Annotated in this window: 80 protein-coding genes and 3 tRNA genes (1 of these 83 cut by a window edge); 61 read left to right on the top strand and 22 right to left on the bottom strand. The window is 64.7% G+C overall.

Translation table 11 applies throughout. From position 1 onward, the window contains the following. The 3 genes in view from GXP34_01520 to lysS are tightly spaced (at most 12 nt apart) and all read left to right on the top strand, a layout consistent with a single transcriptional unit that may run on beyond the window. A protein-coding gene (locus GXP34_01520) for a pantoate--beta-alanine ligase (GenBank protein ID NOY54644.1) crosses the window boundary here: on the top strand, positions 1 to 507 show its 3' portion. It extends 387 nt beyond the left edge of the window; the window shows 507 of its 894 coding nt (coding positions 388-894); the start codon falls outside the window, past its left edge; the stop codon is at positions 505 to 507. A gap of 1 nt (position 508) precedes the next feature. Next, complete coding sequence (locus GXP34_01525; protein NOY54645.1) at positions 509 to 1,276, top strand: type III pantothenate kinase; 768 nt, start codon at positions 509 to 511, stop codon at positions 1,274 to 1,276. A 12-nt stretch (positions 1,277 to 1,288) separates the two neighbouring features. Continuing rightward, on the top strand, positions 1,289 to 2,803 hold the full coding sequence (gene lysS / locus GXP34_01530) for a lysine--tRNA ligase (GenBank protein ID NOY54646.1): 1,515 nt from the start codon (positions 1,289 to 1,291) through the stop codon (positions 2,801 to 2,803). A gap of 41 nt (positions 2,804 to 2,844) precedes the next feature. Here the strand turns inward: lysS and GXP34_01535 are convergent, their stop codons facing one another. The 3 genes from GXP34_01535 to GXP34_01545 form a co-directional block, all read right to left on the bottom strand. Next, entirely contained in the window at positions 2,845 to 3,942 is a 1,098-nt protein-coding gene (locus GXP34_01535; GenBank protein ID NOY54647.1) for an aminotransferase class I/II-fold pyridoxal phosphate-dependent enzyme, read from the bottom strand. Positions 3,943 to 4,085: 143 nt separating this feature from the next. Then, positions 4,086 to 5,285, bottom strand: a complete 1,200-nt coding sequence (locus GXP34_01540; GenBank protein NOY54648.1) for a hypothetical protein — start codon at positions 5,283 to 5,285, stop codon at positions 4,086 to 4,088. An 81-nt stretch (positions 5,286 to 5,366) separates the two neighbouring features. Beyond that, a complete protein-coding gene (locus GXP34_01545) occupies positions 5,367 to 6,359 on the bottom strand; it encodes a polyprenyl synthetase family protein (protein NOY54649.1) in 993 nt (330 codons plus the stop codon). A gap of 255 nt (positions 6,360 to 6,614) precedes the next feature. Between GXP34_01545 and GXP34_01550 the strand changes: the two genes are divergently transcribed. The 5 genes from GXP34_01550 to GXP34_01570 all read left to right on the top strand — a co-directional run bounded on the left by GXP34_01550 (position 6,615) and on the right by GXP34_01570 (position 14,460). Continuing rightward, positions 6,615 to 9,107: an ATP-dependent Clp protease ATP-binding subunit gene (locus GXP34_01550; GenBank protein NOY54650.1), complete on the top strand. Its 2,493-nt coding sequence runs from the start codon at positions 6,615 to 6,617 to the stop codon at positions 9,105 to 9,107. 252 nt (positions 9,108 to 9,359) lie between these two features. Continuing rightward, positions 9,360 to 10,481 carry a BMP family ABC transporter substrate-binding protein gene (locus tag GXP34_01555; protein ID NOY54651.1) on the top strand — a complete coding sequence of 374 codons (1,122 nt, stop codon included), beginning with the start codon at positions 9,360 to 9,362 and terminating at the stop codon, positions 10,479 to 10,481. A gap of 102 nt (positions 10,482 to 10,583) precedes the next feature. Further along, positions 10,584 to 12,089, top strand: coding sequence for an ABC transporter ATP-binding protein (locus tag GXP34_01560; protein ID NOY54652.1), 1,506 nt, complete (start codon positions 10,584 to 10,586; stop codon positions 12,087 to 12,089). Further along, entirely contained in the window at positions 12,086 to 13,198 is a 1,113-nt protein-coding gene (locus tag GXP34_01565; protein NOY54653.1) for an ABC transporter permease, read from the top strand. The genes GXP34_01560 and GXP34_01565 overlap by 4 nt, the downstream gene beginning before the upstream one ends. Beyond that, a complete protein-coding gene (locus GXP34_01570) occupies positions 13,195 to 14,460 on the top strand; it encodes an ABC transporter permease (GenBank protein NOY54654.1) in 1,266 nt (421 codons plus the stop codon). Before GXP34_01565 ends, GXP34_01570 begins: the two co-directional genes overlap by 4 nt. Before the next feature lie 247 nt (positions 14,461 to 14,707). Here GXP34_01570 and GXP34_01575 read toward each other — a convergent pair whose 3' ends face one another. Continuing rightward, positions 14,708 to 15,598, bottom strand: coding sequence for a hypothetical protein (locus GXP34_01575; protein NOY54655.1), 891 nt, complete (start codon positions 15,596 to 15,598; stop codon positions 14,708 to 14,710). Between the two features lie 176 nt (positions 15,599 to 15,774). On the opposite strand from GXP34_01575, the gene radA reads away from it, so the two are divergent. The 19 genes from radA to GXP34_01670 all read left to right on the top strand — a co-directional run bounded on the left by radA (position 15,775) and on the right by GXP34_01670 (position 34,188). Continuing rightward, a complete protein-coding gene (gene radA / locus GXP34_01580) occupies positions 15,775 to 17,055 on the top strand; it encodes a DNA repair protein RadA (protein ID NOY54656.1) in 1,281 nt (426 codons plus the stop codon). A 316-nt stretch (positions 17,056 to 17,371) separates the two neighbouring features. Beyond that, entirely contained in the window at positions 17,372 to 18,433 is a 1,062-nt protein-coding gene (disA, locus tag GXP34_01585) for a DNA integrity scanning protein DisA (GenBank protein ID NOY54657.1), read from the top strand. 598 nt (positions 18,434 to 19,031) lie between these two features. Then, positions 19,032 to 19,538 (top strand): CarD family transcriptional regulator, encoded by a 507-nt coding sequence (locus GXP34_01590; protein ID NOY54658.1) that lies wholly within the window; start codon positions 19,032 to 19,034, stop codon positions 19,536 to 19,538. Then, positions 19,535 to 20,578 (top strand): PIN domain nuclease, encoded by a 1,044-nt coding sequence (locus GXP34_01595; protein ID NOY54659.1) that lies wholly within the window; start codon positions 19,535 to 19,537, stop codon positions 20,576 to 20,578. The genes GXP34_01590 and GXP34_01595 overlap by 4 nt, the downstream gene beginning before the upstream one ends. 10 nt (positions 20,579 to 20,588) lie before the next feature. Continuing rightward, positions 20,589 to 21,074 carry a 2-C-methyl-D-erythritol 2,4-cyclodiphosphate synthase gene (ispF, locus tag GXP34_01600; protein ID NOY54660.1) on the top strand — a complete coding sequence of 162 codons (486 nt, stop codon included), beginning with the start codon at positions 20,589 to 20,591 and terminating at the stop codon, positions 21,072 to 21,074. A gap of 21 nt (positions 21,075 to 21,095) precedes the next feature. Next, positions 21,096 to 22,502 (top strand): cysteine--tRNA ligase, encoded by a 1,407-nt coding sequence (locus GXP34_01605; GenBank protein NOY54661.1) that lies wholly within the window; start codon positions 21,096 to 21,098, stop codon positions 22,500 to 22,502. Then, a complete protein-coding gene (gene rlmB / locus GXP34_01610) occupies positions 22,477 to 23,202 on the top strand; it encodes a 23S rRNA (guanosine(2251)-2'-O)-methyltransferase RlmB (protein ID NOY54662.1) in 726 nt (241 codons plus the stop codon). Before GXP34_01605 ends, rlmB begins: the two co-directional genes overlap by 26 nt. A gap of 242 nt (positions 23,203 to 23,444) precedes the next feature. After that, a tRNA-Thr gene (locus GXP34_01615) sits at positions 23,445 to 23,517 on the top strand. Positions 23,518 to 23,574: 57 nt separating this feature from the next. Next, positions 23,575 to 23,823, top strand: a complete 249-nt coding sequence (locus tag GXP34_01620; GenBank protein ID NOY54663.1) for a DUF3263 domain-containing protein — start codon at positions 23,575 to 23,577, stop codon at positions 23,821 to 23,823. Positions 23,824 to 23,873: 50 nt separating this feature from the next. Then, positions 23,874 to 24,374 (top strand): LytR C-terminal domain-containing protein, encoded by a 501-nt coding sequence (locus GXP34_01625; protein ID NOY54664.1) that lies wholly within the window; start codon positions 23,874 to 23,876, stop codon positions 24,372 to 24,374. Positions 24,375 to 24,421: 47 nt separating this feature from the next. Beyond that, positions 24,422 to 25,255 carry a hypothetical protein gene (locus GXP34_01630; protein NOY54665.1) on the top strand — a complete coding sequence of 278 codons (834 nt, stop codon included), beginning with the start codon at positions 24,422 to 24,424 and terminating at the stop codon, positions 25,253 to 25,255. Between the two features lie 12 nt (positions 25,256 to 25,267). Beyond that, a complete protein-coding gene (locus GXP34_01635; protein ID NOY54666.1) occupies positions 25,268 to 26,515 on the top strand; it encodes an AI-2E family transporter in 1,248 nt (415 codons plus the stop codon). Positions 26,516 to 26,734: 219 nt separating this feature from the next. Beyond that, positions 26,735 to 27,994, top strand: a complete 1,260-nt coding sequence (locus tag GXP34_01640; GenBank protein ID NOY54667.1) for an ABC transporter substrate-binding protein — start codon at positions 26,735 to 26,737, stop codon at positions 27,992 to 27,994. A 76-nt stretch (positions 27,995 to 28,070) separates the two neighbouring features. Continuing rightward, positions 28,071 to 29,150, top strand: a complete 1,080-nt coding sequence (locus GXP34_01645) for a branched-chain amino acid ABC transporter permease (GenBank protein NOY54668.1) — start codon at positions 28,071 to 28,073, stop codon at positions 29,148 to 29,150. After that, on the top strand, positions 29,147 to 30,937 hold the full coding sequence (locus GXP34_01650) for a hypothetical protein (protein ID NOY54669.1): 1,791 nt from the start codon (positions 29,147 to 29,149) through the stop codon (positions 30,935 to 30,937). Before GXP34_01645 ends, GXP34_01650 begins: the two co-directional genes overlap by 4 nt. Further along, positions 30,937 to 31,725: an ABC transporter ATP-binding protein gene (locus tag GXP34_01655; protein NOY54670.1), complete on the top strand. Its 789-nt coding sequence runs from the start codon at positions 30,937 to 30,939 to the stop codon at positions 31,723 to 31,725. The genes GXP34_01650 and GXP34_01655 overlap by 1 nt, the downstream gene beginning before the upstream one ends. A 23-nt stretch (positions 31,726 to 31,748) precedes the next feature. After that, entirely contained in the window at positions 31,749 to 32,453 is a 705-nt protein-coding gene (locus GXP34_01660) for an ABC transporter ATP-binding protein (protein NOY54671.1), read from the top strand. 39 nt (positions 32,454 to 32,492) lie between these two features. Next, complete coding sequence (locus GXP34_01665; protein ID NOY54672.1) at positions 32,493 to 33,212, top strand: alanyl-tRNA editing protein; 720 nt, start codon at positions 32,493 to 32,495, stop codon at positions 33,210 to 33,212. 7 nt (positions 33,213 to 33,219) lie between these two features. After that, on the top strand, positions 33,220 to 34,188 hold the full coding sequence (locus tag GXP34_01670; protein NOY54673.1) for a hypothetical protein: 969 nt from the start codon (positions 33,220 to 33,222) through the stop codon (positions 34,186 to 34,188). A 133-nt stretch (positions 34,189 to 34,321) separates the two neighbouring features. On the opposite strand, the gene GXP34_01675 is transcribed toward GXP34_01670, so the two are convergent. The 8 genes from GXP34_01675 to GXP34_01710 form a co-directional block, all read right to left on the bottom strand. Next, a complete protein-coding gene (locus GXP34_01675) occupies positions 34,322 to 35,743 on the bottom strand; it encodes a wax ester/triacylglycerol synthase family O-acyltransferase (GenBank protein ID NOY54674.1) in 1,422 nt (473 codons plus the stop codon). Between the two features lie 46 nt (positions 35,744 to 35,789). After that, positions 35,790 to 36,659, bottom strand: coding sequence for an NAD(P)-binding domain-containing protein (locus tag GXP34_01680; GenBank protein NOY54675.1), 870 nt, complete (start codon positions 36,657 to 36,659; stop codon positions 35,790 to 35,792). Next, complete coding sequence (locus GXP34_01685; GenBank protein NOY54676.1) at positions 36,659 to 37,888, bottom strand: FAD-binding oxidoreductase; 1,230 nt, start codon at positions 37,886 to 37,888, stop codon at positions 36,659 to 36,661. The genes GXP34_01680 and GXP34_01685 overlap by 1 nt, the downstream gene beginning before the upstream one ends. Positions 37,889 to 37,912: 24 nt before the next feature. After that, the gene (locus GXP34_01690; protein NOY54677.1) at positions 37,913 to 38,548 is read right to left on the bottom strand and encodes a DUF998 domain-containing protein; all 636 of its coding nucleotides are present in this window, start codon (positions 38,546 to 38,548) and stop codon (positions 37,913 to 37,915) included. Positions 38,549 to 38,560: 12 nt separating this feature from the next. Continuing rightward, positions 38,561 to 38,633: transfer RNA gene (locus GXP34_01695), tRNA-Arg, on the bottom strand. A 184-nt stretch (positions 38,634 to 38,817) separates the two neighbouring features. Further along, positions 38,818 to 39,909, bottom strand: a complete 1,092-nt coding sequence (locus GXP34_01700) for a DUF222 domain-containing protein (GenBank protein ID NOY54678.1) — start codon at positions 39,907 to 39,909, stop codon at positions 38,818 to 38,820. A gap of 674 nt (positions 39,910 to 40,583) precedes the next feature. Further along, positions 40,584 to 41,795 carry a PLP-dependent transferase gene (locus tag GXP34_01705; protein ID NOY54679.1) on the bottom strand — a complete coding sequence of 404 codons (1,212 nt, stop codon included), beginning with the start codon at positions 41,793 to 41,795 and terminating at the stop codon, positions 40,584 to 40,586. A 229-nt stretch (positions 41,796 to 42,024) separates the two neighbouring features. Then, a complete protein-coding gene (locus GXP34_01710) occupies positions 42,025 to 43,902 on the bottom strand; it encodes a serine protease (GenBank protein NOY54680.1) in 1,878 nt (625 codons plus the stop codon). A gap of 380 nt (positions 43,903 to 44,282) precedes the next feature. Between GXP34_01710 and GXP34_01715 the strand changes: the two genes are divergently transcribed. After that, positions 44,283 to 44,528, top strand: coding sequence for an SHOCT domain-containing protein (locus GXP34_01715; protein ID NOY54681.1), 246 nt, complete (start codon positions 44,283 to 44,285; stop codon positions 44,526 to 44,528). Between the two features lie 95 nt (positions 44,529 to 44,623). Here GXP34_01715 and arsM read toward each other — a convergent pair whose 3' ends face one another. Both arsM and GXP34_01725 read right to left on the bottom strand, forming a co-directional pair. Beyond that, positions 44,624 to 45,478 (bottom strand): arsenite methyltransferase, encoded by an 855-nt coding sequence (gene arsM / locus GXP34_01720; protein NOY54682.1) that lies wholly within the window; start codon positions 45,476 to 45,478, stop codon positions 44,624 to 44,626. Continuing rightward, positions 45,471 to 45,851 (bottom strand): winged helix-turn-helix transcriptional regulator, encoded by a 381-nt coding sequence (locus GXP34_01725; protein NOY54683.1) that lies wholly within the window; start codon positions 45,849 to 45,851, stop codon positions 45,471 to 45,473. Before GXP34_01725 ends, arsM begins: the two co-directional genes overlap by 8 nt. Before the next feature lie 135 nt (positions 45,852 to 45,986). On the opposite strand from GXP34_01725, the gene GXP34_01730 reads away from it, so the two are divergent. The 4 genes from GXP34_01730 to GXP34_01745 are packed head-to-tail and all read left to right on the top strand — an operon-like array spanning position 45,987 to position 49,463. Continuing rightward, positions 45,987 to 46,898: an ABC transporter ATP-binding protein gene (locus GXP34_01730; protein ID NOY54684.1), complete on the top strand. Its 912-nt coding sequence runs from the start codon at positions 45,987 to 45,989 to the stop codon at positions 46,896 to 46,898. Further along, a complete protein-coding gene (locus GXP34_01735) occupies positions 46,895 to 47,788 on the top strand; it encodes an ABC transporter permease (GenBank protein ID NOY54685.1) in 894 nt (297 codons plus the stop codon). Before GXP34_01730 ends, GXP34_01735 begins: the two co-directional genes overlap by 4 nt. Positions 47,789 to 47,796: 8 nt before the next feature. Further along, complete coding sequence (locus GXP34_01740) at positions 47,797 to 48,723, top strand: ABC transporter ATP-binding protein (protein ID NOY54686.1); 927 nt, start codon at positions 47,797 to 47,799, stop codon at positions 48,721 to 48,723. Next, positions 48,720 to 49,463, top strand: coding sequence for a hypothetical protein (locus GXP34_01745; protein NOY54687.1), 744 nt, complete (start codon positions 48,720 to 48,722; stop codon positions 49,461 to 49,463). The genes GXP34_01740 and GXP34_01745 overlap by 4 nt, the downstream gene beginning before the upstream one ends. Before the next feature lie 19 nt (positions 49,464 to 49,482). On the opposite strand, the gene GXP34_01750 is transcribed toward GXP34_01745, so the two are convergent. Further along, complete coding sequence (locus tag GXP34_01750) at positions 49,483 to 50,253, bottom strand: HAD-IB family hydrolase (GenBank protein ID NOY54688.1); 771 nt, start codon at positions 50,251 to 50,253, stop codon at positions 49,483 to 49,485. Between the two features lie 36 nt (positions 50,254 to 50,289). Here GXP34_01750 and GXP34_01755 point away from each other — a divergent pair, with 36 nt between their 5' ends. Further along, positions 50,290 to 51,333 (top strand): NYN domain-containing protein, encoded by a 1,044-nt coding sequence (locus tag GXP34_01755; GenBank protein ID NOY54689.1) that lies wholly within the window; start codon positions 50,290 to 50,292, stop codon positions 51,331 to 51,333. Positions 51,334 to 51,380: 47 nt separating this feature from the next. Here GXP34_01755 and GXP34_01760 read toward each other — a convergent pair whose 3' ends face one another. Beyond that, on the bottom strand, positions 51,381 to 52,739 hold the full coding sequence (locus GXP34_01760; protein ID NOY54690.1) for a Glu/Leu/Phe/Val dehydrogenase: 1,359 nt from the start codon (positions 52,737 to 52,739) through the stop codon (positions 51,381 to 51,383). 535 nt (positions 52,740 to 53,274) lie between these two features. On the opposite strand from GXP34_01760, the gene GXP34_01765 reads away from it, so the two are divergent. Both GXP34_01765 and GXP34_01770 read left to right on the top strand, forming a co-directional pair. Continuing rightward, positions 53,275 to 55,266: a CBS domain-containing protein gene (locus GXP34_01765; protein ID NOY54691.1), complete on the top strand. Its 1,992-nt coding sequence runs from the start codon at positions 53,275 to 53,277 to the stop codon at positions 55,264 to 55,266. A gap of 23 nt (positions 55,267 to 55,289) precedes the next feature. Continuing rightward, positions 55,290 to 55,475 carry a hypothetical protein gene (locus tag GXP34_01770; GenBank protein NOY54692.1) on the top strand — a complete coding sequence of 62 codons (186 nt, stop codon included), beginning with the start codon at positions 55,290 to 55,292 and terminating at the stop codon, positions 55,473 to 55,475. A 12-nt stretch (positions 55,476 to 55,487) separates the two neighbouring features. On the opposite strand, the gene GXP34_01775 is transcribed toward GXP34_01770, so the two are convergent. Together GXP34_01775 and GXP34_01780 are read right to left on the bottom strand one after the other, a co-directional pair. After that, positions 55,488 to 58,163, bottom strand: a complete 2,676-nt coding sequence (locus GXP34_01775) for a PAS domain S-box protein (protein ID NOY54693.1) — start codon at positions 58,161 to 58,163, stop codon at positions 55,488 to 55,490. A gap of 81 nt (positions 58,164 to 58,244) precedes the next feature. Continuing rightward, entirely contained in the window at positions 58,245 to 58,742 is a 498-nt protein-coding gene (locus tag GXP34_01780) for a DUF2587 domain-containing protein (protein ID NOY54694.1), read from the bottom strand. Positions 58,743 to 58,922: 180 nt separating this feature from the next. On the opposite strand from GXP34_01780, the gene GXP34_01785 reads away from it, so the two are divergent. Continuing rightward, positions 58,923 to 59,141 carry a helix-turn-helix domain-containing protein gene (locus GXP34_01785; GenBank protein ID NOY54695.1) on the top strand — a complete coding sequence of 73 codons (219 nt, stop codon included), beginning with the start codon at positions 58,923 to 58,925 and terminating at the stop codon, positions 59,139 to 59,141. Between the two features lie 36 nt (positions 59,142 to 59,177). Here the strand turns inward: GXP34_01785 and GXP34_01790 are convergent, their stop codons facing one another. Continuing rightward, entirely contained in the window at positions 59,178 to 59,687 is a 510-nt protein-coding gene (locus tag GXP34_01790; protein ID NOY54696.1) for a hypothetical protein, read from the bottom strand. Between the two features lie 155 nt (positions 59,688 to 59,842). Between GXP34_01790 and cpaB the strand changes: the two genes are divergently transcribed. The 21 genes from cpaB (at position 59,843) to GXP34_01895 (ending at position 80,820) form a co-directional block, all read left to right on the top strand. Beyond that, positions 59,843 to 60,433, top strand: a complete 591-nt coding sequence (cpaB, locus tag GXP34_01795; GenBank protein NOY54697.1) for a Flp pilus assembly protein CpaB — start codon at positions 59,843 to 59,845, stop codon at positions 60,431 to 60,433. Then, positions 60,430 to 61,569 carry a hypothetical protein gene (locus tag GXP34_01800; protein ID NOY54698.1) on the top strand — a complete coding sequence of 380 codons (1,140 nt, stop codon included), beginning with the start codon at positions 60,430 to 60,432 and terminating at the stop codon, positions 61,567 to 61,569. Before cpaB ends, GXP34_01800 begins: the two co-directional genes overlap by 4 nt. Beyond that, positions 61,566 to 62,837 carry a CpaF family protein gene (locus GXP34_01805; GenBank protein ID NOY54699.1) on the top strand — a complete coding sequence of 424 codons (1,272 nt, stop codon included), beginning with the start codon at positions 61,566 to 61,568 and terminating at the stop codon, positions 62,835 to 62,837. Before GXP34_01800 ends, GXP34_01805 begins: the two co-directional genes overlap by 4 nt. Further along, positions 62,834 to 64,630, top strand: coding sequence for a hypothetical protein (locus tag GXP34_01810; GenBank protein NOY54700.1), 1,797 nt, complete (start codon positions 62,834 to 62,836; stop codon positions 64,628 to 64,630). Before GXP34_01805 ends, GXP34_01810 begins: the two co-directional genes overlap by 4 nt. A gap of 13 nt (positions 64,631 to 64,643) precedes the next feature. Further along, positions 64,644 to 64,811 (top strand): hypothetical protein, encoded by a 168-nt coding sequence (locus GXP34_01815; GenBank protein NOY54701.1) that lies wholly within the window; start codon positions 64,644 to 64,646, stop codon positions 64,809 to 64,811. A gap of 131 nt (positions 64,812 to 64,942) precedes the next feature. Further along, positions 64,943 to 65,317, top strand: coding sequence for a hypothetical protein (locus GXP34_01820; protein NOY54702.1), 375 nt, complete (start codon positions 64,943 to 64,945; stop codon positions 65,315 to 65,317). Continuing rightward, on the top strand, positions 65,314 to 65,706 hold the full coding sequence (locus GXP34_01825) for a hypothetical protein (protein NOY54703.1): 393 nt from the start codon (positions 65,314 to 65,316) through the stop codon (positions 65,704 to 65,706). The genes GXP34_01820 and GXP34_01825 overlap by 4 nt, the downstream gene beginning before the upstream one ends. A gap of 82 nt (positions 65,707 to 65,788) precedes the next feature. Beyond that, positions 65,789 to 66,100 (top strand): hypothetical protein, encoded by a 312-nt coding sequence (locus tag GXP34_01830; GenBank protein NOY54704.1) that lies wholly within the window; start codon positions 65,789 to 65,791, stop codon positions 66,098 to 66,100. 174 nt (positions 66,101 to 66,274) lie between these two features. After that, on the top strand, positions 66,275 to 66,922 hold the full coding sequence (locus GXP34_01835; protein ID NOY54705.1) for a 50S ribosomal protein L25: 648 nt from the start codon (positions 66,275 to 66,277) through the stop codon (positions 66,920 to 66,922). Between the two features lie 8 nt (positions 66,923 to 66,930). Beyond that, a complete protein-coding gene (locus tag GXP34_01840; GenBank protein ID NOY54706.1) occupies positions 66,931 to 67,515 on the top strand; it encodes an aminoacyl-tRNA hydrolase in 585 nt (194 codons plus the stop codon). Further along, positions 67,427 to 69,043 (top strand): glycerol kinase GlpK, encoded by a 1,617-nt coding sequence (gene glpK, locus GXP34_01845; GenBank protein NOY54707.1) that lies wholly within the window; start codon positions 67,427 to 67,429, stop codon positions 69,041 to 69,043. The genes GXP34_01840 and glpK overlap by 89 nt, the downstream gene beginning before the upstream one ends. A gap of 7 nt (positions 69,044 to 69,050) precedes the next feature. Beyond that, positions 69,051 to 69,452: a universal stress protein gene (locus GXP34_01850; GenBank protein NOY54708.1), complete on the top strand. Its 402-nt coding sequence runs from the start codon at positions 69,051 to 69,053 to the stop codon at positions 69,450 to 69,452. An 81-nt stretch (positions 69,453 to 69,533) separates the two neighbouring features. Further along, the gene (locus GXP34_01855; protein NOY54709.1) at positions 69,534 to 70,910 is read left to right on the top strand and encodes a tryptophanase; all 1,377 of its coding nucleotides are present in this window, start codon (positions 69,534 to 69,536) and stop codon (positions 70,908 to 70,910) included. A gap of 90 nt (positions 70,911 to 71,000) precedes the next feature. Continuing rightward, positions 71,001 to 71,543 (top strand): CDP-diacylglycerol--glycerol-3-phosphate 3-phosphatidyltransferase, encoded by a 543-nt coding sequence (gene pgsA, locus GXP34_01860; GenBank protein ID NOY54710.1) that lies wholly within the window; start codon positions 71,001 to 71,003, stop codon positions 71,541 to 71,543. Further along, positions 71,540 to 72,508: an NAD-dependent epimerase/dehydratase family protein gene (locus GXP34_01865; protein ID NOY54711.1), complete on the top strand. Its 969-nt coding sequence runs from the start codon at positions 71,540 to 71,542 to the stop codon at positions 72,506 to 72,508. Before pgsA ends, GXP34_01865 begins: the two co-directional genes overlap by 4 nt. Positions 72,509 to 72,780: 272 nt before the next feature. Next, positions 72,781 to 76,161 carry a transcription-repair coupling factor gene (gene mfd / locus GXP34_01870; protein NOY54712.1) on the top strand — a complete coding sequence of 1,127 codons (3,381 nt, stop codon included), beginning with the start codon at positions 72,781 to 72,783 and terminating at the stop codon, positions 76,159 to 76,161. 84 nt (positions 76,162 to 76,245) lie between these two features. Beyond that, a complete protein-coding gene (locus tag GXP34_01875; protein NOY54713.1) occupies positions 76,246 to 77,154 on the top strand; it encodes a hypothetical protein in 909 nt (302 codons plus the stop codon). Beyond that, positions 77,154 to 78,614: a nucleoside triphosphate pyrophosphohydrolase gene (gene mazG / locus GXP34_01880; GenBank protein NOY54714.1), complete on the top strand. Its 1,461-nt coding sequence runs from the start codon at positions 77,154 to 77,156 to the stop codon at positions 78,612 to 78,614. Before GXP34_01875 ends, mazG begins: the two co-directional genes overlap by 1 nt. A 22-nt stretch (positions 78,615 to 78,636) precedes the next feature. Beyond that, the gene (gene eno / locus GXP34_01885) at positions 78,637 to 79,908 is read left to right on the top strand and encodes a phosphopyruvate hydratase (protein NOY54715.1); all 1,272 of its coding nucleotides are present in this window, start codon (positions 78,637 to 78,639) and stop codon (positions 79,906 to 79,908) included. Between the two features lies 1 nt (position 79,909). Continuing rightward, a complete protein-coding gene (locus tag GXP34_01890) occupies positions 79,910 to 80,296 on the top strand; it encodes a septum formation initiator family protein (protein ID NOY54716.1) in 387 nt (128 codons plus the stop codon). Further along, complete coding sequence (locus GXP34_01895; protein ID NOY54717.1) at positions 80,293 to 80,820, top strand: DUF501 domain-containing protein; 528 nt, start codon at positions 80,293 to 80,295, stop codon at positions 80,818 to 80,820. The genes GXP34_01890 and GXP34_01895 overlap by 4 nt, the downstream gene beginning before the upstream one ends. 30 nt (positions 80,821 to 80,850) lie before the next feature. Here GXP34_01895 and GXP34_01900 read toward each other — a convergent pair whose 3' ends face one another. Next, positions 80,851 to 81,351, bottom strand: a complete 501-nt coding sequence (locus GXP34_01900) for an HIT domain-containing protein (protein ID NOY54718.1) — start codon at positions 81,349 to 81,351, stop codon at positions 80,851 to 80,853. 117 nt (positions 81,352 to 81,468) lie between these two features. On the opposite strand from GXP34_01900, the gene GXP34_01905 reads away from it, so the two are divergent. Both GXP34_01905 and GXP34_01910 read left to right on the top strand, forming a co-directional pair. Next, a tRNA-Leu gene (locus GXP34_01905) sits at positions 81,469 to 81,557 on the top strand. 13 nt (positions 81,558 to 81,570) lie between these two features. After that, positions 81,571 to 82,218 (top strand): methyltransferase domain-containing protein, encoded by a 648-nt coding sequence (locus tag GXP34_01910; GenBank protein ID NOY54719.1) that lies wholly within the window; start codon positions 81,571 to 81,573, stop codon positions 82,216 to 82,218. On the opposite strand, the gene GXP34_01915 is transcribed toward GXP34_01910, so the two are convergent. Both GXP34_01915 and GXP34_01920 read right to left on the bottom strand, forming a co-directional pair. Next, a complete protein-coding gene (locus tag GXP34_01915; protein ID NOY54720.1) occupies positions 82,215 to 82,835 on the bottom strand; it encodes a YbhB/YbcL family Raf kinase inhibitor-like protein in 621 nt (206 codons plus the stop codon). The genes GXP34_01910 and GXP34_01915 overlap by 4 nt on opposite strands. A 113-nt stretch (positions 82,836 to 82,948) precedes the next feature. Continuing rightward, entirely contained in the window at positions 82,949 to 85,636 is a 2,688-nt protein-coding gene (locus GXP34_01920; protein ID NOY54721.1) for a cation-transporting P-type ATPase, read from the bottom strand. Positions 85,637 to 85,811: 175 nt separating this feature from the next. Between GXP34_01920 and GXP34_01925 the strand changes: the two genes are divergently transcribed. Further along, positions 85,812 to 86,726 (top strand): hypothetical protein, encoded by a 915-nt coding sequence (locus GXP34_01925; GenBank protein NOY54722.1) that lies wholly within the window; start codon positions 85,812 to 85,814, stop codon positions 86,724 to 86,726. 51 nt (positions 86,727 to 86,777) lie between these two features. After that, positions 86,778 to 88,319, top strand: a complete 1,542-nt coding sequence (locus tag GXP34_01930; protein ID NOY54723.1) for an ATP-binding protein — start codon at positions 86,778 to 86,780, stop codon at positions 88,317 to 88,319. Positions 88,320 to 88,389 lie beyond the last annotated feature (70 nt).

Consider the following 88,389-nt stretch of genomic DNA (forward strand, 5'->3'; position numbering starts at 1 on the left):
TTCGCCGGCCTTCAGCCCGACCTCGCCGTGTTCGGACGCAAGGACGCCCAGCAGCTCGCGGTGCTGCGTCGGCTCGCCATCGACCTGTCGTTTCCGGTTCGGGTGGTCGGCCGGCCCATCGTTCGTGAACAGGACGGACTCGCTCTTTCGAGCCGCAACCTCTATCTGTCGGGGGAGCAGCGTCGATCGGCGCTCGCGCTGTCGCGTGGCCTTGCCCGCTGCGCGCTGGCGGCGCTGGACGGGGAGCGGTCCGGGGCCGCGCTGGAGTCGATCGTGCGGACCGAGTGCGAGCAGGCTCCGGGCGTCGACGTGCAGTATGTGCAACTCGTCGACGCGCAAACGGTGCAACCGATCCCGGAACTCGACCGTGACGCGTTCCTGGCCATCGCCGCGCACGTCGGGACGACACGACTCATCGACAACGTCCATTTCTGGCTCGATGGAGGCAAGCTCACCTACGAGCTCGGCGAACGTCTCGACCGGGCAACGATTCTGGGAGGCAACTGACATGCTGCTCGCCATCGACATGGGCAACACCCAGACCGTCGTGGGTCTGCTGGAGGGCCCGCAACTGGCTCATCACTGGCGGTTCGCGACCGACCATGCGCGCACCCCCGACCAGTATCGGCTCCTCCTGAAGGGGTTCTTCGATCTCGATGGCATCGACGCCGACTCGGTCACCGGTGTCGTCATCTCATCGGTGGTGCCCCATGCGACCGAGACGCTCCACACGGCTGCGGAGTTGTTCGACTCTGCGGAGGTCCTCATCGTGGAGCCGGGCATCAAGACCGGCATGCCGATCCTGATCGACAATCCGAAGGAGGTGGGTGCGGACAGGATCGTCAACTCGGTTGCCGCGAGGCACGCCTACGGGACCCCCGTCGTCGTCGTGGACTTCGGCACTTCGACCAACTTCGACATCGTCTCCAGGAAAGGTGAGTACCTCGGCGGTGCGATCGCTCCGGGTCTGGAAGTCTCCATGGACGCGCTCGTGTCGGCGACCGCGGCGCTGCGGCGAGTTGCCCTCGAGCCGCCCCGTGCGGCGATAGGCAAGGGCACCGTCGAGGCGATCCAGTCGGGACTCCTCTACGGGCATGCAGGCCTGGTCGACGGGATCATGGCTCGAATCGTCGACGAGCTGGGACCGGACACCGCGACGGTTGCCACCGGTGGGCTCGCATCGGTGATCGTTCCGCACTGCCGCACCGTCGACCAGATCGACGAGTTCCTGACGCTGTCCGGTCTTCGGCTGCTCTGGGAGCGCAACGCGGGGTAAGGTGCTGCGGCCATGACCGACGAACACGAAACACCGCTTTCCGACGAGGACCCCCTTGCCGCGGACCCACTGACCGCACGGCGCCTCGCCAAGGTGGAGGCGTTGAGGGCGCTCGGCGAGGAGCCCTATCCACAGCGTTTCGAGAGGACCGCCACGGCGGCCGATCTCGCCGGGGAGTACGGGGATCTCGATCCCGGATCGTCGACGGGGGCGATCGTGTCGGTCGCGGGTCGGATCGTCAACATCCGGCGGCTTGGCAAGCTGAGCTTCTGCGTCTTGCAGGACGTCAGCGGGCAGATCCAGCTCTTCGTGGACAGGCGCACGATGGGAGATGACCGTTTCGAGCGGTTCGGCGAGGACATCGATACCGGCGACTGGGTCGGGGCGACCGGCGAAGTCATCACGACCCGACGAGGCGAACTGAGCGTGCGCACCGGCGAGATCCGTCTGCTCTCCAAGGCGTTACGGCCGCTGCCGGAGAAGTGGCACGGGTTGCAGGACAAGGAGCGCAGATTCCGCCGCCGCTACCTCGATCTGCTCGCCAACGAGCAGGCCAGGCGTGTCGCCAAGGTGCGGATCGACACGGTCGCGGCGCTCCGGGACTCCTTCGTCCGGCGGGGGTTCGTCGAGGTTGAAACACCGATGCTGCAATCCGAGGCCGGCGGCGCGCTCGCTCGGCCGTTCGTCACCCACCACAACGCGCTCGATATCGACATGTACCTGCGCATCGCCACGGAGCTGCACCTCAAGCGCCTCGTCATCGGAGGGATGGAGAGAGTCTTCGAACTGGGCAGGGTCTTTCGCAACGAGGGAATCGACGCGACACACAATCCCGAGTTCACGACGCTGGAGGCATACCAGGCGTTCGCCGACTATCACGACGTGATGGACCTGATGGAGGGTGTCCTCGGTGCGGTCGCCGAGGCCGCCACGGGGGGAGCGGTCATCGAGTATCAGGGCAGGACGCTCGATTTCACGCCGCCCTATCGTCGGGTCCGCCTTCTCGATCTGGTGGCCGAGGCGACCGGCGTGGAGATCTCCTTCGACCGCACACGTGAGGAGTTGGCCGATGTGTGCCGGCAACACGGCATCTCGGTGCATCCGGTCTGGGGCAAGGGCAAACTGATCGTCGAACTGTACGAGCGGCTGGTGGAGCCGAACTTGTGGGAGCCGACATTCGTGATCGACTTTCCGAAGGAGACCTCTCCGCTCGCCAGGGAGCATCGTGATGATCCGAACCTGACGGAACGGTTCGAGCTGTTCGCCGGTGGGATGGAGTTGTGCAACGCATTCAGCGAGCTGATCGACCCCGTCGACCAGCGGGCGCGCTTCGAGGCCCAGGCTCGGGCCAAGGCCGAAGGCGAGGAGGAGACCCACCCGGTGGATGAGGACTTCCTCAGGGCGCTCGAATACGGGATGCCACCCACCGGCGGGCTCGGGATCGGTGTGGATCGGCTCGTGATGTTGCTGGCCGGCGAATCAACGATTCGTGAAGTGGTCCTCTTCCCGACGATGCGCCCCGAATAACCGTTCTCGTGACGCTTCGATGGGATAATTCCCGTCAACCGTCACGAGAACAGGGTTTTGAGTCTTCGCACCGCTTCGGTGATGTCCGCCGTCGACTCCGCGTAGGAGAACCGCACAAACCGGTTCCCCTTTGCCGGGTCGAAGTCGATTCCCGGCGTGGCCGCCACGCCGGTCTTCTCCAGCCACGTGCGGCAGAGCTCCTGGCTGTCGTCGGTGATGTGCGAGACGTCGGCGTAGATGTAGAAGGCGCCTTCGGCGGGGGCGAGTCGTGTGATCCCGCATGCGGCGAGACCTTCGATGAGGATCCGGCGGTTCGCCGCGTAGCGGGCGACGTTGGCGTCGAGCTCCGCCGTGGAGTCGAACGCGGCCACCGCCGCGACCTGGGAGAGCGCCGGAGCGGAGATGAACAGGTTCTGGGCGAGTCGCTCCACGGGACGAACGAGGCCGTCGGGCAGGATCAGCCACCCGAGGCGCCATCCCGTCATCGAGTAGTACTTGGAGAAGCTCTGCACGATGACGGCCGATTCGGAGTGTGCGGCGGCCGTCGGTGCCGCCGGTCCGTACGTGATTCCGTGGTAGATCTCGTCCGACAGCATGCGGATGCCTCGTTCCTCCGCATAGGCGGCGAGGGTTCGCATCTCTGCGGTCGTGAGGATCGTTCCGGTCGGGTTCGCGGGGCTGGCGACCACGAGACCGTCGAGGGGCCCTACGGCGTCGAGCAGTCTCGGTGTCGGATTGAACCTCGTATCGGGACCGACCGGGATCGGCACGACCGCGACGTCCAACGCTTCGAGGATGTTGCGGTACGCCCCATAGCCGGGTTCGGTGATCGCCACCCGATCTCCGGCGTCGAACGCGGCGAGCGTTGCGAGCACGAACCCTCCTGACGCTCCGACCGTCACCGCGACACGTTCGGCCGGCACATCGACGCCGTACGTCTCCCTGTAGTGGGTCGCGATCCGGTCGCGAAGCTCCGGGATGCCGGTGGCATTCGTGTAGCCGAGCCGTTCGGTCTCCAGCGCCTTCGCGGCGGTCTCGCGCACCCGGGTCGGTGCGGGCGTCGATGGCTGGCCGACTTCGAGGTGGAGCACGTCGCCGGTGGTCCGTTCCCGCTCTGCGGCGGCTTTCATCACCTCCATCACGTAGAACGGAGCGACTTCGGATCGGCGGGAGGCTTTCACACGTCGGAGGGTAGCTCACACGCCGGTGACACTCGTGTGGGCGCGACCACGTGACTCGTGGTCGGCGTGGCGACCGCTCCGGCGTCGGTTCGGGTCTGTGGTCAAGCCCCGTATCTGCGAGGATCGGTCAGCTCGCCGTCGACGGCGAGCGTGCGTTCGAACCCATCGATGCCCGACAGCGTGCCTGTGACGATCACCGCGTCCCCGGGTTGGAAGCGCGCTGCCGCGGCCGACGCCACGATCACCTTGACGGTCAGTGGCCCGAACAGATCGGTGTCGATGGACCCGACGTCGACCGTCACACCTGATTCCGACCGCCCGGCCACGGTGCCGTTCCAGCGGATCTGCCGTCCGGCGTACCGTTCTTCGAATATCGCCGCCATCTGAAAGCTGAGCAGATGACCTCCGAAGAGCACATCGGCGACATCGAGCGGTTTGGGTCCGACCGGCGGGGTGTCGGGTGTGGGCTCGGGGACGGTGTCGCTTGGTTCGGCCGGTGGGGAGATCGTCACGAACTCGCCCGTCTCCGAGTCGAGTATCTCTTCGGAAGTGACCACTTCGGCCGGTGGGGAGATCGTCACGAACTCGCCCGTCTCCGAATCGAGTATCTCCTCGGAAGAGACCACTTCGGCCGGCGGCTCCTCGGCAAGAAGCTCCAGCCCGTCCCACGGCTGGAACAGGTCCGGTGCCGGCGGAGTCGAGTCGTCGTAGCTGGAGCCGACTCTGTTCGTTGGCATGTGCTCGCGTTGTGCGAGGACCGTTCCCGTGGCGAGGAGAAGGCGCGCGGTCTTCACGATCCTGTCGAGCTTGCGTTCGAAGATCCTGCGCTCGAACACGATGGTGTCATCGGTGATCTTCGCCGCCGGGAGTGTGACCAGGAGTTCGCGCACCGCCTGGCGCATCGGAGGGGTAAACACGGTCGCCAGTCGCTCCGGGTCGCTGGTCTTGACCGTGAACACCTCGTCGAACGCCTCGTCTCCCGTCTCTGCGTCCTGGGCTCCCAGGAACTCCGAGACCTTCGAGAGCCCGGTCTTGCGGGTCACCTGCAGGCCTACGCCGAGCGACGGGTACCGAACGCGATACCTCGTCGATTTCGTGTTGCCGGATGAGCGCACCTCGATCGTGAGGCCAAGTCCTTCGACCTCACCTTCGATCCTCGGAGGGGCCATGGCACTCTTCTTCTGATAGGCGACGCCGAGCAGGCGAGCCGCCCCTCGCCACGTCGCGGTGACCTGCCTGTTCGAGACCAGAGACAGGATGCCGATGCCGATTGCGATGGCGATGATGAGAGGGAAGTCCATACAGGTCAGTGTACGGGGTCATCACCCGACCTTTGCGTGAGGATGTTTCAGGAGACCGGCACCGAACTCCGGTACCGGGCCCTACGAGCGTGCCTGCTCGACCTGGGCCAGCAGGTAGTCGCCGAGGCCGGCCAGCACATTCCTGGAGGGGATGGGTGCAAGATCGGCGGCGATCGAGGCTGCCGCCAGGGATCTCGTGCGCGCCTCGTCGAGCACCTGATCGACGAAACCGCCGGCCCGGACGATGCGGATGACTTCGTTGATCGTTCCGGCCGCGTACGGGCGATCGGCCAAGAGCTCTCGGATGTGGGGTCCGTCGGCTCCTTCGAGCGCGTAGAGCAGGGGCAGCGTGAACTTGCCTTCGCCGATGTCCGACCCCGCCGGCTTTCCGAGGAACTCGTCGGTGGCGACCAGATCGAGCGCATCGTCGGTGATCTGGAAGATGATGCCCAGCTCCCGTGCCCACGCACTCAGCGCCTCGACCGTGGCGGGTGTCGCGTCGGCTGCCATCGCCCCCACGCGGGCCGACGCCCGGATCAGCGATGCCGTCTTCATCTCCACGACCCGGTAGTACTCGTCCGGTCCATGATCGAGATCGAAGTCCAACTGCAGCTCCAACGTCTGCCCCTCGACGAGTTCCGCATAGGTGCGGGAGAGAAGTCGAACGGCGTCGCGCCCGAGCGAGTCCGCAGCGAGCTCCGTCGCGCGGGCCATGAGGAAATCGCCGGCAAGGATCGCGACCGTGTTCCCCCAGTTGGTGTTCACAGAGCCCGTTCCCCGACGGGTCTCCGCCTCGTCGATGACATCGTCGTGGTAGAGGCTGCCAACGTGGATGAACTCGACGGCGACGCCCGCGTCGACGACACGATCGTCGATCGATCGCCCGAACTCACCTGCGATCTGCGCGAGGAGGGGGCGGAAGCGTTTCCCGCCGGCGAGCAGGAGGTGTTGCGCGATGTCGGTGAGGAACTCGTAGCTCGACATCGACACTTCGGCCAAGCGCGTCTCGACACGCCGCATGCGGTCCCAGACGGCAGGAATCGGGACCAGGTTCTCGAGTTTTGGTGTGTCCACTCGGGTTCTCCGTCGTTGAGCCAGCATGGTAGCGATCGCTGGGAAGGGGACCGACGCCGGGCATTGCACGACACGATCGAACCGTTCGCTTCCAGAATACGGCTCAGTTGGAATGGCTATCGTGTCGATGAGCCCTATAGCGGGTGCAGGTGCGTGTGACGAGGTACCCTGCGGTCGAGTTAGAAAGGGCCATCGCTATACTCTGAAGTTGCCTCCCCCATCTGTTTGGGGGTAAGGAATAGGAGGCACAAGGCCGTGTTCGAGCGATTCACAGACCGGGCTCGCAGAGTCGTGGTTCTCGCCCAGGAAGAGGCGCGCCTACTCAACCACAACTACATCGGCACAGAGCACATTCTCCTTGGTCTGATCCATGAGGGTGAGGGGATCGCCGCCCAGGCACTCCAGTCGCTCGGTGTGAACCTCGACGGGGTCCGGACTCAGGTCGTGGAGATCATCGGCCAGGGTCAGCAGGCTCCGAGTGGACACATTCCGTTCACGCCTCGGGCGAAGAAGGTTCTCGAACTGTCTCTGCGAGAGGCGCTGCAACTCGGCCACAATTACATCGGCACAGAGCACATCCTTCTCGGCCTCATTCGCGAAGGCGAAGGTGTCGCCACGCAGGTGCTCCAGAATCTGAACGCCGATCTTCCACGGGTTCGACAGGCCGTCATCCAGCTGCTCTCCGGCGTGCAAGGTGAAGAACGTTCGTCCGCGCAGGGGAGCGGCGGCTCCGGACGCGAGACCTCCGGTTCGGGCTCCACGATTCTCGACCAGTTCGGCCGGAACCTCACCCAGCTTGCCCGTGAGCACAAACTCGATCCCGTGATCGGGCGTCAGCGGGAGATAGAGCGGGTGATGCAGATCCTGTCTCGCCGAACGAAGAACAATCCGGTCCTCATCGGCGAACCGGGAGTCGGCAAGACCGCCATCGTCGAAGGTCTCGGACAGCGCATCGTCGCGGGCGAGGTCCCTGAGACCTTGCGCGGCAAGCAGGTGTACACCCTCGACCTCGGTGCACTGGTGGCGGGATCGCGGTATCGCGGCGACTTCGAAGAACGTCTCAAGAAGGTCTTGAAGGAGATCAAGGGTCGCGGCGACATCCTGCTGTTCATCGATGAGATCCACACCCTCGTCGGCGCGGGTGCCGCAGAAGGCGCCATCGACGCGGCGAGCATCCTCAAACCGATGCTGGCTCGCGGCGAGTTGCAGACGATCGGCGCGACGACGCTGGAGGAGTACCGCAAATACCTGGAGAAGGATTCCGCCCTCGAACGGCGCTTCCAGCCGGTACAGGTGGATGAGCCAGACGTCGCCGAGACGATTCAGATTCTCGAAGGTCTCAAGGATCGGTACGAGGAACACCACAGTGTTCGCTATACGGACGACGCCCTGGTGAGCGCGGCGAACCTGGCGGACCGTTACATCTCCGACCGGCACCTTCCCGACAAGGCGATCGACCTGATCGACGAGGCGGGCAGCCGGATGCGGATCACGCGGAGCGGGTCGTCGCCCGATCTCAAAGACGTCGACGTCCGGATTCAGGATGTTCGCGGCCAGAAGGCCGAAGCCGTCCGCTCTCAGCAGTTCGAACGTGCCGCACAGCTTCGAGATCAGGAGCGTCAGCTCATCACAGAGCGTGCCGAGCGTGAACAGGCGCTCAAGGCGAGCGGAGCGCCTGCAGCCTGGGTGATCGACGAAGAGGAGATCGCAGAGGTCCTCGCACAATGGACGGGGATCCCGGTTCATCGGTTGACCGAAGAGGAGACCGAGCGGCTCATCCACATGGAAGAGAAGCTGCACGAACGGATCATCGGCCAGCACGACGCCATCGTGGCGGTCTCGAAGGCGATCCGCCGTACCCGCGCCGGGTTGAAGGACCCCAAGCGTCCTGCCGGTTCCTTCATCTTCCTCGGACCCTCCGGGGTGGGGAAGACCGAGACGGGGAAGGCCCTCGCCGAGTTCCTGTTCGGTGACGAAGACGCACTCATCCAGCTCGACATGTCCGAGTACATGGAGAAGCACACGGTCAGCCGTCTCGTCGGCTCGCCGCCCGGATACGTCGGCTACGACGAGGGTGGCCAGCTCACCGAGGCGGTACGGCGCAAACCTTTCTCCGTCGTGCTGTTCGACGAGATCGAGAAGGCTCACCCGGATGTGTTCAACACGCTGTTGCAGATTCTCGAAGACGGACGTCTCACCGATGCGCAGGGCCGTCAGGTGGACTTCAAGAACACCGTCATCATCATGACGTCCAATCTCGGGACCGCAGACCTCCGCAAGAAGGCGGTCGGGTTCGTGGCCGGTTCCGGCGAGGTCAACTACGAGATGATGCGGGACAAGATCCACGACGAGCTCAAGAAGCATTTCCGACCCGAGTTCCTCAACCGTATCGATGAGGTGATCGTGTTCCACGAGCTCGCCGTCGAGGAGGTCAAGGAGATCATCGATCTCATGCTCGTGAGAGTGCGGGACCAGCTCAGGTCGCGAAGCCTCGAACTCGTCTTGAGCGATGCCGCCAAAGAGCACCTGGCAAGACGCGGCTACGATCCCGAACTCGGAGCCAGGCCGCTGCGTCGAGCGATTCAACGGCTGCTGGAGGATCCGCTCTCCGAGCGTGTCTTGAAGCGCGACTTCAAGGCAGGCAGCACGATCGTGGTCGACCGTACCGAAGGTTCGGATGTCCTCGATTTCGAGGAGATCGAAGCACCCGACCAGCCGCCCGTGGAACTGGCGGGCTCCGAAGGCTGAGCCCGGCGGCCACCGGGTCGGTATTTCGTACTTCGTACTTCGTACCGGGCAGCCCTCGGATCGTCCACGGTTTGCACGTAGCGCGGCGCCGCGACGCTCGCCGCACGGTGTTGGGTCGACATGAGGCCGCGATGCCGAATACCAGGTACCAGGTACCTCCCACTGCGAGCCTCTCCGGAGGCCGTCTGATCGGCCGTCCCGCTTCTTCGCTTGCGCCGGGAGTGGCTACACTCATTCGTAATTCTGGGCCCTATGGCCCCACTACCCACTACTCAGGAGGGCGTGTTGAAGATTCGAAATAGAGCGCTGTTGGTGCTCGTGGTATTTGCGCTCATTGCTGCGGCATGTTCCGGCACGGCGGAGACCACGACAACGGCAGCACCCGGAACGACGGCGGCACCTGCGACGACGACTACGGCCGCACCGCTGCCCGGCGCGGGGATCACGGTCGGCATGGCCTACGACATCGGTGGACGCGGCGACAAGTCGTTCAACGATGCGGCCGCCCGCGGTCTGGACAAGGCCAAGGCCGATTTCGGCATTGATACTCAGGAGCTCGAGCCGACGTCAGGCGGCGAGAACCGTGAAGAGAACCTCCGGTTGCTGTCCGAGGCCGGTGACCCGCTCGTGTTCGCCATAGGGTTCGCCTTTGCCGACGGGGTTACCGCCACCGCCGCGGACTACCCGAACATCCAGTACGCGATCGTCGACTCGGTCGTCGATGCGCCGAATGTTGCTTCGCTCGTATTTGCAGAAGAGCAGGGCTCGTTCCTGGTCGGCGCCGCTGCCGCGCTCAAGTCCAAGACCGGCAAGATCGGCTTCATCGGTGGTGTCGAGGTCGACCTCATCAAGAAGTTCGAAGCCGGTTACATTGCCGGAGCCAAGGCGGTGAATCCTGACATCGATGTCATGACTCAGTACCTGACGCAGCCGCCGGACTTCAGTGGGTTCGGCGATCCTGCCAAGGGCAAGGAAGCCGCGCTGGCGATGTACCAGCAGGGCGCGGACGTCGTGTACCACGCAGCGGGTGGTTCCGGTGGCGGCGTTTTTGAGGCCGCGAGGGAGTACTCCGAATCGAACGACACGCATGTGTGGGCGATCGGTGTCGACTCTGACCAGTACCTCGGTGTCGGTGCCGAACTCCAGCCGTACATTCTCACGTCGATGCTCAAGCGTGTGGACACGGCCGTGTACGACACGGTGCAGGATTTCGTCAATGGAACCTTCACCGCCGGCGTCCACGTCTTCAACCTTGCAGACGACGGCGTCGGATATGCCACCTCCGGTGGTTTCATCGATGACATCGTGCCGCAACTCGAGGACTTCAAAGCGAAGATCATTTCGGGCGAAATCACCGTTCCGACCACCCCGTAACCCTCGATCCACCAAGTGGAGCCGAGAGGTCCGAGGCGCTAGCCTCGGACCTCTCTTCGCGAACGGACGACAGTGGCAGGATCACAGGGCGGCGCCCCGGCGGTGGAACTGCGGGGCATCACGAAACGATTCCCCGGCGTCGTCGCGAATGATCAGGTGAATCTGCAGGTCATGCCGGCCGAAGTCCACGCCGTCGTGGGTGAGAACGGAGCCGGCAAGTCGACGTTGATGAAGATCCTCTACGGGATGCAGGCCCCCGACGAGGGCCAGATCTTCGTGGGGGGCGACGAGGTTCGTTTTCGCAGTCCGAAAGACGCGATCAAGGCCGGCATCGGCATGGTCCACCAACATTTCATGCTCGCCGACCAGCTCACGGTGCTCGAGAACATCGTGCTGGGCGCCGAGCCGCGCTCCGGGCTGGAGATCGACTTCAAGGGTGCGAAGGCCAGGCTCGAGGAGCACTCGAGCGCGTACGGTCTCACCGTGGACCCGGACGTGCTCGTCGAGGAGCTTTCGGTCGGTGAGCGCCAGCGGGTCGAGATCCTCAAGGTCCTCTTCCGCGGGGCCCGGATCCTGATTCTCGACGAGCCGACTGCGGTCCTCGTGCCGCAGGAGGTCGACGAACTCTTCGAGTCCATGCGAGACCTGACCCGCGAAGGCGTCACGATCATCTTTATCTCACACAAGCTCGATGAAGTGCTCACGATTGCAGATGCCATCACCGTCATCCGTCACGGGAAGACGATCGACACGGTCCTGCCGAGCGACGTGGACGCCCGTCGGCTCGCAGAGATGATGGTCGGCAGTGAGCTCCCGACGCCGGAGACGCGCGAATCCACCATTCAGGAGAAGGTTCTCCTGAGGGTCGAGGGCCTGACGGTTCGGTCCGAAGAGACCGACAGGGTGATCCTCGAAGACGTGTCGTTCACCATCCGCCAAGGCGAGATCGTCGGGGTCGCGGGAGTGGAGGGCAACGGTCAGGCCCCGCTCGTCGAAGCGTTGATGGGGATGCTCACTCTCGAACAGGGAACCGTCGAGCTGCTTGGTACCGACATCACGGGGTGGACCAACCTCCGACGGCGTGAGGCGGGGCTCGGTCTCATCCCCGAGGATCGGCAGCGCCAGGGGCTGCTGCTGTCGGAGCCGCTGTGGGAGAACGCCATGCTGGGGCATCAGACGGTCCCGCCGTTCAGTCGCGGGTTCTGGATCGATCGTGTGGGCGCCCGCAGGCGCACCGCCGAGATCATCTCGTCCTACGGTGTCAAGACTCCGGGAGTCGACGTTCCGGCCATGGCCCTGTCGGGTGGAAACCAGCAGAAGCTGATCGTCGGACGCGAGATGTTGGCGGAACCGGCCGTGCTGATCGCAGCACAGCCGACGCGCGGGATCGACGTCGGCGCCCAGGCGTCGGTCTGGGAGGAGCTGCGTCGCGCCCGTGCCGCGGGGCTGGCCGTGCTGTTGATCTCTGCCGATCTGGAAGAGCTCATCGGTCTTTCGGACACGCTGTATGTGATCTTGCGCGGACGACTGGTTGCACAGCTCGATCCGAAGACCGCGACGCCCGAGGAACTCGGGTCCTACATGACCGGTGTGAGGAGTGCGACATGAAGGTGCGCCGAATGCTGATGAGTCTCCTGGCGCCGATCGGAGCACTGGCGTTCTCGTTCGTCGTCGCGTCCGCCGCCTTGCTGCTGGTGGGAGTCAACCCGTTCACGGCGTTCGCGGAGATGGGCAAGTTCGCCTGGAGTGAGGCGTCGCTGGTCTCCATCGCCAACCGGACGGTGCCGCTGTTCCTCTCCGGCCTGGCCGTCGCCATCGGGTTCAAGATGGGACTGTTCAACATCGGTGTGGAAGGCCAGTACCTTCTGGCGGCCGTGTTCGCCGCCTACTTCGGAGCACTTGTCAACCTGCCTCCGGTGCTGCACGTTCTCTTCATCATCTTGGTCGCGATGGTCGTCGGAGCCCTGTGGTCCGGCATCGCCGGCGTCTTGAAGGTCAAGCGGGGCGTTCATGAGGTGATCAGCACGATCATGCTCAATGTGATCGCGGTCGGGCTGGTTGCCTGGCTCCTGGCGAACTTCTTCCGAAAGGTCGATCCGGGGGACCTGAACATCAAGACGGCAGAGCTGCCGCACAGCGCCTGGTTCCCGTCGTTGAATCCTCTGATGAGCGCCATCGGATTGAAACCGCCTCCCGGTCCCTCCATGCAGGGCTTTCTGCTCGTCGCGATCGTTGTCGGGATCATCTACTACCTGCTCGTCTGGCGCAGCCGGTACGGATTCGAGCTGCGGTCTTCCGGCATCAACCCCGACGCGGCACGGATGAGCGGCGTCAATCCGGACCGGATGGTGGTCCAGACGATGCTCCTCTCCGGGGCGCTCGCCGGACTCGTCGGCATCTCACCGCTCCTCGGCTTCTTTCACAGGTATACCCAGGATTTCTCGACGGGACTCGGGTTTACGGGCATCGCCGTCGCGTTGCTGGGAAGGAACCATCCGGTGGGTATTGCGTTCGGCGCGTTCCTCTTCGCTCTCATGGATCGTTCCGCGCTGATCCTCGATCTGAAGGGCATCCCGAGAGAGATCGTGACGATCATCCAGGGGGTCGTCGTGCTCGCCGTCGTGATCGCCTACGAGATCGTCACGCGCATGACCCAGCGCCAAGAGGTCACCGCTGCAGCAGAGGCGGCGAAGGCGGACCTGGAGAAGGTGGCATGAAGATCTGGCAGCCGAAGACGAAGCTGGGACGCAGGCTGTGGGCCGCGACCCTGTGGGGGTCTTCGGGGATCCTCGTTCTCGCCGTCGTGCAATCCATCGCCGGTACGCAGGAGCTGACGTCACATGGAACGTTCGGTGCGGCACTTCGGATGGCGATGCCGATCATGCTTGCCGGTCTCGGTGCCGTGTACTCGGAACGATCCGGTGTCGTCAACATCGGTCTCGAAGGCATGATGATCATGGGCACCTGGTTCAGTGCGTGGGGCGCGTGGCAGTTCGGGAATCCCTGGTGGGGTGTCCTCTTCGGCATCCTCGGCGGGGCGATGGGCGGTCTGATCCACGCCATCGCGACCGTTACCTTCGCCGTCGACCATATCGTGTCGGGGGTGGCGATCAACATCCTGGCCGCAGGGGGCATGCGCTTCCTGTCGGCGGTGTCCTACGCGCCGGACAGCGGCGGTGGTGCCACCCAGTCGCCGCACGTGTCGGGGGTCGGGACGTTCAGTGTGCCCTTCCTGGCGGGCGGGAAACTCTTCGGTTGGAAGAGCCCCGACTTCTTCGGATGGCTCGAAGCGCATCATTGGTTCTTCCTCTCGGACATGGGAGGGTTGCTGCGCGGGTTGACCGGCGGTCTGTCCTGGTTGACGGTGCTGGCTCTGCTTCTCGTCCCCGCAACGATATGGCTGTTGTGGAAGACACCGTGGGGTCTCCGGCTGCGTTCGTGCGGGGAGAATCCGTACTCTGCCGAGTCGCTGGGTGTGTCGGTGCTGAAGATGAAGTACTACGGCGTTGTCATTTCCGGAGCGATGGCCGGTCTGGGAGGCACGATGCTGGTCCTCGTGCAGGCCGGTATCTATCGGGAGGGCCAGACCGCAGGGCGAGGCTACATCGGTCTCGCCGCGCTGATCTTCGGAAACTGGAACCCTGCGGGAGCGCTGGCCGGCGCGTCACTGTTCGGATTCGCCGACGCCCTCCGGCTGCGATCCGAAGAGGCCGTGCACGCGCTCTTGTTGTTCATCGCCGTGCTGCTCGCGGTGCTGTTGTTCTGGATGCTCTACCGGCGTAGCTGGATCCCGGCGGCAGCGACGGGGTTCTTCGCCGTGGTGTTCCTCATCCTGTATCTCACGGTCCCTGTCGTCCCCACACAGTTCATCGCCTTCACGCCGCACCTCACGACGCTGTTGGTGCTGGGGCTTGCCACGCAGCGGCTTCGCATGCCCGCGGCCGATGGCCTGCGATACCGGAAAGGGGAAGCGGTCTAGCTTTTCTTGGTACCTCGTGCTTGGTGCTTGGTGCTTGGTGCTTGGTACTTGGTACTTGGTACTTGGTACTTGGTACTTGGTACTTGGTACTTGGTACTTGGTACTTGGTACTTGGTACCGGCAGAAGCCGCGACGCTCGCCCTACGGTCTTGGTGCCGGGCAGGTTGCGATACGAAATACGAAATACTTTCTCGGCAACCGTCGAAGCGTTCCCGACGGATGACCTCGTATCAACCGAGAACCGGGGTCACTTGGTCGGGCGGCCCCAGAATTCCAGTTCGGCGATCGCCAGCTCGTTGTACGGGGTCTTACCGTCGACGGACTGTGACGCATACGTCGAGGTGACCTTGAAGGTGATCTGGGTCGTGCTGAAGCTCGTCACCGCGATGGGCTGCGCCCTCTTTGTGTCTTCGAGTTGGTCGATGAACGGGGCGTCCGGTAGATCATCGAAATCGATCTCGAAACCTTTGACCCTGTAGTTCATCTTGAACTTCTTGTCGTCCGAGACGTTCTTGAAGACGATCGTCTGCAGCGCGTACGCCTGTGCGAACGTCACTTCGATCTCGGCGCCCTTGCCCTTTGCCGAGGCGTCGTTCCAGTACGTGCTGTCTTGACCGTCGAAGAGGTTGTCACAGGAGAGGCTTTCGTTGAGCTCACTGGAGCAGCGCCAGTCGATCGGGACGATCTTCACCGGGATCGCAGCCACGGTCGTCGATGTGGTGGAGGACGTCGGTGGGACTGCAGGAGTCTTGTTGCCGAGCAGCGAGTTGACCGCGAACGCGAGGATGGCTACGACCGCGACCGTCCCGAAGATCACTGCGAGGGCGCGCGCTCCGGCGGTGGTGCGGATCATGGGCTGGGGAGCGACCGGCAGTGGACCTTGGGTGATGCGGGCGCCACACTGCTCACAGTGACGGTTCGTGGACGGGTTGGAGGCTCCACATGAGGGGCAGATCACAGCGTCGACCATCGGGGAGACCGAGACAATCGGTTCGATCTCTTGGCCCTCTGGAGGCTCATCGAGGTCGAACGTTTCGTATCCCGCGGATTGGATCGAGCCGATCCACTGTCCGCAGTTGGGACAGAACTCCTGTTCCTCGAAGACCTCTCCACAGTTGCTGCATGTGATCTGTGCCAACGGTGCCTTCCTCGTTCAGTTGCTATTCTGCCACGTGCGTGCCATCTCTCGCGATCAGAACGGCGGAAACTTGGACGGCCGGCAATCTTGTCGGCGGTTTTCTCCTTCTCGCGCTCGTCGCGCTTGCCGTGATCGCCATCTTTCGTGTCACTCTGCGTCGGTAGCATCACCTCCACATGAAGTATCTCTGTTCGTCGTGTGGACATCGATCCGCGAAGTGGATGGGGTTCTGTCCTCAGTGTGGTTCGAGAGAGGCGCTGGTCGAGGATCGAGCTACACGGCGCGCTGCGCCACCGGAAGTCGTCCCGGTCGCGTCCGCGGCAGCCTCGGCAGGTGATCGCTCTCCGGTCGGCATCGGTGAGATCGACCGGGTGCTCGGAGGTGGGATCGTCCCCGGGGCGGTGCTGCTCCTCGGTGGCGAACCCGGCGTCGGCAAATCCACCCTTCTTCTGCAGGCTGCAGGATCGTTCGCCGGGACAGGGCGCAGCGTGCTCATCGCGACCGCGGAGGAGTCTTCACATCAGGTCGGGCTGCGGGCCAAGCGCCTGGGCGTGGATTCTCCACGGGTGTCACTCGTTGCCGATTCCGACATCGATGCCATCCTTGCCGCGGCCGACGCGATGCGGCCGGATCTGCTCATCGTCGACTCCATCCAGACGGTCTCCGCTCCCGGAGTCGGATCCGTGCCCGGTTCGGTCTCCCAGGTCAGAGAGTGTGCGGCCAGAGTCATCCAACATGCGAAGGAGCATGCCACCGCTGCGGTGCTCGTCGGGCACATAACCAAGGACGGAGGCATTGCAGGTCCCAAGACGCTGGAGCACATGGTCGACGTCGTCTTGTACCTCGAGGGTGAGAGCAACATGGGGTTGCGCGCTCTGCGGGGGCTGAAGAACCGGTTCGGACCGACCCATCGACTCGGCCTGTTCGAGATGCGGAGCGAGGGTCTCGCGGAGGTCGAGGACCCATCTGCGGCGTTTCTCTCCGACTGGAGGGGCTCCTCGGCGGGGACGGTCGTGTTTCCGACGGTCGAGGGGAGACGCCCGGTTCTCGTCGAAGTTCAGGCCCTCGTGTCGCCGAGTTCGGTGCCGCAGCCCCGACGCAGTGTCCGTGGCCTCCAACCGGCACGCGTCCATCAGCTTCTCGCCGTCATGGAGCGCCACGCGGGCCTCGGCTTCTCGGCGCACGAGGTGTACGTCAACGTCGTTGGCGGGATTCGGGTCTCCGAGCCGGGGGCCGACCTTCCGGTCGCGCTCGCGCTTGCATCTTCCCTGCTCGATCGGCCGCTGGGATCGCTCGCGTCGTGGGGTGAGATCGGCCTGACCGGCGAGGTCCGTCCGGTCGCCCACGAGCGAAGGCGCCGGGAAGAGTCGGCCCGTCTGGGTATCGAACGAGTCGTCGGCCCGAGGAGCGGTGCCCCTTCCAGTCTGCGCGACGCGTTGGAGAAGGCGTTCGGCTGACACGGTGCCCCTCTTGCCGGTTGCCGAGCAGGTACTTCGTTCCTTGTACTTCGTATCGCGACCTGCCCGGCGCCGAGACCGTGGGGCGAGCGTCGCGGCTCCTGATAGCCGTTCGCCGGCTGCTCAACTGCCGCAACCCTGCCAGGCGTTTCTGCAAGGCATCGAGAGCGGTGATTGTGGGAAGGAGCCACACTCGCCCTGAGGTGCTGCGGCAGTGGTGGCGGCGGTACCGAATACGAAGCACCGGGTACGAAGAGCGAAGCGAGCCCGGCTGATCCCCGTAACCGTTCCGGGGCCGCACTAGTCTTCACCAGCAATGACCTCCGACCTCTTCCTGCAGACCGTTCAGCGGCTCGCTCCGGGGACTCCGATCCGGATAGCGTTTGGACGTATCATCCAGGAGGAGAACGGTGCCCTCGTCGTCCTTGGCGACGGACCCGAGGTTCAAGCGATCTGCTCCGGGGGTTTCGATCTTTCCGGCACCGAGTTCTCGTCTGCCAGGCTTGCCGAACTGGCGAAGATGGATGGTGCGATCATCATCGACGATTCGTGGAGCAAGATTCTGCGGGCCAACGTGCACCTGTTGCCGGATCCGTCGATCGCGACCGTCGAGACCGGTGCCCGTCATCGGACTGCCGAACGGGTGGCCGTTCAGACGGGTAAGCCGGTCGTTGCCGTGAGTGAGGATCGACGCGTGGCGACCCTGTTCCTCCATGACATGCGTCAGGAGCTGCAGGATCCGACGGATCTCATGGCGTCGGTGAACCAGTCTCTTTCCACCCTCGAGCGTGTTCGCAGGCGCCTCGATGAGGCGGAGGAGCGGCTCACCCCGTTGGAAGTCTCCGACCTGGTCACGTATCGGCGGGTTGTCGTGCTCGTGCAGCGAGCCGAACTCGTCCGCAGGATCGGCGATTCGATCAAAGAGGATCTCATCGGGCTGGGCGGGGCCGGCGATCTTGCACGCCTGCAGCTGACCGATCTCATGCAGGGAGTCGTCGAGCTCAGGGATCTCGTCGTTCGAGATTACGTGCGGCCGTTGCGAGTGGGCACGGTCGAACGCAGGCTCAAACGGCTCGAGGCCGTTCCCACCGCGGAGCTACATGAGCCGGATGCCGTGGCAGAGGCTCTCGGCTTCGAACATCTCGACGAGCGTGCAGAGCCCTTGGGTATTCGCGTGCTCAATCAGGTTCCCCGCTTGCCGGACAACATTCGCGACGGTGTTGCCAAGCATTTCCGGAGTCTTCAGAAGATGATGAGTGCCTCGGCGGCCGAGCTGGATTCTGTCACGGGGATCGGCAAGGCGAGAGCGCAGGAGCTGCGCAGAGTGTTCGACCGATTGCAGGAATCCGTTCATTCGTGGGACCACGAACCGCTCTGACGCGTCCGCCAGGCAACGCACACGGCAGTAGCCGGTTTCGGGCCTTCCGCGGCCGACCTTCAGCAAGAGCCACCACGCTCGTCCCGCGGTCTCGACGCCTGGCGGGTCGTGACACGCAGTACGAAGCACGAGAAACGTACGGATGCGGCGGGCCTCCGGCTTCTGGCGAAAGCCGCTACGCTCGCCCCGGCGTCTCATGGCGACTGCCGCTGCGCAACGAAGTACGAAATGCAAAGCACGGGTGAGTGCAGCGAGACCACCGAGTAGAATCCCCCTCCCAACCTGAGGATCTATGGCTACACCGAAGAAACCTGCCGCGAAGAAAACGGCTGCCAAGCCGGCGGCGAAGAAGCCTGCGGCGAAGAAGCCTGCGGCCAAGACCGGCACGAAGACGGCGGCGAAGAAGCCCGCGGCCAAGAAACCTGCGGCCAAGGCTCCTGCGAAGACGGCGAAACCCGCAGCAAAGAAAGCGGTTGCGAAGACGGCGGCGAAGAAACCTGCGGCCAAGGCTCCTGCGAAGACGGCGGCGAAGAAGCCTGCCGCGAAGAAGACAACCGCCAAGACGGCGGCGAAGAAGCCCGCGGCCAAGAAACCGTCGATCTTCAGCGTCGGTGACAAGGTCGTGCATCCACAACACGGTGCCGCGATCATCGTCAAGAAAGTGCGGCAGACGGTTGCCGGCTCCCGCCAGGAGTACTTCGTGCTCGAGATCGCGACGGAGCAACTCACCGTCTTCGCCCCGGTCGACACGATCGAGGAAACGATTCGCCCGGTGATCTCCAAGAATCAGGCACGCAAGGTTCTTGCGGTCTTCAAAGATCCTCCGCAGGAGGCAGGGAGCAACTGGAGCCGGTGGTACAAGATACTGAATGAGAAGATGACCAGCGGGGACATCTACCAGGTCGCCGAGGTCGTGAGGGATCTCACCTACGCGCAGCAGATCAAGGGAATCTCCCCGGCTCTCAAGAGGATGCTCTCCCGTGCACGACTGACGTTGACATCCGAGTTGCAGTTTGCGCTGAACGTGGGTGAGGAAGAAGCGACCAAACGCCTCGACCGGGCTCTGCCCACCGTGGAGGAGCCGGACGCCGGCGGTACGACGTGATCGTCGAGATCGTGCGCCTGCTCATCACGCTGGCGCTGACGGCCGTCGGCTATCGAACGGGCCTCGCCGTGCACGCGGCCAACCCGGACACCGCTCAGGTCCTGGGCGCGATCCTGGGTGCGGGCACGGGGTATGTGCTGGGGGGTGTGCTCGGCAGACGGTTTCATTCCTCGCTGGAGGACATGCCGAAGGTCGTGGTTCCTCGCTCGAGTGGCCCGGAGCTCTTCGCCGGAGCGTTTGGACTGGTGGTCGGCATGTTCGTCGGACTGGTCGTCGGGCTTCCCCTCATCATCTTCCTCCCACCGGAGATCTGGCTGCCTCTCGCGGTTCTCGTCGTTGTCGTCTTTTCGATTGCCGGGGCACGGCTGTTTTCGGGACGCGCCGATGAGATTCTTGCCGCGACCGGCCTCAGAAGGCGCGGTGGTCTCGTCACCAGGTCTCTGGATGCATCCGGCTACCTGTTGGACTCCTCGGCGGCCATCGATGGGCGGGTGCTGAACCTCGCGCGTCTCGGCCTTCTGCGTGGACGGCTGTGGATTCCCGAATTCGTGATCGACGAGTTGCAGGGCCTCGCAGACGCGAAGGATCAGGATCGCAGGCGGCGAGGACGGCGTGGTCTCGATGTTCTCGAGGCATTGCGCGACGTGCAGGGTTCTGACGTGGCCGTACTCGAAGAGACCGTTCCCGAGTTCGAAGATGTCGATGCCAAGCTGATCGTCGTTGCCGGCAGGGCCGAAGCTTCGTTGGTGACGACGGATCACAATCTCGCGAAGGCTGCCGCGGCGAGAGGCATCAACGTGGTGAACCCGCAGGTGCTCGCCGATGCGCTGAAGGTACCGGTGGCCACGGGTGACCACCTTCATGTGAGGGTGAGCCGAGCCGGCAGCGAGCCGGGTCAGGGTGTGGCGTTTCTGGATGACGGAACGATGGTGGTGGTCGAGGATGCGGCCGAGCTCGTCGGCTCCGAGATCGATGTGGAGATCACGGCGACAACTCGTACCGCCGTCGGACGGATGCTGTTCGGGCGGCAGGTCTCGTAGGCGTGCGCCCATGAGCACGATCGGTTGGGGATTCGACGCTCACCGGTTCGGAGGCGAGGCGCCGGTGGTGCTGGGTGGAGTCGTCGCCGACGGCCTGCGTGGGCTGGTCGGGACATCCGATGCCGATGTTGTCGCCCACGCGGCTGCCGATGCGTTGCTGGGGGCCGCAGCCCTTGGAGATCTTGGAACATTCTTTCCGTCCGGTGATGTTCGATGGCAGGGGGCGGACAGCATGGAACTGCTCGAGTCGGTGGTGTCGCGGTGCCGGGCCGTGGGGCTGACCGTCGACCACATCGATGTGACGGTGGTCGCCGAGACGGTCCGCATCTCCCCGATCCGCGAGGAGATCCGCCGTCGTCTCGCAGACGCGCTGGGTGTCGACCTGGTGGCGGTCTCGGTCAAGGCAACTTCGACCGACGGTATGGGATTCACCGGTCGAGATGAAGGGATCGCCGCGGTCGCCGTCGTCATCGGCGAACTGGCGCCCGTCGTCTGACGCTCGGTACCATCGGCGGTAATGAAGGTCTTCAACACGCTCGGTCGTCGGTACGAGGAGTTCACGACACGGGATCCCGGCAAGGTGGCCATCTACCTGTGTGGCCCGACCGTGCAGTCCGATCCACACGTGGGGCACGGCAGGGCGGCCGTCGCGTTCGATGTCATTCGCCGGTACCTGCAATGGCGAGGCTACGAGGTGACCTTCGTGCAGAACGTCACCGATGTGGAAGACAAGATCATCGCCGCCGCGCAGGAGCGCAACGTGCCGGTCGAGGAGCTCGCGAAAGAGATGACCGATCGTTTCCGGGCCGCATACCGGGCTCTCGGTGCGCTCGTTCCCGACGTGGAACCGCGAGCAACCGATCACATCTCCGAGATGCAGAACCTGATCACGATCCTGATCGAGCGTGACCACGCCTACGAGTCGGGTGGGGATGTCTACTTCGTCGTTCGCTCGTTCCCCAAATACGGGGAGCTGTCCGGTCACCGAATCGACGAGCTCATCTCGGGAGCCCGTGTCGAACCCGGGGAGCACAAGCGCGATCCGCTCGATTTCGCTCTGTGGAAGGCAGCAAAGCCCGGAGAGCCGCAATGGGACTCTCCGTGGGGCCCCGGCCGGCCTGGCTGGCACATCGAATGCTCTGCGATGTCGATGAAGTACCTCGGAAACGGTTTCGACATTCATGGTGGGGGTACAGATCTGATCTTTCCTCACCACGAAAACGAGATCGCCCAATCTGAAGGTGCGACCGGCCGGCGGTTCGCTCGCTACTGGCTGCACAACGGGATGGTGAATCTCGGTGGCGAGAAGATGGCAAAGTCGACGGGCCAGGTGATCGGCCTGGAGGAGGCCATCGATCGCTTCACGCCGATGGCGATTCGACTGTTCTATCTTCGCGCCCACTACCGAACCCCTCAGGAGTACTCGGAGGCTCTGCTGGCGGACGCGAAGGCATCCGTCGAGAGGCTGTGGACGTTTCGTCGCCGCGGACCGGGCGAGCTGTCGACGGAACCCGACGAAGCGGCGATCGCACGATTCGAAGAAGCGATGGACGACGACTTCAATACGCCGGAGGCGGTGGGGATCCTCTTCGATGTGGTGCGAGAGGGAAACCGGAGAATCGACGCCGGGGAAGACGCGGGGCCGATCTTCTCGGCGTTCGATGTGATCGCAGGTGTGTTGGGCCTGATTCCCCCGTCCGAGAGCCTCGACGAGTTGAGAATGGAATTGGCTGCACTGGCCGAAGAACTCGGCATCGGTCCCGGTGCGACGGCCGAAGAAACGGTGGAACGGTTGATCGCCGCCCGACGCGTTGCACGCGATGAGCGTGACTGGGCCACTGCCGATTCCGTGCGGAAACGACTCGATGATCTCGGAGTCGTCCTCGAGGACACTGCTGATGGCGCGCGCTGGCATCGGCGCTGAACTCGAAGGCGTTCATGCCGTCGAGGCGGCACTCGATCGTGGCAGGGTCGAGACCCTGATCGTCGAACGCGCCAGGCTTCCGAAACTCGAAGACCTGATGTCTCACGCTCGCGAGCAGGGCGTGGGTGTCAAAGTCGTCGACGAGCTCGAGGCGGTGACGGCGGTCCCGCAGGGGGTGAGAGCACTTGCCCGGCCCATCCGAACGGTTGCTCTCGACGAGCTCATCGATCCGGCGCCCGCAGCGGTTGTGGTGCTCGACCATCTTCAGGATCCGCACAACGTCGGGGCGGTCGTCAGATCCGCGGTTGCCGCAGGCATGACCGGTCTGGTCGTTTCCGATCGGAGATCGGCGCCGCTCGGTCCGACCGCGTTCAAGGCTGCAGCCGGCGCGTTCGAGCGACTGCGGGTATGTGTGCATCCATCCAGTGCAGACGCAGTCGCGAGGCTCAAGCAGTTGGGACTGTGGACCATCGGGTTGAGTGCCGACGGTGACACCTCCATCTTCGACTTCGACCTGCTGACCGAACCGATGGCCGTCGTCGTCGGAGGGGAGGGACAGGGGCTCGGTCGACTCGTGGCGAAGCGCTGCGACGTCCTGGCCCACATTCCGATGGCAGGCGCGGTCGAGAGTCTGAACGCCTCGGTGGCGGCGGCATTGGCGATGTTCGAGGTGGCCCGGGTTCGCTCTTCCTTCCCCTAGCAGGGGAGGTACCCGAGCGAAGCGAGGGGGATGGGGTGGAGCCACTGAGCGACCGGCGCCACGCGGGTACACCCCCATCGCCTCGAAGACTCGGCCACTTCCCCCTGAGGGGGAAGGAAAGAGACCCCCATCGACGTCGGCTCGTTCCTCGCCTCGGCCACTTCCCCCTGAGGGGGGAGGAAAGAGACCGAGGAGTGTCTATCCTCCTTTCCCAGCCACCGGATGCTTGCCGGGGGCCGATCGCTGGCGTAGCTCAGTCGGCAGAGCAGCCGCCTTGTAAGCGGCAGGTCGTGGGTTCGATTCCCTCCGCCAGCTCCGGAAATCCGCCGGTCCGCGGGTGAAGGCAGATACGCTTTCGCTCGGAGGTTGGTGATGCTCTCCCAGCGAGACAAGATGGTGCTCGATTTCGAACGTTCGTGGTGGATGCTGCCCGGTCCGAAAGACCGTGCAATTCGTGAGCATCTCGGGGTGAGCGCCGGAAGCTACTACGGGATCCTTCGGCGGCTCATCGATGCACCCGAAGCCTTGGACTACGACCCGTTGACCATACGTCGTCTTCAACGCATGAAGGCGACGAGGGCCCGATCGGCGTCACTTCGAGCCGATTCGGCGAAGACCTGATGGGTCGACACGCTGCGCCCGGGCTCGGTGGGTTCTTCAGGGAACTCGGTATGTTCTCGCTGAAGGTGCTCTTCTGGGGCGTTGTCGTGTTCGGCGGGGTGTTGCTGATTCCGAAGTTGCTGGGAGGATCGACGAGCACCTCCACCGCGGCGGTCCTTGCGGAGGTGACGACGACGGCTCCCACCACGACGGCTCTTATCACGACGGTCCCTACGACGACGGCCCCCACCACGACGGCAGCGGTCCTTGCCACGACGACGATCGCAGTTCGTGACCCGTCGGAGGTGCAGGTCCAGGTCGTCAATTCCACCGATCGCAACGGACTCGCTGCTTCCCTCAGTGAGGCACTCGCGACCCGTGGCTACGAGATGGCGGATAGCGACAACTACTCGCAGACGCTCGACACGACACATGTCTGGTACTCGAGCGGTTTCGATCGCGAAGCGGCCGTGCTGGCATCCGGGTTCGTGCCGGGTGCGATCGTCGAGGAAGCGCCCGAACCGTTGGACGTCGACATCCTCGTGGTGATCGGCGCTTCGTACAAGGGGTGAATCGACTCAGCGGAAACCGCGGGAAGAGGCTACCTACCGGCTTCTGGGTGATTTGGGCGTGGCTGATGGTGGTCCTCGGCGGCGTGTCGATCGCCGCGGGCATCGTCGGCGGGGTCCTCGCTCCGAGCGTGATTCTCGACATCGTCTCCTTCTGGCCGCTGCTGGCGCTGGCAGCGCTGGTCGCGGTGGCTTTCCGTCCGTGGCGTCGAACCGACTCCTCGCGCATCGGTGCGATCTTTCCCATGCTGCTCATCACGGTCCTCGGGGTGACGGTGAGTCTGCACCTCCTCGGATGGTCTCGACTCCCTTCCGCGGCAGCGGACCTGACCGGACCGGGATCGGACACGGCTTCGGTCGTTTCGTTGAAGGTCGATCTGCCCGGGAAGCTGGTCCTCGATTCGGGAGAGGGTGCTCTCTACACGGTCAAGCTCGACAGGGAGGGCGGACGTCTCGGGGTCCCGGAGGCGCTGGAACGTGGGGGCGGCGAGGAGACGATGTTCATCGAGATCCGTCAGAAAGACGGTGGACGATGGTTTCGGACCAACGGATGGGCGATTCGGCTCGCCCCGGAGCCGGCATGGAATCTGTCGCTCACGTCTCCGGAGTTCGCCGCCGACCTTCGATCACTCGACGTCCGGTCGGCCGAGTTCTCGGGGAGCGGAAGCGTCCTGCTGGGGCCACCCGTCGAGGGGATGCTCGTCGTGGTGTCCGGGTCCGTGGTCGTCGAAGTCCCTTCCGGCGTGCTCGTCGAGGTGAAGGGGACGGCGACGGTGCCTGGAGGGTGGGAAACGACGAGCGGCGGCTACCGATCCGCGGGGCAGGGCCCTGCCATCGAGGTTTCTGTAACCGAAGGGTCGCGAGTGGTGATCAAACAACGATAAGCTGAGGGCCCAATGACGAAACTCCCAGGATACGAGCAGATCAAGCGAGCTGGGATCGTGTCGTGGAGCGTGGTCGGAGCGATTCTCCTCCTTGTCGCCCTTGTCTGGCTTGCAGAGGCCGTCAGGGTGGTCTGGCCGCCGTTGGTACTGGCCGTCGCGCTGATCTATCTGCTGGCACCACTCGTCGATCTTCTCCAGAGACACCACGTCCACCGGTTGGTCGGATCCTGTCTGTCCTACCTGTTGTTCATCGGTCTGATGGTGCTGATCGGGTTCCTCGTCGTGCCGATCATTCAGGATCAGTTCCAGGAGTTCGCCGACCGGGTTCCTCAGATCGTCGACGACGTGGGTGTGTTCGTCACCGACGTAGGCAGGCGGTTCGGCTTCGCCGTCAACGTCCTCGACATGCAGTCGATCCAGCAGTGGGCGGCTTCGTTCTTCAGTCCGGAACGAATCCAGGAGATTCTTGGTCAGGCGGGAGCGTTTGCACGCACCGGCATGCAAGTCATCGCAGTGTTCGCACTGGGTCCTGTCCTCGCGTTCTACATCCTCATGGATCTTCCGGGTATCAAGCAGCGGACTCGGAATCTGCTGCCGGAACGGGTCCGCGCTGAGATCGTGCATGTGTCGACGCAGGTCGGGAGAGTCATGGGCGGGTTCGTGCGGGGACAGCTTCTCGTGGCGCTGATCGTCGGCATTCTCTCGAGCATCGGACTGCGGATTCTCGGGGTTCCCTTCTGGCTGGTGATCGGGATGACCGCCGGTCTGTTGAACATCATCCCGTTCATCGGGCCGTGGGTCGGCGGCGCCCTGGCCGGCCTGCTGTCGCTGCTGTTCAAGGACGCTGCCACCGCCATCTGGTCGGTAGCCATGTTCGCCGCGGTCCAGCAGTTCGACAACCACGTGATCAGCCCGAACATTCTCAGAAAGCGGGTGCAACTGCACCCCGTATTCATCCTGCTTTCCCTGCTCCTCGGTGCATCGCTGGGCGGGTTCTTCGGTCTGCTCGTCGCGGTGCCGGTGGCCGCCGTCTTCAAAGTCGTGGCCGGGCACTTCTGGAGGACGAGGGTGCTGGGAGAGTCGTGGGAAGAGGCCGCCGAGGCGGTGGCGCCGGAGTACGTTCCTCCGGGCAGGGAGAGTTTGATGGCGAGACTTCGCCGTGGCGGTTCGATGCACGAGTCGCACGACGAACCGGGCGGCGAGCCGGATGGCGAAGCGGTTCAGACCCGCACGGATACCGAGGATCCGGCGTCCCGGTAGGTCCGGGTCAAAGGTTTTCTTGGTGTGCCGATGACGGCTCCCGACACGTTGCACACCCGACCGACGTCCTGATGAAGCGACGTTCGAGCATGATCGGGCAGCGATCTCCTCGACATTTCGCGACGTGCCTTGTTTAGAATGCTCGCCATTCCCGACTCGTTCGGGAAGGACTGACGGCGAACACGATTGGGCGTCTTCCAGATGCTCAGAAGGATCGATATGAACGGACACAAAAAGACATTTTTCCTCCTATTGGTGCTGGTTGTATTTGCGATGGTCGCTGCAGCCTGCGCCGGCCCGGCGACGTTGGAGGACTTCACACCGAAGGATCCAAGCTTGGGCGGAGTTCTCATCGGAGCCGATGAGCCGATCAAGATCGCGACGTTGCAGGCCATGAGCGGCGCTGTGGCCAGCCTTGGCCAAGACCAGGTGCGCGGTGTCGAGATCGCCATCGACGAGAAGCCGGAGATTCTCGGCCATAAGGTCGACTTGGCCTTCAAGGAAGACGACCTTTGCAGTTCCGAGGGTGGTACCACGGGTGCTCAGCGGATCGTGTCCGACCCGCAGGTCATCGGTGTTATCGGGACGAGCTGTTCGGGCGCCGGTGTTCCGGCATCCAAGATCGTCTCCGAGGCCGGACGTGTCATGATCTCGGGATCCAACACGTCGCCTGTGCTGACCGAAGTTGGGGGAGTGAAGGGCGCGGCATGGCAGCCCGGCTACTACCGGACGGCCCACAATGACGCCGTTCAGGGTGCTGCCGCAGCGAACTTCGTGTACACGAAGCTCGGCCTGACCAAGGTCTCGACGATCAATGACGGTGACCCGTACACGCAGGGCCTGACGACTGCGTTCGGCAAGTCGTTCAAGGATCTCGGTGGCGACATCGTTCTGGCAACGGCCATCGGTGCCACGGACACGGACATGCGGCCGGTGCTGACCGAGGTTGCGGCCTCGGGCGCCCAGCTGATCTTCTTCCCGATCTTCCAGCCTGCGGGTGACTTCATTGCCGGCCAGGCGAAGGAAGTCTCGGGGTTGGAGGACGTGAAGCTCATGGGTGCAGACGGTCTGCTGTCGGACACCTACGTGGTGCTTCCGCAGACGAAGGGCATGTACTTCTCGGGTCCTGCCACGCCGAAGACGGCGGCCTACGCCGACTTCGTGAAGACCTATGAGTCCAAGTTCGGTGAGAAGCCGATTCAGGCGTTCCACGCGCAAGCTCACGATGCGGCCATCATGCTGCTCGACGCGATCGAGGCCGTCGCCCAGCAGAAGGGTGACGTGCTGTACATCGACATGAAGGACCTGCGCGACGCTCTGTACAAGACGGACATACAGGGGTTGACCGGGCACATCGTCTGTAACCAGTTTGGTGACTGCGCCGATGCCGTTATCGACATCGTGCAGAACACCGATGCCACGGCGGACATCACTGCGGTGAAGGCGAACGTGCTGTACGAGTTCAGGCCCGGTCAGTAGCGATCGACGAGACTATGGGCGTTGTCCGGCGCCGCCTCGTGGCGGCGCCGGATAATGCCTGAGGTACCACCTGACTATGGCAGAGCAAATGGCTGTGGATCATGTCCACGTACGGCGTGTCGGTTTCGTCACGGTCTTCCTGTGGGGGATTCGTATCCTGGCGATCCTGGCGATCGTCTACGGCTCCTGGGTCAGTCTTGCGTCCGGGAGGCTGACCGGAGATCAGTGGAAAGACCTGATCGTGTTCGGTTTCGCGCAGGGCTCGATGTACGCGCTGATCGCTCTGGGCTACACGATGGTCTACGGCGTGCTGAAGTTCATCAACTTTGCCCACGGCGAAGTGTTCATGAGTGGAGCGATGATCGGGTTTTTCGCCGCCGACGCGCTCCAGAACGCGGGGTTCTGGAACGCCCATCCGGTCCAGTCACTCCTCATCGTGCTCCTCGTGAGCATGACCACGTCGACCACGGTCGCCGTGTTGGTCGAGCGTATCGCCTATCGGCCGCTTCGCGGGGCCCCGCGGCTCATCCCCCTGATCACGTCGATCGGCGCGTCGTTCACTCTGCAGTACCTGTTCAAAGGCCTCTTCGGTGCCGGCACCAAGTCGTACCCGCCGATGGAGGCCCTCAAGGGCGCATGGGACATCTTCGGATTCAGGATTCTGAAGAACCAGTCGGTCGTCATCGTGGCTTCGCTGGTCATGATGGCCGGCCTCTACCTGTTCGTGGAGAAGACCAGAACGGGCCGGGCGATGCGAGCCGTTGCCGAGGATCCTGAGACGGCCGCGCTCATGGGTGTCAATGTCGACAGGACCATCGTCAAGGTCTTTGCCGTCGGCGGAGCCATGGCCGGGACCGCGGGTGCCCTCTGGGGCCTCGTCTTCCCGACCGTCAATTTCCTCACCGGTTTCTTCCCTGGCATCAAGGCGTTCACCGCGGCCGTGCTCGGCGGTATCGGTAACATCGCCGGCGCGATGCTGGGCGGCGTGTCTCTCGGTCTGTTCGAGGGCGTCGGACCGAGCCTGGTCCTTGCGGGATTCCACGTTCCGGCATTCAATCAGCTGCGCGATGTCGTCGCGTTCGTGGCCCTCGTTCTCGTTCTGATCTTCCGCCCGACCGGCATTCTCGGTGAGCAACTCGCGGAGGAACGAGGGTGAGTACGGCAGCAGCGATCGATACGCGCGGGACAGCCGGGCTGAGACCGTCCCGGCCCGTCGATCTGCGGCGCGCGATCAGGCTCGGTCCGCTGGCAGGCGTCGTCGCCATCGTGATGGCCGCCATCGGCATGGTCGAAACATTCGAATCGCGTGTGCTGATCGATCCGTTCCTGGCACTCGGCTACGCGGCCCTGTATCTGGTCCCATTCGCGTTCGGCTACGTCGCGGCTCAGCCGCCGGAGCAGCTGGAAGGCTTTGCTCCACCGAAGTTGGGGGGACGGAACGTCGCGGCCGGCGCACTCGCCGGACTGCTCTGCGGTGTCCTCCTGACCGGGTTCTCGCTGCTGGCCGGCGCCGTAGACCTGCGAACGACATTTCCTTCCGTTTCTCCGGCCATGGTCCAGCTCCTGCGATTCGGCCTCGGCGCCGGAGCGGCGGCCGTCGTGGTTCCCTTGGTGAGCACCGTCGTCGGGGCGTCCGGGGGCGTCGTGCACCTCTTGCCTGCTCGACTTCGCCGGAGCATTCTCTACAGCCTCGCATGGGTGCTGTTGTGGGGGTTGCTCGAAGATGTGTTCCAGCAGTTCTTCCGTGGTTTCCGTGTGCCGGGACTCAACCAGATGCTCTATGCCCGCTCCGGTGGGCTCTCGGTGCGGGGAGCAGTCGTCATCGGCATCGTCTTCTTCGGTATCTACTGGTACCTCGGTGGTCGCAAGACGACGGTTCGAGGCCGCTTCGAGCAACTGAATCAGCAGCAGCGAGTTCGGGTCTCCCTGGTGGCGGTCGTCCTCGTTTTCCTCGCGCTGGCGGTGCTTCCCAGCATCCTGGGGTCCTTTCTCTCCGAGGTGCTCGATCTCGCGGGTCTCTTCCTGTTGATGGCGCTCGGCCTCAACATCGTGGTGGGGTTCGCCGGTCTGCTCGATCTGGGATACGTGGCCTTTTTCGCCGTCGGCGCATACACGGCGGCAATCCTGACGTCTCCCAACTCGCCGAGGTGGACGCCGGAGATGACGCTGTGGGGAGCGCTTCCGTTCGTGATGCTCGCCGCCGCCGTCGCAGGGCTCCTCGTCGGGGCCCCCGTGCTACGGATGCGCGGTGACTACTTGGCGATCGTCACGCTCGGTTTCGGCGAGATCGCTCGGATCCTGCTCAACTCGGAGGCGCTGGCGCCGGAGTTTGGCGGTGCACAGGGCATCATCAACATTCCGACGATGACCATCGGCCCGATCATCATCAAGACCCCGCAGAACTTCTTCTTCCCGATCTTCATCTTCGTGCTGCTCGCCGTATACGTATCGCTGTCGTTACAGAAATCGCGGATAGGCCGCGCATGGATGGCGATGCGCGAGGACGAGTCGGTCGCGGAGACGATGGGGGTGAACATCGTCACGGCCAAGCTGTCGGCGTTCATCGTCGGCGCGGTGCTGGCCAGCCTCGGAGGTGCGCTGTTCTCCGCCAAGATCGGGGCGATCTTCCCGCACTCGTTCAACATCGTCGTGTCGATCACCGTGCTCGTGATCATCATCGTGGGTGGTATGGGCAGCATCCCCGGTGTAGCGCTCGGTGCCGTCGTGCTGATCGCGATGCCCGAACTGCTGCGCGAGTTCTCCGAGTACAAGTTCCTGCTCTACGGCGTGCTCCTGATATTCATGATGATCAAACGGCCGGAAGGATTCATTCCGAGTCGACGAAGGGCCAAGGAGCTGCACAAGGATGAACTGCTCCAGGATGCCTGGATGGATATCTACCAAGCCGACGCCGGGGATGAGCCGGCCGAGGGAGACGTGTGATGCCGCTCTTCGAGACGAAGGCCCTTCGCAAGACATTCGGGGGTTTGACTGCAATCAATGGCCTGGACCTGCACGTGGAGAAGGGTGAGATCGTCAGCGTCATCGGTCCGAACGGGGCCGGGAAGACGACCCTGTTCAACCTCATCACCGGAATGATGCCGCCGGACTCGGGCCAGATCAACTTCGACTCCGAGAACATCGTCGGTCTCGCACCGAGCCAGGTCATCAAGCTGGGGATCAGTCGCACGTTCCAGAACGTACGGCTGTTCCCGACGATGACCATTCGTGAGAACGTCATGGTGGCTCGTCACTGCCGTACGAAGTCGGGTGTCATCTCCGCAGTGCTCCGCACGCCGAAGTTTCGGCGGGAAGAGGAGGAGACCAAGCGCATCGCTGAGGAAACCCTTGCATTCTTCGGGACCCGGCTCGTCGGATACCGCCTCGACCAGGAGGCATACATGCTGTCGTACGCGAATCGACGCCGGCTGGAGATCGCCCGAGCGATGGCGTCGTCCCCGAAACTCATCCTGCTCGACGAGCCCACCGCCGGGATGAACCCGAAAGAGACGGCCGAGATCGCCCAGTTGATCGGTCGGCTTCGCGACAAGAAGGGGTTTACGATCTTGGTCATCGAGCACGACATGCGGGTCGTCAAGGGCGTTTCCGACCGTGTCGTCGTCATCGACTACGGAAAGAAGATCGCCGACGGCAGCTACGAGGAGGTCGCTCACAACCCGCAGGTCATCGAGGCGTACCTGGGACGCCGGACCGAGAAGGATTCGAAGTGACTGCTCGGACACCGGTCCTCGAGATGGTCGGCGTCGATACCCACTATGGCGCCATTCAGATGCTCCGCGACGTCAACGTCGAGATCTACGACGGTGAGATCGTCTGTTTGCTGGGCGGCAACGCGTCGGGCAAGACGACGACGCTCAAGACGATTCTCGGGTATGTGACGCCGTCGGACGGTGAAGTTCGCCTCGACGGCGAGAAGGTGAGTGGGCTTCCCACGACCAAGATCGTCGACCGCGGCATCACGATGGTTCCCGAGAATCGCAGGCTCTTCAAGCGGATGACCGTCAGAGAGAACCTCGAGATGGGTACGTATCTCAGGAGGGACCGCCGGGGAGTGGAAGAAGACCTCGAGCGGGTCTTCGATCTGTTTCCCCGGGTGAAGGAGAGGCTCAATCAGCGGGCCGGCACACTCTCCGGGGGCGAACAGCAGATGGTGGCCATGGGGCGGGCACTCATGGCGCGTCCGAAGGTGCTGTTGATGGACGAGCCCTCCATGGGGTTGGCGCCGGTGTTCGTCGCACAGAACTTCGACATCATCCAGCAGGTCAACAAGGAGCAGGGCACCGCCATCTTCATGGTGGAGCAGAACGCCAACATGGCCTTGTCGATCGCCGACCGTGGCTATGTGCTGCAAACCGGGAGGATCGTGCTCGCCGACACTGCCGAGCGGTTACTTGCGAACCCCCAGATGCGTCAGGCGTATCTCGGAGAGATCGACTGATCGAATCCGGGTCGAGACCGGTCTAATGTGGCAGGGCAGATGGAGCCCATCACACACGAGATCGCCGCGACCGACGCCTACGCTCGAACCACCGAGGCGCTGGTCGTCGACGTGACCGGGCAGGGTGTCGTACTCGACCGGACCGTCTTCTATCCACGCGGAGGGGGTCAGCCCGGCGACACCGGCGTACTTCGGTGGGATGGGGGCAGCGTCGCCGTCACCGACACGATCCGTTCGTCCGGTGTCCCGGTTCACGTCCTCGATGGGGAGCCACCGGCGGTGGGGACGACCGTGACCGCAGAGATCGACTGGGACCGTCGCCATCTCCTGATGCGCACTCACACCGCCCTGCACGCGCTCTCTGCGATCATCTGGCAGGACTTCGATGCCAAGGTCACGGGCGGCAACATGGAGCCCGGTGCCGCCCGGATGGATTTCGAGCTGGACTCGATCTCGGTGGAGTTCGGCCATCGCGTCGAGGAACGGCTCAACACCGAACTCGGCGCCGACCGTCCCATCCACGTGCTGTTCCTGCCTCGGGACGAGGCCCTTGCAGATCCGGAGCTGATCCGGACCAAGGTCAGCCTCTTGCCGCCGTCGATCGATCCGATCCGCGTGATCGAGATCGAAGGTCTCGACAAGCAGGCCGACGGAGGGACCCACGTCCGTTCGACGGCCGAGGTCGGCAGGGTCCGGGTCGTCAAGACACAGTCCAAGGGGAAAGGGAACAAACGGATGCGCATCGAGCTCGAGCGGTGATCGACTCTTGATCGACTTCATCCTCGGCCTGTACTTCGCCGGCCTGTTCGTGCGGGGCTGGCTGCGTGGATTCGTGCGCGAGCTGATGGACCTCATCGGTCTGATCGTCGGGCTCGCCCTCGCATTCCGACTCAGTGGCCCTGCCGGCGCATTCGTGCGCAACTGGGCCGGAACGTCCGACGTGGTCTCGCGCCTCATCGGCGGCTTTGCAATCTTCCTCGCCGTGGGGATCGTGGCGAGCATCGGCGCCCATTTCCTTCAGCGGCTCTTCTCCCTTCCCGGCCTTGCATTGTCGAACCGGCTCTTTGGGGCGGTGCTGGCTCTGACGTGGGCGTTGTTCCTTGCCGTTCTGATCTTGTCCCTGCTGGCCGTGCTCCCACTGCCGCCGTCGGCGGCAGACCAACTCGACAACTCCAGAGTCGCCACCTATCTGACCGACCCGGATGCGTTGCCGCAAACGGTCTTCCAGTCGATCGCAGGGGATCGGGTGCTCGAAGCTCTGCTGAATATGCAGGAGCTCGTTGGCGGCAAGGAGGTCATCCTTCAGAAAGGTGAGACACTCGAGCTTCCCGCCGCGGCCGAGGACGACCTCAGGACCGACGACAAGGCGGCAGCGGAGATCTTCGATCTCCTCAACCGTTCCCGTGTCGAGGAAGGACTCGATCCGCTGGCCTGGTCGGCGGCGCTGGCCGGCGTCGGTCAGGCCTACGCCGAGGAGATGTATGTCGGAGGGTTCTTCAGCCATGAGTCGCCGGTGACCGGCAACGTTGTCGATCGAGTGAAGAAGGCCGGGATTCCGTATCGCGTCCTGGGAGAGAACCTCGCGTTGGCCTCGACGGCCAAGACGGTGCACGACGGCCTGATGGCCAGCCCGGCGCATCGCGAGAACATCCTGCGACCCGAGTTCACTCGAGTCGGTATCGGCGTGGTCGCCGGACCGCTCGGACTGATGGTGGTCGAAGTGTTCCAGGGCTGATTCCCGTTTCCTCCCCCAAGAGGCTCCTCCAGGGCCGACGTTGGGGGAGGTGTCCTCGGGGCTTTGGCCGAGGGCGGAGGGGGTCTTGGGGACGTGTCCCGCCAGGGACGGAGGGGGTTGCCTGGCGCCGAGATCAGGCCTGTGATCTGGCCGCTTCGAGCAGTTCTGCAGCCGAGCGTCGGACCGCGGCGGCGAAGGCGTCGAGATCGGGAACGGCATCCCAGTCGGCGTGGAGTCCCCATGCGATCTCGCCGTCGTAGCTGAACAGGGCGATGCCGATATCGTGGCCTGCCCACAGTGGGACGGCGGGGTATTGCACGATCAGCCTGGAGTCGAGCAGGTACATCGGGAACTGCGGTCCGGGTACATTCGTGATCGTCATGTTGAACGGGCGCATGCCGGTGGCGAGCCGTGCGGCACGTTGCATCAAGGTCATCGGTGCCCCCGAGGTGAGCTGGATGATCGTCGAGGCGCCGAGTGCCTGGTTGGTTTCCTTGAGCTTGCCCGTGTGTTCCTTGATGAGCGCGAACCTCCGCAACGGGTCACGCTGTTCCAGCGGCAGCTCGATCAGCCACATCGCGATCTGGTTCCCCAGGGATCCTCGTTGATCCTTCGGACGGACGCTGACCGGGACCATCGCACGGAACTCGACCCCGGTGACATCGAAGGCTCGTTCGTTGATGAGGAAACTGCGGATCGCCCCCGTTGCGACTGCCAGTACGACATCGTTGACGGTGCCGCCGAGGAGGTTCTTGACTTCCTTGAAGTCGTCGAGAGGCAGGGTCAGCCAGTCGAACCGTCGGTTCGGGCCGATCGGTTCATTGATGGGGGTGCGGGACGCGGCCGAGAGCCATCCCGAGGTGAGCGAATGTGCCACGGCGTTGGCTCTCCGCCCTACTTCGGTCGCAAGTGAACGCCCCTGCTCGAATAGCCGGGGGACACTGACTGCGATCTTTGCCGCGCGTGCCAGGCGACGGAGTGTCTCGTCGACGAGGAGCTGCGCTCCTCGTGGCACGGGCCGCGGTATGTACTCGGGGGTCGGCTCGATCTCTGTCGTGGGGGCGAAACCGAGAAGGACCCCCATCAGGTCCACACCCGAGATGCCGTCGAGCATGCAATGGTGGATCTTGAAGATCAAACCGAAACGGTCCTGCTCGCATCCTTCGACGATCCACATCTGCCACAGGGGCTTCGCCCTGTCGAGCTGGCTTCCGAGGATCTGGCCGAACAGCTCTCTGAGTTGTGTGTCCGTTCCCGGCTTCGGAAGGCTGATGTGGCGGACGTGGTAGTCGAGGTTGAAGTGCTGGTCGTCGACCCAGACGGGGTACTTCTCGATCGGGATCCACGCGAGATGCTGCCGGTAACGCGGCACATAGTGGAGTCGAGACCCGATGAACGAGCGAATGCGTCCGATGTCGATGCCGCCATCGGGCCGTCTCAGCGTTCCTCCTTCGAACAGCGCCACACCGGCGACATGCATGTGTGCGGTGGAGGACTCGAGCGCCAGGAAGGAGGCGTCGAGAAAAGAGAGCCGGTCATACGCAGGTTTGGTCATCGGTGCTCCTTCCGGGACAAGCCTACGGCGTGACCGGATCGGCTGGTCATGGCTCGAGGAGCACGCCGAGCCCCTCACGGGCCGCGGTGGCCAGAGCCCGGGCGGCCGCGGCGATGTCCTGGCTCGCGACCCCGACGGATTTGAAGAGGGTGATCGGCGAACTCGGTTTGGACCTGTGCGTCAGCAGGTCTCCGATCGTCGCATCAGGCGAGCGTTGCGCCTGGATGAGGTCACCGGCTTCTTCCGAGGCGGCTGCGATATCGTCGACTGCGACGAACGCCCTCCTGACCGTCTCCGGGGGTATCTCGGCCATCTCCGGCGTGAAGGCGCCGATCGCGTTGATGTGCACGGACTCCGGCAGTGACGAATCACGGAACAGGGGAATGTGCGCCGGCGTCGCAGTGGTCACCACGTCCGCGTGGCCGACCGCCTCATTCGCGTCGCTCACGGCTTCACCGCCGACCTGTCTGGCCAGCCGCTCGGCCCTGTCCCGGCTTCTGGACCATACGAGAATCCTGGTGATCGGTCGGACGGCGATGACCGCTTCGATCAGATCTCGAGCCATCGCGCCTGCGCCGAGCATCGCGAGTGTGGAGGCGTCGGGCTTCGCGAGCAGACGCGTGGCGAGACCGGCTGCCGCACCTGTCCGGATCGCGGTGAGCGTCGGTCCATCGACGAGGCCGATCGGGTGCCCGCGCCCGTCGAACACCACGACGATCCCCGCCGGGTCGCCGGGTGTGATCGAGACCACCTTGATGCCGGTGCGGCTTCCCACTTTCCCCGCCATGAACAATGACGAACCGAGCAGAACCCGCTGAGGTGTTTCACGGTCGTCTCGAAACGCCTCACGCATCGCGCCGATCGCCGAGCTCATCGGAAGCGCCGCTCTCAGGTCGTCAGGTCCCAGATACCGCATCAGGCGAGCACATTCTTGTTGTCGACGGCGAGGGGGTCGCGGTCGACACCGAGGAACGAAATCGGGACGTCGGTGTCGTACGAAGCTCGCCTGCCGGTGATCTCCTGGGCGATCAGCGACCCGATCATCGGCGCGAGCTTGAACCCGTGCCCACTGAATCCGTTGGCGACGAACCACCCTTCGAGCTCGGTGGGACCGAGGACGGGGTGGACATCCTGCTGGTTGACCGTGTAGAGGCCGGCGATGCCCGAAACCGTTCCTTTGTGGGGAAGCGCCGGAATGCGGTGATGGAGGGCATGGATCTTGACGTCCTTGAATGCCGCGTCGGCGCTGGTGCGGTAGTTGTCCGGATCGACGCGTTCGGTCTCGTCCTCCGCGAGAACGGAACCGAAGAGAACCTGCCGGCCGCGGGACTCGGGCCGCAAGTAGATGTTGTGGTCCACCGTCACGGGGATCGGCCCTTGTACCTCGTCGGCCATCGCCCGGTACGCGACCTGCACACGGGTCGGTGTGAGCGTCCAGGGCACATCGACTCCGGCCGCCTCGTTGAGGCGGTTGCACCAAGGACCGGCAGCGTTGATGACGAGTGGAGTATCGATCGTGGTTCCATCGGCCAGCGTGACCCCCATGACGCGTCCGCCGCCGGTGCGCACCCCGGTGACGGGAGATCGGAAGCGGACTTCGGCGCCCTCTCGTCTCGCGGCGGCGATCAGATCCTGATTCGCTCCCGTCGGGTTTGCGTAGCCGCCTTCCTCTTCGAACAGTGCAGCTTCGAGGTCGCGGCACTCATGCGGTGTGGCGCCGGTCAGATCGAAGGGTGCATCGCACGTCGAGAGGGCGGGAAACCGCTCGCGGGCCCCTTCCGCGTCGAGGATCGATACGTGGACGCCTTGTGATCGGAGGCGGTCGACGGTGTGGTGCGCATGGTCGGCCGTGAAGCCCAATATCCAGAGGACACCGGCATGTTCAAATCGGTTTGTCGGTTCTGGGAGCCGGGTGAAGTCGGACCAGTTTCGGTAGGCGCGCTGACCGCCGAGAGCGAGCCGCACCATGTTCGTCTGGGAGTAGAGGGTCCTGATAACGGCCGACGATGCGCCGGTCGACCCTTCCGACGGCCCCGCGCCCTTGTCGAGAACGACGATGTGGTCGGACGTGCGGCGGGCGAGCTGATACGCGATCGAGGACCCGATGATGCCTGCACCGATCACCACGATGTCCGCTGTCTGCACTGCCTGCCTCCCGTGTCAGTTTGCCTACTGTATCGGTGTTCTCGTGTGGGCATGCGGGTTCTGGCGCATCGAGCGCACCAGTGTCGAGACCGTGACCCATTGCACCCAGACGATACCCACGACGACGAAGACACGTTCGGAATACCCCGGATACCAGTGAGGTGTCGCAAGGAATCCGAGACCGGCTGCCAGGAACAATCCCGCGTAGGCAAGACCCAACCGCCGCCGCCCGGTCTCCTCGGGGGCGGCGGCCAACGCGGTGAGCACCATTGCGAACAGCAGGGCAGTGAACGCCATCCCCCCTGAAATGTCGTGCAACGCCCCGATGAAGGTCGTCCACCCCCACTCGACGAGGTCGTCGCGAAAGATCGCCGCGCAAATCATCAGAGCGCCGTGGGCGGCGAGGGCGATGCGCGCGGCGTCGTGACGGCGGTTCGTGACCGAGCGCAAACCGTGGGCGAAACCGATGATGAGCAGACCGTAGATCGCGAATCCGGTCGACATCGCCCACGGGTCGGAGACTCCCCGGGCACTCAACTTGGAGATCGTGTCGGTGGCGGGATCGAGTTCGGGGTGCTGGGCAAGTCCGATGAGGAATGCGAGCACGACGATCGGCGGGGCCAGCACCCCACCGATCAGCCCGAGCCGAGTCGATGGCATCCGACGCATGAGCGCCCGCGGCAGGATTCGAACCTGCGGCCTACTGCTTAGGAGGCAGTTGCTCTATCCCCTGAGCTACGCGGGCAGTGTGAGCTCCATACCTCTTGTGATGTGCTCACCGGGGGTGTGGCGCATGGGGGAGATTAGATCGTCGTGTCTGGGGAGGGGAAAGCGGGTGGGGGCGCGTCGGAATGTCGTCTTGGGTCGGCTTGTCTGATCGGTGGTGTTGTCGGACGTGTCGCGGATCGTCGAGGGATCCGCCCGGTGGTCTACGGCGGGTCGGGGCCGGTTGGGGGTTTGAGGAACCGTCGGCGCTGGGGCGGGGTGTGAGGGTCGATGCGGTAGCCGAGGCCGTGGATGACGACATGGTGGTGATACCAGCACAGGGTCGTGAGGTTGTCGGGGTCGTTGTCGGCTCCTGAGGCCCGCCAGTCGATGTGGTGGGGTTGGAGGCGGTACCGGGATTGGCAGCCGTCTGCAGTGCATCCCTCGTCCCTGTGGAGGACGTAGCGGCGTATGCGGGGCGAGATGACGGCGGAGCGATTCCCGATGCCGAGTACACGTCCGTCTTCGGTGGTGGCGGTCACTTCGATCGTGCCTTCGCAGAGGATCGCTTGCAGAGCTCTGGGCCCGACACGTGGTCCTGCTTCGATGGTGACACCGGTCTGACCGTTGGTGGCTGCGGCCGTTCGAGCGTCGACGAAGATCGTCACCGCCGGTGTGCCCCGTGCCGGCGAATCTCCGGGTGCCGAGTCGTTGCAGATGGCTACGAGAGCGTCGGCGCGCCGTTGTGCGCTCGAAGGTCGGCTCTCATCCGGGTGGAGGGGGAATCGGTCGGCGCGGTCCGCGAGGGCTCTGTCGACGATGGCGCCCTCGTATCCGGGGAGGGAACCCCACAGTCGCCACGTCGACTGGTCCAGGTTCGGTTGCATGACGAGGTGTCGTCCGTTGAATGCGGTGATTTCGTCGGTGGGGGAGACCCGCCGGTGGTGGGCGATGCGTCGCCGCAGACCTGCGATGTCCCAAACCTGTGATTGCTCCACCAGGTCATTGCCCGGTGCGACGGCTGCGAGGCGGATCAGTTCTGCTGCCCGGTCGAAGGTGACCTCTCCGGTCTCGAGAGCTTGCCGCACGCCGTTATTGCCGGATCGGGCTGTTCGCGTCAGCAGCCGGGCGGTTTCGGGGGCGACATCGAGCCGTGCGGTGATCCACTCGGTCAGACCGTGGCACGCGTCCGCCAAGGGGATTTGCCGCCGGTCGATCTCGGTCAACAGCCTCGCCTGGATGGCGCGGAGCCGAGCGATCGTCGATTCGATCTCGACCAGGTCCGTCTCGATCCGATCTGTCGTCATCTCGTTCATGGTGCCACCGTATCAGTCGGGTGTGACAGAAAACGACCGATAACGATAGGCAACGCCAGAAATCTCGCCGGGTTGCCGACCTCGGGTTCCTCACCGGCGTGTGCATCTCTGACATCATGGCCAAGATCTCTCATCCGTGGTCAAACCCCGCCGCCTGTACATATCGGTGCCGACAGGGTGACGCGAGGTCCGAACCGACGGACGTCATCCGGCAGACCGGCGCCAACCTGGCAGGCACCGGCCCAGGGTTGCTCTCGCGGTCTGGCAAAGGCCGGGATGGGCGTCGGGACGTTGGAGCAGCGGCCATGGGACGCCGCGTGTGAGATCCGTGGACCGCTCGACGCCCCCAAGTTCAAGGACCACATCCTCTCGCTCGTGTTCCCGAAACGTCTCTCGGATGTCGTCGACGACGAGATTGTCCGTCTGGGACCCGTGCCGCGGCTCTGCCGGATCGCTCATCGGACAACGCCTGCGGCTTCTCGAGATCCATGGCAAGTCGACCGTGGGGGCCTTCAACGCCCGCCGGAGGTCGTGCCGCTCGAAGTCTGCGGGCAAGAGATCAACGCCCCGGCGCATGCCATCAGCCGAATGAACGCAGTCATCAGGACAGGGACGACGGCGCCGCCTCGGCACCCTCGGAGTGGTGCCGGTGAAGCATCGAAATCTGGTGCAGGTCAGCCCTCGAGTGCCTGGTCGAGATCGGCGATGATGTCGTCGGCGGCCTCGAGACCGACCGACAGGCGGATCAGCCCGTCGGTGATGCCCGAAGCTGCACGTTCCTGCGGGGCGACGACTCGGTGGGTCATCGACGCCGGATGCTCGATCAGCGTGTCGATGTTGCCGAGGCTGACGGCCAGCGTGCAGAGTTCGATCCGGTCGAGGAATCGGGTGGCCGGCTCGTAGCCCCCGAGATCGAACGCGATCATCGCGCCGAATCCATCCATCTGGCGCCTGGCGAGTTCGTGTTGCGGGTGGGAGGGGAGACCGGGGTAGTGGGTGGCCACCACGGCCGGGTGGGACTCCAGAAAGCGGGCCACCGCCATCCCGTTGGCACAGTGGCGACTCATGCGAAGCGGGAGCGTCTTGAGGCCGAGGTTGGTGAGCCAGCAGTCGAACGGGCTCGGCACCCCACCCATGAAGCGGATCAGCGACGGGATCTCTTCTTCCATCAGTGCCGGATCATTGCTGATGACGGCACCACCGATGACGGTTCCGTGGCCGTTGATGTACTTCGTGGTGCTGTGGACGACGGCGTCGGCACCATGCTCGAGAGGCCGCTGCAGCACGGGTGTGGCGAACGTGTTGTCGGCCACGACCTTGGCCCCGTGGGCATGGGCGATCTCCGCGGTTCGGGCGATATCGATCACCGTCATCGTCGGGTTGGCCGGGGTCTCCACGTAGACGACCTTCGTGTTGGTGTGTTGGGTCAACGCACGTACGAGGGCCGCCGGTTCCAGTCCGGCGATGCGGCTGTTCGTGATTCCGTAGGCGGGCAGGATCTCGGTGATGAGGTGGTCGGCGGACCCGTAGAGAACCTGCTGGGCGATGATGTGATCGCCAGCCTTCGCCAGACCCATCAGGGTGGCGCTGATGGCCGCCATGCCCGAGCCGAAGACCTCGGCGGTGACCGCCTCCCGGTCTGCCGTGAGTCCGTGGCTCTCCAGAGCGGCCAGCTTGTTCGCCAGAGCCGTTCGTGCCGGGTTGCCTCCGCGAGAGTAGATGTACCCTTCCTCTTCTCCTTCGGCCCACTCCTCGACGGCTCGCATGCCGTCGAAGGTGAACGTCGAGGTCTGGTAGATGGGAGCGACGTGGGCTCTCGACGCATCGTGCACCTCCCCGGCGTGGATTGCTTCGGTGGCCATCTGGTGTTGCAGCTCGGTGCTCATCACGGGCTCCCTTCATTTGGCCGCCACGGCAGTGTGCGGCTTCTCGAAATGCGAACTGATCGTTGCACCACAGTACCGGTCGGCCTGGCGCACAGGATCGACCGCTCGATGTTGGTGTCATGTGCCTGGCACTGTCATGCGTCGATGGCGCCGTCCGCGAGGGGTGAACCCGATGGTGTCGACGAATTGGCGCCGGTCGTTTCGGACAGGGTCCGAACCGCTTCGCGGTCTAATAGCCTTGCGCGGTGAGTTGCGCTTCATCGAAGGTGAGCTCACGCAGTGCCGCGGCGAAGGCGTCATAGTCCTGTTCGGTGAACATGAGGGTGCTGATCCAGATGATGACGCTGTGATCATCGTTCCACGCGGCAATGTCGAGCCGCGTTCCGTCGAGGTAGTCGGTGGTGCAATGGTTCCAGAAGTTGTACAGCCCGTTGTAGGTGCCGTCGTCATACACGCCCATCATGCCGCTCACACCATCGGTGCCGCCGATGCAGCGGTCCGACCTGTTGTGTGAGCGGATCCACATCTCGGGGGTCCACGAGTCGTACGGGGTCTTGTGGGCGATGCCGATCTGGAAGCCGGGCGCGGTCCAGCCGGTCGTGTAGTCGCTGATGTCATAGCTGCCGACGGCGTAGAGTTCTATGCCGGTGCCATACGGTCCGTCGGGCGATGCGTACAGCGGTGTCGCATCGACGGTGAGTTCGGAATCGAAGTCGTCGGCTTTGACGGTGTGGATGACACCATGGGAGTCGACCAGGTCGAGATACTCCACCGGCCACGGTTCGGTGGCTACCAGGTAGAAGCCTGTCGTCTTGATCCAGTCGAAGTTGTCGGTGGCATCTTCTGGTGACATTCCGGTCGGCAGAGTGGTCGTGGTGGAGGGAGGCAGGGGCCTGGACGTCGTCGTGGTGCCCATTGCGGTACCGGTTGGGGTACTGGTCGCGGTACCGGTTGCGGACCATGTCTGTCCTGTGGAGGTGAAGGGGATGCCGGAGGAGATGTCACCTTCGTAGAACAGGTTTTCCGATGGACGGTAGGTGTTGATACGGGTCGGTACGGCGGTGCCGTGAGTGAGGATCGTGTCGCAGTACTGGCTGATTCCGCCGAGGTCGGTGTAGGCGGGTGCACCTTCGACGTCGACGATGATGTCCCCGGCCTTGATCCCTGCCGTTTCTGCGGGGCTGTTCGGGACGACTGCACGCACGAACAGGCCGGTGGGCAAACTGCCGTCGGCGGCTTGGTAAGCGAGCGCGTTGAGTCCGATGGTGGTGAGAGACGTGCCGGAGGCGAGCGCTTGGAGTCTTTCGTAGACGAGCATTGTCTGGAGCGCGTAGAACCCGTCCAGAGGTGCCGGGTAGCCGATGGCGGCGACGTTGCCATGATCGTCGAACACCGGAGCTCCGAACTCGCCGGGGTAGGCGGGGCTCGTGAGTTCCAGCATTTCGTTGGGGGTGAACGATCTGACGAAGCCGGTGGTCGTCGGCCCGTCGCCGACGGTTCCTTCGGTGACCGTGTAGGCGGGCAGGTCCGACGGGTATCCGACGACGGTGACATGCTGATCTGCCGTGAGTCCGGAGGTGTTGTCCACGCCGACGTAGTCGAAGTTGTCACCGTCGATGTCGATGATGGCCAGGTCGTCGCATTCGTCGATGGCAACGACGACTGCAGAGCGCGCCTGAGAGTCGTTACCGACGAAGACGTCGATGGCGGTCGCTCCGGCGACGAGATGGCTGACGGTGACCGCATAGCCGCGCGGGTCGATGATGAATCCTGTTCCAGAGGTCAGGATCGTGTCGTCCAGCCCGGGTGGGTTGACGAACCCGCCGGCGAGGATACGTACAACGGCCGTGGATGCGGCCTGCGGGTCGGTGACGAGGACACCGGTTTCGGCACCGCCGTTGTCCGCAGGTGCGCCACCGGCGATGGTGCTCGGCGTGGTCGCCTGGCCTGGAGCATCGGGGCTTTGGGGCACGGTGGTGGAGACGCCGGGTTGGGTCGTCTTGCCGAAAGCGAGGCCGACGTGACGGGTCGGGACATCGATCTGCACGGTGCACGCGGCGAGAATGACCGCCGCGGCCAGCAAGACGAAGCTGCGGTGAATACTCATGATGTCCTCATTGTCTTTGCGGCTGATCGGGGCAGGTCTGAACACTCATGTCGAGATACGGGGACGCATCATAACGAGTGACATGCGAGGTTCCTCTCGAAGATGCACCAAGGTGCGCCTCGATGTGGCAGTCGTTGGTGACGGCGGTGGTCTCGACGCAGACTTCACGGAGGAGGGCTTGGAGGCTGTGGCCTAGAACGACCGATAACGAGTGGTGACGCGACAACACGTGACACGACCCCGACCGCAGGATCTCACCGGCTTCATGCCGGATTCTCATGTCCTTTTCATAGAGCCCGCGTATGTTTGAAGAAGTGAAGGAGGTATTCATGTTGGCCGCAACGACACTCGCGCAGCCCATCAGACTCGGGTTCGATCGCATGGGAGACTGGGGTTGGGGTTGGACCTGGGGGGCAGCGGTCTTCATGGGCATGCTGGCCGCATTGTTCATCGCCCTGCTCGTCTGGTTCGTCGTCTCGATGGCCGGTCGGCGTGACGACACGAGCACGCCCTCGGCGCCGTCCGCTTCGCCATCGCGCGCGAGGGCGGTGCTCGACGAGCGGTACGCCAAGGGTGAGATCGATCGAGACGAGTACCTGCAACGCAAGGCCGATCTCGAAAGCTGATTCGACATCGTGGGTGGGCGGCGTTTCGCCCACCCACGAGCCGTTTGGAGCGTCGCCGTCGTGTCGCAGACATGTGTCGGCGGCGCCGCCGTCGATCATGCTTCGGTGGGCGACGACGTGCTCTCGGCTCGAGGCTTGCTCGCCACGAAGCGAACGCTCGACACGTTGCCGGCGAGCGCTTCGAGAGTCTCCGTGGATCGTTGCTCGCAGCAGCCGGATGCCGCTTCGGGAAGGTCAGAGTCGATGATGGCGGCAATCTGGGTTGCGTCATACGTGAGCCGATCTGCGACGTGTACGTCGTCGAGGCCGGCGTCCTGGAGCCCAAGGAGGTAGTCGTGTTCGCCGATCGCCCCTCCGACGCACGAGCAGTAGAGAACCGGATCGTCACGAACCCAGTCAGGGAGGTCTTCGACCACGAGGTCGGACACGGACATGCGACCCCCGGGCTTGAGGACTCGAGCGATCTCCGCGAACACGTTCTCTTTCTCGGGTGAAAGGTTGATCACGCAGTTCGAGATGACCCAGTCGACCGAGTCGCCGTCCACCGGGAGGTCCTCGATGATGCCTTTGCGGACCTCCACGTTCGTGAGTCCGGACGCCGCGATGTTCTCGCGTGCCTTGGCGATCATCGCATCGGTCATGTCGATGCCGATCACGTGACCGGTGGGACCGACCTTCTTGGCGGCAAGAAGGAGATCGATGCCGGCTCCGGACCCCAGGTCCACAACGACGTCGCCGGGTTTGAGATCGGCGAGCGCGACCGGGTTGCCGCAGCCGAACGAGTTGGCGACCGCTTCCGGGGGGAGATCCCGCAGTTCCGATTCTTCATAGCCTGCGAGCTGGGCCGTGACCCCTCTGGAGGTCGGTTCGCCACAGCAACCGCCGGTTCTCGCCACGGCGTCTGCATAGGCCTTGGACACTTGCCGGCGTGTGGTCTCGACATCAGACATCGGATTCCCTCTCTTTGTCGTGTGTGCTCTTGGGACTGCAGCAGGCCTCGAGCGCGTCGGCGATCGACCGAAGGTTCGCGGCGAGTTCCGCGTAGGGGACCGAATAGAAGACCTCTCGTCCCCGTTTCTCCGCGATGAGAACGCCCGCGTCGCGCATGGTGGCCAGATGCCGGGACACGACCGACAGGTCGACGGGGCAACAGCCGGCGGCCTCCGAGACCGTGGACGGTTCACCTTCGGTCGACAGCGTCACCAGCAAGAGGATCCGGTTGGGATCGCTCAGTGCCTTGAAGAGCTCGGGTCGCAGCACCTCTTGGAGGCGGTCGCCGTTGCAGCACGCTGCGTCGGTTTGGTCATTGCATACTTGCGTCACAATGCAAAGATTAGTCGAGATCGGTAGAAATGCAACTGCGCCGGTCGTCGACGCTCGTCTCGCGGGGTGTGGCCCGGTCCTGGGGCCGGTGCACGAATGTTCGTACAGCAGGCCGAGGACGCTAGGTTTGCCTGGATGCCCAGCCTGATCGAGACCTCGGGACTCACACACCGCTTCGGTGATGTGGTGGCGCTCGCCGACCTGAGCCTCGAGGTTCCTTCCGGCAGGATCGGTCTGGTTGGAGCCAACGGCGCAGGCAAGACGACGCTCATCCGCATCCTGCTCGGCATGCTCACCCCGACGCGGGGCGGCGCTCGGGTGCTCGGCCTCGACGTGCGACACGACGCCCTCGCGCTGCGTTCTCGTGTCGGGTACATGCCCGAAGGGGCATGTCTTCCCGCGGCGCAGACCGCAGCCGATTTCGTCGCCTTCGCCGCGGAGCTCGCGGGGATCCCTGCCTCGGACTCGCGGCGCCGTGCGTCCGAGATCCTGTTTCTCGTCGGGTTGCACGAGGAGCGATTCCGCTACCTGGGCGACTTCTCGACCGGCATGCTGCAACGGGTGAAGCTGGCGCAGGCCATCGTCCACGATCCAGAGGTGACGTTTCTCGATGAACCGGCCGCCGGGCTCGATCCTGAAGGCAGGGAGCACATGCTCGAGTTGATCATCCGGCTTGGAGAGTTCGGGATCAGTGTCGTGTATTCGTCGCACATCCTCGCCGACGTCGAGCGGACCTGCGACTGGGTCGTCATGCTCGACGGCGGCCGACTGGTGCGCTCCGGACCTATCGCGGGGATGGGGAGCGAAGACGCTCTGACGGTCGAGGTTCTGGACGCTCCGGAGGCCTTCGTCCGTTGGCTACGCGAGCGCGGTGCAGAGGCGGACGCCGCCGGGAGATCGGTCCGAGTCCGGTTCGATGGTGACCCGCTCAACCTGGTGCGGGACGGCCTTGCCGCCACAGGCACGGGGGTGCACCGGATGGGCCGACGGGCCAGAACCCTCGAAGACGCGTTCATCGAGGATGCTCGACCTCGGGAGACGACGTGAGCGACGCCGTCATCGTCGATCGCGGGTACCGGAGCTATGAGGGGCCACGGCTCGGTCGTAGAGGTGCGATCGCGGCGATCGTGCGCGAGAGCATGCGCCGGGCGCTCGGCCTGCGCCGGAAGGCGAGGCGCAAGATCCTTCCCTGGTCGCTCATCGCGATGGCGATCATCTCCGTCGCGGCACTCGTCGGTCTGCACTGGGCGGCCGCGCGCGTCGGCATCGGAGGGATCGTCGCCTCCCGGCTCCCAGGGTACGGGCAGTACTTCGACATCATCTCCAGGATCGCGTTGCTGTTCATCGCGTTCATCACCCCCCAACTTCTGGCTCCCGATCGCCGCGAAGGTGTGCTCGCCGTCTATTTTTCGCGCCCGCTGCGTCCCGTCGACTACCTGGGCGCCAAGTTCGCGGCGCTCGGGATCCTCGTCATGGGGTTCTACGTCGTACCCGAGTTCGTGTTCCACATCTCGCTCGCGACGCTCGATCCGGAAGGGTTCTTCCCGTACCTGGGAGCCAATCTCGACGTGCTGTGGCAGGTCGCCTTCGTGGCGTTCGTCTATTCCATCGCCTATATCTCGGTCGCGTTCGCCGTGGCTGCGTTCGTTCCGCGTACCGGTCTCGCGGCGGGCGTGTTCCTCGGGATCATGATCATCCTGAACCAGATCGTTGCTGCCATCGTCGAATTGGGTACCTTCCCCGGCTCTCGGTATGTCGCCCTGCTGGCGCTCGAGGAGCATCCTCGGATCGTGCGAGATTGGGTGTTCGGCATCACCACGGGCGAGTACACCCCACGTGTGGCCGGGTTCGATCCGTGGGTCTCGCTCGCCGTCGTGGGGGCTCTCTTCGTACTGGTCGCCGTCGGGGTGTCGGAACGCTATCGGAGATTGACGTGAGTGATCCGCTGTCGCCGTCCGGCCTCACCGTCGAGGCCCGGGATCTCTCGAGGTGGTTCGGGCAGAAGGTCGCCGTATCGGAGGTGACCTGCGGGTTCGGTCCAGGGGTCACGGGCCTGTTGGGCCCCAACGGGGCAGGCAAGACGACCTTGCTGCGTATGCTCACCGGTCTCATTCGTCCATCGGATGGTGAGGTTCGGCTTCTCGGTGTCGACCCGCGATCCCGACCGGACGTCTATCGACAGGTTGCGCTCGTCCCCGAGGACGAGACCGTTCACGGGTTCCTTACTGCGCGCCAGTTCGTCCAGTTCAACGCCACGCTCCAGCGCCTGGCAGATCCGGCGTCGGCCGCCGGCAGGGCCTTGGAGCAGGTTGAACTGTCGGAGGTGGCCGACAGGCGTCTGGCGACGTTCTCCAAAGGCATGCGTCAGCGGGCCAAGGTGGCCGCCATGCTCGTGCACGAGCCTCACGTGCTGTTTCTCGACGAGCCGCTCAACGGGACGGACCCGGTGCAGCGCGCGCACCTGATGCGGCTCTTCGTCGAACTCGGTGAACAGGGCAAGACCGTCATCGTGTCCTCCCACGTGCTCGGCGAAGTGGAGCGGATGGCGGATCGGGTCATAGCGATGATCGACGGTCGTGTGGCGGGAGCCGGGACGGTCCCCGCACTGCGGGATGCGATGTCCGACATTCCCAGGAGGTTGCGAGTCGGTTGCGACCGCCCTCGAGTCCTCGCCGCGGCGCTCGTTGCGCACGAGTCCGTGGGTGGTGTCACCGTCGAGGGAGAGGATCTGCTCGGAGTCGAAGCGCTGGACTCCGAGGCGCTTGGCCGGGCACTGCCGCGTATCGCCGTCGATGCGGACGTGCGGCTGATCTCGGTGGAACCACAGGACGAATCGCTCGAGAGCACGTTTCGATACCTGGTGAGCCGATGAAGGTCTTCTCGGCCATCTGCATGGTCACGTTGCGCGGGTTGATGAGCCGCCGGCGGGTCACCGGCCTGCTCTTGCTGACCGTGCTCCCGGCGATCATCGTCGCGCTGGTCGGCAAGGGTGCAGGCGACCCCGAGCAGTTGACCCGGGGGTTGACGGTGGGCGTTCTCTTGGCTGTGGCGATTCCGGTGGTTGCCCTCGTCAACTCGTCCGCCGCGCTCGGTGACCCGCGACGTGAGCATCTGCTGCCGTTCCTGACGCTGAAACCGATTCCACGATCGGTCATCGCCGGCGCGGTATTCGTCGGTTCGGTCGTTGCGACGCTCGGCATCGGAGGAGTTGGTGTTGCGGCCCTGTGGCTCGCCGGTGGCTGGGTGACCGGTTCCTGGAGCATCGGCCTGCCTGCGGCCGTCGCGCTGGTCGTATCCGCCCTCTCTTACGGGGCGGTGTTCATCCCGGTCGGGTACCTGTTCAGGAGAGGAACACTGATCGGTCTGATCTACCTGTTCTTCTGGGAGGCGATCCTGGCCTCGGCCGTCACCACCCTGGCGGCATCGTCGCTGTGGCGAATCGGGCTGTCCGCGTATCTCGGGTTGGTGGCCGAGCCTGCTCAGGAGTTCGTGGACCTGCTCGGCACCGTGCAGGCGGGCGTCGGTGGTGCGTTCGCCAAGGCAGGCGTGCTCGTCGTCATATCTCTCGTGCTGACGACGTGGCTGCTGCGAAGCCGGGATCAGGTGGTGTAGCCGGCACCTGCAGTTCGGCTCAAGCCGGCTGCCGACCGTGGCTACGGCCGAGCAGATACGTTGCCGTGGCGACCCCGGCCGCACCCGCGACCGCGGTCGTCGTGCCGATCACCCGTTTCGCCGTTCTGGAGAACTCGATGATCGGCCACCCTCGGTGATAGGCGATTGATTCGAGTGCCCGATCGGGATTGACGGCGACGGGATGTCCGACCAGCTCCAGCATCGGGAGATCGGAGACCGAATCCGAGTAGGCGTAGCACAGGCGCAGGTCGTAGCCCCGCTCGGACGCCAGCTTCGAGACGGCGGTCGCCTTTCCCTTTCCGTAGCAGAACGGCTCCGACAGCCGCCCGGTGTAGACACCGTCGGAGATCTCCGAGACGGTGCCGATCCCGCCGGTCATGCCGATCGCCTGCGCGAACTCGCGGACGATCTCGATCGGAGAAGCGGACACGATATAGGTGTCCCTGCCGGCTTCGTCGTGCAGATCGATGAGCGCCTGAGACTCTCTTCGGACCGCTTCGAGGAGCTGTGCGATCACCTCGTCGCCGATGTCCTCCACTGCGGTGACCGGTTTTCCCTTGATCGCCTCGAGGATCCTGTCACGAACGGCGTCCGCCTTCTCGTCCGAGGAACCCCCAAACCGGAAGAGGACGGCGTTGACGGCATCGCCGAAGAGCTGGTTGGTCGTGACCATGCCGTGGCGCCACGCTGCCATCCCGAAGGCGAACACCGAAGACCCCGAGATCAGCGTTCTGTCGAGGTCGAAGAATGCGGCTGCCGCGTCGTCCATGCGCCGAGGCTATCACGCGGACGCTACGCTAGACCCGTGGCTGCAGAAGAAGAACGTATCGCCCTGTTTCTGGACTACGAGAACCTGGCCATTGGCGCCAGGGACATCGGCCTCCAATTCGACTTCAAACCGATCGCCGACGCCCTCGCCGAGCGCGGGAGGGTGGTGGTGCGGAAGGCGTATGCGGAATGGTCGGCCTTTCCGGACGACCGCCGCATGTTGACACGGCACAACGTAGAGCTCACCGAGATCCCACAGCGCCTCGGCGCCGTGCGCAAGAACGCCGCCGACATCAAGATGGCCGTCGACGCGATCGAACTCGCATTCGAGAGGGGATACCTGACGACGTTCGTTCTCGGGACGGGGGACAGTGACTTCACCCCGCTCGTTCACAAACTGCGGTCGCTCAACAAGCAGGTCATCGGCGTCGGCGTCAAGGGGTCCACATCCGCCCTCCTGCCTCCTGCATGCGACGAGTTCCTCTTCTACGAACGGCTCAAGGGAGTCGAATCACCACGGCCCCGCAGGAAGAGCGTCGTCCGGGAAGAGAAGCCGGTGGAGATCGAGACCGAGACCGAGACCGGTGAGAACGGTTCCATCGAAGATCTGATCACGTTGGTCACCCAGACGCTCGCAGGGCTGCAGAGCACGTCGGGTGGCGCCGTCGTCGCGTCGAGTCTCAAGCGGGCGATACTCCGCAAGGACCCGACGTTCTCCGAGTCGGACTTCGGGTTCAGAGGATTCGGCGAGCTGTTGCGTCACCTCGAATCGAGGAACGCGATCGAGTTGGGGGAGGGTCCGGCGAAGGGTGACCCCGTCGTCAGTTTCACGACCGAAGGCAAGGGGGAGGAAGAGGCCTTCGGTCTGCTGCGTCAGGTCGTGCTCGAACTCGAGAGCGGAGGGGGCCCTCCACTGTTGTCCGGACTGAAGAACCAGATGCGCAAACGAAGCCCCGGTTTCTCGGAGAAACGCTACGGCTTCAGCGGCTTCCTCCAGTTCTGCAAGGCCGCTCGCACCCGTGGCATCATCGATCTGCGCTGGGACGACGACGCAGGCGACTACGTGGTGAGCTCACGATGAGAAGCGGGCCCGTGAAGGCCCGCCACCCATCTGTCGATCTGAGCTGATTACGGCCAGATGCCGCGGTGGGAGGCGGCGGTGGCACACCTACCTGCAGCCACGATGTACGCAGCGGTCCTCAGGTGGGGATAGGGGACTTCTTCTCCCGGATGGGATTGCGACCATACGGCGCGAGTCTCCTCGATTCCCTCCTGAACGTCGGCCAGGGTCGAGATGACTTTGTCCGTTGCCCGGTACATCTTCTTGCGGAGCTTCGCGTGGACCTCTTCCTCGTCCCACTGCTGGTCTTCGATGTTCTGCACCCACTCGTAGTACGAGACGACGACGCCGCCCGCGTTGGCCAAGATGTCGGGCAGGATGGGGATTCCCTTCGCTGCAAGGACTTCGTCGGCCGTCGGTGTCGTGGGGCCGTTGGCGGCTTCCACGACGACCTTGGCGTTGATCCGATCCGCGTTCGCTGCGGTGATCTGATTCTCGAGTGCGGCCGGAATCAGGATGTCGCACGGTACTTCGAGCACTTCCAGCGGCGCGAGCGCCTTCGTCCCGTCGAGCTCGACGACACTGCCGGTGCGGTCCTTGTGCTCTTCGACACGAGCTATGTCCAGGCCGTTGGGGTCGAAGATCCCACCCTTCGAGTCGCTCACCGCAACGATGGTGGCTCCGGCGCGTTCGAACAAGATCGCCGCATTGCGACCGGCGTTGCCGAATCCCTGGATCGCCACCGTCGCTCCTTTGAGCGAGGCGAGGTCGGGCCGTCCGCCGAGATGGAGGAACCGCTCGGTCACGAACAAGGCTCCCTGTGCGGTGGCCGTCGGGCGCCCGAGTGAACCACCGAGGTCGAGCGGCTTTCCGGTCACGACCGGCCGGTTGTTCTGTCCGGGGTGCATCATCGAGTACGTGTCGAAGATCCACGCCATGGTTTGGGCGTCGGTGTAGACGTCGGGTGCGGGGATGTCCGTGTACGGGCCGATGTTCGAGCCGAGGGCGGCGATGAAGCGGCGGGTGATGGAAGCCTTCTCGTGTTGGGAGATCTTGCGGGGATCGACCTGCACGCCACCCTTTGCGCCGCCGAACGGAATGTCGACGAGGGCGCATTTGAGCGTCATCCAGGCTGCCAGCGCCCGGACCTCGTCTTCACTCACCTGGGGGTGGAAACGGATGCCTCCCTTCCCGGGACCGCGGACCGCCGAGTTGAGCACCCGGTAGCCGTAGAACACTTCAATGTGACCGTCATCCATGCGAATGGGCAAGGTCACGTTGACCGACTGCTCCGGTTCGAACAGCCACTCGGTCAGGCCGGGGGACTCAGCCAGTTCCCGTATGTACGGGATCACCTGCTCGAACTGATGTCGAGCAATGTGGTTCGGGTTGAGGTCCTCTACGAGGGCGCGCTCGGGCGCTGTCATGGTGTCTCCTCTGGACATGCCGGCTTTGGGTGTGCGCAAGGAATGCCCCTGCGGTGGAGCGTGGTCTCGGTTCGAGCCGGCTGGTGCGATCCCGGACCTGGCACGCCGGGAAGTCTACGTTGTCGAGATGGAAAAGTCACTATGAATACCCCCTGGCGAAGTGGCCGATCGGTGGTCTCGTGATCACATGCGAGCCGCCCGAACCGCGCTTCTTCCAGGCGACGTTCCCAACGACCGCGGGTCGACCCTCGAGAGGACGAATACTGCGAGTCGTGGGAGCCCGCCGAGTGGGGCAGGGCGCACCGCTCGATGGTGCGCCGGGGGGATTGGTCAGGGGGTTCGGCTTCCGACTTTCGGCGGCCGGCGACAGCCGCGACGCCCGCCCCACGGGCTCACTTCGTCGTGAAATCGCGATGCGAGGCACGAAGCACCGTGCACCTCGGACCTGGTACTTCGTGGCCCGTGCGGGTCGCGAAGCAGGCTCCCAAGAGGCCGAATACTGCGGATCGTCGACTCGCAGTATTGTTGAGCAGTCATGGCCATCGATCGCCTCAAACTCGACCGCGCCCACGAACAGTGGGACACCGCCCGCTTCCTCGGCCTGGCCGTCGTCGTCGGTGTCCTGGTCGGTGCGGCCGCCTCTCTGCTGATAGCGATGATCCAGTGGGTGCACGACCGGGTCGCGCTGATTCCGTTCGGGCGGTGGGTGCCGCTCCTCGTCATCCCTCTCGCAATCCTGGTGGCATGGTTCATCGCGAGCCGGTGGTCGCCCGAGGTCGAGGGCGACGGCGTCCCGGCAACGGTCGAGGGGTTGACGATACGGGCCGGGTACCTACCGAGCCGGTCCGTGATCTGGAAGTTCATCGTGACGACGCTGACCCTGGGCGCGGGTGGCTCGGGAGGTCGGGAGGGTCCGATCGTGCAGATCGGGGCCACGATCGGCTCGTCCATCGCCCGGCACACGAACCTGGGCGAGGATCAGGTCCGGAGCCTGGTCGCCGCCGGCGCGGGGGCTGCCATCGGTGCGAGCTTCAACGCTCCGATCGCAGGCATGCTCTTCGCCATGGAAGTGATCCTGCGCACACTCTCGATTCGGCATCTCTCGGCAGTGGTCGTCGCGTCGGTCGCCGCCGCCGTGACGACCAGGAGCATATCCGGCGGAGAGGAGATCCTGAGGGCGCCGGCGTACGGCCTCATCGCACACAGAGAATGGCAGGAACTGCTCGTCTACGCCGCGCTCGGGATCGCCATCGCCGTCCTCGCCTGGGCATTCCTGCGGATACTGGGAGCAGTCGAGGACATCTCGGATCGATTCTCGAGATGGCCCTGGCTGCGACCCCTTGCCGCCGGGCTCGTCATCGCGCTGATCGGTGTCGTGGAGCCGGACGTGCTCGGCACCGGACAGGACTTCGTGGCACGGATCGTCAACATCTCGGTCTCCGGAACCCAGATCTGGTGGCTGTTGATGGTTCTCGCCGTGCTGAAGATGGTCACCACGTCTGTGACGATCGGTTCTGGCGGTTCTGGCGGAGCGTTCATGCCCAGCCTCTTCATCGGCGCGGCCTTCGGTGCCGGTCTCGCCGAGCTCCTGGCTCCTGCGTGGACACTGTCGGCGCTTCGACCCGGCCCGTTTGCCGTCGTCGGGATGGCTGCCATGTTCGCGGCGGTCGCTCGCGCGCCCCTGACCTCGATTCTGATCGTGTTCGAGATCACCCAGGACTACAAACTCGTGCTGCCGCTCATGCTCGCCGTGTCCCTCGCCACCCTCATCGCCGACGTGTTGAGTCCGGAGAGCGTGTACACGATGCCGCTGATCCGCAAGGGCATCCAACTGGCCCGCGCTTCGGAGGTCGACGTCCTCGACACCATCAAGGTCGGAGACGTGATGTCGCGCCAGGTCCCGGTCGCTCCGCACATGACCCTGGAGGAGGCTGCCGAGATTCTCAACGAACATGGTCATCATGGCGCTGCGGTGCTCGACCACGGCCGTCTCGTCGGTGTGTTGAGCATGTCGGACATCCTTCGGTACAAGTCGACCGGTCTGGTCGCCGACGCGATGACACACCGTCCGGTGACCGTTACCGCCAATACGCCGGTGAGTGAGGCGCTGGAACGCATGGCGGCGATCGGTGTTTCGCGGCTCCCCGTCGTCGCGGAAGACGACCCGACCCATCTCGTGGGGATGTTCCGGCGGAGAGATATCGTCAGGGCGTACCACATCGCTCTGGGCTCCGCCACGGGTGTCCAACTCGCGAGAGACCGTCTGCAACGAAAGACCGAGCCCGGCGTCTCGTTCTTCGAGATCCGGGTGCCGGAGCAACTCAGCGGGCAGCTCCTCAAAGACGTCTCGTGGCCCGAGGACAGCACGATCGTCTCCGTCAGACGCCGAACGACGGTCTATGTCCCTCGGGGGGATACACGTCTGCAAGCAGGCGATGTCATCACGGTGTTCGGCACGAACGCAGCCAGAGACGAACTGGTCGCCCGCATGGAGCACACCGGCATGGCAGGTCCCGTAGGCATGTAATAGAATTGGGTCGAGGAGTAGTCATGACCCTTCGTAAAGGCATGCACGTTCGGGAGTTGACCAAGAAGATCGGTCAGGTCGGGCGCACCGGCGTCGTTGTCGGGATTCGTGACGGGATCGTCGAAGTGCGTTGGGACGATGGCCGGGTCAGCACACTCTCCGGAGCCGTGCTCGTACCAATTCGAACTTCATCGAACGCGGCCGAGTAGCACGGCGCGCTCTCAGGACGCCTGAGCCGCTGCGGTTGCCGGTTCGGGCAGCGTCAGCGTGAACGTGCTGCGCCCGCCGCCCGAGTAGACGAGGTCGCCACCCATGAGTCGGGCGAGATGCCTCGACACGGTCAGGCCGAGCCCGACCGAATTCGGCTGGGACCCCGGTTCGTGATCACGCGCGTACGGTTCGAAGATCTGTTCCTCGAGCCCCGGGCTGATCCCTGGGCCGTCGTCGGAGACGTGCAGCGCGACGAATCCGTCCTCCACCGCGGTACTCACGTCGATGTGCCGGCCCCCGTAGCGGACGGCATTGGTGATGAGGTTGCGGATGACCTGGCGGAGCCGGGCCGGATCGGCCCACGTCTCGGCGTGGTCGGCGGTGACCGTGATGCGTCGCTGGGAGGGCTCGTCGAGCGCGGCGACGACCCTTTCGATCTCGTCGGTGATCTCGACAACTCGAGGGGTGATCGTCACCTTGCCGATGTCCGCGCGCGCGGCGACCAGCAGGTCCTCGACCAGGTTGGCGACATCGGAGGCCTGGTCGGCGAGCAGGCCCATGAACTCGCTGATCTCATCGGTGGAGAAGATCTTCCATGAGGATCGCAGCTCCTCGGCGAGGCCGACCACTGCCGTGAGGGGGGTGCGCAGCTCGTGAGAGACGGAAGCGACGAACTCGTCCTTGGATTGGATGAGCCGTTCCAGGCGGCGTTGCGTCTCGATGCGCTCTGTCATGTCTCGGAATGTGGCCGAGATGTGGGTGATGGTCCCGTTGTCGTCGCGATGTGCGAGCACCACGGACGATCCTGGGACCGTCGCGCCGCTCGGGGAGTGCAAGGTCATGTCACCGGTCCACCAACCCGAGGTGCGCAGCGTCCGGAAGATGTCCATGACACTTTCTCCGGAGTCCGTCTCGATCATCTCGGCGACGTCCAGGGGCGGCAGAGAACCCTGAGATGAGAGCCCGTACCATTCGCGCCCGGCGCGATTCACGTACGTCATGTGGCCTTTGACGTCGATGATCCCGACCAGGTCCGGGGTCGCCTCGAGGATCTTGATCATCTGGTCCCGGTCGGCCTCCGCCTTGCGGCGCTCGGTGATGTCCTGGATCAGTCCGATCATCAGTTCCGGTGCACCCTGATCGTCATGGACGACGGTGACGGAGAACTCGACCCAGATGATGTGATGGTCGGCGTGCAGGAATCGCTTCGAGAATCGGTAGGAGGGGATATCGCCGGCGAGGAGCTGTTCCCTGAGCCTGACGTCGATGTGCCGGTCCTCGGGATGGGTGATGTCGGCGATGGACATCGTCTCGAGTTCTTCGACGGTCCTGCCGAGCATGAGGGCGAGTTCTGCGTTGGCGGCGATGATCTGCAGGTCGAGGCCTACTGCAGCGATGCCGATCGGGGCGTGCTCGAAGATTGCTCGCAGCCGGGCCTCCGACTCGCGCAGGGCTTCCTCCACCCGGTGGCGTGCCGAGGTATCGGTCAGGGCGCCTTCGAAGTAGGCGGTCTCACCGTTCTCGTCGTACACCACCCGGGAGCTGTCCCGCACCCAGATCGTGCTTCCGTCGTACCTGCGGAGCTGCTCCTCGACACCGATGAACCTGCCTTCGGTCTCGAGCCTTTCGATGATCTCTTTTCTCCGGGCTTTTCGGACGTACGCGTCGTGCACGTCGAGGTCGAGCATCGTCTCTCGATCCGGATACCCGAGCAGCTCGACGAGGGCGGGGTTCGCATCGAGGATCCGGCCCTCGGGATTCGTCCGATAGAGGGCCGCCGGAATCCCTTCGAACAGGCTTCGGTACCGTTCCTCCGATGCGGCGAGGGCCTCTTCCGCGGCCTTTTGTTCCGAGATGTCGAGCGTTTGCGCGAAGTAGGAGTGGGGACTGCCTTCCTCGTCACGGATCAGTGTGGCGACGATACAGACCCGAAAGACCGAGCCGTCCGACCGTACGAAGCGATCCTCGATCTGCCAGTGGGTGACACCACCGTCGAGGGCGGCGCGGAGCCGCTGCTCGGCCGCTTCCTGATCGTCCTCGTGGACGATATCTCGCCACGACATGGTGAGAAGGGTGGGTTCGTCGTATCCGACCTGTTCACAGAACGCCGGATTCACCTGGGTGATCGTGCCCTCGAGCTCGAACATGACCATCCCCATCGCGGCGCCTTCGAACGACAGACGGAATCGTTTCTCGCTTGCGGCAAGGTCTCTGCGTGACTCGTCGACGACCTTGGAGATGTTGAGCATGATCACCGCGGTGTAGAGCACGATGGCGAGTGGCAGACCGAACTCGCCGATCCAGTCGATCCAGCCATTGGTCGCGCCGTGAAAGAAGGGCAGTGCGCGGGCCGCCAGGTGTACCAGAGCCATGCCGAGGATGAGCACGAGGGTTGCCGTGATTATGCGCAGTGCCTGGTCTCGATCCAAGAGGATCGCTGCGATGACGACCACGTAGGCGAGGAGGAAGTAGACGGCCGGGACGGGGCCGAACATCCACCAGATGAGTCCGGTCCCGGCGAGATCGATCGCCAGAGCCCTGGTCGTGCCGGCCTTCTGGGGCCATACGGTGTTCCAGGTCAGGGCGAGGGTTGCCGCGATGACGAGGATCCCCACATCGGGCGAGCGATGCAGCCACCAAACGACCGCGAGCACCGGCACGGCAATGGCGTATCCAATTGCTCGCAAGCGCAACAATGAGCGCGCAACGGTTTTCGGGAAGCGCCCGTTCATGGCGCAGATATCGGCCGTGTCGGCGGCGGTCTTGAGCTAAAGGTATTGACCCGCAGTCACGTCGGGAGCTTCCAGCGATTTGCGGGACCGGACCTCCTGGAGTTGAGCTTGTGCCGCCATCTGCTGGGTCCACAAGCTCGCCTGGATGCCGTGGAAGAGTCCCTCGAGCCATCCGACGAGTTGCGCCTGGGCGATACGGAGTTCGGATTCGGAGGGGATCTGCGAAGTGAGGGGGAGGAACACGTCATCCAGTTCCTCTCTCAAGTCGACCGAGAGCGCCTCTTTGAGCTCCTCCAGGGTGCGTGTGTAGACGGCGAGGAGTCGTTTGCGCCCCGCCTCGTCGAGGGGGGCCTGGCGAACTTCGTCGAGCATCGCTCGGGTCATCGACGCGATGCGGATCAGCTTGGTCGGTTGCGTGACCGCCGACTCGACGATCTCGGGTTCCGCCGCCTGCTCGTCGGCCTGCTCGACCACCTGCTCGTCTGTGCCCTCGCCGGTGTGCTCGTCCGTATGTTGGATCGTGTGTTCATCCATGACGAGCCGAGCCTAGTGCCTTGCCTGGCGGAGGATGTGGCCGGGATTTCGTATTTCGTACTTCGTCCTTCGTATCGCGGCCCGGTGCGAGTGAGGTCGCGGGGCGGGAATGGGCCGGCTGCCACCCCTGGCATCGAGCCGTTGGATGTTGTAGACTAACGTCAAACAGCAAGGAATGGTATGACGGACGAGTACCCACAGATTCTCGACACGGCACATGTCGCCGAACTGCTCGGCATGAACATCCAGATGGTGCGCAAGTACGCGAGAGAAGGACGCATCCCCGCCTACCGGTTGCCCGGGGGGCGCACGTTCCGGTTCTTCCACGACGAGATCATCGAGTTCGTGAAACAACATCCGGCAAGCGAGTTGCAGGACGATCTGGAGTCAGGCGGGTAACGGGGGGATGCGTGCCGAGTGCGCTTTGAAGAACCGCTAGCCCTTGTGGCGAACGACGAACGCGATCTGCGACAGCGGAACGAAGATGTCCTGACCGTCGGCAGTCGTGAGCATCAGGTGGTCCTTCGCCACGGCGGCGATGCGTCCCTTCATGGAGACCCCCGCGAGGGGGGCGACGATCTCGATCGGCTCGCCGGTGAGCTCGTGCTCGGAGAGCCGTGCCTTGAACGTCTTCGCGCCGGCGACGCGATCGAAGCCGTCCGAGTACGCACGGCGCCTGATCACGAGATGCAACGGGCCGGAGAGATTGGCGTCGATCCAGCCGCCATCGGTTTCCAGCGACACCAGATCACCGCGAGCGTACCGCACCGTTCCCACGTACGAGCGATCGGAAGAGGTCACCGCCACCAGGTCGCCGCGAGTCATCGCGTCGAACGCGACGTCACTCAATGTGCGCGTACGCGCCGCGAGCTTCGCGGCATCGGACTCGGACTCCTCCGCCTCGGAGCGCAACGTGTGCTCCAGATCGTCGTTCCAGTTATCCACAAGTTCTCGCAGCACCTCGGCGAATTGCCAACCAGTGGCAAATCACACTACCGGCAAGATATGATGGCCGCCTCACGGGGAGGGAACTGCTGGGAGGAGTGAGCGCCAGGTTGGGGCCGTTGGGGCGGTTTTCCACAGGTCACTGGGTGATGCTGGTGGCGGGTCTCGTCGCGGTGGTTCTGAACTTCGCGTTTCTGCGCTCGCAACAGAACACGGTGAATGTCGCCATCGCCGTAGAGGACATTCCGGCCGGTGCCCGGCTCGAGACGGACATGATCGGGTTCACACCCGTGCACGCGCAGAGCGACGTCGAGGATCGAATGGTCGGAACCGGTGAGATGGATGGCCTCATCGGTATGGTGGTCGCCCGCTCCATTCCGTCGGGAACCCTGCTGTCCGAACGTGATTTCGTGTTGCCTTCCTCGACCGTGCGAGCGATGAGCATTCCGGTGGATCCCGAGCATGCCGTCGGAGGCGCGCTGCGTCCGGGGGACCGCGTCGATATCCTCCAGTCGGCGGACGGTGCCGCCCGGTACGTTCTCGTCGGGGCGGAGGTGCTGACGGTCGGTGACGGAACCGGCGGAGCGCTCGGTGGCGCAGGCCGCTATGCGGTCACGGTGGCCCTGGACGCGCAATCGGCACTCGAAGTTGCAGCCGCCCTGTCCGAAGGAACGCTGGACCTCGTGCGTTCGACGGGGTCGGCGCCACCTTCGATCTTGGTCTATCCGCCGGTTGATCAGCCGTGAACATCGACCCGGCGGTCGCACTCGTGCTGTCCCCGAGGGACTGGGCGGCTCGGTTGCATCGCCACGCCGTCGACCATGGTGGCGTGCGTGTGAAAGCCCGTATCTTGCGCCCGGAGGAAGCCACGGGTGGCGACTTCGAAGTACTCGTGATCGATGACACCACGTCATTCCTGAGCCAGAGGCTCATCGATGAGATCCACGGCAGTGGCCACAAGGTGCTTGGTGTCTACGACGACGAAGAGTTTCCCGAGGGCTGTGACCGGCTGCAGAGGATGGGTGTGGATGCCGTCATCGGAGCGGAGGCGACAGCCGAGGAATTCGTGCATCGGATAGCCGAGATGCGTCCCGGAGAGGTGATGGGCGCTGCGCGGGTACTCGCCCAACATGCAGCTTCCGGCAAGGTCGTGGTCGTTGGCGGGCCGTATGGGGGCACCGGTTCCACCGAGATAGCGATCGGCCTTGCAGGGCGGCTTCAGGATGGTGGATCGCAGACGGTCCTCGTCGATGCGGACGATGTCGCGCCATCGATCGCCCAACGGCTCGGCCTGCCGCTCGTACCGAATCTGCGAACACTCGTGGAGCACTCCCGGCACGGCGAGGACATCGGGAGCGACGTCGACGACAGTGCCGGATTCCGGGTCGTCTGTGGGATTCCGAATCCTCGTGACTGGTTCGAACTCCGCCCGGCGGATGTCGTCGTCGCCGTCGAGGATCTGGCCAAGACTGCGGATTGTGTGATCGTCGATGTCAGCTCCGGAGTCGAGCGGCTTCCCGGCGATGGCCGGTACCGGCTCTCGAGGAGGCTCATCGCGATGGCCGACGTTCTGATCGGTGTCGGCGTTCCCACACCGCTCGGTGTGTCCCGGTTGCTGGACTGGGTGGCGGAGACCAAGGTGCTGAACGAGCATATTCGGTTGTGCCTGGTCATCAACAGGACGCCGAAAGGAGCGTTTCTACGGAGCGAGGTCGCCCGTGAGATCGAGCGGATCTTCGAACCGTCCGTGCTCAGGTTCCTGCCGACAGACCGGCGCGTGGAGCAGGCGTCTTGGGCTGGAGGCCTCGTCCGAAAAGGGGCATTCACCCGTGCGGTGGCGGCCTTGGCCGCCGATGCTCCGCTGGTCGGGAGTGCTCCATGAGCGCCTACGACGACATTCGCTCTGCCGCGGTCCAGATCATCGAGCGGCGGAAGCTCGACGTGCAGGCCGAGCGCGAGCTGACGCGTGCCGCCGTGACCGAGGCGGTCGGGACCTATCAGCGACAGGCCGACCACGGTGGGAACAAGGCGCTCCTCGATCCTGCAGAGATGATCGAGCGGGTCTTTCACGCCGTCGCCGACTTCGGCCCACTCACCGACATACTCACCGATTCCGGGGTTGAAGAGATCTTCATCGAAGGAGACCGCGTGTCCTCCATCGACGGTGACGGGAGATTGCACGCGCTGAGCCGTCCCACCACGGAGGAGGAGAACCGGCGCGTGGTCGACCGGCTTCTGGCGGACACGGATCGTCATCTCGATGTGGCGAACCCGATCGTGCAGGCCAGGGTCTTGCGAGACTCGGCCCGATTGACCGCCGTCATGCCGCCGATCGCCGATCGCCTCTCGGTCACGATCCGCAGGTATGCGCTTCGCCGGGAGACGCTCGCGTCGCTGGTCGAACTCGGCTCGATGACACCGTCGGCGGCCGGGTTCTTGTGGGCCGTGACACAGGCGAACTCGAGCATCATCGTTTCCGGGCCTCCCGGGGCGGGCAAGACGTCGATGCTTGCCGCGCTGATCGCCGCCATCCCACCGGGAGACTGCCTGCGAAGCTGTGAAGAAGTTCGCGAGTTGCATGTCCCGATCGTTCACGGCTCCTATTACGAGGCTCGGCCACCGTCGCTCGACGGGTCGGGGGCGATACCGCTGCGAGATCTCGTCAAGATCATCTTGGCGATGCGGCCGGACCGGATCGTCGTGGGGGAGGTTCGTGGCGCCGAAGCCTTCGAACTCACGCGGGCCGTCAACGCAGGCTGCGGGTTCTCGTGCACGGTACACGCGAACTCTGCGCGTGAGGCGCTCTCTGCACTGGTCAACGCGGCGCTGATGGCAGGGGAGAACGTCACCGAATCGGTCGTTCGCAACGTCTTCGCTTCCTGCATCGACTTCGTCGTGCATCTCGACAGAGACACGTCGGTGCGGTCGGATCGTGGCCTCCGGCGACGAGTCATGGAGGTGCTCTCCGTCGTTCCGTCGCTGCACGACGACTTCACGACGGAACCGATCTTTCTCCGAAGCGACCTGGGCGGGCCGCTCGAATGGACCGGTGTGTTCCCACCCGACGACCTCACGAGACGCATCCAGCGGTCCCTCCCCGAGGGCATGACACTGCGCTCGATCTTCGAGGGGAGACTGTCACCGTTGTGATCTTGCTTGCCGCCCTTGCCACCGGCACGTTCGTGGTCCTGGTCGCCGCCGCTCTCGGAGGAGTGACTCCCGCCCGGTCCCGTCGTAAGGCCGCTCATCTCGCCAAGACGAGACTGTGGCTGACCCAGGCAGGGGTCGACCTCGCGCCGCTCTCGTTCATCGTCGCGATCGTCGCGTTCGGCTTCGTGGCATTGGTCATGTTCGTGGCGGCCACAAAAAGCCCGATCGTCTCCGTGTTCCCCGCGATCGCCGTGGCATCGCTTCCGGTGCTCTCGGTGTCGCGTCGCAGGGCGCGCCGTATGGAAGAGGTGCATGCGGCGTGGCCGGACGGACTGAGGGATCTCGTCGCGTCGGTCGCGTCGGGCATGTCGCTCGCGCGCTCTCTGGATCGGCTCTCCGAGCGGGGGCCGGTCCCTCTGCGGGCCGCGTTTGCCGGATTCCCGCTCATGGCACGAACGGTCGGGGTCATTGCCGCACTCGAGATCGTCAAGAGCGAACTGGCGGATCCCTCGTCGGATCGCGTGCTGGAGGTGCTGATACTCGCCCAGGAGCGCGGAGGCGCCGCCATCTCCGAGATCCTGGAGGATCTTGCCGAGGCCGCCACTCGCGATCTGTGGGCGCTGGAAGAGATCAGGACCGAATCGCTCGAGCAGAAGATCAACGCTCGCGCCGTGTTCGTGCTGCCGTGGCTGGTCTTGGTGGCCCTCACGTTGCGTGACGGGGCATTCCGGGATTTCTACCGGAGCCCGGCGGGCGTCCTCGTGGTGACCGTCGGGGCCGCGCTGAGCGCCCTCGGGATGTGGCTGGTCGCCCGTCTCGGGCGTGGACGAGCCGAGGGTCTTCGCTCCCGCGGGAGGTGCCCGGTGATCGCCTTGGCTGTCGCCCTGAGCACGGGGATTGCGGTGGTCGCGGCAGTGTCTCTGGTGGCGAAGCCGATGCCCCGACTCGGCCCGCGGGTCCGTCCCTACAGTGTTGCGAGCACGGTCAGTCTCGGGGGAACACCCGAGCTCGGTCGGGCGGGCCAGGCATCGGTCGTCGGGATCCTGAAGGTGATGCTCGACAGAGCAGGCCGGCGACTCGGCCGGATCGTGGACGGCTCGAGCGAACTCGAGATGCGACGCAAGCTGCGCCAGGCGGGTCTGTTCCCGACGGTCGACGAGGGGCGCCGTCTGGCCGAGTACCGGCTTCGCCAGCTGTTCTCCACCGCACTGGCCACGGGCGCCGCGTTCCTCGTGGCGACGGTGGTGGGACTCGATACGAGTGCTGCCCTGGCCGTGGGCGGCCTGGGGTTCATCGTGGGAGCCACCCGCTGGAGGGGTCGTCTCGACAAGGCGATCGATGACCGCAGGATGCGTCTGCGGATCGAGGTATACACGATCAACCAGCTGCTCTCCATGCGGGTGAGAGTGGGCGGCGGAGTCGTCCAGGCCGTCCAGTACGTCGTCTCGCGGGGCGTGGGAGCAATGGCGGGAGAACTCGCCGAGGCCTTGCGACTGCATCGCAGCGGAGTGCCGGCGTCGGAGGCACTCGCTCGCATCGCACACTCGACACCGGAGCCGCACGCCGCCAGAACCTACTGGCTGTTGTCGTCGGCCGAGGAGCGGGGAACGGACCTGGCGGGCGCGCTACTGGCCCTCGGGGAAGACGTCCGGGAAGCACGGCGAGAAGCCATCAGGCGTGCTGCGACGAAGCGACGCGCCGCGATGTTGATTCCGACCATCGCGATTCTCGCACCAATCATGCTGCTGTTCGTGGCGGCACCGCTGCCGAGCATCGTGTTCGGCGGCCTCTAGGGAAGGGGTAGTCATGCAGGCGATCATGGAGATGATTCATCGGGACGAGAGGGGGCTGAACACTGCGGAACTCCTCGGAAACGCGGCGCTGGCGATCATCGCGTTGATCGCCATCTGGGCCGCTCTCCAGGCGCTCGGGCTGGACATCGTTGCATGGATTCGCGCGCAGCTGCTCGGCTGACGGCGCACGCAACCGGTTGGACGAGCGGCAGGTGGAGCCCGGCATCCCCGCTTCGGGGTTCGAGCGCCGAGTCCGGTCACGAGCAACGGTGCGTGTCACGGCGGGATGACGGGCATGGTGCCCCGAAGCCGGTGCGTGACGGGTCGTGCGGCTTTGCGACCGCGCAGTTCGTTCTCGCCGCCGGGCTTGGGCTGATGTTCTTCGTCTTCTTGGCGAACATGATCGTTTTCCAGTACGGCAAGGGGGTCGTCCGAGGGGCGCTCAACGAAGGGGTGAGGGCAGGTGCCCCCTCGGCCGCCGGACTCGAAGACTGCGAAAGGGCTCTCGCAGACACCCTCGGTGACCTGCTCGGAGGAACGATGGGCGAGGGGGTCGCTGCGAGGTGTTCGACCGATGGGGTGTTGGTGAGCGCCGATGCGAACGTGACGTTTCGCTCGTGGATACCGGGAGTGCCCGACTGGACCTTCACCGTGTCTGCGCAGAGTGTCAAAGAGGCTGCGCCGTGAAGGATCGCGGATCTGCGCCCCTCGAACTTGCAGCAGCCGTAGGCCTTCTGCTCATTCCAGCCGTTCTGCTCGTGCTGAGTTTCGCCCCGTGGGTGGAGCGTCAGATGATGGCGCGTGAGATCGCCCGGAACGTCGCTCGCACCGCCGCCGCCACCGCAGAGTTCGCCGACACCGGAGATCTGGTTACACGCGCGGCGCTCAACTACGGCGTCGATCGTGAGGATGTCACCGTGACCCTCGGCGGGAGTGTCGGACGTGGCGGGCTCGTCACGGCAACGGTGGACGTCCGCATGCCCGCGATCGTCATTCCCGGAGTCGGTGAGTTCGGGTCGGTGACCTGGACCGTTCACCACACCGAACAGGTGGATCCGTACCGGAGCTATCCGTGAGCAGGGACCGCGGATCGATCACGATCTGGGTGTTGGGGCTCGTCATCCTGGTGATGGCGCTCGGGGGGTTGTCGCTGGACCTGTGGCGGGGACTCGCCGTGCGAAAGGCGGTCGCCGCGCGGCGGTCGCCGGCGCCTCCGGCATCGATGAGATGGCGTGGCGCAACGGAGAACTTCGACTCGATGCCCCGAGAGCACGCTCGCTCGCCGACCGGGTCATCGCGGCCGAGCCGGATGCCGCGTCGCTCCGGTGGCGGGTGCAGGTGACCCCGCAGGAGATCACGGTGACCGTGGAGCGCGACGTGGATCTGACCTTGCTCGAGATCATGGCTCCCGGCGACGAACCGCTCCGGGTTCGCGTGCGCTCCACGGCGCACCCCCAACGCGGAAGCTGACCGAACGCGGTACTTCGTACTTTGTACCTGGTATCGCAACCTACCCGGCATGCGGGACCGTAGGGCGAACGTCGCGACTCCTGCAGGCTGTCGACCGATGACCGGCTCGCCTTGTTGAAGACGACGGAACGAGGCATAATCACCGTTCCACCTCTTCTTCCAAGGAGTTACGTCATGCAAGTCACGCTGCGCGCCGAAACAGGGCGCGAGCGAGGGAGTCGGCCCTCACGAAGGTTGCGGCGCCAGGGTCTGGTCCCCGCCGTCGTCTACGGTAGGGGCCTGGAGCCCGTCGCGATCGCCGTGAATGCTCGCGAGCTGTACGCGGTGCTGCACTCGGATGCGGGCCTCAACGCGCTCATCAACCTCGAGATCGAAGATGGCGCCTCCCAGCTGACCATGGCCCGTGAGCTGCAGCGGCATCCCGTCCGCGGCGAGATCACGCACCTCGACTTCGTCACGATCTCACTCACGGAGAAGACACAGGTCGAAGTCGGCATCGAGCTGATCGGCGAGTCCGAGGGTGTCATAGAAGGTGGCATCGTCGAGACGATTCGCAACAGTGTCGAGGTGGAGGCCCTGCCGACAGAGATCCCACAGTCGATCGTCGTGGACATCACGGAGATGACGATCGGCGACACGCTGCGCATCTCCGACCTTCCCGCCATCGAAGGCGTCGAGTATCTCGACGACCCGGACGACCCGGTCGTCACCATCGTCGTGCCTGCGGCGATCGTTGCCGAAGAGGCCGTCGAGGGTGAGGAACTCGAAGAGGGCGTCGAGGGCGAAGAGGGCGAAGAGGGCGAAGAACCGGAAGGCGAGTAGCCACCCGTATGAAGGTGATCGTCGGCCTGCGCAATCCAGAGCGGCGCTACGACGGGACCAGACACAACGTCGGAGGGGAAGTCGTCGAGGCCGTCGCGGAGCGATGGGGCTTTCGCCTCCGTCGCGGCCCGCGGCGCGTGGCCGCTTCCGTGGCCCAAGGGAGCATCGGCGGGGTCGATGTGATCCTGGCCCTCCCTCGTGTTGCGATGAACGTCTCGGGACCGCCGGTGGCATCCATCCTGCGCTACTACGGTGCGAGCACCGACGATCTTCTCGTCACGCACGATGACATCGATCTTCCGTTCGGCCGACTTCGCCTGCACTACGGGCGAGGATCCGGTGGCCACAACGGGGTGCGCTCGATCGTCGCCACCATAGGCAGCCGGGACTTCTACCGACTCAAGATCGGTATCGGACGTCCACCGGGGCGCATGGACCCTGCAGCATTCGTGCTGCAGAGATTCGGCAAGGACGAACGTCCCGAGATCGACCGGCTCATCAGCGATGCCGCGGACGTCATCGAGCAGTATCTCGTCGATCCCGAGAGCGCCGTGCAGGCCGCCGGTGGTCGACGGCCGCAGGATCCTCGGTAGGGTGACGGCGAAGGAGGTTCCATTGTTCGTCGCTGCCATCGATCAGGGGACGACGAGCAGCCGCTGCATGGTCTTCGACCATGCCGGAATGGTCGTCTCGTCTGCACAGAAAGAACATCGACAGATATTCCCGAGACCGGGATGGGTCGAACATGACGCATCCGAGATCTGGGATCGGACGGTCGAGGTTGTCGAAGGCGCCCTTTCGGCCGGCGGCCTCACCGCTTCGGACCTGGCGGCGGTCGGGATCACCAATCAGCGCGAAACGACCGTTCTGTGGGACAGAGCCACCGGGACGCCCGTTCACAATGCGATCGTGTGGCAGGACACACGCACCGCAGAACTCTGTGAGCACCTTGGTGGAGCAGAGGGGCCCGACCGATTCCGGTCTCGCACGGGGCTCCCGATCGCCACCTACTTCTCGGGTCCGAAGATCGCATGGCTGCTGGAACGGTCGGCCGAGCTGAGAGCTCGTGCCGAATCCGGCGACGTGCTGTTCGGGACCATGGACACGTGGCTGCTCTGGAAGCTCACCGGTGTGCATGCGACCGACGTGACGAATGCAAGCCGCACCTTGCTGATGGACCTGGAGACACTCCAGTGGGACGAGACCCTGCTCGCAGAGATGGGTATCCCGCGTGCGATGCTTCCCGAGATCCGATCTTCCGTCGGCGTGTTCGGCACGGCAGCAGGGCCGCTCGAGGGAGTTCCCGTTGGCGGGATTCTTGGAGACCAGCAGGCAGCCCTGTTCGGACAGGCGTGCTTCGATCCGGGCGATGCCAAGAACACGTACGGAACCGGCTGCTTCATGCTCATGAACACGGGTGGGCGGCCGGTGCCGTCCAAGAACGGACTGCTCACCACCGTCGGCTACCGCATCGGGTCGGAGCCCGCCGTGTACGCGCTGGAGGGCTCGATCGCCGTGGCGGGCGCCATCGTCCAGTGGCTGCGGGACAATCTCGGCATCATCGAGCGATCCGGCGATGTCGAGGCATTGGCCAAGACGGTGTCCGACAACGGGGACGTGTACTTTGTCCCGGCGTTCAGCGGTCTCTTTGCCCCTCGATGGCGTGCCGACGCGCGGGGAGCGATCGTCGGACTGACACGGTTCGCAACATCAGGGCATATTGCGCGGGCGGCCCTGGAATCGACGGCATTTCAGACCCGGGAAGTGCTCGACGCGATGCGCGCGGATTCCGGTGTGCAGTTGAGAGAGCTCAAGGTCGACGGCGGCATGGTCGTCGACGGGTTGTTGATGCAGTTCCAGGCCGACGTTCTGGGAGTACCCGTGATTCGACCGGAGGTCGTGGAGACGACGGCGCTCGGCGCGGCCTATGCGGCCGGACTCGCGGTCGAGTACTGGGACGGCCCGGCGGATCTGCGGGCGAATTGGAGCGAGAGTTCGCGATGGACGCCGGCGATGGGCGAGAAACGGCGAGACGCACTGTACGCACGATGGAACCAGGCGGTCGAACGGACGCTCGGGTGGGTGCCGGCTGGTAGCCTCGAAAGAGCGGCAAAGGAGTAGGAGCAGCATGAAGATCGTGGTCGGCTTTATCAGGACTCAGGAAGGCGAAGCGGCACTGCAGGCGGCAATCGATGAGGCGAAGTTACGCAATGGCGAATTGGTCGTGGTGCATTCGATGATGGGCGGCGACCACGAGAAAGCGGAGCATGTGCTCGCCTATCGAGAGGAACTCGACGAAATCGAGAGACGCCTCGACGAGGAGGGCGTTGCGCACAGCGTCCATGAGTATGTGCGAGGGTATTCACCTTCCGAGGACCTCATCAAGGCAGCCGACGACGAGGGTGCCGGCCTGATCGTGATCGGGCTGCGGAAGCGCTCCGCCGTGGGAAAGCTGCTGCTCGGCAGCAACGCCCAGGAGATTCTCCTCGGCGCCCACTGCCCCGTGCTCGCCGTCAAAGCGAAATACTGAGTATCTCGTACCCGGCATCTCGTACCTGGCACCAGGTACGAGATACCAGTGCCGTCTGATCGTCGAGAACCGGGAGTTCCCATGCCCTATCGCACCATCATCGAACCGTTCCGGATCCACAGTGTTCAGGCGATCAACTTTCCGACCCGAGAGGAGCGCGAAGCCGCTCTACGGCGTGCCGGATACAACCTGTTCGGACTGCACGGCGATGAAGTCATCATCGATCTTCTGACCGATTCGGGGACCGGCGCGATGTCCTCACGCCAGTGGGCGGGGATGATGGACGGCGACGAGTCCTACGCCGGGAGTCGCTCCTTCTACCGTTTCCGAGACGTCATCACCGAGATCACCGGCTTCTCCGAGATCATCCCGACCCATCAGGGACGGGCATCCGAGCGCATCCTGTTCAGCACGATCGTCGGACCGGGCGATGTCGTGCCCAACAACACGCACTTCGACACGACGAGGGCGAACATCGAGCACCAGGGCGCCGAAGCCAGGGATCTGCTCAACGCCGAAGGGCACGATCCGACGGTCGTTGCGCCGTTCAAGGGCAACATGGACATCGACGCACTCGAAGCCACCATCCGAGAGGTCGGCGCCGAGCACATCCCGATGGTGATGGTCACGGTCACGAACAACTCCGGTGGCGGACAGCCGGTATCGCTTGCGAACCTGCGGTCCGTCCGGGAGGTGTGCGACCGCCACGGGATCCGTTTCTTCCTCGATGCCTGCCGCTTCGCAGAGAACGCCTGGTTCATCAAACAGCGCGAAGACGGATACGCCGACAAGACGCCTCTGGAGATCGCCCAAGAGATGTTCTCGATCGTCGACGGCTGCACGATGTCGGCGAAGAAGGACGGCCTTGCCAACATCGGTGGCTTCATCGGTCTGCGCGATGCCGAGCTGGCGCAAGAGGCACGCAACCTGCTGATCCTCACCGAAGGGTTTCCCACGTACGGTGGCCTCGCCGGGTACGACCTGGAAGCGATTGCGATCGGGCTCCAGGAAGTGCTCGACGAGGAATACCTGCGGTATCGGATCCGCTCGACCGCATATCTCGCCGAGAAGGTGCGTGCCGCCGGTGTCCCGATCGTTCGGCCGCCGGGAGGTCATGCCGTCTATCTCGACGCCAAGGCGTTCCTGCCGCATGTCCCACCGAGCGCCTACCCGGCGCAGGCGCTGGCGATCGAGCTGTATCGGGACGGAGGCGTCAGAGGCGTCGAGATCGGTTCGGTCATGTTCGGCAAGCCGCAGGACGACGGGACCGAGATCCCGTCGGAGATGGAGTTGGTGCGCCTCGCCGTACCGCGCCGGACCTATACGCAGAGCCACATCGACTACGTCGGCGAAGTCGTCATCTCCGTCGCGCAGCACGCCGAGGAGATACGCGGGTACAGGATCGTCGAGCAGGCGCCGTGGTTGCGTCACTTCACTGCCCGCTTCGAACCCCTCTAACTCGTTCTGGTGACGCTTCGACGGGATTATTCCCGTGAAGCGTCACGAGAACGGGAGGATGTAGCATCGATCCGAGAGTGAGGAGAAGTCGTGTCATTACCCGACCTGCTTGGTGTCATCCGAATCTTGATGACCCCGCTGGTGATGGTGCTGGTCCTCACCGACAGTCGAGCCGGATTCCTCGTCGCCGCGGCGCTGTTCGTGATCGCAGCGTTCACCGATTTCCTCGACGGGTACTTCGCCAGACGGTGGGACATCGGGACCGTCCTCGGCGCCTTCATCGACTCGACCGCCGACAAGCTGCTGGTCACCGGCACGCTCCTGGCGCTGATCGCCGTCGATCGCGTGTCGGTATGGGCGGCGCTGATCATCATCGCCAGGGAGATCGTCGTGATGACGCTGCGCGGCGTCGTCGCCATCGAAGGTGAGCTCGTCAGACCGTCCATCTGGGGCAAGGCAAAGGCGAACGTGCAGTACATCGCCATCGTGCTCGCCATGCTTCGTCTCTTCAAGCCGTTGGGGCCGCTGTTTCTCGACGAATGGGTGATGTGGGTGGCGGTGCTCCTGACGCTCGCTTCGGGCTGGGGTTACGTGCAGGCGTTCCGCTCCGTCGTCGGGAGGGTCGATCGGTGAGTGTGTTCGTGACCGGCGGCTCCGGCGTCGTCGGTCGTGAGGTCGTCCGACTGCTTGTCGCCGACGGAAGGGATGTTCGCGCTCTGGCCCGATCCGACGCATCGGTGAGTCTCGTCGAGGATCTCGGCGCCCGGTCGATCCGGGGAGACATTCTCGACTATCCGGGTCTGGTGAACGCGATGCGCGAATCGGAGACGGTCTTCCACATCGCAGGGATGAACACGATGTGTGCTCGGGATCGGGAACCGATGCGGATGGTCAACGTCGACGGTACCCGCAACGTGATCCGCGCCGCGGCGGCCGCAGGGGTCCGAAGAGTCGTCTGCACCTCGTCGGCGGTGACCCTTGGTGAGCGCAGGGGGGAGATCGGCTCCGAGTCGAGCCGCCATCGCGGATGGTTCCTGTCCGCATATGAGCGCACGAAGTTCGAGGCCGAGCAGGTGGCGCTGGGGGAGCGGATCGGCGTCGAAGTCGTCGCCGTCAACCCGTCCTCGGTGCAGGGGCCCGGGCGTGTCACCGGAACCGGCCGCCTGTTGCTCGCTCTTCTCAACGGCAAGCTCCCATTCGTCATCGACACCCGAGTCAGCCTCGTGGACATCACCGACTGCGCACGAGGCCATCTACTCGCCGAGACCAAAGGGGCGACCGGAGAACGGTATGTGTTGTCGGGGTTCACGATGACCATGGAGGAAGCGGTGTGCATGCTCGGCGACGCGGCCGGTGTACCGCTCCGTGTGCGTAGGGTGCCCGGGTCGATGGCGACCGTGGCCGGGGTGCTGGTCGAGGGCGGTGGGCGCCTTCGGAGGCGGACGCCGCCGTTCTGTGGGGAGATGGCCCGCGTCATCCGGTTCGGACATGCGTACGACGGATCCAGGGCGACGCGAGAACTTGGCCTTCGCTACACCGCGCCGCGCGACACCATCGCCAGGACGGTCGCCTGGTATCGGGAGAACGGCTACCTGTAGAGGCCGGTCTTCAGCGGGAAGCCTGCAGCTTCAGGTTTCTCGTCAATGCAGGCGTCGAATGGCGACGCTCCCATTGACAGGAAAGTGGGAAGAGTGGCGGCCACCCGACTGGGAGGCTGAACCGTCGCTGGGGGGCATTGCGAAGTATAAGCCGGTTCAGTTCTGGGGGCTCGGATGGCCGCCAGTCGCTACGGTACCCGACAAGTACGCCGTTGCGGTGGAAATCCGGGCAGACGCCACCGCGACTCGGTGTCGCTACCCTGTGCCAAACGATGCCGGCGCCACTCAAACCTCTCGTCAGCGCTTGGCGCCCCGAACTCATACCCCCGGTCCCCGGTCGAGTCGCGGTGGCGACGGCAGGGCGCGCCTTCCTGCTCGCCGGTCTCGCCTCACGTGCCGCGGGTCCGGTGCTGGCGCTGGTGCCGGGAGAACGAGAGGCCGAGGAGCTCGCGGACGACCTCGGTCTCTTCACCGAGCACGTCGTTCTCCTCCCCGCGTGGGAGACCCTGCCCTTCGAGCACGTCTCCCCGAACGAAGGGACGATGGCGAGACGGGCACAGGCTCGCCACACGTTGACCGGTGGCATGTCCGGAGCCATCATCGTCGCCTCGGCACGTGCCGCTGCGCAGCGGATCAGCCCTTCGCCCATCGACCCGATCGTCGCCCGGGTCGGTGAAGAGGTACCGTTCGATCGGCTCGTGGCCCACCTGGGTGCTGCCGGCTACACGCGCGTGGCCCGTGTCGAGACTCGCGGAGAATTCACCGTTCGCGGCGGCATCATCGACGTCTTCCCTGCTCAGAGCGGCACACCGATCCGCCTCGACCTCTGGGGCGACCTTGTGGAGAGCGTGCGAACGTTCTCCGTGTCGTCCCAGCGTTCGGAGCATGACGTGGCCGAGCTCGTCGCATTCCCGCCCCGGGAGGTGCGTCCAGACGAAGCCATGGTCGCGCTCGCCGCCGATCTGGTCCGTAGCGAGCCGTGGGCCGCGGCGACATGGGACCGCATCGCTGAGAGCGTGATCTTCCCTGGAATCGAGTCGTGGCTCCCCTGGCTGGCTCCTCCCCGGACCGTCCTGTCGGAGATGCCGCCCGGCGGGACCGTGGTCGTCTTCGATCCGGTTGCGGTCACGGACAGGGCAAGGGACCTTGCTGCAGAAGAGAGCGATCTGGCAGAGGCGCTGGCACCGACCTGGGGGTTCGGCGCCCCGGCCGACCACCCGTCGCTGTATCTGGATCTGCCGATCGAGGACCGGCGTGCGCTGCTCGTGCCGCCCGTCGCAACAGGCCCCGACGACACCGTGCTGCGGGTGAGAGGGCTCGATGCGACGCCCGGTGATCCCGATTCCGTGGCCGGAGCGCTCTCGCGGCTCATCGCATCCGGGGCGACCACCGTCGTGGCGATGGACGGTGACGCAGCCGCCGATCGGGTCGCCAGGGTCTTGGGTACCGGCGGGATCGATCTACCGCGAAGAAACCGCCTGGAGGTGGTGGAGTCGGCGGTCCTCGGCACGGGGATCCATCACGGGTTCCACTTCGTCGACACCGGCGTCGCCGTGTTCGGAGAGCAATCGATCGCCGGCCGTCGAAGAGCACACCGTCGAGTCGGCAGGAGGGTTTCCGCCGCCGAGACGGCCAGCTTCCGCGATCTTCGGGAGGGCGACTACGTCGTGCACTACAGGCACGGCATCGGCAGATTCGAGGGTCTCGTCGCAAAGACGGTCGCAGGTGTCGAGCGGGACTACCTGATCGTTGCCTATGCAGCCGGCGACAAGCTGTACGTGCCGACGGACCAGCTCGATGCGATCCGCCGGTACACCGGCGGTGAGAAGCCGAGAGTCTCGAGGATGGGTGGAGCCGACTGGTCGGCAACCAAGGCCAGAGTGCGCAAGGCGGTCGCGGCGGTCGCCGAGCAGGTCGTCAGTCTGCATCGTGCGAGGGCGACCGCGACGGGCCACGCCTTTGGCCCCGACGGGCCGTGGCAGCGCGAACTGGATGCCGCGTTCCCGTTCGAGGAGACTCCCGACCAGATGCAGGCGATCGAAGACGTCAAAGCGGACATGCAATCCGAGCGTCCGATGGACCGGCTCGTCTTTGGTGACGTGGGGTTCGGCAAGACGGAGATCGCGGTGCGGGCGGCGTTCCGTGCGGCCACGGGAGGGCGCCAGACCGCCGTGCTCTGTCCGACCACGCTGCTCGCGCAGCAGCACTTCCAGACCTTCACCGAGCGCTTCGAACCGTTCCCGATACGTGTCGCCATGCTCAGCCGCTTCCTCGGCGCAAGAGAGCAGAAGAGTGTCGTGCGCAAACTCGCCACCGGCGAGATCGACGTGGTCATCGGAACGCATCGGCTGCTGAGCGAAGACATCCGCTTCAAGGATCTTGGCCTGCTCGTCGTAGACGAAGAGCAGCGGTTCGGTGTGGGGGCCAAGGATGCGATCAAAGGCCTGCGTGTCGGTGTGGACGTGCTGACGTTGACGGCCACACCGATCCCTCGCACGCTCGAGATGGCACTCACCGGCATCCGGGACGTGAGCCACATTCGGACCGCGCCGGAAGATCGTCATCCGATCCTCACCTATGTGGGGCCGCTGGAGGAACGGTCCGTGTCGGCCGCGATCCGGCGCGAGATGCTCAGGGAGGGACAGGTCTTCTATGTGCACAACAGGGTGCAATCGATCGATCGGGCCGTTGCCAGACTTCGCGAACTGGTTCCGAATGCCCGCTACGCCGTCGCGCATGGGCAGATGAGCGAAGGACAACTGGAGCAGGTGATGCTCGACTTCTGGAATCACCGGTTCGACGTGCTCGTCGCCACCACGATCATCGAGTCGGGTCTCGACCTGCCGACGGTCAACACGTTGCTCGTCGAGCGGGCAGACCTGCTCGGGCTCGCGCAGCTGTACCAGCTCAGAGGAAGGGTCGGACGGTCCAGCCAGCGGGCATACGCCTACCTGTTCCATCCGCCGGAGCAGTCCCTGAGCGAGGAGGCACGGCGGCGGCTGCGTTCGATCGGCGAGCACACCGAACTCGGATCCGGGTTCGACGTTGCATTGCGGGACCTGGAGATCAGGGGGGCCGGAAGCATCCTCGGCGAAGTGCAGTCCGGGCATATCGCCGCCGTCGGCTTCGACTTGTATGCGAGGCTCGTTGCCGAAGCGGTCGGGGAACTCGAAGGAAGGCCGGCGTCTGAAGATCGCCCGGCAGAAGTTCGCATCGAGATCCCCGTCAACGCCTACTTGGCCGAAGAGTTCATTCCCGACCAGGAAGCCCGACTGGAGGCGTATCGTCGACTCGCCACCGCCACGACCGTGAGTCAGGTGGCCGATGTCGCCGCCGAGTGGAAAGACCGCTACGGGCCATGGCCGGGGGCCGTCGATGCGCTCTTGGCGGTGGCGGAGCTGCGGGCAGAGGCACTGCGCGTCGGTCTCGAGGAGATCGTCTCGCTCGGACGCGAAGTACGGTTTGCCCCTGTCGACCTCTCCATATCGCAAGAGGTCAGACTCCAGCGCATCGCCCCGAAAGCGGTGCTGCGCGCCGCCGAGAGCGCGCTGTTCCTGCCTTCGCCGCCACCCGGGCGGACGATCGAGGTGCTCAGCGGCTTCGTTCGCGAGATGTGGCCCGAGTCCAGCGATGGTGCGGCCCGGCAGAAGTGAGCAGTTCACTTTCCTGGTTGCAGCACCTGCTGCCTACTATTCGTCGCTCTTCGCCTACTATTCGACAGTCAGAAAGGTGAATTCGTGCGCAAGTATCTCGTCCTCCTCTTCATCGTCGCCCTCGTGGCCTCGGCGTGTTCCGGCACGGGCAAGGCCGTGGCGACCGTCAACGGCGTTGCGATCACTCTTGGCGATGTTGAGGCCCTTGCTCCGTCGAGCGACACGATGGACACCGCAACTTTCGACGGCAACCTGAGAAACCTCATCGTCGAGCAGGTCGTTCTTCAGGCCGCCGAGCAAGAGTGGAATCTCTCGTTCGACGCCACCGCCGTCGACGACCGGTACAACGAAATGGTGAACTCCATCGACGGCGACGTCGATCAGTACCTTTCCGACAACGGCATAACGAAGGGGACGTTGCGCCACATTGCGATCCAGCAGCTGCTCGGGACCGCCATCGACAAGCAGCTTTCCACTCAGATTGGACCGATCTCCGACGCGGACCTGCAGACCGCCTATGAGGGGGCCAAGCAGGCCCAAAGCAACGTGTGTGCCCACCACATCCTCGTCGCCACCGAGGATGAGGCGAACGCCGTGATCGATCGGATCAACGCCGGTGAGAGCTTCGAGGACATCGCAAAAGAACTCTCGATCGACACGAAGACCGGCCCGGAGGGCGGCGACCTCGGCTGCAACGCTCCTTCGAGCTTCGTGCCGAGCTTCGCGCAAGCTCTTCTCGAAGCGCCCGTCGGAGAGCTGTACGGACCGGTCCAGACCGAGTACGGGTTCCACGTGATCAGGGTCGACTCGCGTGACGTCCCCGCGTTGGAGGACATCAAGAGTCAGCTCGAGGACCAGATCAAGCGCCAGCAAGGCGCGGCGCTGTTCAAGGACTGGATTACGAGCAAGCTCGACGCGGCCACGATCGAAGTCGAGTCGAAATACGGCACCTGGTCTGGAGCGCCTGACTACACGATCACACCACAGGCCTGATGGCCGGGCAGATCACGGTTGCAGGCCTCGGTCCCGGAGACCTGAGGCGGGTCGGAGGCCGGGCAGCCGAGGTCCTTCTCGACCCGGCGCGCACGGTCATCGTCCGCACCCTCGAGCATCCGGCGGCCCGTCAACTCGCCGACCTGCGTCCGGTCGAGAGCGCCGACGACCTCTATGAGGCCGCAGCCGACTTCGATGAGGTCTACGAGCAACTCGCACGGCGCGTCGTCGAGGCTGCGGCAACCGGCGACGTCGTGCTTGCGCTTCCGGGCAGTCCGTCGGTGGCCGAGCGGACGACCGGCCTGGTTCTCGAAGCCGCCCAGGTCGCCGCCATCCCCGTCGAGGTGCTGGCCGGAGAGTCGTTCCTGGACCTCCTCGCGGCCGAGGTCGGCATCGATCTGCTCGGTGTCCAGATCCTCGACGGACGGGACCTGCCCGACCCGCTGTTCCTGCATCTGCCGACGGTGATCGCCCAGGTGGACGTACCTATCGTGCTCGCCGATGTGCGGGACCGCCTCCTCTCGGTGCTTTCGGAGGACACCGAGATCGTCGTGGCTCGGGACCTCGGGACGGCCGCTGCCGAGGTCGCCCGCGTGCCGCTGAGCGGACTCGACGCGTCGATGGCCGGTCTGCGCACGACCCTCTACCTCGACCCCGGACCTGCCGGCTGGTCCGGGCTGATCACCACGATGCGACGGCTGCGGCGTGAATGTCCTTGGGACCGGAGTCAGACACACCATTCCCTGGTGTGCAATCTCGTCGAAGAGGCCTATGAACTCGTCGATGCGCTCTCGGTGCTTCCGGTCGAGGCCCCCGGTGGTGAACCCGACTACGGCGCCTATGCAGACGTCGAGGAGGAGTTGGGCGATGTGCTCTTGCAGGTTGTGTTCCACACGATCATGGCGAGCGAGGCAGGAGCCTTCGACATCGAGGACGTCGCCGAGATGCTGCGGCGCAAGCTCGTCCGCCGCCACCCGCACGTGTTCGGAGATGTCGAGGTCACCGGCGTCGAGAAGGTGCTCCGCAATTGGGAGCAGATCAAACAGGAGGAGAAGCGGCGGACGTCATTGATGGATGACGTTCCTGCAGGATTGCCCGGACTGGAGCGGGCGGCCAAGATCCAGCGGAGGGCCGCTTCGGTCGGTTTCGACTGGGACGATGCCAAGAGTGTCGTCGACAAGATCCGTGAAGAGACGGCAGAGCTGGAGGCGGTGCTCGCCGACCGGACGGCCGCCGAGGATGAGCTCGGCGATCTGCTCTTCTCGGTCGTGAACCTCGGCCGGCACCTCTCCCTCGATCCGGAGGTCGCCATGCGCAGGGCCGTCGATCGATTCGCAGGCCGGTTCCGGTGGATGGAGAAGTCGTTCGACATGAATGATCGAACGCTCGAAGAGCTCGAAACGATGTGGGTCGCCGCAAAGGCGGCCGAAAAGCACGAAGCGGAGGCAGCGGATGACTAGATTCAGTGCACAAGGAGGGCCGATGGACACCACGATCAGCGCGGTGAAGGCCCGTGAGATCCTCGACTCCCGGGGAAACCCGACCGTTGAGACCGAAGTGTTCCTCGCCGGCGGAGCATTCGGCAGGGCGGGGGTTCCGTCCGGGGCGTCGACGGGGGCGCTCGAGGCGCACGAGCTTCGAGACGGCGGAGACCGCTACGGCGGCAAGGGTGTACAGCGGGCTCTTACCAACATACGTGACGAGATTGCGCCTGCGGTCATCGGCCGGGACGCAACCGATCAGGAGGGGCTCGATCAGGCGATGATCGACCTCGACGGCACCCCCGCGAAATCGCGGCTGGGAGCCAACGCCATCCTCGGCGTGTCGATGGCCGTGGCGCGTGCCAGTGCGGGAGCGCTCGGTATCCCGCTGTTTCGCTATCTCGGCGGGACGAAAGGCAGGGTCCTTCCGACGCCGTTCTTCAACGTTCTCAACGGCGGTGTGCATGCGGCCAACTCGGTCGACATCCAGGAATTCATGCTCGTTCCCGGCGGGGCGCCGACGTTCCGTGAGGCGCTGCGAGCAGGCGCCGAGATCTACCACACGCTCAAGAAGGTGCTTGCCGCCAAAGGGCTTGCGTCCGGCGTCGGAGACGAGGGAGGGTTCGCTCCCGATCTGCCGCACAACCGATCGGCGATCGAGCTGCTGGTCGAAGCGATCGGTGAGGCGGGGTACACGCCCGGCGAGGATGTGGCAATCGCCATCGATTCGGCGGCGACCGAGATGTACCGGGATGGCGCCTATGTGTTGGAGGGGCGCCGCATGACATCGATCGAGATGGTCGACTATCTCGACGGCCTGGTCGACGAGTTCCCGATCGTCCTCGTCGAAGATGGTCTCGCCGAAGACGACTGGGATGGATGGACGGTGCTGACCGAACGTCTCGGTGAGAAGGTCCAGGTGGTCGGCGACGACATCTTCGTCACGAATGAGGATCTGCTTCGCCGTGGTTTCCGCGAGAAGGTCGCCAACTCGGTGCTGATCAAGCTGAATCAGATCGGCACGCTGTCGGAGACGCTGCACACGATGGAGACGGCGGAGCGGGCCGGGTACGGGCGCATGATCAGCCACCGGTCCGGCGAGACGGAGGACTCGTTCATTTCGCACCTGGCGGTGGCGACGAACGCGTTGCAGATGAAGTCGGGTGCTCCGGCTCGTGGTGAGCGCACCGCGAAGTACAACCAGTTGTTGAGGATCGAAGAAGAGCTCGGTGACAGCGCGCGCTACGCCGGGTGGTCGTGGATGAAGGGCTGATATGAGGGGATCGCGTCTCGCAATCTTGGCCATCGTCGGCCTGGTCGTGGTGGGCGCGGTGCTCATCACGAATGTCCTGCCGATCCGTAGTCTGATGGCGGAGCAGCGGCGCGTCGATCTCGCCCAGGAGCAGCTTGCTGCGCTCCAGGAAGCGAACGCCCGTCTGCAGGCATCGGCGGACTTCCTTTCCTCGGACGCGGGTGTGGAGATGGTCGCTCGGCGCGATTTCGGACTGGTTCGACCGGGTGAGACCGCCTACGTGGTCGTCGATCCCAACGACAAGGGCTTTACCCCGGACGTGCCGAGGACGGCCGTTGAACCTGCACAGCCCCGGCCGTGGTGGCAACGCATCTGGGATTTCGTCACCGGTCGTGACCTGACGGGATGATGGACGACCAGCAGGTGGTCGCGCTGCAATTGGAGCGCCCGCTACGTGCCGCGGTGGAGGTCGTGTACCGATGCCCGCTCGGTCTGCCGGTTGTTGTCGCCGTACCACCGCTCCTCGACGACGGGACGCCGTTTCCCACCCGCTACTGGCTGTCCTGTCCCGCCGCGCGTAGGCGTGTCGGGAGGATCGAGGCGGCGGGCGGTGTCAGGGCGATGGACCGTCGCATACGTCACGACGCGGCATTCGCCGCAGCGATGGGCGACACGAACCGGCGCTACGCGGCCGAGCGCGACGCGTTGATCCCCGACGGTGCGACGCCCCGGCCGACCGGCGGAGTCGCCGGAGGTTCGGGAGGTGTGAAATGCCTCCACGCCCACTACGCGGATCATCGTGCGGGTAACACCAATCCGGTGGGGGAGTTCGTCGCGCCGTGGGTCGAGCCGTTCGACTGTGACGTGCCGTGCGTGATCGAAGGGCCGGACGGTGTCGCCGCGGTGAACCCGGGGTGGTCGGAGCCGCGCTGACCTTCCCGTTCTCGTGACGGTTCGATCGGATTATTCCCGTGAAGCGTCACGAGAACGGATGGATGGGGCTCGCAGCCGCGTCCACGTGACGGTGAGGTCCTCGGGCAGGACCCTGGTGTCTCCGACGGTCGTCATGAAGTTCGCATCTCCCGACCAGCGGGGCACGAGGTGGAGATGGAAGTGGCCCGGCACGCCGGCTCCTGCCACGCGGCCCAGATTGGCGCCGAGGTTGTAGCCGTCGGGGTGCATGGCCTCGTCGATGGCGTTCATGGCGTTGCCGAGGAGCCGCCAGAGCTCCGCCTGCTCATCGGCGTTCAAGTCGGCGGGTCGTTCGATGTGGCGGAACGGGGCCACCATGACGTGACCGGTCGTGTACGGGTACCGGTTGAGCATGGTGAATCCGAACGATCCCCGCTCGAGAATCAGTGCCTCTTCGTCGGCGCCGGCGGGCAGCCGGCAGAAGAGGCATCCGTCGGCATCGGGTTTGCCGGCATTGGCGATGTATTCGCTTCTCCAACCGGCCCACAGCATGTCCCAGGGCATGATCGGAGGCTACTCGCTCTCGAAGACACTGTGAACCCTGGGCTCAGGGGGGTCGCTACGACCCCTACGAGCCCTGGGTTCACAGGTTGGTAGCCTCCTGGTACTGCCCGGGTGACGGAACCGGTAGACGTGGCGGACTTAAAATCCGCTGCCCTCGAGAGGGCGTGTGGGTTCGAGTCCCACCCCGGGCACCAGGAGGCACGACTCATGACCGACGATCGCGGCGACGCCTACTCGCGCGCTGCCCGCCGCTACGACCGCTTCATCGGACCGTTCGTGCGCCGGCTGCGCGCCATCGGCCTCGACCTGTGCCCGCCCCGGCAAGGGATGGTCGTGCTCGACGTCGGCTGCGGCACGGGGGCCCAGCTTGCCGCCTATCAGGAGGCAGGCTGTCGTGTGTCGTGTGTCGATCCTTCCCCGGCCATGCTGAGTGTCGCCCGGCGGCGGCTCGGCGACGGAGCGGACATTCGAGAGGGAGACGCCACCGTGCTTCCCTACGAGGACGCGACGTTCGACCTCGCCACGATCTCGTTCGTGCTGCACGAGCTGCCCCACGCCGACCGTGTGGCCGTCATGGGGGAGATGCGAAGGGTCCTCAAACCCGAAGGGCGCATCCTGGTCGTCGACTTCCTGCCGGGCCCGTATCGAGGGCTCAAAGCACTGCTCGTGCGGGCCGGGATCGTCGCCATCGAGTTCGCCGCCGGAGGTGACCACTGGCGTAACCATCGGGACTTCCTCGCTCGCGGGGCCTTGGCGGCGCTTGCCGACGCGCAGCATCTCTCGGTTCGCGAGCAACGGACGGCCGGTGGGGGAACCATCGCCGTGTCGCTGCTGGCCGCCGGCCGAGTCTCTTAACGCAGTCGCGGATTCAGCGTGTACGTGCCGGTGGTCGAGGCGCTCGCCAGGACGTGGCCATCGATCGCCTCACGCACGTCCGCGCCGGAGAACGCGCCGTCGACGGCCAAGTGGTGGACGTCGAGCGCGTACGCGGTGAAGACGTAATGGTGCATGAGTGAGTCGTTCCACGGGGGGCACGGCCCGTCGTAGCCGTAGTAATCCCCGGCCATGTCCTTGTCACCGACGAACCAGTTCGTGTAGTCGTTGATGCCGTGGCGGCCGAACGGTGCCGTCGGCCCCTTGCCACGAGGCACGACACCATCGGAGCAGGATCCCTCGGCAATCCCCTCCATGGCCGGGTCGATGTCGACGAGGACCCAGTGGAAGAAGTTGGTGCGAGGAAGGTCCGGTGGTACCTCACGGCCTTCTTTGTTGACGTCGTCGGGCTTGGTCGGGACGACGGGATCGTGGCAGATCAGCGCCAGCGACCGTGTTCCCTCCGGAAGATCCGTCCACGTCAGCGCCGGATTCCGGTTGGGCCCGAACGTCGCGTGCGTGTCGGGATCCGGCACACAGAAGGCGAAATCGCCGGGGATCGGATGACCGTCTTCGAAACTCGAACTACTCAATCGCATGAGATCACCTCCATGGCGGAGGCTAGCGCCGTCGTCCGGTCAGGAACACCGCTCATGGGCCCGATTGAGCTCGTCTCCGTTGAACCCTGGGCTCAGGGGGGTCGTGACGACCCCTACGAGCCCTGGGTTCGCAGGGTTTTGGCGGTTTCGACGACGAGGAAGATCGGGACCGCAACGGCGAGCATGAGCAGCCAGTCCTCCCAACGAAGCGGAACGGTGTGGAGCACCTTCTGCAGAAACGGAACGTAGACGGCCGCCACCTGGGCGCCGACGGTGAGCACCCACGCTCCGATCACCCACGGGTTCGTCCAGAAACCGATGCTGCGCAGAGGTCGGCGCAGCGACCGGAAGTTGAAGACGTTCATCTTCTCCAACAGGATGATGCCGGTGAAGGCCACCGTCTGTGCAGTGGCGATCGCCTCGGGGCTGCGGCCCAGCGTCGCGAGATAGTGGTGGAAGAGCCACAGGGTCCCGATGCCGATGTAGCCCCCGAGTCCGAGGAGCAGCGCGGCGCCCGTCTTGTTCAGGATCGGTTCTCTGGCTCCTCTCGGCGGCTGTTCCATGAGGTCTTTCGATCCCGGTTCGAGGCCCAGAGCGACGGCGGTCATGCCGTCGGTGACGAGGTTCATCCACAGAATCTGGACGGGGAGCAGGATGAGCGGTCCCTTCAGCAGGATGTTGACGAACACGGCGACGACCTCTCCCGTGTTCGAGGAAAGGAGGTATCGAACGAACTTCTGGATGTTGTCGTACTGGCGGCGCCCCTCTTCCACCGCCCCGACGATCGAGGCGAAGTTGTCGTCGGTCAGCACCATGTCGGACGCGGCCTTGGCCACGTCGGTACCGCGCAGGCCCATCGCGATGCCGATGTCGGCCTTCTTGAGCGCGGGGGCGTCGTTCACACCGTCGCCCGTCATCGCCACGATGTTTCCCTGGTCTTGGAGGTGGGTGACGATCCGCAGCTTGTGTTCGGGGGTGGTTCGTGCGAACAGGACGTCATGGGTGAGGAGCTCGTCGAGAGCCCCGTCGTCCATCGTGTCGAGTTCGCCACCGGTCACGGCACGTTCGACGTCCATGCCGACGTGCCGGCCGATCGCGATCGCCGTCTCCGGTGCGTCGCCGGTGATCATGATCGGGCGGACCCCCGCCTCACGTGCCAGTGCGATGGCGGCGGGCACCTCGGGTCGGGGCGGATCGATGATTCCGACGACACCGAGCAGCGTCAGGTCGCTCTCGACCTTGTCCTCGTCGAGTTCGATGTTGGCCGGGAGCACCCTGCGCGCGAGAGCGAGCGTGCGCAGACCCTGTCCGGCGAGGAAGCGGTACGCGTCTTCGAAGGCGGTTCGGTCCTCATCGGTGAGGTCTCGCTCGGCCGTGCCCTCGAGGATCCGGGTGGCGCGCGAAAGGATCACTTCCGGGGCACCTTTCGTGAAGGCGACGAGTCCCTCGGGCCGGTGTGCCACGACGGTCATGCGTTTGCGGGCCGAGTTGAACGAGAACTCGGTGACACCCGCGCCGCCGCCGTCCGGAGTCAGCCACGCCTTGTATGCGGCGACGACGAGAGCGGCCTCGGTCGGTTCACCGAGCTGCCTCCACCCGCCGTCGGTCTTGGTGACTCGGGCGTGGTTGCAGACCAGGCCGGTTTCGAGAAGGGCGAGCAGGTCCGGTCGGGTCCGGTGGTCGAGCTTCTGCCCGTCGACGGTGAAGTGGCCTTTCGGATCGTAGCCCACTCCGGTGATCTGCACGGGGCCCGCCGGCATCCAGATCCGTGTCACCGTCATCTCGTTCTTCGTCAAGGTTCCGGTCTTGTCCGTGCAGATCACCGTCGCCGAACCGAGCGCCTCGGCGGCCTGAAGGCGGCGAAGGAGGGCGTGACGTCTGACCATCGCCCTGATCCCGAGTGCGAGGGTGATCGTGACGACTGCGGGGAGGCCCTCCGGCACGACGGCGACGGCGAGGGATACACCGGTGAGGAACATCTCGAGGAGGGGTTTGCCCAGGATGATGCCGACGAGGGCGACACCGGCGGAGATGGCGATCGAGATGACACCGAGCTGCTTGCCGAGCACCGCCAGTTTGCGTTGCAGCGGTGTGGGGTCTTGACCGAGGCTTTGGGTGAGCTCCGCGATCTTGCCGAACACCGTGGCCATGCCGGTGGCGACGACGATGCCGAGCGCCCTCCCGTTCGTCACGTTGGTGCCCATCCACACCATGGGGGTGCGTTCCGCAAGGTGCGTGTCGCCGGGTACGGGGTCCGTGTCCTTGTGCACGGAGCCCGACTCGCCGGTGAGTGCCGATTCGTCGACCTTGAGGTTGAGGCTCTCGACCAGACGGAGGTCGGCGGGGACCTGGTCGCCGATCTCGAGGGTGACGAGATCGCCCGGGACGAGATCGGTCCTGTCGATCTCCATCGGTTCTCCGGCCCTGGTCACACTGCAGGTCGGTGAGAGCATGCTGCGAAGCGCTTCGAGCGCCTGCTCGGCCTTCCATTCCTGAACGAACCCGAGCGCGCCGTTGAGCACGACGATGATCAGGATCGTGACGGCATCGGCGACTTCGCCGACCACGAAGGAGACCGCGGCGGCGATGAGCAGGATGATGATGAGCACATCGGTGAACTGGCGTGCGAGCACCTGATATCGGCGTGCGGCGGGGACTTCTTGGATGCGGTTCGCCCCGTGCCGCTCGAGGCGGGCGACTGCTTCGGCATGACCGAGGCCGTCTCGCTCGTTGGTGTCGAGCCGGGCGACGGCCTCCGTGACCGAGATGGTGTGCCAGTCGTCCGTTGTCTGTGCATCCATGCGGTGCCGCAGGTTAGCGATTGTCGCCGGCAGCCCGGTGAGCGCCAGATCTGCGCGGTACGGGACGATGTGGCCGGGTGACGTACAGACGAACGGCGGCGTTGTGGGCGAGAGGCGGCGAACGGCCGTGGGCGGAAGGCGACGCGGGGACTCGGGTGCCGTAGAGTCTCCTTTCGTGAACGCGGCCCGTTTCCTCAGAAGAACAGTGGCAATCGGAGCACTCGGTGCCATCTCGGTCGTGTACTCGGAGGCGCTCTTCTGGGCACGATGGAGACCCGGCGACAGCGTGGGCGGATACCTGGTCACCTGGGCCGCCTACAGCCTGGTCGTGTACCTCGTGCTGGCGGCGATCGAACACTTCGGCGTTCGCGGCGTGCTCGGCATCGCTCTCGCCGGAGCGATCTTCGGCTGGCTCGTCGAGGGAGCCGTGGCGGTGACGCTCTACAGAGACCTTCCGTGGAGCATCTCGTGGACCGCGCTCGCCTGGCATGGACTGCTCACCGTCGTCTTCGGTTGGTTCCTCGTTCCTCGAGCACTTGCCACGTGGCCGCTGCGGCGGCTGGTCCGGTGGTCCGTTCTGGTCGGGGCGGTATGGGGCATCTGGGCGATCGGCTGGAGGGTGCAGGATGGCTCCTGGACGCCCGTCGTGTCGTTTGGCCTGTTCGCGTTCGGCACGGCCCTGGTCCTCGTCCTGGGGTATGTCCTGTGGCAACGGGCCTACGTACCGGCGCGTCCTCAACGCTGGCTGATCCTTGGGGCAGCAGCTCTGCTCGCCCTGTCCGCGGCGATTCAGGCGGGAGCGATCGCCGTCGTACTGCCCGCACTGGTCGGTGTCGTGGTTGTCGTGATGAGGACCGGGCGGGGGAGGTTCGACGGATCCGGGCTCGTACCCGAGGAACCCATCCGGGCCTCTGCGCTGACGGCGCCGCCGATCGCCGCAGCGAGCGCGGTGGTCGTCTACGCGGCGTTGCAGTCCGCAAACGTCGTCTCCAACACCGCTGCGGTCTTCTACCTGTTCAGCATGCCCGCAGGGTTCGTCGTTCTGGTCGCGGCCGTGTCGAGCGTGCTCAAAGGGATGAAGGTTTCCTGACCGTTCCCTGCTCGCACGTGCACGTGCCGCCTATCATCTGTGAGGATTCAGATGTCCGATCACACACAGGGAATCAAGAAGGACGTCGCAGAGGTCAAATTCCTCGTTCACGACCTTCGCGTCGAACGGTTCATCGACGAGGTCATCCATTTCCACGTCGGACTGGACACCGACCTGGAGTTGTACGGGATCAAGGACCTCGGCCTGCCGACAGGCAAGGACCTGCTCGCCCTCCGAGCGAGAGCCGCCGAGCTGCGGGCCGTGTACAACGAATACGGCGAGGCGGTGCGGGGCTTTGCGGATCCTTCGGTGGTGCTTGCGGTCGGCAACCGGTACATCCGCTTGATCCACAGTCTCTGCGAGCTGATCCTGCATCCTCTCTGGAGCCACATCGAAGAGGCGATGACGCTCCTCCCCGCCGAGTCCAGGACCGTGCGGTCGCGAAGCCACTACCGCAACACGATTCGTTGGCTGTGCGGGGTCTACTACCGGATCGAGCATTTCTGGGCGGAGCTGAGGGACGAAGACGTCACCGAGGTCTTCGATGTGGCGGGAGACATCGAGGATTATGTGCGCAACGTGGTCTACGGGTATGTGACCGAGAAGAGCTCGGCGCGCGTCGAGCTGGAGATCGGAAACCTCGAGCCTGCCGTCGTGAGCGGCAACCGGTTCAGATTCCGGCGCATGTACTTCAACCTGATCATGAACGCCGTCGATGCGATGGCAGACAAGAAGCTCGGGTTGATCCGCATCGACGAACGGACCGAGGGCGACGAGGTCGTACTGACCGTTCGAGACGACGGATCGGGCATGGCCCCCGACAAGGTTCGCCAGTTACTCACCGATCGCGAGACCCTCGACGGTGAGTTGCACTCGCTCGGATTCGTGTTTGTGCGCCAGACGGTCGCCGACTTCGGCGGGCGGGTGTCCATCGACAGTGCACTTGGAGAAGGCACGACGGTCACGGTACGGCTCCCCTACATGAAGGGCGCACCGATTCCTCCCCGCAGGGGATCCTTCTGCAAGGAGTACGACATCGCGTCGGTCGAAGAGGAACGGGTGGCGGCACATCCTTCCGTGAAGCCGGCTCCGGTCGGCCGAGACACGGAAGGGACGTGTGGGTACGACATCTATGCCGACTACAAGCAGTCCGACTCGGAGTATCCGGGATGTATCTTTGCGATCGCCATCGCCGAGGACGGGCGTCTCGAGCTGTTCTCGCACAAGCCGTACGAACGGTTCTGGAACATCGGACACGAGGACCTGCTGCCGATGTTCTATGAGGCCACGGTGCGGGGGCGTCTCGAGGACGACGACGATCACAATCCGGTCGTGATCCTCAAAGGGCCCCAGAGCATCACGGAGTACTTCGATCTCAAGGAGATCCCCGCGGATGATCGAAGTGCCGAGGAGTTCACCCGGATGGTCCACGACGAGCTGATCCGGATCGCTCGCCGGCTGATCGGCACCGGTCTTCCGGCGGCACTCGAAGTGCAGGTGGCCGGCCTCTCGAAGTTCCTTCCGGAGGTCACCGAGCCCGAACCATTCCCGCTGGCGACGCTCGCCGGCCGCCGCCTGACGACCGAAGCCTGAGCCACCTCTTTCCTTCCCCCTCAGGGGGAAGTGGCCGAGGTGAGGAACGAGCCGAGGCCGATGGGGGTGT

Source organism: Actinomycetota bacterium (assembly GCA_013152275.1).
Lineage (GTDB): Bacteria > Actinomycetota > Acidimicrobiia > Spongiisociales > UBA4744 > BMS3Bbin01.

Excerpts from the sequence above, each read along its gene's own strand:
- GXP34_01525 (NOY54645.1), top strand. The coding sequence starts at position 509 with ATGCTGCTCGCCATCGACATGGGCAACACCCAGACCGTCGTGGGTCTG.
- lysS (NOY54646.1), top strand. The coding sequence starts at position 1,289 with ATGACCGACGAACACGAAACACCGCTTTCCGACGAGGACCCCCTTGCC.
- GXP34_01535 (NOY54647.1), bottom strand. The coding sequence starts at position 3,942 with ATGGAGGTGATGAAAGCCGCCGCAGAGCGGGAACGGACCACCGGCGAC.
- GXP34_01540 (NOY54648.1), bottom strand. The coding sequence starts at position 5,285 with ATGGACTTCCCTCTCATCATCGCCATCGCAATCGGCATCGGCATCCTG.
- GXP34_01555 (NOY54651.1), top strand. The coding sequence starts at position 9,360 with ATGGCCCCACTACCCACTACTCAGGAGGGCGTGTTGAAGATTCGAAAT.
- GXP34_01565 (NOY54653.1), top strand. The coding sequence starts at position 12,086 with ATGAAGGTGCGCCGAATGCTGATGAGTCTCCTGGCGCCGATCGGAGCA.
- GXP34_01570 (NOY54654.1), top strand. The coding sequence starts at position 13,195 with ATGAAGATCTGGCAGCCGAAGACGAAGCTGGGACGCAGGCTGTGGGCC.
- radA (NOY54656.1), top strand. The coding sequence starts at position 15,775 with ATGAAGTATCTCTGTTCGTCGTGTGGACATCGATCCGCGAAGTGGATG.
- disA (NOY54657.1), top strand. The coding sequence starts at position 17,372 with ATGACCTCCGACCTCTTCCTGCAGACCGTTCAGCGGCTCGCTCCGGGG.
- ispF (NOY54660.1), top strand. The coding sequence starts at position 20,589 with ATGAGCACGATCGGTTGGGGATTCGACGCTCACCGGTTCGGAGGCGAG.
- GXP34_01605 (NOY54661.1), top strand. The coding sequence starts at position 21,096 with ATGAAGGTCTTCAACACGCTCGGTCGTCGGTACGAGGAGTTCACGACA.
- rlmB (NOY54662.1), top strand. The coding sequence starts at position 22,477 with ATGGCGCGCGCTGGCATCGGCGCTGAACTCGAAGGCGTTCATGCCGTC.
- GXP34_01620 (NOY54663.1), top strand. The coding sequence starts at position 23,575 with ATGCTCTCCCAGCGAGACAAGATGGTGCTCGATTTCGAACGTTCGTGG.
- GXP34_01625 (NOY54664.1), top strand. The coding sequence starts at position 23,874 with ATGTTCTCGCTGAAGGTGCTCTTCTGGGGCGTTGTCGTGTTCGGCGGG.
- GXP34_01635 (NOY54666.1), top strand. The coding sequence starts at position 25,268 with ATGACGAAACTCCCAGGATACGAGCAGATCAAGCGAGCTGGGATCGTG.
- GXP34_01640 (NOY54667.1), top strand. The coding sequence starts at position 26,735 with ATGAACGGACACAAAAAGACATTTTTCCTCCTATTGGTGCTGGTTGTA.
- GXP34_01645 (NOY54668.1), top strand. The coding sequence starts at position 28,071 with ATGGCAGAGCAAATGGCTGTGGATCATGTCCACGTACGGCGTGTCGGT.
- GXP34_01655 (NOY54670.1), top strand. The coding sequence starts at position 30,937 with ATGCCGCTCTTCGAGACGAAGGCCCTTCGCAAGACATTCGGGGGTTTG.
- GXP34_01660 (NOY54671.1), top strand. The coding sequence starts at position 31,749 with ATGGTCGGCGTCGATACCCACTATGGCGCCATTCAGATGCTCCGCGAC.
- GXP34_01665 (NOY54672.1), top strand. The coding sequence starts at position 32,493 with ATGGAGCCCATCACACACGAGATCGCCGCGACCGACGCCTACGCTCGA.
- GXP34_01675 (NOY54674.1), bottom strand. The coding sequence starts at position 35,743 with ATGACCAAACCTGCGTATGACCGGCTCTCTTTTCTCGACGCCTCCTTC.
- GXP34_01680 (NOY54675.1), bottom strand. The coding sequence starts at position 36,659 with ATGCGGTATCTGGGACCTGACGACCTGAGAGCGGCGCTTCCGATGAGC.
- GXP34_01690 (NOY54677.1), bottom strand. The coding sequence starts at position 38,548 with ATGCCATCGACTCGGCTCGGGCTGATCGGTGGGGTGCTGGCCCCGCCG.
- GXP34_01700 (NOY54678.1), bottom strand. The coding sequence starts at position 39,909 with ATGAACGAGATGACGACAGATCGGATCGAGACGGACCTGGTCGAGATC.
- GXP34_01705 (NOY54679.1), bottom strand. The coding sequence starts at position 41,795 with ATGAGCACCGAGCTGCAACACCAGATGGCCACCGAAGCAATCCACGCC.
- GXP34_01710 (NOY54680.1), bottom strand. The coding sequence starts at position 43,902 with ATGAGTATTCACCGCAGCTTCGTCTTGCTGGCCGCGGCGGTCATTCTC.
- GXP34_01715 (NOY54681.1), top strand. The coding sequence starts at position 44,283 with ATGGGAGACTGGGGTTGGGGTTGGACCTGGGGGGCAGCGGTCTTCATG.
- arsM (NOY54682.1), bottom strand. The coding sequence starts at position 45,478 with ATGTCTGATGTCGAGACCACACGCCGGCAAGTGTCCAAGGCCTATGCA.
- GXP34_01730 (NOY54684.1), top strand. The coding sequence starts at position 45,987 with ATGCCCAGCCTGATCGAGACCTCGGGACTCACACACCGCTTCGGTGAT.
- GXP34_01745 (NOY54687.1), top strand. The coding sequence starts at position 48,720 with ATGAAGGTCTTCTCGGCCATCTGCATGGTCACGTTGCGCGGGTTGATG.
- GXP34_01750 (NOY54688.1), bottom strand. The coding sequence starts at position 50,253 with ATGGACGACGCGGCAGCCGCATTCTTCGACCTCGACAGAACGCTGATC.
- GXP34_01760 (NOY54690.1), bottom strand. The coding sequence starts at position 52,739 with ATGACAGCGCCCGAGCGCGCCCTCGTAGAGGACCTCAACCCGAACCAC.
- GXP34_01765 (NOY54691.1), top strand. The coding sequence starts at position 53,275 with ATGGCCATCGATCGCCTCAAACTCGACCGCGCCCACGAACAGTGGGAC.
- GXP34_01770 (NOY54692.1), top strand. The coding sequence starts at position 55,290 with ATGACCCTTCGTAAAGGCATGCACGTTCGGGAGTTGACCAAGAAGATC.
- GXP34_01780 (NOY54694.1), bottom strand. The coding sequence starts at position 58,742 with ATGGATGAACACACGATCCAACATACGGACGAGCACACCGGCGAGGGC.
- GXP34_01785 (NOY54695.1), top strand. The coding sequence starts at position 58,923 with ATGACGGACGAGTACCCACAGATTCTCGACACGGCACATGTCGCCGAA.
- GXP34_01805 (NOY54699.1), top strand. The coding sequence starts at position 61,566 with ATGAGCGCCTACGACGACATTCGCTCTGCCGCGGTCCAGATCATCGAG.
- GXP34_01815 (NOY54701.1), top strand. The coding sequence starts at position 64,644 with ATGCAGGCGATCATGGAGATGATTCATCGGGACGAGAGGGGGCTGAAC.
- GXP34_01835 (NOY54705.1), top strand. The coding sequence starts at position 66,275 with ATGCAAGTCACGCTGCGCGCCGAAACAGGGCGCGAGCGAGGGAGTCGG.
- GXP34_01840 (NOY54706.1), top strand. The coding sequence starts at position 66,931 with ATGAAGGTGATCGTCGGCCTGCGCAATCCAGAGCGGCGCTACGACGGG.
- glpK (NOY54707.1), top strand. The coding sequence starts at position 67,427 with ATGCCGCGGACGTCATCGAGCAGTATCTCGTCGATCCCGAGAGCGCCG.
- GXP34_01850 (NOY54708.1), top strand. The coding sequence starts at position 69,051 with ATGAAGATCGTGGTCGGCTTTATCAGGACTCAGGAAGGCGAAGCGGCA.
- GXP34_01855 (NOY54709.1), top strand. The coding sequence starts at position 69,534 with ATGCCCTATCGCACCATCATCGAACCGTTCCGGATCCACAGTGTTCAG.
- mfd (NOY54712.1), top strand. The coding sequence starts at position 72,781 with ATGCCGGCGCCACTCAAACCTCTCGTCAGCGCTTGGCGCCCCGAACTC.
- mazG (NOY54714.1), top strand. The coding sequence starts at position 77,154 with ATGGCCGGGCAGATCACGGTTGCAGGCCTCGGTCCCGGAGACCTGAGG.
- eno (NOY54715.1), top strand. The coding sequence starts at position 78,637 with ATGGACACCACGATCAGCGCGGTGAAGGCCCGTGAGATCCTCGACTCC.
- GXP34_01890 (NOY54716.1), top strand. The coding sequence starts at position 79,910 with ATGAGGGGATCGCGTCTCGCAATCTTGGCCATCGTCGGCCTGGTCGTG.
- GXP34_01895 (NOY54717.1), top strand. The coding sequence starts at position 80,293 with ATGATGGACGACCAGCAGGTGGTCGCGCTGCAATTGGAGCGCCCGCTA.
- GXP34_01900 (NOY54718.1), bottom strand. The coding sequence starts at position 81,351 with ATGCTGTGGGCCGGTTGGAGAAGCGAATACATCGCCAATGCCGGCAAA.
- GXP34_01910 (NOY54719.1), top strand. The coding sequence starts at position 81,571 with ATGACCGACGATCGCGGCGACGCCTACTCGCGCGCTGCCCGCCGCTAC.
- GXP34_01915 (NOY54720.1), bottom strand. The coding sequence starts at position 82,835 with ATGCGATTGAGTAGTTCGAGTTTCGAAGACGGTCATCCGATCCCCGGC.
- GXP34_01920 (NOY54721.1), bottom strand. The coding sequence starts at position 85,636 with ATGGATGCACAGACAACGGACGACTGGCACACCATCTCGGTCACGGAG.
- GXP34_01930 (NOY54723.1), top strand. The coding sequence starts at position 86,778 with ATGTCCGATCACACACAGGGAATCAAGAAGGACGTCGCAGAGGTCAAA.